We start from the raw sequence: 115,343 nt of genomic DNA on the forward strand, positions 1-115,343 counted from the left end.
CCTGCAGCTCGGCGGTCACCATCTCGGCGGGGCGGCCGCCGATGCGCTTGCCGAGGCCCAGGGCGGTGCGGCCGGCGAAGCCCAGCGGCACGGAGGCGAGCTTGGCCGAGCGCACGACGGCCTTGCGGGGCAGGTCGGTCATTCGGGCACCTCCTCGGGCTGCGCTCGGCCAAGCTCGCCTCCGTGCCGCTGGGCTTCGCCGGCCGCACCGCCCTGGGCCTCGGCAAGCGCATCGGCGGCCGCCCCGCCGAGATGGTGACCGCCGAGCTGCAGGCGCGCACGGCCCAGCAGCTGTTCCAGGTGCTCGGCGAGCTCAAGGGCGGCGCGATGAAGTTCGGGCAGGCCATGTCGATCTTCGAGGCGGCCCTGCCCGAGGACCTCTCCGGGCCCTACCGGGTCATGCTCACCAAGCTGCAGGACAGCGCGCCGCCCATGCCGACGAGCTCGGTGCACGGCGTGCTGCGGGCCAGCCTCGGCGCCCGCTGGCGCAGCCGGTTCACCGAGTTCGACGACCAACCCGTCGCCTCGGCCTCGATCGGCCAGGTGCACCGCGGCGTGTGGGAGGACGGCCGCGAGGTGGCCGTCAAGATCCAGTACCCGGGTGCGGGCGCCGCCCTCATGAGCGACCTCCGCCAGATCTCGCGCGTGGCCAAGGTGGCCGCCGGCTGGGTGCCCGGCATCGAGCTCGGGCCGATCCTCGAGGAGCTGCGCGAGCGGATGGCCGAGGAGCTCGACTACCGCCTCGAGGCCCAGTCGCAGCGGGCCTTCGCAGCCGCGTTCCGCGACGACCCCGAGTTCGCCGTGCCCGACGTCGTCGAGGGCGCCGAGCACGTCATCGTCTCCGAGTGGCTCGAAGGCCTGCCGCTCTCTCGCATCATCGAGTCGGGCACGCCCGAGCAGCGCGACGCCGCCTCCCAGCTCTACCTCGAGTTCCTGCTCGCGGGTCCGGCGCGGGCCGGGCTGCTGCACGCCGACCCGCACCCCGGCAACTTCCGCATCACGCCCGACGGGCGCCTCGGGATCATCGACTTCGGCGCGGTCAACCGGCTGCCCGGTGGGATGCCCGCCGAGATCGGCCCGCTGCTGACGACGGGCCTGAGCGGCAGCGCCGAGGAGGTGCTCGACGGCCTGCGCGAGCTCGGCTTCGTCCGTTCGGGCATCGACATCGACGCGCGGCGGCTGCTCGACTACCTCGAGCCGTTCATGGCCCCGTTCCGCACCGACGAGTTCACCTTCAGCCGGGAGTGGCTGCGCGGGGTCTTCGCCCACATCAACGACCCGCGGCAGCCGAACTACGCCGTCGCGTTCAAGCTGAACCTGCCGCGCGAGTACCTGCTCATCCACCGTGTCTGGGGCGGCGGCATCGGGGTGCTCTCCCAGCTCGGCGGCACGGTGCGGGGGCGCGAGGCGGTGGACGCCCTCCTGCCCGGTGCCGACCTGCCGCCGATCGAGGAGCTGCCGGCCGTTGACGAGCCGGGCGCCGACGCCGACGCCTGAACCGTCCCCAGGGCCCGTCGGAACGGCGAAACCTCCTGGGCCGCAAAGAACGTCAGCGGCCCGCTCGGGACCGGTGGCTCACCACCAGGTGGGGTCGAGCTTGCTCTCGATGGAGCGGACGTGCTCGCGGCTGCACGCCACGCACGTCCAGGTCGTGCGACCGCGCTCGGTGCCGCGGCTCCACGACAGGAGGGCCTCCGCGCGGGAGGTGACGCGTCCGCACGAGCCGCACGCCATGGGGGCGTCGGTGGGGGCTGCGTCGGTGGGGCTGGTGGACGCCGCGTCCTGCGCTGCGTCGGTGTGCGAGGTGACCATGGGGATCTCCCTTCTCCTCACTTCGAGTATCCGCCGCGGAAGGGCGTCGCGTGGGAGCCACGCCACGACGGGCGGGGAGGGAGGGGGCGCTCAGCGGGAGGCCGGCCCGGGCATCGGGAGCTCGAGGCTCCCCGGGAACGCGGAACCGCGGGTGACGTGCGCGTCACCCGCGGCTCGCTCACTTGCGTTCAGTTGTGTGGTGCTGGTGGTGCTGGTCGTGACGTCCCGGTCGGCCGGGACCTGCGTCACTTCTGGCTGTGGCGTCGACTGGCGCGGATCTCCTGCGCGATCAGCCGGGCGCTGCGACGGATGCCGCTGCGCTCCTGGCGCTGACTGCGCTGGTTGATCCGGTCGCGAGCCAGCATCTCGAGCTGGTTCATGACGGTCTCCTCGTCTGCGAAGAATTCGGGTGGTCGTGTCGTGGTCGGTGGTCGGCTGGTCCATGTGGGTCGCGTCGCGTCACAGGATCAGGCGGCCACGGGGTGCTTGCGCGGACGGCCGCGGGGTCGCTTCCTCGCGACGACGGCGCCCTGGACGAGCAGCTGCCCGCCCCAGACACCCCACGGCTCCTGGCGCTCGAGGGCGCCGGCGAGGCACTGGACCCGTGCGGGGCAGAGCCCGCAGAGGGTCTTGGCGAACTCGACGTCCTCCGGTCGCTCGGCGAACCAGAGCTCGGCGTCGTAGTCGCGGCACGGGATGGTCTCCCCGACCTGCTCGGCCTCGGTCCTCATGTCGATCAGTTCGCTCAGCTGCATCGTTCTCACCTCCGTCTCCGGGGCTCCCGTGGTGAGGCGCCCCTGCTCACTCGTTGTCGTCGTGCTCTCGGTTCGGGTCCGAAGGCCGGCACCGGTGGTGCGGGTCTCGGTCCTGCTGCTCGGCATCCGAGGAGTCATCTCTGTGTCCCTGATCTGTCGTGTCTGTCGCGGCACCCGGTCGGGCGCTGCTGCGTGGTGGCGGTTACTGCGGTGGAGCGGCAATCGGTCCTGAAAGGTGTCCGGGAAACACGAAGGCCGCGGACCCGGTGATGTCGGGTTCGCGGCCTGGAGGTGAGGCTGAGGTCTGGGTGTCAGACCGGTGGCCTCCCAGTGCGGGAGCGAACGACATCGGTGGTCTTGTAGGCGGGGGCGAACGTGCGGCCGAGGACCGAGACGTCTCCCGTGATCGGGGCGCGGAGATCGGCGACACGACCGCCCTGGACGGCGGCGGACACAGCGGTCCCCTGGCCCTCGAACGTGGAGTGCGCAAGACGGATCGGGCCGGCAACGCGCGGACGCACGGAAAGGACGCAGGAAACTGCGTTCATCGTCATCGTGGTGATGTCCATCAGGCCGACCCTCCTATCTCTGTCTCGCGAACCCCAGCTGGCCACCTGAGCCACTGGGCTTGACGTCCTAAAGGGTACGCGGGGCGTGAGTTGCCGAACAACTCATTTATCGAAGATTTCCGAAGTTTTTTCACGCGATCTCAAGGAATCGCGGATTCCTTTGCGGCAGAGCGGCTTTCGAGCAGCACTTCTGGGTCAGCCCCGCCGAGGATGGCGAGCACGTCCGCGCCGTACTGCTCGATCTTGCGCGCGCCGACGCCGCTGATGGCCGCCAGGCCGGCGTCGTCGGAGGGGGCGTCCTCGGCGATCGCGGTCAGCGTGGCGTCGGTGAAGACGACGTACGCCGGCACGCTCGCCGCCCGCGCGACCGCCAGCCGCCACGTGCGCAGGCGCTCGAAGGTGGCCTCGTCGTAGGTGGGCGGGCACGCGTCGCACCGGCCCGTCTTGCGCTGGGCCGCCGTGCTCAGCTCGGTGCCGCAGCCGCGGCAGAAGGCCAGCCGTGCCTGCTTCGGGGCGGAACGGCGAGAGCCACCGCTGCGCGGCTCGGCCCGGGCGGCGGACCCGAGGATGTCGGTGGCCGGGGCGAGGAAGCGCGAGACGCGTCGGGTGGCGCGGGCGCCGGGGGTGCGCGCCGAGGACCACGAGACGAACAGCCGGCGCCGGGCGCGGGTCAGCCCGACGTAGAGCAGACGTCGCTCCTCCTCGACCGCCTCGGGGCCCTCGGCCATCGAGATCGGGATGAGCCCGTCGGAGGCGCCGACGAGGAAGACGGTGTCCCACTCGAGGCCCTTGGCCGCGTGCAGGCTCGCGAGCGTCACGCCCTGGACGGCCGGTGCGTGCTGCTCGGCGGCGCGCCGGTCGAGCTCGGCGACGAGCTCGGGCAGCCGGGCCTCGGGGGCCGCGGCCACCATGTCGTCGGCCAGCGTGGCGAGGGCGCTGAGGGACTCCCAGCGCTCACGCGTCGCTCCGCCGCCGGACGGCGGCTCCGGCGACCAACCGGCGCCGGTGATGACGTCGCGGGTGATGCTGCCGAGCGACTTCTCGCCGTCGTCGCTGCGGGCGGCTCCGCGCAGCAGCAGGATGGCGTCGCGGACCTCCTTGCGCGAGAAGAACCGCTCGCCGCCCCGCACGAGGTAGGGCACGTCGGCGTCGGTGAGGGCCGACTCGAAGGCCGCCGACTGGGCGTTGGTGCGGAACAGCACGGCGATCTCGGCCGCCTCGTGCCCGTCGTCGACGAGGGCCCGGACGCGGGCGGCGACCGCCGCGGCCTCGGCCGGGTCGTCGGCGTGCGACAGCAGCTCGGGGACCGGGCCGTTCTCGCCCTGGGCCTGCAGGCGCACCGCACCCTCGCGGGCCGCCTGGGTGCCCGAGCCGACGATGGTGTTGGCGAGCGCCACGATCTGCGGCGAGGACCGGTAGTTGCGCACGAGCCGCACGACGTGGGCCCCGCGGAAGCGCTTGGGGAAGCCGACGAGGTGGCGCGGGCTGGCCCCGGTGAAGGAGTAGATGGTCTGGGCGGGGTCGCCGACGACGGTGATGTCGGTGCGCTCGCCGAGCCAGAGGTCGAGGAGCCGCTGCTGGAGGTCGTTGACGTCCTGGTACTCGTCGACGACTAACTGGCGGTACTGCGAGCGGACGGCGCGGGCGATGTCGTCGCGCTCGTCGAGGATGCCCACGGTGAGCAGCAGGACGTCCTCGAAGTCGATGACGCCGCGCCGCTGCTTGACGTCCTCGTAGGCCTCGAAGAGGCGCGCCATCGCCGTGTGGTCGACGCCGGGGGGCTCGCGCCGAGCCTCGCGGGCGCGCGTCGCGTAGGACTGGGGCGTCAGGAGGTTGACCTTGGCCCACTCGACCTCGGCCGCGAGGTCGCGGATGGTCGTGCGGTCGAACTGCATGCGCAGCCGGGAGGCGGCCTCGGCGACGGCCGGCGCCTTATGGCTCATGACCTCCGGGGCCGCGCCGCCGATGGCCTGCGGCCAGAAGTAGTGCAGCTGGCGCAGGGCCGCGGCGTGGAACGTGCGGGCCTGCACCCCGGCGACGCCGAGCCCCCGCAGGCGCGTGCGCATCTCCCCTGCAGCACGGGCCGTGAAGGTCAGGGCGAGGACGCGCTGGGGCTGCTGGGCGCCCGAGTGCACCGCGTAGGCGATGCGGTGGGTGATGGCGCGCGTCTTGCCGGTGCCGGCTCCGGCGAGGATGCAGAGCGGGCCGGCCGGGGCGAGCGCGACCTCGCGCTGCTCGGGGTCGAGGCCGGCGAGGATCTCGTCGGCCGAGCGGACCGGTCCGGCGGGCTGTGCGGGCTGAGCGGGCGGTGCGGCGTTCAGGAGCGATCACCCTTCGGGCGGTGGCCGGCTGCGGCGAGGACGTCGGCGGCGTGGTCGGGCACGTAGTTCTGGTCGCCCTGCGGCGGGCGTTCGTACCCACGGGGGGCGGGGCGCTCGGGCACCGGCGGCACGTCGGGCGTCATCGGCTCGTGCGGGATGGAGGTGAGCAGGTGGTGCATGACGTTGACGCGCGAGCGCCGCTTGTCCTCGGACTCGACGACGTGCCACGGCGCCCACTCGGTGCTCGTCGCGGCCATCATGAGGTCCTTGGCCTCGGAGTAGTCCTCCCACCGGGTGATGGACTCGAGGTCCATCGGCGAGAGCTTCCACTGGCGCATGGGGTCCTTGGCGCGGGAGCGGAACCGCCGTTCCTGCTCGATGTCGGAGACGCTGAACCAGTACTTGCGCAGGATGATGCCGTCGTCGACGAGCATCTGTTCGAAGACCGGGGCCTGGGCCAGGAAGCGGTGGTACTGCTCGTCGGTGCAGAAGCCCATGACCCGCTCGACGCCGGCGCGGTTGTACCAGGACCGGTCGAACAGGACGATCTCGCCGGCCGCGGGCAGGTGCCCGACGTAGCGCTGGAAGTACCACTGGCTGCGCTCGCGGTCAGTGGGCGCGGGCAGCGCCGCGATGCGGGCGGCACGAGGGTTGAGGTACTCGGTGATGCGCTTGATCGCCGAGCCCTTGCCTGCGGCGTCGCGGCCCTCGAACACGACGACGACGCGCTGCCCGGTGGCCCGCACCCACTCCTGGAACGAGACGAGCTCGGACTGGAGGCGCCGGACCTCGGCCTCGTAGACCCCGAGGTCCATCTTCCGGGGTCGTTTTGCACCGTGCGCGGCCATGGAGTCATCCTTGCATCGAGGGACGACACGTGCGACGGGCCGTCCCCAGCCGTCACGAGAACCGTGCGGCGACGCAGATCCGGCCCGCACGGACGGACGAGGAGAAGGAACGGCATGCCGAAGGTCACCCCCGACGAGGGCTCGATCACGATGTTCACGACGACGTGGTGCGGCTACTGCACCCGGCTCAAGGGCCAGCTGACGCGTGAGGGCGTGCCGTTCACCGAGATCGACCTCGAGGCCAACCCCGAGCACGTCGACTACGTCGAGCAGGTCAACGCCGGCAACCGCACGGTCCCGACGGTCGTGTTCCCCGACGGCACGGCCGCGACGAACCCCTCCCTCGCCGAGGTCAAGCAGCGCCTCGCCGTCTGACGCGGGCTGACGAGGGCTGACGCGGGCTGACGCGTCGGGCGGGCTCACCAGCGCGGCGACGCGCCACCGGTGACCGACTCGACGGTGGCGCCGAGCCACCGCTCGATGATCCGCTTGGCGATGGAGATCCCGCTCGGGGTGCGGATCGTGCCGCCCACGAGCAGGTCGCGGTACTCCTCGCGCGTGACCCACCGGGCCTCGGCGATCTCGGCGGGGTCGAGGACGAGCTCGGTGGTCCTCGTCGCGGCCGCGAAGCCGATCATGACCGACGACGGGAACGGCCACGGCTGGTTGCCGAGGTAGCGGGCGCCGTCGATGACGACGCCGACCTCCTCGCGGACCTCCCGCGCCACGGCGGCCTCGAAGGACTCGCCCGGCTCGACGAAGCCGGCGAGCACGGAGAAGCGCCCCTCGGGCCACTGCGCGCCGCGACCGAGCAGCAGCCGGTCCTCGGGGTCGACGACCGACATGATGACGGCGGGGTCGGTGCGCGGGTAGTGCTCGCTGCCGTCGGCCGTGCATCGGCGCACCCAGCCGGCCTGCACCGCCTCGGTGCGGGCGCCGCAGCGGGGGCAGAACCGGTGCGAGGCGTGCCAGTGGGCCAGCGCGAGCGCCGTGGTGAACACGCCGGCGTCGCGCGCGGCCATCGCCTCGCCCGCCTGGCGCAGGGTCAGCCAGCCGTCCGACGCGTCGGAGGCGGCCGCGCCGTCGGCCCCGTCCGGGCCCGCAGCCGGCGGCGCGACGACGGCCACGTGGGCCACCCCGTCGGCGTCGCGCCCGAGGTGCAGGACGAGGCGCTCGGCGTCGGCGGCCTCGGGGGCGCGGGAGGACAGGGCGAGCGAGCCGCGCCCGTCGTCGACGGTGTGGAGGCGGTCGCCCCGGACCTCGACGACGCGGGTGCGCGGGTCCGCGAGGAGCGTCGGCACGGCGTCGGGGCGGCCCCGCTCGTGGGCGGCGCGGTCGAGGGTGCCCCGGGAGAGCGCGAGATCCTGCAGGGTGTCGTCGACCTGGGCCACGCCCCCACCCTAGGACGCGTGCCGCTCGGCCGCTGCGGGGCGTCCGGCCGGGCGTCCGCCACGGCGCCCGACGGGTCGCCCGGCCGCGGCGGCACGACCGGCCCGGCACTCCACCTCCCACGATCGGACCGGCACGCGGCCTACCGTGGTCGCGTGACGCGCAGCCCCTTGTTCCTCGCCGCCCTGGCGAGCTCTGCCGTGCCGGGCCTCGACCCGGCGTCGGTCCGGGGTGTCGCCGCGCACCCCGACGACCGCTTCGAGGTCGCCCACGTCCGCGACCGCCAGGAGCGCGAGTGGGTCGTCAAGGTGCCCCGCACCGCCGGCGCCGGCGCCCAGCTCGACGACGTCGTCGCCCTCTCGGGACTGCTCGCCCGGCGCCTCGACCTCGCCGTTCCGGCCTACCACGGCCACGCACCCGTCGCCGAGGGCCGGGCCGCCGTCTACCCGCGGCTCAGCGGTCGTCCGCTCGACTTCGCCGGGCTGCCGCCGGGACCGCTCGCCGAGGCCGTCGGGCGCGCCCTCGCGCACGTGCACAACGTCGAGCACCTGCTCTACGAGGAGGCGGGCCGGCCCACCTACGACGCCGAGACGCACCGCCACCGCAGACTGTCCGACCTCGACCGCGCCGCCGCCACCGGGCACGTGCCCACCGGCCTGCTGACCCGCTGGGAACGGCTCCTCGAGGACGTCTCCGTGTGGCGCTTCGCCCCCACCGCCGTGCACGGCACCTTCACCGGCGCCAACGTCCTCGCCGAGTTCGACGACGACGAGGACGCCTCGAGCGGACGCGTCGTGGGCCTGCTCGCGTGGGAGGAGTCGCGGGTCGGCGACCCCGCCGACGACTTCGCCGACCTCGTGGCCTCGCTCGACCCCGACACCTTCGACACCGTCCTTTCTGCCTACGCCGAGTCGCGGGTCGAGCGGCCCGACGGTCATCTCGTGCGGCGGGCCCGACTCGCCGCGGAGATGGCCGCGCTCGCCACGCTCCTGCAGGCCTCGGCCGAGGGGCGCACCGACGCCGTCGAGCGCACCGCGGCCCTGCTCCGCGAGCTCGACGAGCACGTCCAGGAGCTCGACGCCGAGTACGAGCGCGAGGACGCCGTGCGCAGCGAGCGGACGCGCGCCGCCCTCCCGCACGGTGACGCAGGCGACCTCGACCCCGACGACCCCGAGCGGCCGCTCCCCCGTAGCGACCGTAGCGACGCCCAGCCCGGCGCTGCCTTCCCGATGCTCGCCGAGACCCAGGCCGTCCCGATGGCCGCGCTGCTGCGCGACGGCCCCGCACCGCAGACCCAGGCCGTCCCGATGGCCCCGCTGCTGCGCGACGAGCCCGAGACCACCGCCGACGCGGGCACGGACTCCGGCGCGGCCGAGGTGGCCGACGCGGCGGCCGACCGGTCGGTGCAGCGGGGCGCCGCCACAGTGCTCATCGACCCCGCCGTGCACGCGCCGCTGGACGACGAGACGGCCGCCGGCGAGGTCCCGACCGGCACCGAGGACGCACCGCCGGACCCGTCGCCGCAGCCCTCGGAGCCACCGACCGCCGCGCCTGCCGCCGAGCCCGAGACGCGTGAGGCACCCCAGACGCCCGAGACGCCCGAGACGCCGGGAGCGCCGGTCGCCCACCGCCCCGAGCCGGTGCCGTACGTCGACGCCACGGACTCCTCGCCCTTCGAGATCGACGAGGTGGAGGCGCTGCCCGAGGCCTCGACGGGGTCCGGTCGCGCGGGCTGAACCGCGCCGGGTGCCGCCGGGTGCCGCCGGGTGCCGCCGGGTGCCGCCGGGTGCCGCCGGGTGCCGCCGGGTGCCGCCGGGTGCCGCCGGGTGTCGCCGGGTCAGTCCGGCAGGGTCCGGAGCAGGTCGAGCAGCTGCTGCTCCCCCGGCACCTCGGGGCGCACCGTGACGCCCTCGGCCGCGTAGTAGAAGGCGGCGTCGACCTGCTCGGGCGGCACGCCGCGGAGCCGGGCGAAGGCGAGGGCGTACGCCCCGAGCTGCAGGGCCCGCACCGATGCGTCGCGGCCGGTCGGGCGCGCGCCGGTCTTCCAGTCGACGACGGTGAAGCCGCCGTCGGGGCGGCGGAACACGGCGTCGACGCGGCCGCGCACGGCGATGCCGTCGACGACGGTCTCGATCGACAGCTCGACCTCCTCGGGCACCATCCCGGCCCACTCGCTGGCGAGGAAGTGGTCCTTCATGGCGTCGAGGTCGGCGTCGTCGGCGGCGCCCTCGTCGGCGCTGCCGGGCAGGTCGAAGAGGTCGACGATGGCAGCCCGTGAGTAGTGCTCCTCGACCCAGGCGTGGAACGCCGTTCCCTGCCGGGCCGCGAGCGCCGGTGGCTGCGGCATGGGGCGGCGCAGCGACATGGCGAACGCCTCGACGTCGCGGGCGAGCGACACGACGGCCGAGGCCGACAGGTGGCGCGGCACGTCGACGACGGGCTCCTGCCCCCGGGCGCGGCGCGCCGCGCGCTCGGCGAGCAGGAGGCGGAGGTCATCTACCCGCGGGTCACCTTGCGGTACAGGCACGCCCGCGTCCATGACCGTTGCAAGCCGCGAGGCGACGCCTTCGAGCGCGACCCGGCGCTCGCCCATCGGGTCGTGGGGCCACGTCGCGGAGACCGGTACGGCCAGGTGCGGGTTGGTCGGCGGCGCGGCCTTGCCCTTGGCGTCGACGAACGGCTCGGGCGCCGGCTCCCAGTGGGTGCGGGTGACCTCGGCGGGCATCGCCTCGCACACCTCCGTGAGGAAGCGCGAGGGCACCGAGAGGGTCTTCTTCGTGGTGCCCCACACGTGGCACGACAGGAGCATCTCCGAGCGGGCCCGGGTGAGCGCCACGTAGGCGAGGCGGCGCTCCTCGGCCACGGCGTGCCGGCCGCCGTCGAGGACGAAGGTGTCGATGGCCACGCCGAGCGCCTTGCGGTCGGGGACGCTGCGCCAGTCGAGGAAGGGCAGGCCGTCGCGGTCGCCGCGCAGGTCGTAGGGCACGGAGTCGAGGCCGACGAGCCAGCCCTTGTCCTTGGGCTCCCCCGCGCAGGCGTACTCGACCGGGTCGGACTCGTCGACGACCGACACCGACGTGGCGGAGTGGGCCGGGAAGACGCCCTCGACGAGCGAGGGCACGGCGACGACGTCCCACTCCAGGCCCTTGGCCGCGTGCACGGTGAGCACCTGGACGGCGTCGGCGTCGGACTCGACGTGGCCGGCGTCGAGGCCGCGCTCCTGGTCGCGCGCGGCGTCGAGCCAGGACAGGAACCCCGACAGCGTCGGGCGGTCCGAGCTCGTGGCGTAGCGGGCGGCGACGTCGGCGAACGCGTCGAGGTGGACGCGGGCCGTGGACGCCGTGTGCTCGGCCCGCGCCAGCACCTCGACGTCGAGGCCGATCGCCACCTCGGCCTCGCCGACGAGGTCGACGAGGGGCAGCGCGGTGAGGCGCCGGAGCCGGCGCACGACGTCGGCGAGGTCGTGGAGGCGGCGCAGCGCCTCGTCGCCGATGCGGGCACCGTCGCGGCCGGTCCAGCCCGGGCGCGGCAGCTCGTCGAGGGCCTCGACGAGCGTCGCGGTGTCGGCGCTGTCGGAGGCGAGGTCGGACCCGCGGCGGTCCGACGCGTCGTCGGCGTCCACGGCCGCAGCGTCGGAGGTGCCGGCAGCAACGGGAGCCGCCCCGGGCCCGGAGGTCGACGCGTCGCCGAGCGCCTGGAGCGCCTCGAGCGGCAGCGCGCCCTGCGTGGTCGGCGCCGCCCCGACGCGCCACGGCCGCGAGTGCAGCTCGCGCGCCCACGACCACAGCCCGGCGAGGTCGGCGGCACCGAGCCGGACGACCGGCCCGGTGAGCAGGCGCATCAGCATGTCGCCGCGGGTGGGGTCCTGGACGACCCAGAGGGCCGCGACGAGGTCGCTGACCTCGGGGGTGACGAGCAGGCCACCGAGCCCGACGACCTCGACGGGGAGGTGGTGGCGCCGGAGGGCCTCGAGGACGATCGGGAAGCTGGACCGGCGCCGGCACAGCACCGCGGCGGAGCGCCCGGTGCGCCGCCCGGACGGCGTGCTCCACCGGCTCGCGATCCACGCCGCGACGTGCTCGGCCTCGGCCTCGGCGGTGTCGAGGCGGGCCACCGAGATGGCCCCGCGGCCGGCGTCGGGGCGGGCCCGCAGCGGCTGGACGTGCTCGGTGGCGAGCGGGCCGGCGGTGACGTTGGCGGCCTCGAGGATCGCGGCGTCGTTGCGCCAGCTCGTCGACAGCGGCAGCACCGACGCCGGGCCGGACGCGTCGGAGAACTCGCCGGGGAAGCGCAGCAGCGTCGTGGCGGACGCGCCGCGCCAGCCGTAGATCGACTGGTTGGGGTCGCCGACGGCGGTCAGGGCGACGTCGCGGTGGTGGAAGAGCGAGCGCAGCAGCGCGAGCTGGGCCTCGGAGGTGTCCTGGAACTCGTCGAGGAGCACGGCCCGGAACCGTTCGCGCTCGGTGGCCCCCACCGCGGGTACCGAGCCGGACAGCCGCGCGGCGACGGCCATCTGGTCGGCGAAGTCGAGCGACTCGCGCTCGCGCTTGAGGTCGAGGAACGACTGGACGATGGGCAGCACCGTGCGCCGCTCGCTCAGCACGGCGAGGGCGTCGCGGGCCGGCGTGGTGCTGCCACGGCCCTCGCCGTCGGGCAGCGACTCGAGCCGCGCGATGACGGCGTCGAGGTGCTCGGTGACCTCGGCCGGCGTGCGCACGTGCTCGGCCATCTCGCCGGCGAGCGCCATGACCGCGGAGATGACGGTCGACTCGCTCTTGACGACGTCCTCCATGGGCCCGTCCCAGCGCGCGACCGCCTCGGCCGCCAGCTGCCAGGCGCCGGCCTCGGTGAGCACCCGGTACTCGGGCTCGATGCCGACGCGCAGGGCGTGCTCACGCACGAGACGCCCGGCGTAGGCGTGGTAGGTGGACACGGTCGGCGTGCCGCCGAGCACCTCGGCGCCGGTGCCGTCGTCGGCGGGGGGCTCCCAGAGGCCTGCCCGGACGAGGCCGCGCAGGCGCTTGCCGATGCGCTGGCTCAGCTCGGCGGCGGCCTTTCGGGTGAAGGTGAGGCCGAGCACCTGGTCGGGGGCGACGAGGTCGTTGGCGACGAGCCAGACGACGCGGGCGGCCATCGTCTCGGTCTTGCCCGAGCCGGCACCCGCGACGACGAGGAGTGGCCGCGGGCCGGCCTCGATGACGGCGGCCTGCTCGGGGGTCGGCGGCGGCATGCCGAGGGCTTGGGCGATGTCGAGCGCCGAGTGTCGCGGGGCGGCCCCGCCGGCCGCGTCGGCCGCGTGCGTCGCGTGCGTCGCGTCGGGCACGGACGTCTCCGTCGTCGTGGTCACAGGGCGTCCCCCTCGGGCTGGACCGGGCACGAGGAGCGCACCGGGCACGTCTCGCACGCCTTGCCCTGGGCGGCGACGAACTCCGCCGCACCCATCCCCTCGGCCGTCGACTCGACGAGCGAGCGCGCCCACGCGGGGTCGGGGCTCGCGTCGAGGGCCGGCTGGTCGAGCACGCTCGGCTTGAGGCCGGACAGCCCGGCCTTGCCGATGAAGGCGAGCGCGGCCCCGGCGCTGTGGGTGCCGAGCTCGGGGAAGCCGTTCTCCTCCACGGCCACCTGGTAGGCGCCGAGCTGGCCGTGCGCGGCGAGCTCGGCGCGCGACGGCTTGGAGGAGCCGGTCTTGAGGTCGACGATGCGGATGCCGCCGGCGGCGTTGCGCTCGATGCGGTCGACGCGGCCACCGAGCAGGGCACGCCCGACCGGCACCCGGAAGTCCTTCTCGATGCCGACCCGCTGCCAGGCCCCCTCGGCACCGTCGCGGTAGGACACGAAGCGGGCGACCATGTCGTGGGCCTCGCGACGGGTGCGCTCGGTGGTCCAGCCCGGCCGCAGGCCGAGCCGGCCCCAGCGGGCGTCGACCTCGGCACGCAGCTCGGCCAGGGAGGCGTCGGGCAGCTCGGCCACGACGTCGTGCACGAAGGTGCCGACCGACGCGGCGCCGAGCTGGGTGCCCTCGCCACCGACCGAGGTGAGGAACCAGCGCAGCCCGCAGTCGGAGAAGTAGGTGACCTTCGAGGGAGACACCGGCACCGGCTCGTCGGGCCGGCGGACCGGGCGGTCGTCGGTGAGCGGGCGCAGCGCCCACCACGACGCCGGGTCGGCGCCGCGGACGCCCGCCTGCGCGGCGGCGGCGAGGACGGCGAGCGCCGGCTCGGCCACACCCGGGTCGGGGTTGACGGCCTCGCGGCGCAGCTCGCCGACGAGGCCGGAGAGGGTCATGGTGCGGGCGACCTCGGAGTGCGGGCGCACCTCTGCCGCAACGCCTTCGCCCTCGGGCGGGTCGACGAGGTCGAGGTAGACCGAGGGCTGCTCGTCCTCGTTGCCGACGGCCGTGACGAGGAGGCGCTCGGTGGCCCGGGTGACGGCGACGTGGAACAGGCGGGTCTCGTCGTAGCGCACCTGCGCCTGGGCCGCGCGGAACCCGAGCGGTCGGTCGGCGACGACGGCGACGAGGTCCTCCGAGCCGAGCACCGAGCCGCGCAGGCGCAGGTCGGGCCACACGCCCTCCTGCACCCCGGCGACGACGACGATGCGCCACTGCCGCCCGGCCGCCGACTGGGGCGTCAGCAGCGAGACGCTGCCGCCGGCCTGGCCCCGGGCGGCGAGGGTGTCGCCGGGGACGTCCTGGCCGAGGACGTGGTCGAGGAACTTGTCGGGCCCGGCCGTGGGCAGCCGGTCGACGTAGGCGCCGGCGGCGTCGAAGAGGGCGAGCACGGCGTCGAGGTCGCGGTCGGCACGCTCGCCCGGCGGGCCGCCCGCGAGCGCGGTGCGGCGCCACGACTCGGCGACGCCGGCGCCCTGCCAGACCGCCCAGAGGACGGTCTCGGCGGTGACGCCGTTGCCCCACCGGCCCTGGGGCGTGAGGCGGGCCGCGGTGGCGCCCGAGGCGATGGCGTCGGCGACGCGCGCGGCCGCGCGCCCGACCGTGCCGAGCAGGTGCGCCCGCTGCGGCTCGAGCAGGAGGTCGGCGAGCAGCTCGTCGCTGGATCGCCCTCCGCCAGAGGCGAGCTCGTCCTGACGCAAGACGCGCCGGAGCCGGCGCAGGCCCACGGCGTCGGACCCGCCGACGGTCGAGAGCACGAGGTCGGCGGCGACCGTGGGGTCGATGGCGTGGCGGCCGCCGGCGACCTCGGCGCGGGCCACCGAGAGGCTCTCCTGCAGGATCGTCAGCAGCGGCCGCACCGCGCTCTCGTCGCGGACGGGCGTCTCGGCGGTGCCGGCGCTGACCGGCACGCCGGCCTGGGCCAGGGTGCGGCGCATCGTGTCGGCCCGGCCCGAGCCGCGGACGATGACGGCCATGTCGGTCCACGGCACGCCCTCGACGAGGTGGGCCCGGCGCAGCAGGCTGCCGACGTGGCTCGCCTCCTGCGCAGCCGAGCGGAGCAGGGCCACGGCGACGCGCTGGTCGGCGCCCGCGGCAGGCTGGTGGCGCCGCTGGTCGCCACCGCCGAGCGCCCCGATGCGCCGCGAGACCCGCTCGGCGACGGCGTCGAGGGCCGGGCCGAGCCGGTGGCCGTGCCCGAGGACGACGGTGTCGGTGTCGGTTTCCGTGGACGACGGCGGCACGGCGGAGCGTCGCCGAGGCTCGGCGAGGGCCTCCCACCCGTGGGCCAGGAAGCGCGGGTCGGCGCCGCGGAAGGTCTGGACGGCGACGTCGGGGTCGCCGAGGAGCACGACGCGGGGGCCGGCCGGCGCGACGACGCGCAGGAGGCGGGCCGCGGCGGCGGTGACCTCCTGGGCCTCGTCGACGACGACGAGGTCGAGGCGCGCGTGGAGGCGGTCGAGGGCGTCGGGGTCGTCCTCGAGGCGCTCGGCGACGGCGGTGAGCACCCACGCCGGGTCGTAGGAGCCGTGCCGGCTGAAGGAGGTGACCTGGTCGTACTCGCGCAGCACGTGCGCGGCGGCCACCCACTCGGGGCGCTCGTGCTCGACGCCGAGCCGGAGCAGCTCGTCGGGCCCCTGCCCGTGCTCGACGGCGCGCATGAGCAGGTCGCGCAGCTCGTTGCGGAACCCGCGCGTGGTCAGCGCCTCGCGCAGCGCGTCGGGCCAGTCGGGGCCGGGAACCTCGCCGGACGCGTGCCCGGCGAGGAGGTCGCGCAGGATGACGTCCTGCTCGGGGCCGTTGAGCAGGCGGGGGCTGGGGTCGCCGCGCAGTGCCGCCTCGGCGCGCAGGACCCCGAAGCCGAAGGCCTGCCACGTCCGCGCCAGCGGCTCGGTGGTGGTGCCCGCGAGGCGGGCCGTGACCCGCTGGCGAAGCCCCGCCGCCGCCGCCCGGCTCGAGGTGAGCAGCAGGCAGTGGTCGGCTCGGACGCCCCGGCGGACGGCGTCGGCGACGAGCTCGACGGCGAGGGTGGTCTTGCCGGTGCCGGGCGCGCCGAGGACCCGCAGGACGCGCGCGTCGGAGTCGAGCGCCGCCTGCTGGGAGGCGTCGAGGCGCACCTGCCGCGCGACCGGGACCGGGGCGCGACGCAGGATGACCACCGGAGGATTCCATCACGCCCCGCCGACACCCCGACGCCACCCCGCGATGGGCGAGTCGGGCGCTTTCTCCGTTTTCGGTGTGGCCCCGTGCGGGCGGGCGTACCGTCGAAGGCGTTTCATCGCCCTGTGTGCTCACCCGTTCGGGGACGTGACGCCGATGTCGATGTGGGACGACCTGCCGCAACCGGTCCAGAACTCCGGAGCGCTCGACGGGCTGCGCCCGTTGCTCCAGGACCTCACCACCTCGGGGCCGACGGAGGTGAGCGACGCCGACGGCGCGTGGGACGTCTGGACCTTCGACCAGGACCTGACCCGCACCCTCGCCCTTGACCCGCGCACCGGCGGGTTCGGCGCGAGCCAGGGCTCGACGGGCACGCCGGTGGAGTTCACCGACCCGCACGTCGACGGCGACTTCTCGCTGCACAAGAGCGGCTCGGGCGGCTCCCGAGACGGCGGGTGGCGCCTGCGCATCGCCTCGCCGGGCTTCCTGTTCCGGGTGCCGTTCCTGCGCGGGGCGATGCTCGACGGGCAGGGCCAGCTTCGCGCCGACCCGGCCAAGCCCCAGGTCGGGTTCGTCGTGCCCCGGGTGCGCTTCCGCGTGCAGCAGCTCGCGGGCGGCTCGGTCGGCGTCGACATCCTCTCGGCGACCACGTCCGGCACCCCGGTCGACCACATCTACGAGTTCATCCGGATGGACCCGCCCTACGCCCTCGTCGGGCCGAGCGACTGCGTCGGGTTCGCCTTCCGCACCGCGGTGCTCGACCTGTCGGGCACGGCCGGACCCGGCGTGCCGGCGGGGGCCCGGGCCATGCCGGGCGACTGGCAGGGCTTCTACCTGCCGGAGGCGCGCCTCTTCGTCGCGCCGAACGGCATGGAGGGCCTCGCAGTCAGCGCCGGCGTGCGCAACCTGTGGGTCGGCATCGGCGTGCACGAGGGCGTCACCGGAGTCTTCGAGGCCGAGGTCGTCAACCGCGGCACGAACCCGAACGTCCGTGTCCACTTCCGCACGGCGACCGGGGAGCTCGTCGACGACCCGGGCACCGGGACGGCGATGCTGCCCGAGCAGTCCACGCTGTTCGTCGACGCCGACGGCGGCCTCGCTCCCCTGTCGACGACGATCGTCGTCGGCGGGGTCACGGCGACGCCGGCGAACACCGACCGCACCGCCGTGACGACGCCGGCCACGGGCACCGTCGCGGTCACCGTGACCGTCACCGACGCCGGGGCGCACACGACGGTGCGCACCTTCAGCGTCGGGCGGCGGACCGAGCCGGTGACCCCGGGCGCGACGGGCATGCCGGTCACCGTCACCGACACCTCGCACGAGGCGACGCGGGTCGTCATCCTGTCGCAGACCGGCACGAGCGCCCGCGTCGCGCTCGCGAGCGGCGTGGCCGCCGACTGGTCGTGGAGCGGTGGCAGCTCGGGCAGCCAGTCGGCCGCCACCGAGGCGGACATCGACGTCGGCTCGGGCGCCACCGTCAGCGTCACCGCCACGACGACGAGCGCAGCACAGCAGCAGCTCGACGCCTACTTCCTCTTCGACCACCCGAGCCCGAGCGAGGGGCACGACTACGCCGTCAACCCCGCCAACCTCAGCGTCTCCCCCGCGACCGACCGGACCCACCCCTCAGCCGGTCCGTCGTTCATGACCGACGCGACCGCGCGCCGGTCGGTCGTGGGGGCCGGAACGGCCCTGACCGTCGACGGGTTCGCCTCCTACGAGGGCCCCGAGCAGCAGCCCGGGCACAACCAGGCGCTGAGCGAGCGCCGGATCACCGCCATGCTCGACGCGCTCGCCGCCGCGGGCTACACCAACGCCACGCGAGGCACCGCCCACGGCCACGGCCCGGCCCAGGTGAGCAGCGACCCGGCGGCGCCGCGCTGGTGGCACGCCACCGCGACCTCGGCGGCCGGGCCGGCACCGGTCACCGTGACCGCCGACCTGCACCGCGACCCGCCACCACCGACCCACGACGACGACCCGGCCCCGCACCAGCCCGGCCGGCCCGACTGCTTCCACCTGCTCGGCGCCCGCGTCGAGCTGGTCCGCAGCACCTTCGTGCGCTGCGAGGTCTACGGCGAGTTCGACATCGAGACGGCCACCGAACGCCGGCTCGCCGCCCACGGCACCGAGCCGCTGCGGGCCGGCGACCGGCCCAACCCGAACGACGGCATCTGCACGTTCCTCGTGCGGCTGCGCATCGCCGAGGACCAGGGCTCGTGGGACATCACCGGCGAGTTCCGCGCCAAGGAGGGCGACCTCGACGGCCTGGCCGAGATGCGCGACTCGCAGGCGCACCCGGTCACCCTCAACATCCTCGGGGCCCTCAGCGTCCTCGCGCCGCTGACGTCGGCGGCCACCGAGCTGTCACCGGCCGCCGGAGCGGTGGTGGCGCTCGGGTCGGTCGCGCTGGGGGCGAGCGACCTGCTGCACACCAAGCGGCTGACGCTGCGCGGCGCCGAGGTCATCGTGTCGCAGGGCGTCCTCGGTGCAGACGGCATCACGACGGTCAGCGACCGCGGCACCGCGGTCAGCGTGCTGCTCGACGTCGAGGTGGCGTTCTGGTTCGACCTCACCCTGGTGCGGATCGACCCGAACATGCCGGTGACGACGCGGTACAAGGCGATCGGCGTCCGCTCGCAGTGGGGCACCGGCGCGGGCGGGTCGCTCGACTACGTGCCGCTGCCGGTCTTCGACCCGAGCAAGGGCTACTCGCTCGACATCCCCGCCGGGTCGATGCACGCCGTGCCGCCGCTCGACAGCGTGCTGCGGATCATGGGCGTCCGGGTCAGCCGCGACAACCCGACCTACCTCGAGGTCGAGGTGGGCCTCGGCCTCGACCTCGGGATCATCACGATCGAGACGGTCCGGGTGCGCGCGCGGGTCGACGGGCCCCCGCTCGACCTGCAGATCACCAAGCTCGCGGCGTCGATCGACATCCCCAACGTCATCACCGGGCGGGGCGAGGTGTCGATCGAGCCGGGCGGGTTCTCGGGGGCGCTCGACGTGCAGATCGTGCCGGTCAAGATCCGCGGCAGCCTGACGTTCACCTTCCGCCAGGCGGGCGGGGTCAGCGGCGTGCTGCTCGGTGCCGAGATCGAGTTCCCGGTGCCGCTCGTGCTCGGCAACTCCGGTCTGGGCATCTTCGGCTTCCTCGTCGGCGTCGGCATCAACCACAAGCGCATCGAGGGCACCGGCCAGGTCCCGGCCCTCGACTGGCTGCGCGACCAGCTGGGCCGGCCCGGCGGCGTCATGAACGGCGCCGGCTGGGAGCTGCACCAAGGCGGGTTCGCTTTCGCCGCAGGCGTTCTCGTGGGCACGCTCGAGGGCGGCTACGTCATCCACCTCAAGGGCCTGGTCATCGTCGAGGTGCCGGGACCGCGGCTGCTGTTCGTCATGAAGGCCGACGTCATCAAGATGCCGCCGGCGCTCAAGGACGCCAACCAGAGCGCGACGTTCCTCGCCGTCCTCGACCTCGACTTCGGCCGCGGCACCATCACCATCGGCATCGTCGCCGAGTACCAGATCGAGAAGATCCTCAAGGTGCGCGTGCCGGTCACCGCGTTCTTCGACACGAACGACGTCGAGTCGTGGCTCGTCGAGCTCGGCAACTACCAGGACCGCGTCACCGTCGAGGTGCTCGAGGTCATCACCGGCAGCGGCTACCTCATGATCCACGGCGACGGGATCACCCACGCCCAGCTGCCGGTCGACGGACTGCCGGCGGCGCCGAACGGCCTCGCCATCGCGACGGGGTTCCACATCAGCGCGGTCCTCATGGGCAGCAAGTCGGTCGGCCTCTACCTCGAGGTGGCGGCGGGGTTCGACGCCATCGTCGGCTTCGACCCGTTCTTCATCGCCGGCAAGATCTACGCCCGCGGCGAGCTGCGCCTCTTCGTGATCAGCATCGGCGCCTCGGCCGAGCTGACCGTCATGGTCGGCAAGCGGACCATCGGCGGCGTCGTCCGTGACGACCCGTACGTGCACGGCGAGGTGTGCGGCGAGATCGACCTCTTCTTCTTCTCGATCAAGGGCTGCGTGTCGCTGACCATCGGCGCCGAGCCGGAGGACAACCCCAAGGCCAAGCCGCTCGTGGCCGGTCTCACCCTCGTGTCGCGGTCCCCCGCGCTCGTCGAGGGCACCGCCACCGAGCGGGCGGTCGACGCCAAGATCGGCGACGCCGTCGACGTGGACGCCTCCAACCCGCCACCGATGCCGGTCGTGCCGATCGACGCCGTTCCCGTGCTGACGTTCTCGACGCCACCGCGCGTCGCAGCGAACTGCGTCATGGGCGGGAACCCCTTGGGACAGAATGGAGCCGCCGCCAACCCCTGGAGCCGCATCGGCGACCGCTGGTGGCGCTATGACGTCTCCGCGGTGACGCTCACCGGCGGCGCCCTCATCCCCTCCCCACCGACGGGCAAGACCCCGAGCGCCTGGTGGACGGGCGCCCCCGCCGGCACCGCGGTGCCGACGACGGCGCTGGCCCTGCTCGACTGGCTGCCGACGCCGTTCTCCCGCGCAATCCCCTACGGCGAGCAGCTGACGACGAGCGTCACCGAGCGCTGGGGCACCGTGTGCCACCCGGCCGCACCCGCGGCGCCCGTGCTGTGGACCTTCGACGGCAAGCCGGCCGGGCCGAGCGTCCCGGGCTGGCGCCTCGACGGCGTGGCGTGGCCCGACCCGCCGGGCACGACGCGCTCGGCGCCGGTCCAGGCCCCGATGCGGGTCACCGAGCCGTGGCGCACGGGCGACCCCGACGTCGACCTGCTCCAGGGCACCGACCCGGCCGTCGTGCTCGCCGACGCCGTGCCGTGCCGTGGGGGCAAGGTGCGCCGCTCCGACTCCCGCCTGCCCGTCTCCCTCGTCGCCGGCGCCGCGCTCACCGCGAGCGCGTCGGCGTCCGCGTGGACCACCGGTGACGCCGCGACGCTCGACCTCATCGACGCGGGCACGCCCCTCCCCGACGTCATGGCCGCCCGGGCGACGACCGCGTGGAGCCCGGAGACGGGTGCGGCCGACGTCGGGTGCCGCGGCGCGGTCCTGCGCAGCCCGCGTCGCGACTCCCTCGACCCGGCGCCGCTCGGCACCGACGAGGACCGCGAGGAGGTCAAGGAGGCTTGGGCGAGGACGACGTTCGTGCCGGAGGAGCTGCGCGACGCCGTCCGGTTCTCCCCCGACGGCGGCCTGCGCGGCGCCACGTTCCTGCTCCTGGTCCCTGAGCGGGCCGTCGGCGGCGGGCTCGTGCTGCGCGCCGAGGCCGCCGACCGCTCGGCGCTGCTCGACCGCCCCGTCGACGGCGGCGACCTCGTCGGTGCCGGCCACCCGCTGCCGGCGCCGTGGCTCGACCCGTCGGGCCCGTGGGTCGACCCGGTGCTGCGGGCCGGGCTCTACGCCGCGCGGCTGCGCGCCACGTCGGGCGCCGGCCTCATGTTCGTCCTCGTCGACCTCGAGAAGCTCCCCGACGAGACGGCCAGCGTCGTGATCGGCTGGCGCCCCGAGGTGGCCGCCAAGCTCGACGAGCCGTTCTACGTCGTCGCGGCCACCGGCCTCGTCGGCTCCGAGGCGTGGCGCGAGGACTGGGACTCCACCACGTCGGCTGCCGACCAGGAGGCCCTCCAGACCGCCCTGACCCAGGACCCCGACGACCGCGCCCTGCTCGAGCCCGGCCAGACGTGGACCGTGGCGGTCACGTGGACGGCCGCGTGGATCAAGCAGGACGCGCAGCCGGCACCGACCGACACCGGCACCGTGCAGCCCGCCGTGACCCAGTCGTTCCGGTTCCGCACCGACGCCGCCTCGGCCTACCCGAAGGTGCTCTCGCCCTGGCTCGTCGCGACCGCGCCCGGCATGGACGACGTCGGCGTGTTCTGCCGCGAACCGGTGCGGATCGCCTTCGCGACGCAGAAGGTCGCCGCCCTCTACGAGGCGCACGGCCGCACCCTCAAGGCCGTCGTGCGGTCGGCGTCGGGCGCCCACCCGCCGGCCCCCGGCTCCACCGACCCCGGCTCGGCCTACGACATCACCCTCGACCCCGAGGCGCTGCTGACACCGGCGAGCGGGCTGCAGGTGCTGACGCCGTGGGAGGACGCGGTGCGCGACGTCGTGCGCGACGGCCAGGAGCGCGGCGACGACGGGATGCGCTGCATCGACGTCAGCGGCGAGCGGGTGCTGCAGGAGGTGCTGACGCTCCCCTACGACTTCGAGCCGCTCACCGACTACCTCGTCGACGTGCACGCGGTCGCCTCGGGCGAGGGCACCACGACCGACAACCGGATCCACCGCATCGGGTTCACGACGTCGCGGTTCCTCGGCCTCGACGACCTCGTGGCCTACGTCGCCCCGGCCACGGTGCGCGGCCGCCTCGTGCCGACCGGCTCGGCGCTCTCCGCGCTGCCCCTGCGACCGAGCGGCGACGACGTCGACACGGCCTACCAGGCGGCGGGCCTCTCGGTGCCTGAGGTGCCCTCGTTCCCGGCGGTCGAGGTGCTGTGGTCGGGCGACGCCGTGCCGCAGCCCGTGGCGCTCGTCGTCGAGTGCAGCGAGCCGCTGTGGCGCTCGCGCATCATGCCTGAGGTGGTCACCGGTCCGATCGATGCGAGCGACCCGACCCACACGTGGTGGAAGGGCGTCCGCGACGACTGGCTCTCGCTCCAGGGGAGCACGGCGCCCGTGGCTGGTGGGGACCCGCCACGGGCGACCGTGACCCGGATCGTCCGGTGCCCGGGCGACACGCGGGCCATCGCCCTGCTCGCCCCCGGCTCGCGCGGGCAGGAGGTCCGCCTCGACCTCGTCGTCGCCGCCGACCCGCTGGCGGGCCTCGCCGAGGACCGGCGGACCTGCGTCCGGATGGGCCTGTTCCGGGCCCCGTGGGAGGTGGAGGACTGATGGCACTCCTCGCGAGCAGCCGGCTCTTCCGCGCCGAGGCGATGCGCCTGGACTGGGGGCGCGTCATCGAGGCGCAGGTGGAGCAGGTGCACCGGTCGCAGTCGCCCCTCGCCGACACGCTCATGCCCGCCGGCCGCCAGCTCGAGGAGGCGAAGCGACGCTCGCGCGACCTGCACGTGTGGTGGGCGTGCAGCCCGCGCCTCGGCCTGCCGCGCGCGCCGTTCACCGTGTGGGCGCGCGTCCCGAAGGACCCGCTGGCCAAGGTCGCGACGGTCACCGCGCCCGGGGGCTCCGGCGGGGCGCCGATCACCGCGTGGCGCGTCGAGGCCGCCGTCGTCGAGCTCTCGGTGGCGCCGGTCGACGCGGCGCGGCCCGTGCGCGTCACGCTGCACCGACTCACGGGCAGCCTTGCCGACGTCGTGGCGGCGGCCGTCGTGCCGGCCGGCAGCGGCCCCACGAAGGTCGGGCTGCGCTGCTCCGGCGCGACGTTCGCGCGCGTCGACAACGCGTCGGTCACCGCCGTGCGCATCCGCAGCCTCGTCGACGTCGTCAACGACCCGGGTTGGCAGCGGCTCGAAGTCGTCGGGGTGCCGGCCGAGCAGCCATGGCCCGCAACGGACTACGACACCACCGACCAAGGGTTCGTCCACGACCTCAAGGCACCGCGCGACGCGGCCGTCGACCGCCTCGTGCGCGGCGCCCCGCCGCTGGGCTGGTCACCGATGACCCAGTCGGGCCGGGCCGCGCCGCCGTGGGTCTCGGCCGACCCCGACGGCCTCGTCAAGGAGGTGCAGGTCGAGCTGCTGCCCGAGCTCGAGCCGCTCTACCGCGCGAGCGTCCCGGAGTGGACCCAGCGCACCCTCGAGGAGACGCGTGCGGTGGCCGGTCCGAGCAACGGCACCCGCACGTCGAGCCTCGACACCTCCGCGGTCATCCGCCCGCTGTCGCTGCTGATGCTCCCCGCCCAGACCGACCCGCTGCTCAACCTCGCGACCGGGTTCGGCACGACCTACACGGTCGACACGAAGCTGCCCTTCGACGGCTGGCCCGACATCGCCGAGCGCCTCGACTTCATGGTGACGGCCGACTACGCGCGCACGCCCCCGCCGGGACGCCGCAAGGGCACCTTCGCCGCCTACGCGCCCGTCGTCGGACCGCACACGGCCACCGCTCCGCCGACGGCCCTCACGGCCGGGCGGGCCGGTCTCGTCGGCCCGCAGCACCCCGACGACCCCTGGCGCGAGAGCGTGCGCGTGTCGTGGGACGCGCTTCCGACGACCGTCAGCTTCGGACGCGTGTCGGCCGGCGTGCTCGCCCGGTGGGACGCGTCGTCGCTGACGAGCGAGTGCCTCGCGCCGCCCCGCGACTCCGGCGGCGTCCGGCCGCTGACCCTGAGCCCGGACGGGCCCGAGGGCGATCCGGGGCACGACCGCATCGCGTTCGTCGACGGCGCCGCCGACATCCCCATCGGCAGCGGCGGCCGTGACGTCGGCTACGCGGCGACGCTCGTCGACATCCACGGCCTGTGGTCGGCGTGGCGCGACGTGCCCTACGCCGGCGACGAGCCCGGCCCGCAGGCACCCCGCGTCATCTCGCTGGCCCTCGACAGCACCTTCACCGGCAACGCCGCCGCGTGCCCGTCGAGCCTGCGCCTCGAGGCCGCCGTCGACTGGAGCGAGCGCACCCCCGCCCAGGTGGTCGGCGTGGCGCTCTTCTTCCCGATGGGGAGCGCCTCGACGCCGCCGCCGGCGGGCCTGGACCCCGACCTCGCGACGCCGGCGGGCTGCTTCCGGCGCGACTTCGCCCTCGGCTTCCCGACCGACACCCCGGTGCCGTCGGGGTGCAGCGTCACGTGCCTGTCGGCCGACGGCACCGAGATGGTGCTCGCCGGACCCGGCCAGGGCGACGGCGGGCGACGGTACGCCCTCCAGGTGCCGATCCCCTCCCTCGACTGGACGCCGACCCAGCGGTGGGGCGTGCAGGTGTGGCTGCGCAGCCACCTGACCGTCGGGGCCTCCCCGACGCCGTGGGTGCCGGGGGCGCCGAACCCGGCGCGGGCCGTGGCGGCGAGCCCCGTGCCCGTGACGCCGCTCCCGCCGCCGGCGCCGCCGGGCGTCCCGCTCGGCAGCACCCTCGACGCGCAGGGCTGCTCGCACGTGCGGGTGCGATGGTCGCTGCCGGCCGGTGCTCCGGTGCGCTCCTCGATCGTGTGGGAGGTGTCGGAGACCGCGCTCGTCAAGGCGGCCGGCGGCCTGTACACGCCGCCGCCCGTGCCGGTGGGCTCGGCCGGTTCGCCGTCCCCCGGGCTGCGCCTCGCGGCCCTGTGGGACGCCTACGACCGGATGGACGACACCGCCCGACGCGCGGCCTTCCGCCGCCTCGCGGAGGTCGACGCGTCGGTCACCGCCCACGACGTGCAGCTCCCGAAGGGCTCCACCGACATCCACCTGTTCACGGTGACGACCCAGACGATGACCGGGATCGAGCCGCCCTGGCCCGGCACCGGCACGGCCGACGCGCACCTGCACCTGCAGGCCGCGATCGCCCCGCGCCTGCGCCGCCCCGCACCACCGCTCGTGCGCGCCACCCCGAACGACGACGGCACCGTCACCCTCGCGCTCTTCTCGGCCAGCCGCATCCCGGTCGACCGGTTCCTCGTCTTCGCCACCCGGTCCGAGGCGGCGGCGCGCGACCGCGAGTCGATGGGGCCACCCGTCGCGTCGGTGACCGCCACCGCCGGCGGGCCCGACCCCGTCACGGGTTCGCCCGTGTACGAAGGCAGCTGGACCGGGAGCCTCGGCGTGGCTGCGTGGGACCCGTGGCTGGTGCGCGCGGTCGCGCGGCCCGTCGACACCCTTCCCGTCGAGGGGGTGCGCGGCCAGACCTCCGACGCGTCCGACGTCGTCTCCGTGCTCGTGCCGCCCGCCGGACCGCCCGACCTCGACGTGCCGACGGCCGAGATCTGGGGGTCGAACCACCGCGGCGTCGTGGTGCGCTCCTCGACGAGCGCGCCGGCCCGCACCACGGCGAGCGGCTCGCACCGCCTCGGCGCGACCACCGGTGCGGGCGCCACCGACGTCGTCGTGCCCGTGCCGCTCGAGTCGCTCGAGGAGACCGCCCTGACGACGCCACCGGCCGCCGCCTCGACCTCGACGGTGCTCGAGCGGGGGGCCCGGGCCTCGGGCCGCTCACCGGTGGCCGTGTGGTTCACCCGGCCCGTGGCCACCGACCCGGTCGACGTGACGCTCCGGCTCATCGACCCGTTCGGGCGCACCACCGAACGCACCGTCACGGTGCCGGGCTGGGTGCCGCCGCCGCCCTTCACGGTGACGATCACCGGGTTGGTCGCGCGGCCGACCGGCGTGCTCGCCGCCGTCGAGACCGACGCGCCGACGGCCGCCGCGGAGGGCGTCGTCCTGCACGTGCGGGCGCTCAAGCGTCGGTTCGGGCCGGTCGTCGGGCCGGTCGCTGGGCCGGTCGTCGGGCCGCTGCCGCCGGACCGTCCCCTGCCGCCGGTGGGACCGGTCGTCGGGCCGCTGCCCCCCGTGGGCCCGCTGCGTCCGCCCCTGGTGCATCCGCCCGTCGGACCACTGACGCCGGCCGGTCCGCTGGGCCCGGTGCGGCCGCCGATCGGGCCGCTGTTCCCGCTCGTCGTCGTCGCGAGCGCCGACTTCGTGCTGGCCGACATCCCGGTGGGCCTGCCGCTCTTCCCGGCCGACGGCCAGGTGCACGCGGTGCGGGTCAAGGGGCTGGCCGGCACGCGGCGCTACGCCGTGTGGTTCCCGGCGGTCGCACCGCTCACCGTCGAGGTCGTCGTCGAGTCGCCGGACGGGCGCACGGCTCGCGCCTCGAGCAGCGTCTGAGCAGCGTCCGAGACGCAGGAGGGCCCGGCACCGAAATGGTGCCGGGCCCTCCTCACGCGCCGGGACGCGTCAGCACGCGACAGCACGCGTCAGCACGCGTCAGGCGGTCACTTCACGTCGAAGCGGTCGGCCTCCATCACCTGCGACCAGGCGGCGACGAAGTCGCGGACGAACTTCTCCTTGGCGTCGTCGCTGGCGTAGACCTCGGCGAGGGCGCGCAGCTCGGAGTTGCTGCCGAAGACGAGGTCGACGCGGCTGCCGGTCCACGTCTGCTCACCGGCGGCGTTCGTCGCGGTGAACTGGTCGGCGGCCTCGGACGTCGGCGTCCACGTCGTGCCCAGCTCGAGCAGGTTGACGAAGAAGTCGTTGCTCAGCGTGCCGGGGCGGTCGGTGAGGACGCCGACGCTCGAGCCGCCGGTGTTAGCGCCGAGCACGCGCAGGCCGCCGACGAGGACGGTCATCTGCGGGGCCGAGAGGCCGAGCAGGTTGGCCTTGTCGAGCAGCAGGTACTCGGCCGGCACGCGACCGGTCTTGCCGAGGTAGTTGCGGAAGCCGTCGTACCTCGGCTCGAGGTAGCCGAACGACTCGACGTCGGTCTGCTCCTGCGAGGCGTCGACGCGGCCCGCGCGGAACGGCACCTCGACGGTGACGCCACCGGCGGCAGCGGCCTGCTCGACCGCGACGTTGCCGCCGAGGACGATGAGGTCGGCGAGCGAGACCTTCCGGTCGGACGAGCCGTTGAAGTCGGACTGCACGCCCTCGAGGGCGCGCAGCACGGTGGCGAGCTCGGCCGGGTCGTTGGCGTCCCAGCCGGCCTGCGGCTCGAGGCGCACGCGGGCGCCGTTGGCGCCGCCGCGCTTGTCGCTGCTTCGGAAGGTCGACGCCGAGGCCCAGGCGGCCTTGACGAGCTGGGCCGTGGTGAGGCCGGCGCCCGCGATCTTCGCCTTGAGCGCGGCGACGTCGTCGGCCGTGACCGGCTCGCCCTCGGCCTTGGGCAGCGGGTCCTGCCAGAGCAGCTCCTCCTGCGGGACCTCGGGGCCGAGGTAGCGCTCGATCGGGCCCATGTCGCGGTGCGTCAGCTTGAACCAGGCGCGGGCGAAGGCGTCGGCGAACTCGGCGGGGTTCTCGTGGAAGCGGCGCGAGATCTTCTCGTAGGCCGGGTCGACGCGCAGCGACAGGTCGGTCGTCAGCATCGTCGGCAGACGCTTCGCGCCACCCTCGTCGGGCGCGGGGATGATCGCCTCGGCGTCCTTGGCGACCCACTGGTTCGCCCCGGCCGGGCTGGCGCTCAGCTCCCACTCGTAGCCGAAGAGGATGTCGAAGAAGCCGTTGCCCCACTGGGTCGGGGTCGTGGTCCACGTGACCTCGAGGCCGGAGGTGATGGCGTCCTTGCCCTTGCCGGACGCGTAGGCGTTCTTCCAGCCGAGGCCCTGCTCCTCGAGCGGGGCGCCCTCGGGCTCGGGGCCGACGTTCTCGAGCGGGTCGGCCGCGCCGTGCGTCTTGCCGAAGGTGTGGCCGCCGGCGATGAGGGCGACGGTCTCCTCGTCGTTCATCGCCATGCGGGCGAACGTCTCGCGGATGTCGCGGGCGGCGCTCAGCGGGTCGGGGTTGCCGTTGGGGCCCTCGGGGTTGACGTAGATGAGGCCCATCTGGACGGCGGCGAGCGGGTTCTCGAGGTCGCGCTCACCGGTGTAGCGCTCGTCGCCGAGCCACTCGGTCTCCGGCCCCCAGTAGACGTCCTCGTCGGGCTCCCACACGTCGGGGCGGCCGCCGGCGAAGCCGAACGTCGTGAAGCCCATCGACTCGAGGGCGACGTTGCCGGTGAGGACCATGAGGTCGGCCCAGGACAGGCTCTGGCCGTACTTCTTCTTGACCGGCCACAGCAGGCGGCGCGCCTTGTCGAGGTTGCCGTTGTCGGGCCAGGAGTTGAGGGGGGCGAAGCGCTGCTGGCCGGCGCCCGCGCCACCGCGGCCGTCCTGCACGCGGTACGTGCCGGCGCTGTGCCAGGCCATGCGGATCATGAACGGGCCGTAGTGGCCGAAGTCGGCAGGCCACCAGTCCTGCGAGTCGGTGAGCACGGCGGCGATGTCGGCCTTGACGGCGGCAAGGTCGAGGCGGTTGAAGGCCTCGGCGTAGTCGAAGTCCTCACCGAGCGGGTTGGCCACGGCGGGGTTCTTGGCGAGGATCTTGAGGTTGAGCTGGTTGGGCCACCACTGGCGGTTGGTGCCGCCCGCGGCCGGGACGGGCTCCTTGCCGTGGCCGAACGGGCAGGACTGCGCCTGCGGCTCGTTCATCTCCCCGACTTCGGCGTTCTGGGGAACGGTCTGCTCTTCGGGCTTCACGTCAGACACAGGGTGGTCCTTCACTTTCGGTTGCGGGCACTTCGGGTGGTCAGGTGGCAGCGGGTCGCGGCAGGGCGCCTCAGGAGGCGGCGGCGACGCAGTCGGGGCAGGTGCCCCAGTACGTCACCTCCGCCTGCTCGATGACGAAGCCGTGGTCCTGCGACGCCGTGAGGCAGGGCGCGTGGCCGACGGCGCAGTCGACGTCGGCGATGACGCCGCACGAGCGGCAGACGACGTGGTGGTGGTTGTCGCCGACGCGCACCTCGTAGCGGGCGACGGAGCCGGCGGGCTGGATGCGCCGGAGCAGGCCGGCGTCGGTGAGGGCGCGCAGGACGTCGTAGACGGCCTGGTGGGAGACGTCGCCGGCGACCTCGCGCACGCGGCGGATCACCGAGTCGGTGTCGGCGTGGGGGTGGTCGCGCAGGACCTCGAGCACCGCGACGCGCTGGCGCGTGACGCGCAGGCTCGACCCGCGCAGCAGCTCCTCCACGTCGGTCGGCACAGCCAGAGTCTTCCGGGTTAACTTGAACAAATCAAGTCTTCATGGCCACGTCTCGGAACGCGGCGGCGACGCCCCCGTGACCGCGTCCCCTGCGACGCGCGCCGTACGATGCGCATGGACCGACGCACGGGCCCGCTCCGCCCGGAGGCGGGCCCACACCGCACAGCCGGGGGCAGCGCATGTCACCAGAGAACGGCAGCCGCGAGTCCCCGGCACGCCGCCTCGCCGCCTGGGCCTGGCCCGGCCACCCCGCCACGTGGCGCGAGGTGCCGGCGCGGCTGCGACCCACGCTCGGCACGGTGCTCCGGCTCACGGCGGCAGCCGTCGCCGCCTACGTGCTGTCGCAGGTGATCACCCCCGGCACCCCCGACCTCACCGGCCCGCTCACGGCGCTGCTCGTCGTGCAGGCGTCGGCCTTCTCGACGATCAGGATGGGTGCGGTGCGGGTCGGCGCCGTGCTGTCCGGCGTCCTCGTCGCCACGCTGCTGTCGACGTGGATCGGCCTGACCTGGTGGAGTCTCGGCGCCGCGATCGCCGCCTCGCTGCTGCTCGCCAAGGTGCTGCGCCTCGGCGAGCAGGCCCTCGAGACGCCGATCAGCGCCATGCTGATCCTCGGGGTGAGCAACCACGACGTGGCGTCCGAGACCCGGATCGTCAACACCCTCATCGGCGCCGCGGTCGGGATCGCCTTCAACGTCGTCTACCCGCCGGCCATGCCGATCGGCCAGGCGCGCCAGGACCTGCTGCGCGTCGTCGAGGCAGGCGCCGCCGCCCTGGACCACGCGGCCGATGCCCTCGAGGCGGGTCCGGTGAGCCGCGAGCAGGTCACGGGTTGGGTCGACCGCGTGCGCTCGGCGAACCGCGAGGTGGCCCGGGCCACCGAGACGATCGGCCACCTCAAGGAGAGCCGTCGCTTCAACCCGCGGGCCCTCGGCACCGTCGACGTCGAGCCCGTGCTGGCCTCGGCCCTCGACACCCTGGAGCAGTGCCTGCTCGCCATCCGCGCGCTCTTCACGCTCCTGCTCGCGGAGCTGCCCCGGGAGGACGCCCCCGAGGACCCCTACGGCGACGAGCTGCGCACGGCGTTCGGCGTGGTCCTGCACGACACGGCCGACTGCCTGCGCGCCTTCGGCGGCTTCGTCGTCGCGGAGTCGGAGGGGCGCGAGCAGGACACCGACACGGCCCTGGCCGAGAGCCTCGACATCCTCCGCGAGACCCAGGCCATCCTCACCGAGCTCGTCCTCGTGCGGGCCAGGGAGGACACGTCGTCGTGGCTCCTGCGCGGCTCCATCCTCGCGGCGGTCCAGCAGGTGCTGGCCCGGCTCGACCTGGAGGACCGGGCCCGCGTGCACGAGCAGTGGAAGGAGGAGCAGCGTCGCCGTCCGCTGGCGCACCTGCCCCGGATCGTCCACGACGCCCTCCCCCACCCGGACCGGCCCTACCCGCGCGGGCTCCGGCCGGGTCGCGGCCGACGCTGAGCAGTGCCCACCAGGGAGCCGAAACGAGCAGGCAGAAGAAGGTCGGGGCCTACGAACCCTCCGCGACGAGCTCGACCTCGAACCCCTCGCCGCTCTCGAGGTAGGCCGCGTAGTGCTCCGGGCCGCCCGCGTACGGGTGCCGGTCCTCGAACATCAGCGACCACCCGCCCTCGGCGCACGCCTCGACGAGCGCGTCGACCTCGGCACGCGAACCGCCATGGAAGGCAAGGTGGTTCAGCCCCGCACGCTTGCGCTCGTGCCTGCCCTTCTCGACGTCGGGACCGCTCTCGACCACGACGTAGAGCGAGCCGAGCTCCCACGCCTGGCCGTGGCCCCAGTCGTCGCCGAGGGTGTAGCCGAGCCGGCCGAGCAGCCAGCCCCACTCGCGCCCGGCCGCGGCGATGTCCTCGACCCAGATCTCGACGTGGTGCAGCCCGCCGCGCGTGCCGGCGCCGCCCCCACCCGGAGCCGGCATGCCCCCGAAGTCCCAGCGTGCCGCGCCCATGGCGGCACGGGCCCCCTCGACGAGCCCGCGCACCATCGGGGTGCCCTCGGCGCGCCAGTGCTCGAGCGCCTCGTCCTCGAGGCCCTGCGGCGGCCGGCCGTCGGAGCGGATGACCCGCCACCACGGCACGTCGGAGCCGTACCGGCTCATCACCGAGCCGACGGTCCGCGGCCCCATCCCGCCGAGCCGCTTGGCGACGTCGCCGTAGGCGAGCACCCGACCTGACGGGATCGACGCGACGAGCGTGAGCACGCGGTCGGCGTGGTCCTCGAGAGCCACCGGGGTCCTTTCGGGAGAGGGACGTTCAGGGCACAGCCTGCCCGACGCGTCGGCCGGGCGGGCGGCAGGCGGCTCAGTACTCCGGCTGGGAAGGGTCGATCTCGCGCACGTACGCGACGACGCCACCGGAGACGTTCGCGACGTCGGAGAACCCGGCCCGCAGCGCGAGGCGGGTCGCCTCGGCGGACCGGCCACCGACCTTGCAGTGGATGAGGACGCGTCGGTCGCGGGGCAGCTGCTCGAAGGCCTCGCCCGAGCGGAAGAGGTCGAGGTGGATCGGCACCGCCCCGGGGATCGCGGCGATCGCCCGCTCCTCCTCGCCGCGCACGTCGACGAGCAGCGGCGGCGCGTCGCCGCGCAGCTCGGTGGCCATCTCCTGCACCGTGACGGCCGGCAGGGCGTCCTCGTCGTCGTGCGCCGCCCCGGGCACGCCGCAGAACTGCACGTAGTCGATGAGCTCGGTGACCGTCGGCTCGTCGCCGCACACCGGGCACTCCGGGTCGCGGCGCACCGTCAGGGTGTCCCACGTCTGGCGCAGCGCGTCGTGCACGAGCATCCGGCCCGTCAGGGGCTCGCCGATGCCGAGGAGCAGCTTGATCGCCTCGGTGGACTGCACCGATCCGACCGCCGCGCAGAGCACGCCGAGCACCCCGCCCTCGGCGCAGCTCGGCACCGAGCCGGGCGGCGGCGGGTCGGGGAACACGCAGCGGTAGCAGGGCCCGTGGCCGGCCCACCACACCGACACCTGGCCGTCGAAGCGCAGGATCGAGCCCCACACGTGCGGCTTGCCGAGCATGACGCAGGCGTCGTTGACGAGGTAGCGCGTCGGGAAGTTGTCGGTGCCGTCGACGACGAGGTCGTAGCCCCTGATGATCTCCAGGGCGTTGGAGGAGTCGAGGGCGACGTCGTGGCGCACGACGGTGACGTGCGGGTTGACCCGGTGCACCGACGCCTCGGCCGACTCGGTCTTGGGCCGGCCGATGTCGGCGTCGGAGTGGATGACCTGCCGGTGCAGGTTGGTGAGGTCGACGACGTCGGCGTCGACGACGCCGATGGTGCCGACGCCGGCCGCCGCGAGGTAGAGCAGCGCGGGCGACCCGAGGCCGCCGGCGCCGACGACGAGGACCCGTGCGGCGGCAAGCCGTTCCTGCCCCTCGAGGCGGACGTCGGGCAGCAGGACGTGCCGCGCGTAGCGCGTCGTCTCGGCCCTCGACAACGGGCGACCCGTCTTGACCAGCGGATCCGTCGACATGCCATCACCGTACTGCTCGGTATGGTGAGAAACGACACGGTCGTCTGCGCCCGCGGACGACGCGCACCACACAGAGAGTGCCCCCAGGACGCATGGCAGACGAGACCACCCCGCCGGGCCGCGGACAGCGGCTCCCCCGCTCCGAGCGACGCGCGCAGCTGCTCGAGGCGGCGCTGTCCGTCTTCGTCGAGAACGGCTACCACGCGGCGGCCATGGACGACATCGCCGCCCGAGCAGGCGTGTCCAAGCCCGTTCTCTACCAGCACTTCCCGGGCAAGCTCGAGCTCTACCTCGCACTCATCGACCAGCACGCCGGCGAGCTGGAGCAGCTCGTCCGCGACGCGCTCGCCCTGGCCGACAACAAGGCCCGCATCAACACGATGACGCGCGCCTACTTCGACTTCGTCGGCAAGGAGGGTGCGGCCTTCCGCCTCATCTTCGAGTCCGACCTCGCCAACGAGCCGGCGGTCCGCGCCCGCCTCGACCAGATCGACCTCACCTGCGCCGAGGCGATGGCCGAGATCATCAGCAGCGAGACGTCGATGACGCGCGAGGAGGCCGTCCTCGTCGGGGTCGCCTTCGTCGGGCTCGCCCAGACCTCGGCACGGCACTGGCTCACCCACGAGGCCAGCCTGTCCAAGGAGACGGCGGTGCGCATCACCGGCTCCCTGATCCGCCGCGGCTTCGGCGCCTTCCCGCGCTCGGCCGCCGGGTCCGAGGGCGCGTCCGGCACGTCGCGGGAATCCGTCGGCAGCACCGCTGGTTAAGGTGGCCACAGGCGCAGGTCCCCGGCCCGCGCACCCACCGATGGACGAAGCGAGAAAGCAGGTTTGACGTGGAGGTCCGCATCGGCGTGCAGAACGTGGCACGCGAGATCACCTTCGAGACGACGCTGAGCTCCGAGGAGCTGCTGGCCGCCGTCAAGGCCGCCCGCACGAGCGGCGACGTCCTCGAGCTCACCGACGACAAGGGCGGCCGCGTGCTCGTCCCCGTCGCGTCGCTCGGCTACGTGACGACCGGTGCCGAGCGTCGCAGCGGCGTCGGCTTCGGCGCCTCCTGACCCGAGCACCCGGAGCCCGGTCGAGCCGGTCGCAGGCCGGGAGGCGCCGCACGGCGTCGCCCGGCCGCGACCGGGTACGGACGGGGCACGGTCCCCGTGGTCCCCGGCACGGAGGAGGAGCCAGCATGACCGCAACCCTCGTCGCGGCCCTCGTCGCGGGAGCCCTCGTCGGTCCCCTCGCCCGTGCCGCGCTGCCCGGCCGTGACGACACGAGCGTCACCACGAGCGTCGTCCTCGGCGCGTTCGGGGCCCTCGTCGGCGCCTGGATCTACAAGGCCGCCTCGGGCTCACTGACGTCCGGCATCGACTGGACCTCGTTCCTCATCGGTGTCGTCGTCGCGGCGGCGCTCATCGTCGGCTACGGCATGGTCGCGAGCGACGGCCGCCGTCGCTGACGCCGCACCACCGCACCTGTGCCGCAACGCCGTTCGCGACCGAATCGTCCTGAATCGTCTGGGCCGCGAGGCTCGCTGATCGACGAACCCCACATGGGGGTACGTGCCGGTTACGAACAATTCACCGTCACATCCACCACATCAGACTTATCTGGTGGGAGATTGACGCTGTTGGATCTATGTCTGCCACCCGCAGACTGAGTGGTCGCTATGGGCGATCAGAAGGAGCACAACATGTTGTGGACCATCATCGTGGCCATCGTCGTCGGTGCGATCATCGGCGCTCTGGGCCGGCTCCTCGTTCCCGGCAAGCAGAACATCTCTCTGCTCGTCACCATCCTCATCGGCATCGTTGCCAACGTCATCGTCACGTTCATCGTTCGCCAGTTCGGCTACTCGAACGCCAGCGGCATCGCGTGGATCCCCCTGATCCTCGGGGCGGTCGTCGCAGCGATCATCATCGTGATCTACGGACGGGTCACCCACAAGACCGTCTGACCCGCGGCATGACGGAAGGGCCCGACCGGACGGTCGGGCCCTTCCGTCATTCCCGCACCTGCCGGTGCGCACCGGCGCCGGTCAGGCGGACAGGCCGAGCCGCTCCATCCGACGCGTGTGCTCGTCGGTGAGCCGGGCGAACATCCGGCCCAGCTCGGCGAGGTCGGCGCCCGGGCGGCCGGGCGCCCCGACGAGGATGCCGGCCAGGGAGTCGCGCTCGACCCCGACGCGCTGCGCCTGGGTGATCGCCTCCCCGACGAGGCGGCGCCCCCACAGCGCGAGGCGCCCACCGACGCGCGGGTCGGCCGCGATGGCCTCGCGCACGACGGTGACGGCGAAGTCGGCCTGGCCGGTGTCCTCGAGGACCCCGAGGACGAGGGCCTGGGTGTCGGGGTCGACGTACTGGGCGATCTCCCGGTAGAAGTCCTGGGCGATGCCGTCACCGACGTAGGCCTTGACGACGCCCTCGAGCCAGTCGGAGGGCTTGGTGCGCTCGTGGAAGAAGTCGACGGCGGGGACGAACGGCTCCATCGCTTCCTCGGGCGTCACCCCGAGCGCCGCGAGACGGTCGCTCAGCACCTCGTAGTTGCGCAGCTCGTGCGCCGCCAGCCGCGCGAGCGCCGCGCTGTGCCGCAGCGTCGGGGCCAGCTCGGCGTCGCGCGCGAGCTGGCTGAAGGCGCGCAGCTCGCCGTAGGCGAGGACGCCGAGCAGGTCGGTGACCGCCGCGAGGTAGCCGGGGTCGTCGGTGGGCGTCGTCGGGGCCGCATCGCTCATGCGACCAACCTACCGGCGTGGATTCGGGCGCTCAGGCGTGCTGCCGGTAGACTGGGCCGGACAACTCGGTGCCCGGTCGGCACGATGGATCGCCCAGATGGTGCTCGCGGACACTCTCCCGCGCACCGGCGGAGCCCGCTCGACGCGGGGTTTCGCCCGTCAAGACACTTCCCGATCGGCCCGTCCCGCCACTGAGCTCCCGCCTCCTGCGGGGTGCTCGTGCCGATCGAGAGATGCACATGACCCAGACCCCCGAGACCCCGGCCGCCCCTGAAGCACCGGCCGAGGTCACCACCGATGCTGCCGCCGAGGCGGCCCAGACCGCGGCCGAGGTGGCCCCCGAGCTGACCTTCGCCGACTTCGACGTCCACCCCGACATCGTCGCCTCGCTCGCCGATGCCGGCATCACCCACCCGTTCCCCATCCAGGCGATGACGCTGCCGGTGGCCCTCTCCGGCCACGACATCATCGGCCAGGCCAAGACCGGCACGGGCAAGACCCTCGGCTTCGGCGTGCCGATCCTCAACCGCGTCCTCGCCCCCGGCGACGAGGGCTTCGAGTCGCTGACGCGTCCCGGCAAGCCCCAGGCCCTCGCCGTCGCCCCGACGCGTGAGCTCGCCGTCCAGGTGGCCGGCGACCTCGAGCGCGCCGGCAAGCGCCGCGGCATCCGCGTGCTCACCGTGTACGGCGGTCGCGCGTACGAGCCGCAGATCGAGGCCCTCAAGAACGGCGTCGAGGTCGTCGTCGGCACGCCCGGCCGCCTCATCGACCTGTCCAAGCAGGGCCACCTCGACCTCTCCCAGGCCCGCACCGTCGTGCTCGACGAGGCCGACGAGATGCTCGACCTCGGCTTCCTGCCCGACGTCGAGACCCTCATGGCCCTGACGCCGGCCTCGCGCCAGACGATGCTTTTCTCCGCGACGATGCCGGGCGCGATCGTGGCCCTCGCGCGTCGCTACATGTCCCAGCCCACGCACATCCGCGCGATGGGCGACGACAGCGAGAACGCCCACACGGTCAAGGCCGTCGAGCAGTTCATCTACCGCGCGCACGCCCTCGACAAGGTCGAGATGCTCTCGCGCATGCTCCAGGCCAACGGCCGCGGCCTGACGATCATCTTCAGCCGCACCAAGCGCACCGCCGCCAAGGTCGCCGACGAGCTCGTCGAGCGCGGCTTCGCGGCCGCCGCCATCCACGGCGACCTCGGCCAGGGCGCCCGCGAGCAGGCCCTGCGCGCGTTCCGCAACGGCAAGGTCGACATCCTCGTGGCCACCGACGTCGCGGCCCGCGGCATCGACGTCGAGAACGTCACGCACGTCATCAACTACCAGTGCCCCGAGGACGAGAAGACCTACCTGCACCGCATCGGTCGCACGGCGCGCGCCGGCAACACCGGCGTCGCGGTGACCTTCGTCGACTGGGACGACCTGCACCGCTGGGCGCTCATCAACAAGACGCTCGACCTCGGCATCCCCGAGCCGCAGGAGACCTACTCCAGCTCGGACCACCTCTTCTCCGACCTCGACATCCCGACCGACGCCAAGGGCTACCTGCGCAAGTCCGAGCAGACCCGCGCCGGCCTCGCCGCCGAGGAGCTCGAGGACCTCGGCGAGACGGGCAAGCGCCACGGCAAGGGCGGCCAGGGCCGGTCCGGCCAGGGCTCATCGCAGGGCGGCTCCCGTGGCGGGCGCTCCGGTGGCCGTGACGCCTCGGACGAGGCCCGCGAGGACGGCGAGAGCCGCCCGCGCCGCCAGCGCAACCGACGCCGCACGCGTGGTGGCGGGGCAGCCGCCGCCGGCGCGGCCCCCTCGGCCGAGGGCGAGTCCTCGCCCGCCACGTCGGGCGAGCGGTCCACCGGCTCCTCCGAGGATGGCTCGTCGCGCCCGCGCCGACGCCGTCGCCGCGGCGGCTCGGGCCGCTCCGGCCAGCAGGCCGACAGCGCGCCCGCCACTTCCGGCGGCGAGTGACCCGCACAGCAGCAGCCGAGAGGCCGCGTCCCCGACCGGGACGCGGCCTCTCGCGTTCTCACCGTCCACTCAACGGGCTCCCTGCCCGAATCCGGGCAGATTCTTGGCGTTCGCGGGTGTCGTCGTGCACAGTCGTCCCGTGCTCGATCCGGAACTCGTGGCGAGGGTCGCCGACTCGTCCGGCCTGACCCACGGGGAGGCCGCCCGCGTCATCGGTGACGTCCTGGCGCACTACGCCGAGCCCGTGGACGCCTACGTGCGCCGACGCCACCGCGAGCTGCAGACCTACGGCGTCCGCAACGACGAGGCGTTCCGGACCATCGCCACCGAGCTGCGGGACCGTCTCGTCGCGGCCCCCGGGCTGTCCGAGCGGCAGCTGCGCCGGATCGTCTACGGCTGACCGGCCCGGTAGCCCAGCCCCACTCTCACCGTCCCTCTCTCATCCCGTCCCCCAAGGAGAACCCCCATGTGCGGAATCGTCGGCTACGTCGGTCGCCAGCCGGCCGCCCCGGTCCTCGTCGAGGGCCTGACCCGCCTCGAGTACCGCGGTTACGACTCCGCCGGCCTCAGCGTGGCCGGGCCGAACGGCCAGACCGTCGTGCGACGCGTCGGGCGGGTCCGCGAGCTCGAGGCCGCGCTGCCGCGGCGCCTGCCCGGCACGGTCGGCATCGGCCACACCCGGTGGGCCACGCACGGCCCGGCCACCGAGGCCAACGCCCACCCGCACACGAGCGAGGACGGCCGGGTCGCCGTCGTGCACAACGGGATCATCGACAACGCGGCGGCGCTGCGCGAGCGGCTCGAGCGCGAGGGCGTCACCTTCACCTCCGACACCGACACCGAGGTGCTGGCCCACCTGATCGCACGCTCCCCCGCCGGCGACCTCGAGGAGCGCGTGCTCGAGGCCCTCGACCACGTCGTCGGCACCTACGCCGTCGCCGTCCTCGACACGGCGGCACCGGACCGCCTCGTCGTGGCGCGCAACGGCTCGCCCCTCATCCTCGGCGTCGGCGACAAGGAGATGTTCGTCGCCTCCGACGTCGCCGCGCTCGTGCGGCACACGTCCTCGGTCATCCACCTCGAGGACGGCGAGCTCGCCGAGGTCACCGCCCGCGGCTACCGCACCTTCACGCGCGAGACCCACGACACCGGCCGGGTGCCCACGACGATCGAGGTGGCCGACGAGGACGTCGACCTCGGCGACCACGGCCACTACATGGCCAAGGAGATCGCCGAGCAGCCCGAGACCGTGGCGCGGATGCTCCGCGGACGCCTCGACGCCCGGTTCGGCACGGCCCGGCTCGACGGGCTCAACCTCACCCCGCGCGAGCTGCGCGCGTTCCGACGCGTCAAGATCCTCGGCTGCGGGTCGGCCTACTACGTCGGCGAGCTCGGCGCCCTGCTCATCGAGGAGCTGGCCCGCATCCCGGCACACGCCGAGGCGGCGAGCGAGTTCCGCTACCGCAACCCGATCATCGAGCCCGACACTCTCTACGTCGCCGTGAGCCAGTCGGGCGAGACCGCCGACACGGCCTTCGCGGTGCGCGAGATCAAGCGCAAGGGCGGCCAGGTCGTCGGCCTCGTCAACGTCGTCGGCTCGACGATCGCCCGCGAGTGCGACGGCGGGATCTACCTGCACGCCGGCCCCGAGATCGCGGTCGCCTCGACGAAGGCGCTGACCCACATGGGCGTCGGGTTCGCCCTGCTCGCCCTGCTGCTCGGCCGGGTGCGCGACCTCTCGGTGGCCGACGGGCAGCGCATCATCGCCGGTCTCGAGCGCCTGCCCGCCGACATCGCGGCGGTGCTCGAGCAGGAGGACGCCGTCGCCGAGGTGGCGCGCGAGCTGGCCGGCGCCGAGAGCCTCTTCTTCATCGGCCGGGTCCGCGGCTTCCCGGTGGCGCGCGAGGGCGCCCAGAAGTTCAAGGAGGTCTCCTACCGGCACGCCGAGGCCTACCAGACGAGCGAGCTCAAGCACGGCCCGCTCGCGCTCATCGAGGCGGCCCGCCCGACCGTCGCGGTGATCCCCGACGACGAGCTGACCGACCGCAACCTCGCGGCGGCCGAGCAGGTCATGGCCCGCGGCGGGCCCGTCGTCGCGGTGACCCATCCCGGGGTCCGGCTCGGGGCCGTGGACGCCCGGCGGATCGACGTGCCGCGCAACGAGACCGAGCTCGACCCGATCGTGCTCATGGTCCCGATGCAGCTGCTGGCCCTCCACGCCGCGAGACACCTCGGCCTCGACATCGACAAGCCTCGTAACCTTGCCAAGTCGGTCACCGTCGAGTGACCGGCCGGTGACCGCCGAGAAGCGGTCGGCCACGGTCGCCCCCGAACGAGTGAGGAGCCCGCGATGAAGCTGCACGCGTCGATCGACGGGAGGCTGCGCGCGTTCATCGAGGCGCAGCGGATGTTCTTCGTCGCGACGGCACCCCTCGCCACCGACGGGCACGTCAACGTCTCCCCCAAGGGGCTCGACGGCACGTTCCTCGTCGTCGACGAGCACACCGTCGCCTACCTCGACCTCACCGGCAGCGGCGCGGAGACCGTCGCCCACCTGCGTGAGAACGGCCGGATCACGCTGATGTTCTGCGCCTTCGAGGGCCCGCCGAACATCGTGCGCCTGCACGGCCGCGGGCGCCACGTGCGCCCCGGCGACGAGGGCTTCGACGCGTGGGCCGCGCGCTTCGGCGTCGACCCTCCCGGCGTGCGGGGCGTGGTCGTCGTCGAGGTCGAGCGGGTCTCGGACTCCTGCGGGTTCGCCGTGCCGCTCTACGAGTTCACCGAGCAGCGCGACCTGCTCACGTCGTGGGCCGGCCGGCGCGGTCCCGAGGGCCTGGCCGCCTACCGCGTCGAGAAGAACGCGACGTCGGTCGACGGGCTGCCCGCCCTCGACCCCGAGGCCACCTGACGCGTCACCCGCGCAGGACGCGTCGGGGTGCGTCGGGACCCGGACACGACGAGGGGCCGGCACCGGGTCTCGGTGCCGGCCCCTCGCGTCCCCGCCGTGGGAGCGGACGGCGGGGACGCCCGCGTCAGGACTGCGGGTTGATCGTGGCGGTGTCGATGACGAAGCGGTAGCGCACGTCACCGGCGACGACGCGCTCGTAGGCGGCGTCGACCTCGTCGGCCGAGATCGTCTCGATGCTCGCGCCGATGCCGTGCTCGGCCGCGAAGTCGAGCATCTCCTGGGTCTGGGCGATGCCGCCGATGTTCGAGCCCGCCATCACCTTGCTGCCGCCGATGAGCGAGAAGGCGGCGAAGGTGTCGGGGTCGCTCGGGGCCCCGACGTTGACGAGCGCGCCGAGGGGCTTGAGCAGCGACAGGTAGGCGTCGACCGGCAGGTTGGCGCTGACCGTGTTGAGGATGAGGTCGAAGCTGCCCTTGAGGTCCTCGAACGTCTGCTCGTCGGCGGTGGCGCGGTGGTCGCTGGCCCCGAAGGCCCGGGCGTCCTCCTGCTTGCCGAGGGTGCGGCTGAGCACGGTGACCTCGGCGCCGAGGGCGGCGGCGAACTTGACGCCCATGTGGCCGAGTCCGCCGAGGCCGACGACGGCGACCTTCTTGCCGGGGCCGGCGCCCCAGCGCTTGAGCGGGTTGTAGGTCGTGATGCCGGCGCAGAGCAGCGGCGCGGCGACGTCGAGGTCGATGCCCTCGGGGATGCGGACCGCGAAGCGCTCCGAGACGACGACCTGCTGGGCGTAGCCGCCCTTGGTGGCCTCGTCGTCGTAGCCGCGGCCGTTGTAGGTCATGACGGCGCCCTTGGCGCAGAACTGCTCCTCACCGTCCTTGCAGTACTCGCACTCGCCGCAGGAGTCGACCATGCAGCCGACGCCCACGCGGTCGCCGACCTTGTAGCGGGTGACGCCGTCGCCGACGGCGGACACGACGCCGGCGATCTCGTGCCCGGGGACCATGGGGAAGATCGCGCCGCCCCACTCCTCCCGGACCTGGTGGATGTCGCTGTGGCAGATGCCGGCGAACTTGATGTCGATGAGGACGTCGTCGTCACGCAGGTCACGGTGCTCGACGGTCCGGGCCTCGAAGGGGGCTCCGGCGCTCGGTGCGACCAGTGCGGGCGTGGAAATCACAGGGGTTCTCCTTCACAGGGGTTGGCGACGCTCTCAGGTGCAGCGTCACCCGTCCCCCGAAACATTCCCGCAGGCGCGGATCGACGAACGGGCCTGCACGGACTCCCGGCGAGGACTCAGGCGCGCTGCAGGCGCGGCAGGAGCGACGCCGCGACGTCGCGGTAGGCCTGCGCGCCCCGGGACGCGCGGGCCGTCGACAGGATCGAACGGCCGACGGCCGGGGCCTCGGCGAACCGGACCGTCTTGGGGATCGGTGGGTCGAGCACCGGCAGGTCGTAGCGCTCCCCGACGTCGGCCAGCACCTCGCGCGCGTGGTTGCTGCGGCCGTCGAAGAGCGTCGGCAGGATGCCCCACACCTGCAGGTCGCGGTTGAGGATCCGCTGCACGTCGGCGACGGTGTCGAGCAGCTGCCCGACGCCGCGGTGGCTCAGCATCTCGCACGGCATCGGGATGACGAGCCCGTCGGAGGCGGTCAGGGCGTTGAGGGTGAGCACGCCGAGGCTCGGCGAGCAGTCGAGCAGGACGACGTCGTAGGGCGTCGGGAGGTCCTCGAGCGCCGTGCGCAGCACGTACTCGCGGCCCGGGCGCGGCATGAGCGCGGCCTCGGCACCGGCGAGGTCGATCGTCGACGGCACGAGGTCGACGCCCTCCTCGCACGAGACGACGACGTCGGCCAGGGGCGTGCCGCCGGTCAGGACGTCGTGGACCGACTTCTCGACGGTGTCGGGGTCGACGCCGAGGGAGAAGGTGAGGCAGGCCTGCGGGTCGAGGTCGACGAGCAGGACGCGTTCGCCGTGCTCGGCGAAGGCGGCCCCGAGGCTCGCGACCGAGGTGGTCTTGGCGACGCCACCCTTCTGGTTCGCGACGGCGAGCACGGTGGGGCGCTCCGCCGGCTGCTCGTGGCGGGTGGTGGGGGCGGTGCTGGCGTCCTGGCGGGAACGGGCGGCCATGGCCGTCAGTCTGGCAGGTCACCGGCCCGGAACGCGGAGATCGTCCGCGGCACGCGGGGAGCGTGACGCAGCCGACACGACGTGGCGCCGGCGGCGGGCGGTCAGAAGGCGGAGATCGTCCGCGGGGCGCGCTCGGAGCGGGTCAGGGCAGACACGACCGCGCCCTGGCCGTGCTTCTCGGCGGCGAGGTGCGTGAGCAGCCGCAGCACCGGGTCGAGCACGGCGTCCGGGAGCGTCGGCGCGGTGGCGCGGACGCTGGCGGCGAGGTCCTCGCCGTGCACGACGATCTCCATCATCCGGCTGGTGAGGAAGTCGTCGCGCACCAGCGACCAGCCCTGCCACGGGATGAGCACGGCGCGGTCGGCGGCCTGGGCGGCGAGCAGGTCGGGCAGGGCCTCGCGGGCGGCGACGACGCCGGCGAGCACCTCGTCACGGCCGGCCGCGGCCGTGGCGTCGCTGCCCTCGCGGATCGCGACGTTGACCTCGTCGTCGAGCGCCGCGGTGACCCAGGCGGCCCGCCGGTAGTGCTCCTCGAGCGGGATCGGGCCACCGTCGCCGCCGGCCCGCGGCGGGGCGGACAGGAGCGTGACCGCGGTGACCGGCTGGCTCGCGAGGTGGGCGACGAGGCCGCCGACGTTCCACTCGGGCAGGGCGCTCGGGCGCTCCCAGGCTGCGGCGACGTCCTCGCGCGACACGAGGGCGATGACGTGGTCGGTGGCGGCGAGGAACGCCTCACGCAGGTCGGTCACGACGGGTCTCCTGGGTCGGACGGGGGTGGGTGGCCGGCGTCAGTCGTCGCGATCGAGGCCGGCCCAGTCGGACTTCTCCGGACCCTGCTGCTGCCCCTCGGGGCAGTGCGCCCGGAAGTCGCACCACGAGCACAACGGCGAGGTCCGCGGCGCGAAGCGGGTGGACTCGACGCCGACGTCCTTGAAGTCGGCGTCGGCGCGCCGCAGGTCGGAGGCGATCGATTCGGCCTCGGCGACCTTGCGGGCCAGCGACTCCTCGGTGTGCACATGGCTCGCGACGGTGCCGCTCGGCAGGTGGTGCAGCTCGACGCGCAGGCACGGCCGGCGGAACATCCGCGCCACCGCGACGGCGTAGAGGGCCAGCGGCAGCGAGGTGCGCGCGTCGTCGTCGGTGGGCACCTGGCGGCCGGTCTTGTAGTCGACGACGACGAGCTCGCCGTCGCGGTCGTCGAGCCGGTCGATGCGGCCGGTGACCGCGATCTCGTCGGTCTTGAGCGACACGCTGCGCTCGATGCCGACCGGCTGGTTGTCGCGGTCGCTGTGGCGCAGGTACTCGGTGACGAGGTCGCGCACCCGCAGGCGCCAGGCCATCGACTGCTCGGGGTCGCGGAAGCCGACGTCGATCCACGACGAGCGGACGAGCTCGGCCACCCCGGCCGGGGTGCGCTGGGACACCGGGAGGTCCCAGAAGTCGCGCAGGACGTTGTGCGTGGCGATGCCGACCGAGGTGTGGGCCCGCTGCGGCCGGGCCTGCGGGCGCGGGCGGTCGAGGTACTGCATGCGGTAGCGCCGCGGGCAGTCGAGCCAGGCGAGCAGCTTGGAGGGCGAGCCGGTGTAGAGGGGCGTCGGCATGCCGGCGAAGGTCGTCTGCTCTGCCGGTCCCGTCGTCACGCCGACACCCTACGGCCCGCCCCCGACATCCGCCGGGCGACATCCACAGGCGTCAGTCGCGACGCTCGCGGTGACGAGCCACGGCGGCGAGCCGGTCTGCCGCGGTGTGGAACTCGACCTCGAGGGCGTCGACGACGTCGGCCACCGACGCGACGCCGGTGATGGCGCCGAGGCCCTGCCCCGCGGCCCACAGCTCGGCCCATCGCTTCGGCTGCGGCTGGGCGACGTCGTAGGTCCGGTCGCCGGTGAACTCGAGGTGGTCCGGGTCGAGGCCGTGCGCCACGAGGCTCGGGCGCAGCCACGACGCCGGTGCCCCGGTGACGCCGTCGCTGACGACGAGGTCGGCGCTGGCCGACTCGACGACCATGCGCTTGTAGTCCTCGGCGGCGCGGCTCTCGCGGGTGGCGAGGAACCGGGTGCCCATGTAGACGAGGTCGGCGCCGGCCGCCACGGCGCCCGCGACGCCGAAGCCGTCGGCCACCCCGCCGCCCACGACGACGAGCCCGTCGAAGAAGGCACGCACGGCCGACACGAAGGCGAAGGGCGACAGGTGGCCGGTGTGCCCGCCGGCGCCGGCGCTGATGCAGGCGAGGCCGTCGACCCCGGCGTCGACCGCCTTGTGCGCGAGCCGGAGGTCGACGACGTCGCCGACGACGACCCCGCCGTAGCCGTGCACGGCCTCGACGACCGGGGCAGGCGAGCCGAGCGCGGTGATGACGACCGGAGGCCGGTGGCGCACGACGAGCTCGAGGTCGGCGGCCAGGCGCGCGTTGCTGCTGTGCGTCACGAGGTTGACGGCCCAGGGAGCGTCGCCGACCCCGGCCGCGACCTGCGCCAGCCAGCCGTCGAGCTCCGCCGCGGTGCGGCAGTTCTGCGTCGGGAACGCGCCGAGGATGCCGGCCCGGGCGGCCGCGACGACGAGCTCGGGCCCGGACACGAGGAACATCGGCGCCGCCACGACGGGCAGCCGCAGCCGGGCTGTGAGGGCCCGCGCCCGCTCGACCCCGCTCGACGCGTCCGGCGCGTCCGGCGCGTCCGACCCATCCGGCGCGCCCGACGCGCCACCGCCGGGTGACGCGTCGGTCACGGGACGGACTCGCGCACGTCGGGGGCATCGGGTCGGCGCAGCATCCGCTTGAGCACCTTGCCGACCGGGTTGCGGGGCAGCGCGTCGCGCACCTCGAGCCGCTCGGGCAGCTTGAACGAGGCGACGTGCTGCTCGCGCAGCCAGGCCACGAGCTCGTCGAGCGTCAATGACTGCCCCTCGCGCAGGACGACGACGGCGGCCACCCGCTCGCCGAGCGCGTCGTCGGGGTCGCCGATGACGGCGACGTCGGCCACAGCCGGGTGGGCCGCGACGAGCCCCTCGATCTCGGCGGGGGCGATGTTCATGCCGCCGCGGATCACCTGGTCGCGGGCCCGGTCGAGGTACCGGAGGAACTGGCCCTGCTCGCCGGCGATCTCGAAGAGGTCGCCGGTGCGCAGGTAGCCCTGCTCGTCGAACGGGCTCGGCAGGTGGTCGCCGCCGAGGTAGCCGGCGAACACGGTCGGCCCGCTGATCCGCAGCTCGCCCGGCCGGCCGGGCTCGTCGATCTCCTCGCCCGTGACGATGTCGACGAGCCGGGTGTGCATCCACTCCCCCGCACGCGTCGACCACGTGATGCCGGGCGCGCCGAACCGCGGGAAGAACTGGGCGCGGTCGTCGGGGTCGGGGAAGTCCTCGGGGCTCGACAACAGGCCGATCCCCTCGTTCGAGCCGAAGAAGTTGATGACGCTGATGCCGCGCTCCTGCCAGCCGCGCACCATCGCCGGCTGGAGGGGCGCCGAGCCCGACCCGATGCGGGTCAGGCTCGAGGTGTCGAGGGCCGCGAGCAGCTCGGGGTTGCCGAGCAGCATCCACAGCAGGGCGGGTGGAGCACACGTGTACGTGGCGTGCTCGGTGGCGACCTGGCGCAGGAAGGTCGGAAGGTCGAAGGGGTGGTGCTGCACGAGGACGCAGCCGCTGAGCAGCCACGGCAGGAACATCCCGCTGATGCCGGCCATGTTGACCATGGGGAACGGGTTGAGCAGGACGTCCTCGACGGTGACCCGGGGCGCCTCGGTGGTGGCGACGCCGACCGCGAGCCAGTCCAGGTGGCAGCGCGGGACGCCCTTCGGCTCGCTCTCGGTGCCCGAGGTCCAGCAGATCGTCACGGCGTCGTTGGCCTCGCCCGGCTCGGCCGCGACGTGCGCGTCCACCGCGGCACGGTCCTGCTCCGACGCCGGGGCCGGGTTCCACACGAGGACACCCTCGGGAACGTCGGCGGTGTCGGCACTCGGCCCGAACGCCACGACCGAGCGCACCGAGCCGACGCCGGCCAGGGCCTGCGCGGCCTCCGCCGCGAGGGCGTGCTCGCCGACGCGTCCGGTCGTGACGAACGCGACCGGCCCGGCCTGGCGCGCCGTGCCGGCCACCTCCCGCTCGCGCAACTGCACCGGCAGCGGCGACACGACCACGCCGAGCGTCCACGCCGCGAGGTACACCTCGACGAGCTCGACGGTGTTGGGCAGCTGCACGCCGAGCACGTCGCCGCGGCGCAGGCCCAGCTCGAGCAGTCGGGCCGCGAGCCAGGTCACCTCGGCGTCGAGCTGCGTCCACGTCAGGCGTCGCGGCGCCGACCCCGTGAGCGCCTCGCGGTTGGCGGGGTCGACGACGGCGAGCGCGTCGCCGCGCTCGGCGACGCGCTGCCGGAAGAGGCCGTCGAGGGTGTCCGCGGTCCACCAGCCGCGGGCCTGGTAGTCGGCGACCTTGTCGACCGGGTGCAGTCCGCGTGCGATGGCCATCGGGTGGTGCTCCTGTCGGGTGGGAGGTGCGGGAGGTGCGGGAGGTGCGGCTCGGCGGGTCAGGTGAGGCTCGGGCGCCGTGGCCCGGAGCCGCCGCGGGGCACGACGCGGATGTCGCTGCCGTGGAGCAGCTCGCCGCACGCGTCGCACGCGAGCCGGACCGCGAGGGCCGAGCCGCAGCTACGGTGCCGCTGCACGAGGGCGGGCCCCTCGGGCGCCACGTACCAGTGCTCGGCCCACTCGAGGGCGAGCGCGACGGGCGGGTAGAAGGCCCGGCCCTTGTCGGTGAGGCGGTACTCGAACCGGTCGGGCCGCTCCCCGGCCACGGGTGCGAGGAAGCCGATGTCGGTGAAGGCCCGCAGCCGCTCGGCGACGACCGCCGGGGGCGCCCCCAGGGCCTCCTCGAAGTCGCCGAAGCGTCGGACGCCGCGCAGCGCGGCGCCGGTGATGGCGGCCGACCACCGGTTGCCGAAGATCGTCATCGTCTCGGGGAAGAGCCCGGCGTCGGTGCGTGCCTCGCTGGCAGGGCGTCGGCGCGTGGCCCCACCGGGGACCGACCGCTGCCACGAGCCGCTCGGACCGAAGCGGCCCTCGACGTCGCGGATCGTCACCGTGGCCCGGCACGTCGTGCACTGGAGCACCGGCGAGAAGTGGTGGCCGCACGCGGTGTGCTCCATGTCGGGGAGGGTCTGGGCGTGGCGGGTGACCCACCGACGCTCCCACTCCCAGATGGCGATGAGGATCGGCCACATCGCCCGGCCGCGAGCCGTGAGCACGTACTCGGCCCGCACCGGACGCTGCTGGTAGACGACGCGGGTCAGGACGCCCTCGCGCTCCATCGAGGCGAGGCGTGCCGTGAGCACGGCGTTGGAGATCGGCAGCTGCTCGAGGAAGTGGCCGTACCGCGTCACCCCGCGCAGCGCGCGCTGGAGGATGAGCAGCGTCCACTCGTCGCCGACGAGGCCGAGCATCCGGCCGATCGAGTTGGTCGCGCCGCGCTCGAGCCGCGTCGGGGCGTCACCGTCGTGGACCGGCGGGACCGGCAGGGCCGGCGGGTCGAGCGGCCCGGGCGGCACGGGGCCACCGGGCACGTCGGCGTCGCCAGGACGCGGCACGAGACGCTCAGAGACCGATGGCATCGGCCGCCCGGTCGGTCTCGCGCCAGCGGCGCAGCTCGGCGCCGGGAGCCCACGTGGAGTGCGTGCCGCTCGAGATCCGCTCGGGCAGGCGCAGCGTGCACACCGGCCCGTCGGACACCCGCGACGCGTCGAGGACGAGGCAGAACGAGGCGTCCGCGCGCATGTCGGTGGTGAGGGTGATGAGGTAGCCGTCGTCCTCGCCGGTGCTGCCGACGCGGGGCGCCATCGCGGTCTCGCTGCCGAAGACGTCGTCGCCGAAGGCGTACCGCTCCTCGCTGCCCGTGCGCAGGTCGTGCTTGACGAGGCCGTCGAAGAGGAACCACGCCGGCTTGCCCGTGGCGGCGTAGGCGTACCGGTAGTCGCCACCGGCGTAGGTGCCGTTCATCATGCCGAACTCGGTGATGCTGTCGGAGAGCTGCTCCTCGCGGACGAGCCCGGTGCGCAGGTCGAGCCGCCAGCGGTGCAGCCGCGACTGCATCCGGTCGAGGGCCAGGAATCGGAACGCGCGCTCCCACTGGTTGCCCATGCCGTTGTCGCGCGGCGACGGGTCGCCCTGGTAGAAGCCGTCGAGGACGATGGTGTCGCCGTCCTCGTAGGCGTTGACGAAGTGCAGCACGTACGTCGGGTCGGCCTCGAACCACCGGATGTCGCGCGTCTGCCCGCGGCGCGGCACGACGGCGAAGCGGCTCGGAAGGTCACGGTGGAAGCGTGCCACGTGCGCCCCGTGCGCGAGGGCCTCCGGCTCCCAGAAGAGCGGGAAGTCGCCCAGGACGACATAGTTCTCCGTGAAGGCCATGTCGTGCGGCAGCCGTGGTCCGGGCAGCGGCACGTCGATGTAGTGGACGAGCTCGTCGGACGCGTCGACGACCCCGTAGTGCATGTACGGGGCGTCCTTGGCGTAGTTGAAGAAGAGCAGCTCGCCGGTACGGTCGTCGACCTTGGGGTGGGCCGACACGCCCCAGTCGAAGGGGAACCGGCCGTTCCACGTCGCCTTGCCGAGGGTCTCGGCCGTGGTCGGCTCGAGGCGGTAGAGGTCGCCGCACTGGTAGAAGCTCGTCAGGGCGGTGCCGCGGTGCACGACGACGTCGGTGCTCGAGGCGTCCTTCATCCGCCCGCGCGCGCCCCAGCCGTCCTCGCGCAGCGACAGGTAGGGCGGCTCGGCGAGCCCGGCCCACAGCGCCTGCCCGGCCTCCTGCTCGGCGAGGAAGCCGTCGGTGCGCACGAAACGGTTGCGGTAGAAGGCTTTTCCCTCGCGGAACCCGACGACGTGGACCATGCCGTCGCCGTCGAACGGGTGGTAGTTCTTCAGCGACGGGTGCACCGGGTTCTCGGTGTTGCGCAGGTACACGCCGTCGAGGTCGGTGGGCAGCTCGCCCTGGACCACCTCGAGGTCGTCGGCGACGAACTCGGTGGTCTGCGGCCGCCACGGGCCGGTGCGGTAGGGGTGGTCGTCGTCGGTGGGCAGCGTCGACAGCATCCGGCCGACGATCTCGACGTCCATGTCAGTCTCCTTGCACTGCGCCGACGACGAGCGCGACCGTCGTGGCCGTGCTGCCGCCGAAGTTCAGGGTGCCGAAGGTAGCGGCCCCCTCGACCTGGTACTCCCCCGCCGCGCCGCCGACCTGCCGCGTGGCGTCGACGAGCATCCGGACGCCCGTGGCGCCGACCGGGTGGCCGCCGCCGATTAGGCCGCCGCCGGGGTTGACCGGCAGCCGGCCGCCGAGCTCGATCGAGCCGTCCTCGACCGCCTTCCACGACTCGCCCGGCCCGGTGAGGCCGATGTGGTCGATGGCGAGGTACTCGGTGGGGGTGAAGCAGTCGTGCACCTCGAAGCCGTCGACGTCCTCGAGGGTGACGCGGGCGCGGGTGAAGGCGTCGGTGACGGCGTCGCGCACGTGCGGCATGACGTAGGGGTCGTCGGCGTCGCGCTCGAGCTTCTGGCGCAGCCCGAGGCCGACGGTGCGATGGCCCCAGCCGAGCACGCGGGCGGCGGGCCGGGCGTCCGGGTGGGCGCGCAGCCACGCGTCGGACACGAGGACGACGCCGGCGCCCCCGTCGGTGACCTGGCTGCAGTCGTAGCGCCGCAGCCGGCCCTCGACGACGGGGTTGCGGGCGTCGTCGGTGGCGACCGACGCGTCGGCGAGGTCGGGGAGGTCCCACGCGCGGGTCTGCGCGTTGGGGTTGCGGCGGGCCGCGGCGAGGTTGAGGGCGGCGATGGCGCGCAGGTGCTCGTCGTCGAGGCCGTAGCGGCGGTCGTACTCGTCGGCGACGGCGCTGAAGAGGTGCGGCCACATGAACGTAGCCCCTTCGCCGTCGTGGCCGACCCAGGCGGCCGCGGCGAGGTGGCGCGCCGCAGCGTCGCCGGGGACGGTCTTCTCGAGCTCGACGCCGACGACGAGCGCGCAGTCGTAGCGGCCGGACTCGAGGTCGGCCATGGCGGCCAGGACCGACGCCCCGCCCGACGCGCACGCGGCCTCGTGGCGTGTGGCCGGCCGGCCCCAGAGGTCGGGCTCGACGGTGGCGGGCATGGCGCCGACGTGGCCCTGGCCGGTGAAGAGCTGGCCGAAGGCGTTGGCGACGTGGATGACCTCGACCGCGGACGCGGGGACCCGGGAGGTGGAGAGGGTTCCGCCGACGATCTCTGACGTGAGATCGGCGACGGACCTCCCCTCCCGGCTGAGGTTGCGCGCAAAGTCACTCTGGTGTCCGCCGAGCACCCACACGTTCGTGTGCGTCATCGGTGCCTCCTTGCCCGGCCGGCCTCGCGGCGTAAGGGGCCGGGCTCGTCAGCGTCGCCAGGGCGACGTGCCTTGCCTCCCACGCCAGACCGTACTACAACTAGCAGAGTTACTCCACGGGTCGGCTTGCGGCAGGGGCCGCTTTCGAGCGCAGGGGACGGGCCGGCCCGTGGAGTATCCCCAGGCTCGCGCGAGGAGGCGGCGTGACGGCGACAGCCCCCGACGCGGCCGGCGCAGGCGGTTCGGACGCGTTCGTCCTGGATTTCGTGCGGACGCCACGGGGCCGGGCCAGCGCCCGCGGGTCGCTGCACGGCCTCGCCGCCATCGACCTCGTCGTTCACCTCCAGGACGCCGTCGTGCGCCGCACCGGCCTCGACCCGTCACGCGTCGAGGACGTCACCCTCGGCTGCGCCACGCAGACGGGCGAGCAGGGAGCCGACCTCGCACGTACCGCGAACCTCCTTGCCGGGTGGGGCGACTCGGTCCCCGGCGCGACCATCAACCGGTTCTGCGCCAGCGGCATCGACGCGGTCGGCCAGACCGCTGCGCGGGTGCGCGCCGGCGACCTCTCGCTCGCCGTGGCCGGTGGCGTCGAGAGCGTGTCGCGGGTGCCGATGTTCTCCGACCACGGGCCGCTCTACGCCGACCCCGCGGTCGTGCGACGGGTCGGCTCGGTGCACATGGGTATCGCCGCCGACCTCAACGCGACGCTCGAGGGGTTCACGCGCGAGGAGCTCGACGCGTACGGCCTCGAGACCCAGACGAAGGCCGCGCGGGCCCGCGCGGACGGTGTGTTCGCGCGTTCCCTCGTGCCGGTCCCGGCCGACGACCGCGGCCCGGGCCTCGACCACGACGAGCTCGTCCGGCCGGGCACGAGCGCCGAGTCGCTCGCCGCCCTGCCACCGGCCTTCGCGGGCCTGGGGGCCGACGGGCAGGACGCCGTCGCGCTCGGGGCGTACGGGCGCGGGCCCGGCCACCGGGCGCCGCTCGACCGGATCGAGCACCTGCACACGGTCGGCTCCTCCCCCGCCCTCGCCGACGCGGCGGCGCTCCTGCTGCTGGGCACGCGTCGGGCCGCGGAGCAGGTCGGGGTGGCGCCCCGGGCGCGCGTCGTCGCGGCAGCGTCCACGGCGGTCGATCCGGTGGTCATGCTCACGGCGGGACAGGCCGCGGTCGAGCACGTGCTGGCCCGAGCGGGTCTGCGGCCCAGCGACATCGACGTGTTCGAGTTCGCCGAGGCGTTCTCGGCGCTGTGCCTGCGCTTCCGGCGCGACCTGGGCGCCGGACCCGAACGGATGAACCCCGACGGCGGCACCATGGCGATGGGCCACGCGTTCGGCGCCACCGGTGCCATCCTCGTGGGCGCGTGCGTCGAGGCCCTCGAACGGCGAGGCGGACGCTACGGGGTCGCGGCCGTCAGCGGCGCGGCCGGCCTCGGCACCGCGGTGCTCCTCGAGCGCGTCGACGCCTGACGCTCGGCCCGTCGCGCTTTCACCCGCCTTCACCCCCGGCGCAGTCGCGCCACACCGATCGACGCGTCGGGTGCCCGTTCGCGACAGAGATGCGCCATTCCCTCAGCAGCGCACGACGCGTCGCGCACCTTTCGGGCGAGTGCGCACTCCTGGAGGAAACGCCCACTCCTGGAACTGCCGGCGTCTGATCCGGGTTACGGGCGAAGCACCTGCGTGACGCCGCTGCTGCGGGCCTCGATCACCGCGAGCGCCTCGGGGGTCGTCGTGTTCTCGCCGAGGCGGTTGAGCTTGCCGCTGCCGTGGTAGTCGCTCGAGCCGGTGACGACGAGCCCCAGCCGGTCGGCGAGCGCCGTGGCCCGGGCGATTTCCTCGGGCCCGTGGTCGCGGTGGAAGGCCTCGAGCCCGACGAGCCCGGCCTCGGCCATCCGCTCGAGGAGGTCGTCGGTCAGGCCGCCGCTGCGGGTGCGCGTGAACGGGTGCGCCACGACCGGCGACCCGCCGGCGGCCCGGACCAGCTCGACGGCCTGGATCGGGTCGGGAGACCAGTGCCCGACGTAGTACGGCGAGTCGTCGGTGAGCCACTCCCGGAAGGCCTCGTCGCGGTGCGCGATGACGCCGCTCGCGATGAGTGCGTCGGCGATGTGCGGACGCCCCGGCGTCGCGCCCGGTGCGACCTGGGCGAGCACCTCGTCGTAGGTCACGGGGATGCCGTCGGCGGCCATCTTGTCGACCATCCGCTGCAGGCGCGTCGCACGGCTCTCGCGGGCGCGCGCGAGGGCCGCCGTGAGGTCGGGGTCGTGCGGGTCTGTGAGGTAGCCGAGGAGGTGCACCGACGCGTACCGCCACGTGCACGACACCTCGATGCCGCGGACGAGCCCGACGCCGTGCTCGGCCGCCGCAGCCGCGGCCTCGTCCCAGCCGCCGACGGTGTCGTGGTCGGTGATGGCGAGCACGTTGACGCCTGCGGCGGAGGCGGACGCGAGCAGCTGCGACGGCGTCTCGGTGCCGTCGCTGACCGTCGAGTGGGCGTGCAGGTCGATGACCGGCGCCCCTCCCCTGACCGTGCTCACGGGCCCCAGCGTAGGGGCGAGGCCGTGCTCGTGGTCGCCACACCCCGCCGTCCTCACCCCACCCACCGTCCCCGCCGTCCGTGCCTGACCCCGCAACACACCGAGTAGTCGCCAAGTCGGACCGGAATAACCCGAACGGGTTGGCAACAGCTCGGTGTGTTGCGGGGCGGGAGGGTCGGACCGCAAGGCGGGGCATGGCAACCTTTCGCGCGATCGGCCCGTATCACCGGGCATGGACGCGACAGGGGCGCATGGTGAGCAGAAGGGATGCGGCACGCGACGCCGCGTTCACGCAGTTCATGGAACAGGCGGGACCCTCGCTGCTGCGCACCGCGTGGCTGCTCACGGGTGATGCCCACGACGCCCAGGAGCTGACCCAGGCCGCACTCGTCAAGACGTACGTGGCCTGGGGTCGGGTCCGCGACGGTGAGGGCCTGGCCTACGCGCGCCGGGTGCTCGTCAACCACCGCACCGACCGCTGGCGAGCCACGCGACTCGAGCAGCCGCACGACACGGTCCCCGAGCCGTCGGCCCGCCCGGCCGACCCGATGCACGGGTCCGACGACCGCGACCTCGTCGTGCGTCTGCTCGCGACCCTGCCTGAGCAGCAGCGTCGCGTCGTCGTGCTGCGCTACTACACAGACCTGTCGGAGAAGGCGACCGCCGACGCCCTCGGCATCTCCGTCGGCGCCGTCAAGAGCGCCGGCTCTCGTGGCCTGGCGGCGCTCCGCGCCGGTCTCGCCGACGCCGCTCCATCCCGACCGAGCCCCGATGCGCCCGCGACCGAGAGGAGCGCCCGATGACCACCACACCCGACGCCGACGTGCGGGCCGCCCTCGACGCCGCGGCCGGCCTGCCCGACCTCCGCCTCGACCCGGCGCTCGTGCTCGACCGGGGGCACCGCGTCGTCCGGCGGCGCCGAGTCCTCGGCGGGGTCGCTGGCGCGGCGGCCGCTGCCATCGTCGCCGTGGTCGCCGTGCAGCTGGGCACCGGCCAGACCCGCCCCCTCCCACCGGCCCACGACCCGAGCCGATCCAGCACCGCCGTGCGCAGTGGGAGCCTGCACGGCACGACGTTCTCCGACGGCATCAAGCAGGGGGCCGGGTTCGAGGTGGCGGTCGAGCCCGGTGCGAAGGGCCAGGTCACGGAGACCTGGACGCTCTCCGAGGGCAACACCACGCTCAAGACGGTGAGGCGCACCCGTCCGGTCACGGCTGACGGTCAGGCCAGCTTCCTCATGCCGGACGCGTCCGGCCAGAAGGGTGTCGTCTACGGCTACGTCCTGACGGGTGACCAAGGAGTCCAGTCGGGAGTCGCGTTGACGCAGCTCGTGTCGGCACCGGACGCGTTCACGGGTGATGGCGCCGGTGGCAACCTCAGCGACCCGGCGAGTGGCCGCATCGTCGGTAGCCTCTTCATCCAGCGCGTCGAGAAGGCAGACCCGACACACGTCATCGGTCTCATCTGGGGCCGGTCGAAGGTCGCGGGCACCCAGGTGACCTGGCTCGGCGACGGCGCGGCCCTGCGTCCCGACCGGACCGGCGGCGTCGACGCTGCCGTCGTGACCGTGAACCCACGGCTCAGTGTCCTGCTGTGGCGCAACGGCGACCGGTTCGGATTCGGACACCGCAGCGGCCCCTCGGCCCTGACCGACCCGGGCACGCTCCAGGTGGGTGTCGAACCGCGCGGCAGGGCGGCCTCCGGGATGGCTCCCGACCTCGCGGTGGGCTGGGTCACATCCGGTGCCGTCGAGCTGACCTCGACCGACCCCGGGGACTCCTTCACGGTCGTCTACGGCACGCCGGTAGGTGGCCGGACGCCGTTCGTGGCGGTGTCGGCCAACCCCGACGTCAAGGGCGCGGTCACGGTCAGGGGCGGCGGCGAGTCGCAGACCCTGACCACCTGGGACGCCCAAACCTCCTGAAAGCCAGCGGCTCCAGCCCTCCCGCCACTTCACCTGGTTCACCCGCAACACACCGAGTAGTTGCCACCTCAAGCTGGAATAACCCGAACGGGTTGGCAACTACTCGGTGTGTTGCGCGGCTGGTGCGCAGAGCGACGCGTCAGGCGGAGCGACGCATCAGGCAGAGCGGCGACCCGGTCGGGCGTCGCGGATCCGGGCGCCGATGAGCCCGGGGCGGTCGAGCTCGGACCAGATGACCCGCTCGAACGGATGACCCAGGCGCCGCACCCGGTCCTCACGGCGCTTCTCCAGCCACACGACCTGACCGGGATCGGCCGGGGCGCCATCCAGGTCGTCGCGAGCGCGCTGGTACTTGACCCGGCCGTCGAACTCCAGGACGACGCCTTCCACGACGAAGTCGACACGCGCGGCGAACCCCTCGGCGTCCGCGATGACCACCTGGCTCTCGAAGGACAGGCCGAGGTCCTGCAGGATCATCCGGGTCCGCGACTCCCCCACCGACTCCGCCTTGCCATCCATGCGCAGCACCGCCGCGAGCGCTCGCCTCCGGCCTTCGTGCGGCGAGACCTTCGCCACGGCGTCCAGCAGCTCCGGAAGATCGACCAGGCCTCGGTGCCAGGCGGCGTCGCCCGCCACCACCGCGCACTCGTGCCCCATCGTCAGGGCGGCGCGGACCACGGCGGTCGCGACGGGCACCGCCGGCAGCCCCAGCAGCTCACACGTCGACCCGACGGTTGGCGGGTGCAGGGTCACCCCCTCACGCCGCACCGCCTGCCGGACGGATCCCGAGAGATCGATGCGGTCGGCGTCATACCGCCAGAGCGGCAGGCCGTACAGCGCGAGGGCCGCATGGTGGCTCAGCGCCTCACCGGGACGAGTGCGGGCCACCGCCATGGCAGCCAGCCGGTAGCGCTCGTCGCGGTCGGCGTCGGTCCACGGCGCACGCGCCACGAACGCACCGCGCCGCACCCTGATGACCTCGCCCGCCCGGACGGCCGCCCGCAGGCCGGTGGGTCCGACGCCCCGGCGCGCTGCCTCTGCTGCCGAGAAGACGCCGTGCTGCTCGCCCGCGAGGGCCTGGAGTCGGGAGTCCATGCGCCGATGGTCTGGCCCTGGAGCGTCGCGCGCAGCGACGAGGGACTGCTCCTGTGGACGATGCCGTGCGGCCCCCGGGGCTGTGGACGACCGCGACACACCGACTAGTTGCCAATCCGTTCGGGTTATTCCAGCTCAGGTTGGCAACTGCTCGGTGTGTTGCGGGGTCGACCCGAGGACGGGGCGGCCGGGAGGGGCCGGCCTGGGCGGTGGGGTCAGGCCCGGGCGGGCGCGTCGGGGCCGGGCCAGTTGCGGTCGGGCACCGGCGTCGGCCGGCCGGGCTGCTCGCCACCGCGGGCCTCGAGATAGTTCTCCTTGGGCACCATGACCTTGCGGCGGAAGATGCACACGACCGTGCCGTCCTGCTTGTAGCCGATCGTCTCGACGTGAACGACGCCGCGGTCGTCCTTGCTCGTCGACTCCCACTTGTCGAGCACGCGCGTCTCGCCGTAGAGCGTGTCGCCGTGGAAGGTGGGCGCGACGTGGCGCAGCGACTCGATCTCGAGGTTGGCGATCGCCTTGCCGGAGACGTCGGCCACCGACATGCCGAGCAGGATCGAGTACACGTAGTTGCCGACGACGACGTTCTGCCCGAACTGCGTCGTCTCGCCCGCGTAGTGGGTGTCGAGGTGCAGCGGGTGGTGGTTCATCGTCAGCAGGCAGAAGAGGTGGTCGTCGTACTCGGTGACCGTCTTGCCGGGCCAGTGCTTGTACACCGCACCGACCTCGAACTCCTCGTAGCTGCGCCCGAACTGCATCGTTCCTCCATCTGCCAGACACCGACGGCCAACGGTCCCCAGCCTGCCCGAGCCCCACGCGTCGGGACACCGCCCGACGCCGTGGGCTTGCTCACGCCGTGGGATCGCTCACCGACGCCGACGATGCGGCCGAGCCTCCCATCGTGGCCGACACCCCGGGGGCCGACGCGTCGCCGCTCGCGGCGGCCTCGTCGAGGACGGCCGACAGCTCACCGGTGTCGGACAGGACCGGCGCGGTGCTGGCCGCGGCGTCGCGGTCGGGGTCGGAAGGCAGCGTGGCTCCGGCGGCCGGCCGGGGGCGCACGCCCTGCTTCTTGGCCTCGAGCAGCCCCGCGAAGTACGTGCCGAGCGAGACGCCGGCGGCCAGGCCCAGGCCGAGCCCGAACGCCTGCAGCAGGGTCGGGATCCCGGTGGCGAGGCCGTTGCCGTCGGGGTCGGTGACGATGGCGGAGATGCCCTCGTAGGCCATCCGCCCCGGCAGCAGCGGCACGATCGCGGCCGTGGTGACGGCGAGCGCCGAGACGCCGAGCCGCCTCGACACGAGCCGCGCCGCGAAACCGGTGAGCAGGGCGGCGATGGCCGAGGCGGCCACCGCGCCGAAGTCGAGAGCCTCGGCCCCCGCCAGGGCGAGCCAGCCGAGGGCGCCGGCGAGCGCGGCCACGACGACCGCGCGCCCGGTCGCGAACGACGACACCGCGAACGACACCGAGATGATCGCCGCGCAGAGCACCTGGATCGTGAGGTTGCCGATGAGCTGGGTCTGGGACGTGATGGCGATCGGGTAGTCGAGGCGCTTGCCGACGGCCAGGACGACCGAGATGCCGACGGCGATGCCGAGCGAGAGGACGACGACCTCGAACGCGCGCGCCCCGGCCGTGACGTAGTACCCCTCGAGCGCGTCCTCGGCGGCGCCGACGATCGACAGCCCGGACAGGAGCAGCACGATGCCGGAGGCGACGACGAGCGAGGGCGAGACCTGTTGGGCGAGGTCGAGGCCGAGGGACCCCGCGACGACGACGAGGGTGGCCACGGCGGTCGGGATGGCCGCACCGACGCACTGGGCGAAGAAGGCCGAGACCCCGGCCCCGGTGAGCCAGGTGATGGCGCGGCCGGCGATCGTCGCGGTGACGAAGCTCGTCAGGATGATGAGCCAGCCGGCCCCGAGCAGGCCGGCCGCGCCCGCCGCGAGCACCCCGCCCGCGACGGTGACGACCCAGCGCCGGTACGGGTGCGGGGCGGTGATGACGGCGTCGAAGCGCACCCGGGCCTCGTCGACGGTGACGGGGTCCTGGACGAGCCCGACGATGAGGTCGCGCAGCCGCTCGAGACGCGTGTAGTCCTGCACGCGGAACCGGACGATGCGCAGCACCGTGATCGGGTCGGCGTACGGCCCGCGGTGGTAGGACACCGAGATCGAGGTGTAGGTGACGTCGACGTGCACGGCCGAGAGGCCATAGGCCCTGGTGAGCATGAGCACCGTGGCCGTGACGTCGGCCGCCGCGGCGCCGGTCGAGAGCATCGCGACACCCGCCCGCAGCGCGAGGTCGATGACGGCGAGCGAGGTCTCGCGGTCGACCCCGTCCGGGCTGGTCCAGATGGGGATCTCGTCGGTCGGTGGGCCGCTCGGCCGCATGGCCCGCCGGGTGCTCGCTCGGAGCGAGGGCAGGGCTCGTCGTGCGGTCGTCGGCCGGGTCGGTCGGTCGGTGCGCGCCACCTCCCTGACCCTAGGACACCGGGCCGACGCGGACGCGGGACCCCCCGGGGGCGCCGCGGGCCGCTGCGGGTCGCCCTGCCGGCCCGCGGGAGGGCCCGGAAACCGGCTACGGCACGCGCGGCGGTTCGTGGCACCATGAGCCGGTGATGAGCGAGAAGCAGCAGACCTCACCGAGCCGCAAGCGCCCGACGACCGACGAGTTCCGGGCCTTCGTCGCCTCCGGCTGGGCACCGCGGAGCGCCGGGGTGACCCCCCGGTCCGAGGCCGCCGACTGGGCCGACAAGCGGCGGCAGTCCGTGAGCGCCGCCTTCCCGGGCGAGCGCCTCGTCGTGCCCGCGGGTGGCCTCAAGGTGCGCAGCAACGACTGCGACTACGTCTTCCGCCCGCACAGCGCCTTCGCCCACCTCACGGGCCTCGGCAGCGACCGCGAGCCCGACGCCGTGCTCGTCCTCGAGCCGACCGGCGAGGGCGAGGACGCCGGGCACGAGGCGGTCCTCTACTTCCGCCCGCTCGCCGACCGCGACACCGAGGAGTTCTTCGGCGACTCGCGCTACGGCGAGTTCTGGGTCGGCGCCCGTCCGACGCTCGCCGACGTCGAGTCCGAGCTCGGCCTGACGGCCCGCCACATCGACGAGTTCGCCGACGCCGTGGCCAAGGACGCCGGCTCGGTCACCGTCCGCGTCGTGCGCGACGCCGACGCCGAGGTCACCGAGCGCGTCGACAAGGCCCGTGCCGCAGCGGCCGAGTCGCAGGACGCCGCCGAGGTCGAGTCGCGCACCGAGCAGGAGCGCGAGGCCGACGACGCCCTGGCCCACTTCCTGTCGCTGCTGCGCCTCGTCAAGGACGACTGGGAGGTCGAGCAGATGCGCTCGGCCGTCGAGGGCACCCACCAGGGCTTCGAGGCCGTCATCGCCGACCTGCTCGAGGCGGTCCGCCGCGGCCGCGGCGAGCGCTGGGTCGAGGGCGTCTTCGGCCTGCACGCCCGCCACCACGGCAACGGCGTCGGCTACGACTCCATCTGCGCGAGCGGCGACCACGCCAACACGCTGCACTGGATCAAGAACACCGGCGACATCTCCGAGGGCGACCTGCTCCTGCTCGACGCCGGTGTCGAGGTCGACTCCCTCTTCACCGCCGACATCACCCGCACGCTGCCCGTCAGCGGCACCTTCACCGACGCGCAGCGCAAGATCTACGACGCCGTGTACGCCGCGCAGGAGGCCGGCATCGCGGCCTGCAAGCCGGGCAACAAGTTCAGCGACGTCCACGCCGCCGCGATCCGCGTCATCGCCGAGCACCTGCACGAGTGGGGCCTGCTGCCCGAGGGGGTCGACGTCGAGGGCACTCTCGACGCCGAGCACGGCCAGTACCACCGGCGGTGGATGGTCCACGGCACGAGCCACCACCTCGGCATCGACGTCCACGACTGCGCCCTCGCCACCCGCGAGGAGTACAACGACGCGGTCCTCGAGCCGGGCATGATCCTCACCGTCGAGCCCGGCCTCTACTTCAAGGCCGACGACGAGCTCGTCCCGGCCGAGCTGCGCGGCAACGGCGTGCGCATCGAGGACGACGTGCTCATCACCGAGGACGGCTGCGAGAACCTCTCGGCCGCGATGCCGCGCAGCAGCGCCGACGTCGAGGCCTGGATCGCCCGCGTGTGGGCCGAGCGCGGCGTCACCGCCTGAGCCCCACGCGTCTCAGGGCGTCAGCGGGACGTCGGTCGGCGTCGCCGTCCCGACGCGCACGCCGGGGCTGCCCGGCGCGACGCCCGAGCCGCTCGAGCCGCTCGAGCCGCTGGACCCTCCCGTGGTGCCCGACGTCGCGTCGGGCGCCACGGGGCGTTCCGGGCTGATGACCCCGCCCGTCGACGACACCGCACCGTTCGGGTCCGGGCCGGGGATCGGCGCGCTCCACCGCTCGACGAGGTCGACGACGTCGCCCTCCTGCGCCGACTCGACGCCCCCGCCCCGCACGGGCGGCGCGCACCCGGGGTCGACGTCGACGCGCACGGCCGGCCCCTCGGGGTACGTCAGCACGAGGTGGAAGCGCCGGTCGGTCGAGGCGCCCGACCCGTTGCACGTGTGCGCCGTCGGACGCGTCGGCAGGGCTCGCAGGGCCGCGACGACCTGCGCCGAGTTCGACGCGTCGAGCTCGGTGGGCTTCGTGCTGCCGTCCGCGGCGGTGCGGCAGACGGTCACGAGCGGCACCCCGTCCGGTGCGAGCGTGCGGTCGTCGCCCAGACGCCCGAACGTCCTTGCGTCGCAACGCGCCCCGGCGGGGGTGGGCGTCGCCGCCAAGAGGGCCCGGAGCGGGACGCCCAGCGGGGCGCCCGACGCGAAGTCGCCGTTGGTGGCCCGCGAGCAGGCGTTGGCGTCGGCCTTGGCGGCGACCCAGACGACGGCGTCGTCGTAGCGGACGCCGACGAGGTAGGCGGTCTCGTCGCCGGCCATCATCGTGCAGGCGTTCTCCTGCCCGTTCCAGCGCGGCGCCCACGAGAAGAGGTCGACGACCTGTCGACGCTGCTCGGTCGTGGCGACGGTGCGCTGGGTCAGCCGGTAGGGCGCCGTGGGCGGCGTCGCCGCGGTGACCGTCATCGTCGGGTAGGCGCAGACGACGAGCGAGGCCGGGTCGCGCTCGGGCAGCAGTCGGGCGTTGCCGTCGAGGCCCTGGGGCTTCTGCGGCACGGTGAGGCCGTCCGCCGAGGCGAGGCTCCTCGGGCACGAGAGGGCGCCGTCGGCGTCGACGGGCTGGTCCGTCACGGGCCGGTTCGGGCCCGCCGTCGCCTCCGGTGGCGTCGTGGCGCCCGTGCCGGTCGACGGGGTCGAGCCGCACGCGGCCAGGGCCGAGCCGGCCGCGAGGACCGCGCCGGCGAGGAGGGCGCGTCCGAGCGGACGCGCGACCCGGGTCCGGGCGGCGTCGGCGAGGGTGCTGCGGGACGGGCGGGTCGGCATCGGGAGCTCCTCCATCGGGTGGACCTTCACCCGTGGTGACACGCCGCGGAGCCGAACCGTTGCACGCAGCAGGCGCGTCGGGCGCTCAGGCGCTCGGCGGGGCCGGCGGGTCGGTGCGCGGGGCGTCGTCCGGCGTCGTGCCCGCGGAGGTGGTGGGCGATGCGGCGGGAGCCGGGGCGTGCGTCGGGGCGGGTGCCGTGCGGGTCACGCCGACGATGCCGGCCTCGGTGAGGATCGCCCGGCCCTGCTGGGCGAACTTGTGCTCGCAGAACACCTCGTACTTCGTGGCGACGACCTGGCTCACCGAGGAGAAGTCGCGCGCGCCACGGGTGAACGAGTAGCCGACGAGCGACCAGATGAGGCCGAACGCGGCGCCGTAGGCGACCGTGAGCAGCAGGAGGTTGAGGGGGTTGGACGTCTGGGTGAAGAGCATGAGGATGAGGCCGACGAAGAGGCCGAGCCAGATGCCCGACAGGAGGCCACCGAGGGCGACCCGGCCCCACGTGAGGCGGGCCGTGACACGCTCGAGCTGCTTGAGCTCGGTGCCGACGATGAGGCAGTTCTCGACCGGGAACGCCTTGTCGGACAAGGTGTCCACGGCCCTCTGGGCGTCCTCGTACTTCTCGAAGACGCCGAGCGACATGGGGTAGTCGAGGGAGAGCGTCGCGAATCCCGGTCGTCCCCCCGGACCTTTCGGTTGCAGGCTCATGTCACCATCCTCGCATCCCGGGCGTGGCGCTCAGGTCACCCCGAGGTCACGACCTCAGGCCTTGAGCTTGTACTCCTCGACGAGGCGGCGCCCGATGATCATCCGCTGGATGTCGGCGGTGCCCTCGCCGATGAGCAGCATCGGCGCCTCGCGGTAGAGCCGCTCGATCTCGTACTCCTTGGAGTAGCCGTAGCCGCCGTGGATCCGGAAGGAGTCCTCGACGACCTGGGCGCAGTTCTCCGACGCGAGGTACTTGGCCATGCCGGCCTCGAGGTCGTTGCGCTGGCCGGAGTCCTTGGTGCGAGCCGCCTTGACCATCATCTCGTGGGCGGCCTCGACCTTGACGGCCATGTCGGCGAGGCGGAAGAGCACCGCCTGGTGGTCGACGATCTTCTTGCCGAAGGTCTCTCGCTGCTGGGCGTAGGAGACGCCGAGCTCGAAGGCCCGACGCGCGACGCCGCAGCCGCGGGCGGCGACGTTGACGCGGCCCACCTCGACCCCGTCCATCATCTGGTAGAAGCCCTTGCCGGGCTCGCCGCCGAGGATCTGGGCGTCGGTCGTGCGGTGGCCGTCGAGGATCAGCTCGGTGGTGTCGACGCCCTTGTAGCCCATCTTCTCGATCTTGCCGGGCACCGTGATGCCCTGGGCCGTCTCGCCGAAGCCGGGCTCCTTCTCGACGAGGAAGGTCGTCATGTTCCTGTAGACCGAGTCGGCGCCGGTGTCGGTCTTGACGAGGACGGCCACGAGGTTGGCCGACCCGCCATTGGTGAGCCACATCTTCTGGCCGTTGATCGTCCAGTCGCCGTCGTCGCCCTTGACAGCCTTCGTCTTGATCGCGGACACGTCGCTGCCGCAGCCGGGCTCGCTCATCGAGAACGCCCCGCGGATCTCGCCGGTCGCCATCTTGGGCAGGTAGCGCTGCTTCTGCTCGTCGGTGCCGTGCTGCAGCAGCATGTAGGCGACGATGAAGTGGGTGTTGATGATCCCGCTGACGCTCATCCAGCCGCGGGCGATCTCCTCGACGCACAGCGCGTAGGTGAGCAGCGACTCGCCGAGGCCGCCGTACTCCTCCGGGATCATCAGCCCGAAGATCCCCATCTCCTTCATGCCCTCGACGATCTCGGTGGGGTACTCGTCGCGGTGCTCGAGCTCGGTCGCGACCGGGATGATCTGCTCGTCGACGAACTCACGCACGAGCTTGACCAGCTCGGTCTGCTCCTCGGTGAGGCCGTCGGTCTGCTGGAGTCGGGACATGCTCGGATCGCCACCTTGCGTCTGGGCTGCATCGGGCCGGGGTCGGCTGCGACCGAGTATGCCGCCGCCGTGCGCACCCCGGCAGCGCCCTCACGTGTGAGGGTGCCCACCTGTGGCGTCGGTCACCAGGGCTGGCCGAATCCCACCTTCTTGCAGGCCACCGGGCCCTCGAGCGTCGAACGCTGGCTGAAGTCGCCGCCCTTGAGGCCGGAGGTCACCGTGCGGAGCAGCTCGGTGCGCGTGGCGGCCGGGTTGCCCTTGAGCGCCTGGAGGAACAGATAGGTGAAGGCGCCGTTCGAGCGGCCGTCGAAGGTGGCGTCGGCGGCGGTCTGGTCGGGCTTGCAGGCCGCGAAGAGCACCGGCTTGGCCCCGGCGCGATGCCCCTTGGTCAGCTCGACGAGGGCCTTGCGGTCGACGGTGCGGGGCGGTGCGAGGGCTCGGATCGAACGGACCTGGTCGAGGCCGGCCGGCGTGGGGGGCGGCAGGAACCGGGGCGTCCGGCCGAGGACCGCCGCCTGCATGACCTCCTCGAGGTCGCGCAGGCCGGTGCCGCTGTGACAGGTGTCGAGGAGCACCTCGAGCAGGACGCCGCTCGGCACCGACGCGAAGAGGTCGTGCAGCTCGTCGTCGACGATGACGGTGTCGCGGTCCCACTGGTTGCCGCTCTGGCGGATGTCGTGGCACGCGAACGCCTCGTCGAGGCCGTCGGGCTCGACGTCGCCACCCGGCTCGTTGGGCACCTGGGTGCCGTGGCTGGAGAAGGTGAAGACGAGATGGTCGCCCGCCTTGGCCTTGCCGACGAGGTCGGTGAGCGCACCCATGACGTCCTTCTTCGTGGCGTCGGCGTCGGTGAGGACCGTCGTGTTGCGCTTGGTGAACCCGAACGCGCGCAGTCCGGCCGCGACGTCGTTGGCGTCGTTGACGCAGCCGTTGAGCCAGCTCGTGCGCGGGAGCGACGCGAACTCGTTGATGCCGACGCAGAGGGCCTTGCGTGCCATGGCCGTTCCTTCCTTCTCGAGGGGGTGCTGACCGCGCGGGACGTGCGCGGGTGGTGGGGCGACGGGTGGTGCTGGTCGTGGGCTGACGGGTGGGCGGGGTTGTGGCTCAAGCGGTCTCGAGGACGGCGTCGGGGCGGGCGTACACGACGTAGGCCAGCCACGTGGGGTCGCCCGCGTCGCGCGCCGCGGTCCGCGCGGCGGCGGTGGCCCGCGACATCGGTGTGCCGCGGAGCAGCTCGTCGTAGAGCGTCTCGACGAAGACGCGGGCCGGCTCCTCGTGCACCGACCACAGGCACGACACGAAGGCCGACGCCCCGGCGTCGAGGAAGGCCTTGGCGAAGCCGCCGACGGTCGTGAAGAGCTCGCCGCCGCGGCCGGTCTGGCAGGCGTTGAGCACGACGACCGGCCCCGGACGCCCCGCGGCCGCCCATGCGACGTTCTGCGACACGTCGGTGGAGGTGAGGAACTGCTGGAGCACCTCCTGGCCCCGGCGGCGACCCGCGAGCAGCACCTTCGCGTCGGCGATGTCGGTGGCGTCGGCGGCGCCGTGACCCGAGAAGTGCAGCAGGTCGAAGGAGCCGCCCCGCAGGACGCGCTCGACGCCGTCGGGGGTGGCCGTGACCGGCCGGGCCCCGAACCGGTCGTGCAGGTAGGCAGCCTCGAGCAGGCCGACGTCGTTCTTGAACATCGGGTCGGCGTACTCCGGGCAGATGGTGCGCGCCCTGCCGGGCCGGACCCGGATCCGTTGCGGCGGAAAGCTGCCGAGCTGCCAGCGCACGAGGCCGCCCTGGGCCAGGAAGCGCGGCTCGACCCCGCGCTTGCCGCGCGGTGGCTTGAGGTGGAACAGCTCCCACGGCACGTACGGCTCGTCGGTGTAGACGATGAGGTCGGCGACCCGGTCGCGGTTGGCCCAGAGGTAGGCGCGCATGTCCTCGGGGAAGAACTGCTCGAACAGGAGCGAGCCCGTGTTCTGCAGCTGCTTGAGCCGCCGCGAGTCGCTGAGGTCAGGGTCGCGGATGACGTGCTCGACCTCGGCGATGCGCTCGCGCACGAAGTCGTCGCGCCCGACGATCGGCTCGGACTCGAAGAGCCGCGGCGCCTCCCCCGGCACGAGGCGCACGGCGTAGGAGTACACCCGGTCCCCGTTCGTCCGACGGCACTCGACGATGTCGAGGCAGGCCAGCCCGTCGAGCTCGGGCGCGTCGACGCCGGGGTGCACCGTCGCGCTGACCGGTGGCGGCGCGACGAGGGCGGCGACGCCCGCCGTGGCCTCGAGCGTCACGGCCGCCACCGGCACCCAGCCCTGCCGCAGCACGACGGCGACCGCCACCGGGCCGTCCGCGAGGGGACGGGCGGAGAAGGTCAGCTCGCTGGCCCAGTCGCCGCTCGGGAGGCCGAAGACCTTGGGGTCACGCTCGAGCACCTCGACGTTGTCCTTGGCGAGCACCTGCACCGACACCGGACGCTCGGCGACGACCTCGACCGTCTCGGTGACGCTCGCGGTTCCCTCGGTGGCGGTGAGCCGGCCGCGCGAGAGGCGCACCCGCACCGTGAAGGCCTGCCCCGGTGTCAGGGTCGAGGGCATCTCCGCCGCGAGCGCGGCGCGCGTCGTCGCGGCGCCCCCGACCGCCTTCGTGGCCTTCTTACCCGCCTTCGTCGCGGCCTTCTTTCCCGCCTTCGTCGCGGCCTTCGCCGCCGCCTTCTTCGCGGCGGCCGTCCCCGTCGCCGGGTGGGTCGCCGGCGTCGGCGCGGGTGGCGGTGGGGCCGTCGGCGGCTCGGCCCGGTGGTGGGCCGCCGCGGGCGGCTCGGACGGCGGAGGCGCTGAAGGCGGTGGAGGCGGGGCAGGAGGTGGGGGCGGTGCGGGGGCGAGGTCGCGCACCCCGCCGCCGTCGGGCTCCGTGCCCACGTCGGGAGGTTCGGCACCTGCGTCCGGCGGCATCGCCTCGGCTCCACCGGTCATCCAGTCCGGCAGGGCCGCATCGTCACCGCCGCCCGCGCCGAGGCCGAGCGGCAGCCACTGCGACAGCGCCCCGATCACCTCGAGCGAGGCGAAGTAGTCGACGTGCGTGACGGTCCCGTTGCGGCCCAGGGCGAGCGTGTCGCGCACGAAGCCACCGCTCGGCGGCCCGATCGCCGACATCGAGGCCACGTCGACGACGAGGTCGTTCGGGCCGTGGAAGAGGCCGTCGACGAAACCCTCGGCGAGCCGGGTGGCGAGCTCCTTCGGCAGCCGGGAGGGGGCGTTGTGACCGTCGAGGGTCGCGTGGAAGTCGCTGGTCACGACGTACCAGCTCGTGCCCGGGCCCGGCTGGCCCGGCTGGCCCGGCTGGTCGGCGTTGAGCTCGGTGACGAAGGGGCCGCCCGGCACCATCGCCGCCAGACCGGGTACGGCCGCGTGCTGGCCGTCGGAGGTCGCCGCCGCCGCGAGCACCTTGACGAGGCTCCCCACCGCCCGCACGACGCCACCGACGACCGCGGCGAAGGGCGCCGCTCCCGGGACGAGGCCGAGCCCGCTGGCGGCGAGCGTGACGAGGTTCGTGTAGAGGTCGACGAGGTCGTGCCAGCGCGAGGGGTCGGCCAGGTGGGTGCCCCCGTGGGTCGAGGCGACGAACACCGCCGTGTCCACCGTTGCGCCCCAACCCGACTCGGGCAGCACCTCCTCGATGAACGACCGGGTCACCAGGCCGCCGCGGCTGTGCGTCACGACGTCGATGACGAGGTCGTCGCGCACCCCGGGCACGCGCAGCCGCTCGAGGAGGTCGCGAGCGTTCTGCTCCGGGTCGAGGCTCAGGGTGCGGTGGTCGTAGCCGACGACGGCGTCGTAGGCCTCGACGAGGGTGCCCACGAAGCCACCGGCTCCGGGTGCGAGCGACAGGGCCCCGAACGCCCCTGCGGTCGAGGAGAACGTGCCGTGGACGAGCAACAGGACGCGCGCGGGCCGGTCCGTCGGCAGCGGCACGTCGGCGAGCGTGTCCACGGGGTGCCAGGCCTCGAGCGGCTCACCGGTCACGTGGACGAGGCCGGTTCGCGTCGAGGCCTCGAGGTGGTCGACGACGTGCCCGAGCAGCGGTGCCGCGAAGCGCAGGACGATCGCCTCCGCCGCCCCGTGCACGAGGTCACCGATGAGACCACGGGTGGCGGCCGGGGTCCCGGTGCCACGGGTGGCCCGGGCCGGGCGCGCCCCGCCCCGCTGGGGCCGGGCCGGACGTGTCGCTCCCACGTCGATGCGGAAGCTGACCGTCCGCGGCTCGTCGCCGAGCCCGCGGGTGCGTTCGGCGGGCACGTGCCAGGACCACACGCCGTCCCGCTCGACGAGCACGACGGCGTCCTCGTCGGGCGCGACGTCGACGTCGACCGCGACCGTCCCGCCGGGCGTCGCAGCAGGATCGTCCAGGTCGCGGGTCCTTCTCGGGGACAATGCGATCCGCTGGACGACGTCGAACTCGCCGTCCTGCAGCGCGGCGACGAGACCCTCCTTGCGGGCCGCGTCGGACGACGGCGGGGGCAGGTCACGGGTGCGGCCGGGCACGGGGACGGCGTGGTAACCCCGTGGCGTGCGGACGCGCACCGCTCCCCCACCGAAGGACGCGGACGGCATGGCTGGCTCACCTCCGAGACGGACCTGCTCCTTGCCACGGTAGAGCCGTGGCGCTCCGGTTTGATACGGATCGCGCCAACTGGCCGGCGCCACCGGGGAGTGCTCCCCATTCCGTGGGTGGTCGGGCGGCCCTACGGTCGGGCCGCGGGCTCCACAGGGGGACCCCGCGTCGACGAAGGGACACCACGATGGGTTCGACCACCACCGCGCACCGGGCTCCGGCGCCGCGGGCCGCGCGCCTCGTCACGGCGCTGCTGGCGGCACTGGCGCTGACGGCCGTCACCGTCATCGGTCACGACGCCCCGGCCCAGGCCGTCAGCGCGCTGACCACCCGCCAGCTCCAGCAGGACCTCTGGGGCCTGCTCTACTACTCCGGGCCGATCGACGGCGTCGACGGCTCGGGCACGAAGGCCGCGGTGCGCGCCTTCCAGAAGGACAACTGCCTGGCCCAGGACGGGGTCGCCGGTCCGGTCACCCAGCCCAAGGTCATCGCCAAGGTCAAGGCCGTACAGGGCAAGGCCGGCGCGTCGGCGGACGGCGTCTACGGATCGGTGACGACGAGCAGGGTCCGGGCCTACCAGAAGGCCCACGGCATCCCCACGGGCGGGCAGGCCGGCCCCCTGACGATGAAGGCGATGGGCATCAAGCGCGTCCTGTCCTGCACCCCCACCCCGCCGCCCACCGGTGGCTCGAAGGTCGGCGGCTCGATCTCGCGCACGGAGGTGCTGGCCCGGGCGAAGTACTGGACCGACCGACGGGTCCCGTACAGCATGTACCGCTACACCGGTGACCCCCAGGGCCGTCAGTACCGCACGGACTGCTCGGGATTCGTCTCGATGGCCTGGCACCTGTCTTCGTCGCTGTCGACGGTGACCCTGCCCGACGTCTCGCACCGGATCACCAAGGGCGACCTGCGGCCCGGTGACGTGCTGCTCAAGGGTGGCCCCGGCTCGGCGGGCGCGTCCGGTCACGTCGTGCTCTTCCGCGGCTGGGCCAACTCGGCGCACACGTCGTACTACGCCAGCGAGGAGTCCGGCTCGCACGGCGCCATCGCGCGCACGATCCCCTACCCGTACTTCTCCGGCTACGGCACCTTCCTGCCCTACCGCTACGACCGGATCACCGGCTGAGGCCCGCCCCGCACCGGAAAACCGGTTGCACCACCGGGTGCCGTCGCGCCAGTCTCTACCCCAGCGCGACGGCACACGGCCGTCCACACGAACCCAAGGAGGGTGACATGTCCATCACGGCTCCGGGCACGCCTGCCCAGTTCACTTCTTCCTTGGAGTTCTCTTGTCTTTCAACGCATTCCACGAGGACGAATACGAGGTATTCGACCCTCGGCTGACCGACGGCCGGCCCTCCGATGCCGACCACCAGCAGTACGCCGTCGACACCGACCCCGACGGCCCTCCCGAGGGCGAGCGATGGTCGTCCTGGGACGGCGCGACCCACGGCCCCAAGCCACGCCCGGACTGGGTCATCACCGACCTCGGGGCCGTCGAGTCCGACCTCGGCGTCCTCAAGACCGGCAAGGAGGCCGACGTCCACCTCGTGCGACGGTGGGTGCCGGGCTCACCCGAGCGTGACGTGCTCATGGCCGGCAAGCGGTACCGGTCGAGCAAGAACCGCCTGTTCCACCGCGACTCCGGCTACCTCGAGGGTCGCCGGGTGCGCAAGTCTCGCGAGACCCGGGCCATCCGCACCCGCACCTCGTTCGGCAAGGAGCTGATCAGCGGCCTCTGGGCCTTCGCCGAGTTCGAGACGCTGGTACGGCTCTGGCACGAGGGGCTGCCGGTGCCCTACCCGGTGCAGATGTCCGACGACGAGATGCTGATGGAGTTCATCGGCACCTCCGACGGGCAGGCCGCACCGCGCCTCGCGCAGACCCGCCCGGACCCGGAGCTGCTGCCGGTGCTCTTCGAGCAGCTGCGCGAGGCGATGCTCCGACTCGCCGAGCTCGGCTGGGCGCACGGCGACCTGTCGCCGTACAACGTGCTCCTCGAGGGTGAGGGCGAGGCCTCGCGCCTCGTCCTCATCGACTGGCCGCAGGTCGTCGACGTCATCGGCAACCCGCACGGCCCGGAGTTCCTCGAGCGAGACGCGCGCAACATGGGCGACTGGTTCACCCGCCGGGGCTTCGAGGTGGACCACGGCCTGCTCTTCGGTGACCTCATGGCCGCCGCGACCTCGCGCTGGTGACTCGGGGCACCGCGGGAGGGCACGGCACGGCGGGGGCCACGCGTTCGTGGCGTGGCCCCCGCGTCGGGCTGCTCCCAGCCCGTCAGCGCGTCACTTGAGCCCGAGGGCCGTGATGCGCGTGCCCCAGTTGGCGAGCGCGGTGCGGGTGCCGCCGCACGAGCCGATCGGGGCGGTGAGGTACTGCGACAGCGTGCACGTCTGGGCGATGTACTCCGACGCCACCCAGATCGTCGTGCCGTCGACCGCGGTCGCACCGTAGTCGCCCCACCGCGGCCGCGGCGGGACCTCGTCGGTCTGGCCCGAGTAGCCCGTGAACCCGTCCTGCGGCCCGAGCCCCGCGGCCGCCACGTGGACGGCGCCGGCGCCGGTGAGCCCGTCGAGGCTGGCGTAGCCGGCGCTCGGGAACCGGTCGTCGCCGGTCAGGGTGAAGGCCATGACGCCGCGCCCGCTGGGCGTCACGCCGATCGCCGGGTAGGTGAGGTCGCTGCCGGTGAGGCCGAGGTAGCCGCTCAGGGACAGTTTGGCCGACAGGGCACCGGTGGCCGTCGTCGGCTTGACGACGAAGTACTCGATGCCGGCCCGGTTCGAGCCGTCGACCTGCAGGGCCGTGTCGAGCGCGCCCCACAGCTTGCCGTTGGCCCACGTCACCTGCTGCATGCGGGTGTCGTTGCTGTCGAGCCTCGAGATCGGCTCCGGGGCGAACGGGTCGGGCGCCCCGAGCAGCACCTGCGTGGCGCAGGCATCGATGTTGAGGCACTCCCGCTGCGGGGTCGGTCCGGCCTTCTGCGTCGCCTTCGGCGGCACGGCGTAGGGGTTGACGGGCAGGGTCACGTGGCTCAGCCCGAGCGCCGGGGTCCCCGAGAGGGAGGACGTGTTCGTCAGCGCCCACACGAGCAGCTGGCTCGACTGCCCGTTGCCGTTGGCCTCCTCGGCGGCGTTGCTGCTGAGGAGGTACTCGGTGCCACCGGCGTCGGTCGAGAACTGGTTCGGCGAGGACACCGCCGGCCAGATCGTGAAGCCCGGGTTGCCGTTGTCGGCCGTCGAGGTGTCGACCTGGGTGACACCGACGGACGCGGCGCCGCTCGCCAGCGCCTGCTTGGAGAAGGCGTACAGCTGGGCACCGATGAAGGCGTCGCCGAAGAACTCGTACTCGTTCGTCGTGACGTAGAACCCGTTCGCGTCGGCGCCGATGTGCGGGTAGTCGCCGAGGCAGAAGCCACCGGTGCAGTGGTGGTCGGGCGTGCCCTGGGTCCCGTTGTCCTGCACGGGAACCCGGTAGATGCGCCACGATCCGGCCGGGTCGGAGCCCGCGCTGACCGCGACGTCGATGTGGTTGGTCCCGAGGAAGGCACCCGACGCCGGGTTGACGTCGAGCGTCAGGACGGTGAGGAACCAGCGCTGCGTGGCCCCGTCGTAGAGGCAGCTCGGGTCGGTGACGAACGGGCCCCGCGCACCGGTGGTGCGGTTGACGGCCGCCGGGTAGCCGAGGAACGTGTTGAGGTCGGTGACGCCGGTGACGGCGGCGCCGCTCGTGTCGTAGACCCGCAGGGCGTCGTTGACGGCCTCGACGACGCGCCCGTTGCCGGCGCACAGGCCCTGGTCCGGGGGCTCGAGCGAGAACTGGTTGCCGCCGTTGGCCAGACGCTGGTCGCGGTGGTCGATCCCGTCGAAGCCGAGCCGCACGTCCGGATTGGACTTCGACGTGGCGGCGCTGCTCGCCGCGGCACCCTTGGCGCCGCGCTTGCTGTAGGAGCGGTTGGTGATCCGGGCCTGCGACGGCTGCGCACCGGGATCGGAGTCGCCGCCGACGAACTCGGGGAAGGCGAGTCCCTCTGGCCCGTTGGGCAGCCCACCGAGCTGGGTCGTGCCGCCGAGCGCCACCTGGCGCGTCGAGCCGGCGGCTCCCGCCGCGTCGGCGACACCGACCGTCGCCACGATGCTGCCCCCGAACGCCAGCGCCGCGACCGCGGCCCCGACGAGTGAACGGTTCCTCGACCACCTGCTGCGCACAGCCATGACGCCTCCACGCGGGGGTTCGGGCCGGCGACTGTGACTCGTGTCACTCCCTCGGAGACGACGGTAGACCTGCGGCGTCCCGGGCGTCAGGCGTTTGCGTCAGGTGCGCGAGCACCGGCAGGAGGCACGCCCCGGCCACGCGGTGACGGCTCAGCCCTCGGCGTCGGTGAGGAAGTCCGCGGGGTGGCCGAACTTGCCTGAGTGGACGAACTCCTCGAGCGGCAGGCGCGAGCGCGGGAGCCGGGCCCGGGTGCGCACCCAGTCGGGCATCTGCTCGTCCTCGCCACTGCGGGCCGGCAGCCCGAGGGCGATGCCGGTCGTGACCGCCCAGTGGCGCGGCACGGCGAAGGCCTCGGTGGCGGCGCGGTGGTCGAACCCGCCGAACTGCCGTACCTGCAGGCCCATCGAGCGCGCCTGCACGGTGATGTGGGCGACGGCCTGGCCGAGGTCGAACATCGCGTAGTCGCTGTAGGACACCTCGTGGTCCTCGTCGGTGGCCACCTGGTGCAGGGTGAACACGATCGCCGACGCCGACGGGGCCCACACGCGGTTCGGCGGGGTCAGCACCTCGAGCATGGCCTCGTGGGTCGCGTCGCCGCGCCGCCCGACGATGAAGCCCCACGGCTGGGAGTTGCCGGCCGACGGCGCCCACCGGGCCGCCTCGAGGATGGCCCGCAGGGCGTCGGGCGACAGCTCGTGGTCGCGGTCGTAGACCATGACGCTCTCGCGGTCGCGGAGCAACGGCGTCAGCACCTCGGGCTGGGCCGTCGGCGCCTGCGAGGCGGCCGGGCGCCCCGGGGTCACCGTCTCGTCACTGCTCTGATCGCTCACGCGTCCACCGTCCTCTCCCTCACCACAACGACGCCGCCCGCGTGGGACTTCCCGGCGCGGGTGTGACGGGGCCGGTCAGTACGCACGCTCCGTCGCCGCCGCGCGGGCGGCCGGTCAGTACGCGCGGCCGACGACCGCCAGGACGCCGTCCGCGTCCTCGGCGTCGGGCACCGACCCGTCGGGCATCGTCAGGCAGCGCACCGTGACGGCCGACTCCGCGAGCCGCGCCTCCCCCTCGACGCCGAGGGTCGCCCACGGGATCGTCGCCCACCCGGTGCGGGCCGCCTCGAGGGCGTCCTCGACGGTGGTGACGGCGCTCGTGGCGGCGTCCCGGCGTGCGAGCGCCTCGGTGTAGAGCGCGTCGTGGTCCTCGTCGAGCGCGGCCGTCACCGCGGGGACGAGCGCCGCCAGCGACACCGGCGTCTTGCCGCCGGCGACCCGGCGCACGACGGTGACCGACCCCTCGGCGAGGTCGCGCGGACCCACCTCGACGCGCACGGGGATGCCCTTGAGCTCGGCGTCGACGGCGCGCCGGCCGAACGCGGTGTCGGTGCGGTCGTCGAGCTCGGCGCGCACTCCGGCCGCCAGCAGGTCGGCGACGACCTGGCGGGCCGCCTCGGCCACCCCCTCGCCGTCCTTGACGACCATGACGAGCGCCTGGACCGGCGCGAGCCGCGGCGGCAGGCGCAGACCGGCGTCGTCGCCGTGGCCCATGATGAGACCGCCGAGCATCCGGGTGGACGTGCCCCACGACGTCGTCCAGCACAGCTCCTGGCGCCCCTGCTCCGACAGGTAGGTGATGTCGAAGGCGCGGGCGAAGTTCTGGCCGAGCTCGTGGCTCGTGCCCATCTGCAGGGCCTTGCCGTCGCGCATCATCGACTCGAGCGCCAGGGTGTTCGTGGCGCCGGCGAACCGCTCGCGAGCGGTCTTGACGCCGAGCACCACCGGCATCGCGAGCGTCTCACGCATGAACGCCGCGTAGACGTCGGCGTGGATGCGCCGGGCGTAGGCGCGCGCGTCCTGCTCCGTGGCGTGGGCGGTGTGCCCCTCCTGCCACAGGAACTCGCTGGTGCGCAGGAAGACCCGCGGGCGCAGCTCCCACCGCACGACGTTGGCCCACTGGTTGAGCAGCAGGGGCAGGTCGCGGTAGCTCTGCGTCCACTTGGCCATGTACTCGCCGATGACGGTCTCGGAGGTCGGGCGCACGACGACGGGCTCCTCGAGCTGCTTTCCGCCGGCGTGCGTCACGACCGCGAGCTCGGGGCTGAAGCCCTCGACGTGCTCGGCCTCGCGCTTGAGGTAGGACTCCGGGATGAAGAGCGGGAAGTAGGCGTTCTTCGCCCCCGCCTGCTTGATGCGCCGGTCCATGTCGGCCTGCATCCGCTCCCAGATCGCGTAGCCGTACGGTCGCACGACCATGGTGCCGCGCACCGGCCCGTTGTCGGCCAGCTCGGCCTTGGCGACCACGTCCTGGTACCAGCGGGGGAAGTCCTGCGACTGCGGGGTGAGCACGCTCTTGGGCATGCGCTCGATCCTAGGGTCGCGTGCGGCGCTCAGGCGTCGCGGGCCTGCCGGATCGTCGCGCGCAGGAAGGCCTGCCACGCCTCGACGCCGTCGGTCAGCTCGCCGGTGCCGCCGTGGTCGCGCAGGATCGCCGTCGTCGCGTCGCGCGTCGGGCCGTCGAGCTCGCCGGAGGTCTGCACCCCCGTGCGCCCCCAGACGTGCACGCACATCGCCTGGATCGCCTGGACCTGCGCGCCGGAGCGCGGGATCAGCCGCGGCACCCCTCCGGGTCCGAAGCGTCCGCTGTCGACGTGGATGTGGTTGGAGTGCGAGGCGTCGAACAGGTAGGTCAGCACGTCGGCGAAGTGCAGGTGCAGGCCGGCGGCCACCTGCCAGTAGGTGCGCAGCCGGCGGCGCACCTCGGCGGCCGTGTCGTCGCGCCAGCGGTCGTACCGCAGCGAGGCGACGTCGGCGCCGCCGGTGCGCAGCCGGGCGATGTCGAGCGCCTGGCCCGAGTGGTGCCACGACGTGCCCGCCCCCTGGGTCCACCCGCCGTAGGAGTGGAGCGCGTCGGGTCGTTGGCCGGTCAGCGTGCGGTGTGTCGTCATCCACGCCGCGAGCGTCGCCGCGAAGGCGTCCTGCACGTAGTACGGCGTCGCGCGGCCGTCGACCTCGTAGACGTGCCTGGCGTCGCCGATCGCGGTGCGGCGGCGCAGCGCCGACCGGTCGAGCGCGGCCGGGTGCGCGGACGACTCGGGCGTCATCGTCACGGGGCGTTCGGGTCCGACCACCGACGCGAGGGCCCAGCCGCCACCGGCGACGGCGGCGACCCCGAGCCCGCCGAGCACGAGGACTCCCCGACGCGTCAGCCGAACGGGTGGCTCCCCGCCCGGCGCCGAACCGGGCGCCGTGCCGGGGGCCGTGCCGGGGGGCGTGCCGGGCGCTCCGCGGGGCCGGGGTCCCGACACGGGAGGCCGCGGTCGGCGCGTCTCGGACGTCGTCACCGCCCCAGTCTCACCCGAGCCGGGCCCCACCCGGAAACCCCTCGCCCGCGTGGCGCGCCCGAAATGTCCGTTTGCCGGGAGCGTCACGGCCACGACGCGCCGCAATGTCACACTCCACGGCCGCCGCGTGTCCAGCCGGTGAAACCCCCGCCGGGCCCTGCGATGATCGTCGCACCCCGGCCGACACCCCCACGGACCCCCGAGGTGATGACCGATGACGACCCTCCCGACGCCGGAGCGCCCGACCGACGACACCGGCGACGCCGCCGACCCGCGTGACGCGGCGACCGCCGTCTTCGAGCAGCACCGCGGCTCGCTCGTCGGCGCCGCCTACCGGATCCTGTCGAGCCACAGCGACGCCGAGGACGTCGTCCAGGAGGCGTGGCTGCGGTGGCGCGAGGTCGACCTCGACACCATCGACGAGCCGCGCGCCTACCTGCTCACCGTGACGACGCGCCTGGCGCTCAACCGGATCCGGCAGCTGCGCTCCCGGCGGGAGGCCTACGTCGGACCGTGGCTGCCCGAGCCGGTGGCCACCGACCCCCGCGACGACGGGGCGGCCGCGGCCGAGCTCGCCGACGACGTGTCGATGGCGATGCTCATCGTCCTCGAGTCGCTGAGCCCCCTCGAGCGCGCGGCGTTCGTGCTGACGGAGGTGTTCGGGATGCCCGCACCCGAGGTCGCCACGACGCTGGACCGCTCCCCCGCCGCGGTGCGCCAGCTGGTGCACCGCGCCCGCTCGCACGTCGAGGCCCGACGCCCCCGCAGCGTCGTCGACACGGCACGGCACCGGCAGGTCGTCGAGCGCTTCCTCGCCGCTGCGACGGGCGGCGACGTCGAGGGCCTCTTCGAGGTGCTCGCCCCCGACGTCACCCTGGTCAGCGACGGCGGCGGCATCCGCAAGGCGGCGCTGCGCCCGATCCACAGCGCCGACAAGGTGATCCGCTGGCTCGCCGCGGTCATGAACCGGCCGGAGGCACAGCTGGTCACCGGTGCCGAGGTGCGCGTCGTCAACGGCGAGGACGCCGTCGTGTTCCTCACGGCGGACGGTGTCGACTCGGTGTGGTTCCTCACCGTCGAGGGCGACCGTGCCGTGCGCCTGCACGGCGTGCGCAACCCGGAGAAGCTCCACGCCGTGAGCTGAGGCCTCAGGCGTCGAGGGTGGCGATGGCGTCAGCGGTCGCGAGCACCTTGCGGGCCGTGTCGACGTGGAGGTTCTCGATGAGGCGGCCGTTCAGGGTCGCGACGCCGCGCCCCTCGGCCTGCGCCTGCTCGAACGCCTCGATGACGGCGCGCGCGTCGTCCACCTGCTCGGTGCTCGGTGCGAAGACGGCGTTGGCCGGCTCGACCTGGCCCGGGTGGATGAGGGTCTTGCCGTCGAAGCCCATCTCGCGGCCCTGCCGCGCCTCGGCGAGGAAGCCCTCGGCGTCCTTGACGTCGTTGAAGACCCCGTCGAGCACGGCGACGCCGGCAGAGCGGGCGCCGAGCACCGCGAGCTGGAGGCTCGTCATGACGGCGGCGCGCCCCGGGGCGAACGTCGCGCCGAGCTCCTTGTAGAGGTCGTTGGTGCCGAGGACGAGCACCGCGAGGCGGTCGGAGGCGGAGGCGATCTCGGCGGCGTGCAGGATCGCGGCCGGCGTCTCGACCATCGCCCACAGACGCGTGTGGTCGGGCGCGCCGGCGGCCTCGAGCGCGGCGACGAGGCCGCGCACCTCGTCGGCCGAGCCCACCTTGGGCACCACGACGGCATCCGGGCCCGTGGCGGCCGCGGCAGCGAGGTCGGCCTCGTGCCACTGGCTGCCCAGCCCGTTGACGCGGATCGTCACCTCGCGCCGGCCGTACTCACCGGATCGTGCTGCAGCGCAAGCGTTCTCGCGGGCGGCGTCCTTGGCGTCGGGCGCGACGGCGTCCTCGAGGTCGAGGATGAGTGCGTCGACGGGCAGCGACTTGGCCTTCTCGAGCGCCCGCTCGTTCGAGCTCGGCATGTAGAGGACGGAGCGGCGCGGGCGGAAGGTGGCGTCGGCGGATCCCATTGCGGCTCAGGCCTCCTGGCTGTCGGTCGTCTCGGCGTAGAGCCGCGCGAGGTCGGGGTCGGTGGCGGCGAGCCGCTCGGCCAGCTCGACGATGACGAGGCACTGCTTGAGGCTCGCGTCGTCCTCCATCTTCCCGTCGAGCATCACCGCACCGGTCCCGTCGCCCATGGCGGCCACAACCCGCCGGGCGTGGCGCACGTCGTCGGCCGACGGGCTGAAGACGCGCTTGCCGATCTCGATCTGCACGGGGTGCAGCGACCACGCACCGACGCAGCCGAGCAGGAACGCGTTGCGGAACTGGTCCTCGCACGCGACGACGTCCGTGATGTCGCCGAACGGCCCGTAGTACGGGTAGATGCCGTGCATGGCGCACGCGTCGACCATCCGGGCGATCGTGTAGTGCCAGAGATCCTGCTGGTGCACCGCGCGCGTCGCGTGCACGTCGTCGCCGGCGGCGTCCTCGCGCACGAGGTAGCCCGGGTGGCCGCCCCCGACGCGGGTCGTCTTCATCCGGCGGTCGGCCGCGAGGTCGGCCGGCCCGAGCGAGAGGCCCTGCATGCGCGGGCTGGCGCCGCAGATCTCCTCGACGTTGACCATGCCGCGCGCCGTCTCGAGGATCGCGTGCACGAGGATCGGGCGCGTCAGGCCGGCCTTCGCCTCGAGCTGGGCGAGCAGCCGGTCGACGTAGTGGATGTCCTCGGCACCCTGCACCTTCGGCACCATGATGACGTCGAGCTTGTCGCCGATCTCGGTGACGAGCGTCGTGAGGTCGTCGAGGGCCCACGGGCTGTCGAGGGCGTTGACGCGGGTCCACAGCTGGGTGTGCTCGCCGAAGTCGGTGGCCTTGGCGATGGCGACGAGGCCCGCTCGGGCGGCCTCCTTGCGGTCGGCCTTGACGGCGTCCTCGAGGTTGCCGAGCAGCACGTCGACCGTGCCGACGAGGGCGGGGACCTTGGCGGCCATCTTCTCGTTGCTCGGGTCGAAGAAGTGGATGACCCGCGACGGACGGGCCGGCACCTCGGTGAGAGGTGCGGGCGCGCCCACCGCGAGGGGACGGAGGAAGTCCTTCGCGCTGCGCATGGGCGTCAACCTAGCGTCGGGCCACCGGCGTCCGTTATGACCGCGCTCACGCCCGACCGGCATGAGGCGCGGATCACTAGGGTGGGGCCTGTGACCGACGCCAGCACCCGACCGACCGAGGAGCCCACGCAGCCGGCCGCCAACCTCAGCGCCCTGCTCGGGGAGGCGATGGGCAAGTCGGGGCTGCTGTGGATCGACGTCGCCGACGACCGGGCCTGGCCGGCCTGGCACGTGTGGGACGACGGCGCCGCGCTCGTCGTCAGCGGCCCGGGCGAGCAGCCGCTGCCGTGGCTGCCCAAGGAGGTCCGGCTCGTCCTGCGCAGCAAGGACACCGGCGGCCGCCTGCTCACCGTCCGCGCGACCACCCACGTGCTCGACCCCGGGACGCCGCAGTGGGCGCGCGCCGCCGACCTGCTCAAGGCCTCGCGCCTCAACGCCGTCGACGACTCCCTGACGCGCTGGGCCGCCGAGTGCACGGTCACCGCGCTCGTGCCGTTCGGCGAGCCCGACGAGTCGCCCGGCGCCTACTCGGCCGACGCGCACCGGGCCGCCCCCGCACGCACCGCCGCCACGACGACCGCCTGGCGTCCGTGGCACCTCGGCGGACGCGGCGAGGAGAAGGCCCAGCGCCAGGCGGCGCGCGCCGAGGAGCGCGGCAGCCGCAAGGCCGCCAAGGAGCGGGCCAAGATGCGCAAGCGACGCCAGCGACGTGGCGGACGTCAGCGTCCGTCGTGACCGAATAGCCTTGGCCCCATGAGTGGAAGCACCCGCGTCTTCGTCGCGCGCCTGACCGGCCTGAGCGTCTTCGACCCGCTCGGTGACCAGGTCGGGCGGGTCCGCGACGTCGTCGTGATGTTTCCGTCCGGCCGGCCCCAGCCCCGCGTCATCGGTCTCGTCGTCGAGGTGCCGGGACGCCGACGCGTCTTCGTGCCGATGACGCGCGTCACCTCCATCGACGCCGGTGCGGTCATCACGACCGGCCTGGTCAACATGCGCCGGTTCGAGCAGCGCACCAACGAGGTGCTCGTCGCGGCCGAGCTGTTCGACCGTCCGGTTCGCGTCAGCACCCCCGAGGCCGTCGAGGCCGGGTTCGCCGACGCCGTCGTCGAGGACCTCGCCATCGAGCAGGGCCCGCGCCGCGACTGGCTCGGCGTCAAGGTGTTCGTCCGGCAGGTGTCCGGCGTCTCGTCGGCCTCGCGCGCCGTGTCGCGCCTGACCCGGCGCCGTTCCGGCAAGACGATGCTCGTCGACATCCGCGACGTCACCGGCCTGCACGACCAGGCCGCCGCCCAGAGCGCCGAGCGCCTCCTCGAGACCTACGACGACCTCAAGGTCGCCGACCTCGCCGAGGTCATCCACGACCTCAACCCCAAGCGTCGCGCCGAGGTGGCCGCAGCCCTCGACGACGAGCGCCTCGCCGACGTCCTCGAGGAGCTGCCCGAGGACGACCAGGTCGAGATCATCGCCGGCCTCGACACCGAGCGCGCCGCCGACGTCCTCGAGGCCATGGAGCCCGACGACGCCGCAGACCTGCTCGCCGACCTGCCGCCCGAGCAGGCCGAGACCCTCCTTCAGCTCATGGAGCCCGAGGACGCCGCCCCCCTGCGCCGGCTGCTGTCCTACGACGAGAACACCGCCGGCGGCATGATGACGACCGAGCCGGTCGTCCTCGGTCCCGAGGCCACGATCGCCGAGGCCCTCGCCATGGTGCGCCGCGAGGAACTGGCCCCGGCCCTCGCCTCGATGGTCTACGTGTGCCGCCCGCCGCTCGAGGTGCCCACCGGTCGCTACCTCGGCCTCGTGCACATCCAGCGGCTGCTGCGCGAACCGCCGCACGGCGCGGTCGGCAGCATCATCGACAAGGAGATGGAGCCGGTGCCGGCGAGCGCGTCGCTCGAGACCGTCACCCGCACCCTCGCGACGTACAACCTCGTGTCGCTGCCCGTCGTCGACGACGACGGACGCCTCATCGGCGCGGTCACCGTCGACGACGTCCTCGACCACATCCTCCCCGAGGACTGGCGTGAGGAGCGGCACGAGCTGGAGGTGCGCCCGTGAGCGAGCGAGCAGAGCGCCGCGGGGGCTCGCGGTCCGGACGCCTCGACGGCCGCGACAAGCTCGACAAGCTGGACCAGCCGCGCGAGCAGCGAGCCCGCCTGCTGACCGTGTCGTTCTCGCAGGAGGCGTTCGGCGTCCTGTCCGAGAAGTTCGCGCGCTTCATGGGCACCGCGCAGTTCCTCATCGGCATGACGATCTTCGTCGTCGCCTGGGTCGGCTGGAACCTCGTCGCGCCCCAGGGCCTCGTCTTCGACGAGTACCCGTTCATCTTCCTGACGCTGATGCTCAGCCTGCAGGCCTCCTACGCGGCACCGCTCATCCTCCTCGCGCAGAACCGGCAGGCCGACCGCGACCGCGTGGCCCTCGAGCAGGACCGCGCCCGCGACGAGCGCAACCTCGCCGACACCGAGTTCCTGACGCGTGAGGTCGCCTCGCTGCGCCTCGCCCTGCGCGAGCAGGCGACCCGCGACTTCGTCCGCTCCGAGCTGCGCAGCCTCCTCGACGAGCTCGAGGAGCGCGCGCTCGTGCGCCGCGTCGACGAGCCGGCTGCCCCGCACCACACCGAGTAGCCACCGGCCGGGTGTGTCGCGGTAGACACGGCCCGTGGTCGGGGGCCCCGCCGGCGCGACCTACGATGGAGCACATGTCCGTCCCCGCACTGCCGAGCCGTGACGCCCTGCTCACGGCGCTGTCGAAGGTCAACGACCCCGAGATCCGCAAGCCGATCACCGAGCTCGGCATGGTCAAGTCGGTCGAGATCGACGACGCCGGTGCGGTGGCCCTCGCCATCTTCCTCACCGTCTCCGGGTGCCCGATGAAGGACACCCTGACGAAGGACTCGACCAACGCGCTCCTCGCGGTCGAGGGCGTCACGGCCGTCGACGTCACCCTCGACGTCATGAGCGACGAGCAGCGTTCGGCCCTGCGCCAGCAGCTGCGCGGCGGCGCTCCGGAGAAGGAGATCCCCTTCGCCAAGCCGAACAGCCTGACGCGCGTCTACGCCGTGGCCTCGGGCAAGGGCGGCGTCGGCAAGTCGTCGGTCACCGTCAACCTCGCGGCCGCGATGGCCGAGCAGGGCCTTCGCGTCGGCGTCGTCGACGCGGACGTCTACGGCTTCTCGGTGCCGCGCATGCTCGGCGTCGAGCAGCGCCCGACGCAGGTCGACGAGATGATCCTGCCGCCGATCAGCCACGACGTGAAGGTCATCTCGATCGGCATGTTCGTGCCCGGCAACCAGCCCGTCGTGTGGCGTGGCCCGATGCTGCACCGGGCCCTGCAGCAGTTCCTCGGCGACGTCTTCTGGGGCGACCTCGACGTCCTGCTGCTCGACCTGCCGCCCGGCACCGGCGACATCGCCATCTCGGTGGCCCAGCTCATCCCGACCGCCGAGATCCTCGTCGTCACGACGCCGCAGCAGGCGGCCGCCGAGGTCGCCGAGCGCGCCGGCTCGATCGCCCTGCAGACCCACCAGCGGATCGCCGGCGTCATCGAGAACATGAGCTGGCTCGAGCTGCCCGACGGCACCCGCCAGGAGATCTTCGGCTCCGGCGGCGGCAAGGCCGTGGCCGACTCGCTGAGCCGCAGCATCGGCGCCCCGGTCGAGCTGCTCGGCCAGATCCCCCTCGACACCCGTCTGCGCGAGGGGGGCGACGCCGGCACCCCGGTCGTCCTCGGCGCCCCCGACTCGGCCGCCGGCGTCGCGCTGCGCGGCATCGCCCGTGGCCTGGCGAACCGGGCCCGCGGGCTCGCGGGCCGCTCGCTCGGCCTCTCCCCCGTCGGCCGCTGACCCTCACCCGTCGAGAGGCCACCTTCGGCGCCGCCCCACCCGTCGAGAGGCCACCATTCGTGGCCTCTCGAGGTTTCCGGGGGCCGCCCGTCGTGGCCTTTCGACGGGTGAGGGTGGGGTGCGTCAGGCCAGCGACTCGACCCAGGCCCGGTGCAGGCCGGCGAACCGCCCCGAACCGGCCTCGATGAGCTCGCCCGGCGTGCCGTCCTCGACGATCCGCCCGTGCTCCATGACGAGCACCCGGTCGGCGATCTCGACCGTCGAGAGCCGGTGGGCGATGACGATGGCCGTGCGCCCGGCGAGGATCGTCTGCAGCGCCTGCTGGACGAGCCGCTCCGAGGGGATGTCGAGCGAGGACGTGGCCTCGTCGAGGATGAGCACCGCCGGGTCGGCGAGGAAGGCCCGCGCGAAGGCGACGAGCTGGCGCTGGCCGGCGCTGAGCAGGCCGCCGCGGTTCGACACCGGGGTCGCGTAGCCCTCCGGCAGGGCCGAGATGAACTCGTGCGCCCCGAGCGATCGCGCCGCCAACTCGACCTGCTCGTCGGTGGCGTCGGGACGACCGAACCGGATGTTGTCGGCGACGGTGCCGCTGAACAGGTAGTTCTCCTGGGTCACCATGACGACCGCGCGGTGCAGGTCCTCGGAGGTGACGCGTCGCAGGTCGGTGCCGTCCAGGCTGACCTCGCCCCCGGTGGGGTCGTAGAAGCGCGTGGCCAGCTTGGCCAGGGTGGTCTTGCCGGCGCCCGTGGTGCCGACGAGGGCGAGGGTCTGGCCGGCGGGGACCGTGAGGTCGAGGTCGGGCAGCACCGGGGTGCCCGGCACGTACTCGAACCGGACGTGGTCGAAGCGCACCTCGCCGCGCGCGCCGGTGAGCGGCACGGGGTCGGTGGGCTCGGGCACGTCGGGCTCCTCCTCGAGCACGCCCGACAGCTTCTCCAGGGCGGCCGAGGCCGACTGGAAGGTGTTGTAGAACTGCGAGATCTCCATCATCGGCTCGAAGAACTGGCGCAGGTAGAGCAGGAACGCCGCGAGCACGCCGACCGTGACCTCACCGTGGTAGGCGAGGTAGCCGCCGTAGAGCAGCACGATGCCGATGGTGATGTTGCCGATGAGCCGGATGCCCGGCATGAACCACGCGACGAGCCGGAACGCGACGAGGTTGGCCTGCCGGTACTGGTCGTTGACGTCGTCGAAGATCTCCTGGTTGCGCGGCTCGCGGCGGAAGGCCTGGACGGCGCGGATGCCGTTCATCGACTCGACGAAGTGGACGATGACGAGCGCGACCTTCTCGCGGGTGGCGCGGTAGCTGCGCGCCGACGCCTTGCGGAACCAGTTGGTCAGCCACGCGAGGAACGGGCCGCAGAGCAGCGCGACGAGGCCGAGCTTGACGTCGAGGACCAGGAGCAGCACCGAGGTGCCGACGAGGGTCAGCGCCGCCGTGACGAGGCCGTCGAAGCCGGTCTCGAGCATCTCGTAGATGGCGTCGACGTCGGAGGTCTGCCGCGAGATGACGCGCCCGGAGGTGTAGCGGTCGTGGAAGGCCGGGCTGAGGCGCTGGAAGTGCCGGAAGACGCGGCGTCGGATCGACAGGAGGATGTCCTGGCCGATGCGCCCCGAGCGCACGAGGAAGAGGTTGCGGGCGACCGCCTGGGTGATCGTCGCGAGGAGCACGAGCCCGACGATCACGAGCAGCGGGCCGAGGTCGTCCGAGGCCGTGATCGGCGGGATGCCGACGTCGATGCCCTCCTTGACGAGGTACGGGATGGCGAGGCGGGCCGCGTTCTCGACGACGACGACGACCATGAGCCAGCCGAGCGCCCGGCGCCACGGCCGGAGCACGTCGGCGAGCAGCCGCCGCGACCGGCCCGCGAGGCGGGCGGAGGTCTCGGCGGTCAGCTCGCCCTCGATCTCGTCGGAGGCGACGCCGCGCCAGTCCTGCTGGGCGTTGGTGCTGGTGCTGGTGCTGGTCTTGGTGCTGGTGGGCGTGCTCATGCCGGCACCCCCTCGGAGGAGTCGCGCTCGGGGACCGGGTCGGCGGCGAGCAGGTCGCGGTAGGCCGGCACGGAGTCGAGCAGCTCGCGGTGCGTGCCGACGTGGGTGATGGTGCCGTCCTGGAGGAGGGCGACGCGGTCGGCGAGCAGCACCGTGGACGCGCGGTGGGCCACGATGAGCCCGGTGGTGTCGGACAGCACGCGCGACAGCGCCTCCTCGACGAGCTTCTCGGTGTGGACGTCGAGCGCCGACAGGGTGTCGTCGAGGACGAGGACCGCCGGGCGCGACAGGACGGCGCGGGCGAGCGCGAGGCGCTGGCGCTGGCCGCCGGACAGCGACATGCCCTGCTCGCCGATGCGGGTGTCGAGGCCCCACGGCAGGTCGTGGACGAAGCCGGCCTGGGCGATCTCGAGCGCGGCGAGGACCTCCTCGTCGCTCGCGTCGACCCGCCCGAGGGTGACGTTCTCGCGGGCGCTCATCGAGAAGAGGGTCGGCTCCTCGAAGGCCGTGGCGACGAGGCTGCGCAGCGCGGCGAGGTCGAGGTCGCGCACGTCGACGCCGTCGATGGTGATGCGGCCGCCGGTGACGTCGAAGAGGCGCGGCACGAGCGAGGTCAGGGCCGTCTTGCCGGTGCCCGTGGCCCCGACGAGGGCGAGGGTCTGGCCGGGGGGCAGGTCGAGGTTGACGTCGCGCAGCACCGGCTGGTCGGGGGCGTCGGGGAAGGCGAAGTCGACGTGCTCGAAGCGCAGGTGGCCCCGACGCGGCCGGGCGGCGTGCTCGCCGGAGACGATGTCGGGCTCGGTGTCGAAGATCTCGAGCACGCGGGCGGCGGCGGTCATGGCCTCCTGGGCCATCGCGAGGATGACGCCGAGCGAGGACACCGGCCACACGAGCGAGAGCATGAGGGTGATGAAGGCGACGAGCTCGCCGGGCGTCAGCGCGCCCCGGCCGACGCCGATGGCGCCGAGCAGCAGGACGACGACGACGGCGAGGTTGGGGATGACCTCGAGGAAGGTCCAGAACTTCGCCGACAGGCGCACCTTGTCCATGCTGGTGGCGCGCAGCTCGAGGGAGGCGGCGTCGTAGCGCCCGGCGACGTGGTCGCTGCGGCCGAAGGACTTGATGACGCGGATGCCGACGGCTCCCTCCTCGGCCTGCGTGGCGAGGTCGCCCTGCTGGTCCTGGACCTGGCGCGAGATGACGACGTAGGCCTTCTCGAACCGCATGGAGAGCCAGATGATCGGCACCGACACGGCCGCGACGACGAGCCCGAGCGGCCAGTACATCGACAGCAAGACGCCGGTGACGACGGCGAGCTGGAGCACGTTGACGACGAGGAAGAGCAGCCCGAACCCGCTGAACCGGCGGATCGCCGACAGGTCGGTCGTGGCGCGCGAGAGCAGCTGGCCCGACTGCCACCGGGTGTGGAAGCTCATCGGCAGCGCCTGGAGCCGCTCGTAGAGGTCGCGCCGCAGGTCGGTCTCGAGGCCGAGGACGGCGTTGGACTGCACCCACCGGCGCAGGAAGATCAGGACCGCCTCGAGGACCCCGAGGCCGAGGGCGAGCAGCCCGAGCGGCAGGACCGGGCCGAGCTCGTGGCGGGAGATCGGCCCGTCGATGATGGCGCGCGTCACGAGGGGCAGCGCGATGGACAGCCCGACGCCGGCGAGCGAGGCGGCGAACATGACGAGCAGGGCCCATCGGTGCGGCCGCAGGTAGCCCCGCAGACGCCAGAGGGACCGGACGGAGGCAGGCGGGTGCGAGGCGGGTTCGTGAGGCATCAAGGGGTGACGATAACCCCCGCCACCGACACCCGATGCCTCTGGGTCAGATTCTTTCGCGCGTCGCGCCCGGGGACGGGCTCAGGTGGCGTCGGCGTCCCACGGCGTCGGCTTGGACGGGTCGTGGCCGCGGGGCGCGCTGACCGGCTTGTCCGGCTCGACCTCGGCCTCCTCGGCCGGGGAGTTCAGGGCGTCGCGGACGATCTTGCGCGGGTCGTACTGGCGCGGGTCGTAGGCCCGCCAGTCGATGTCGGAGAACTCCGGACCCATCTCGTCCTTGAGCTGCTCCTTGGCCCGGTCGGCCATGGCGCGCGCCTGCCGGACGAACCGGCCGAACTTCGCGGCGTACTCCGGGAGGCGCTCCGGCCCCAGGACGATGACGGCGAGGACGCCGAGCAGGAGCAGCTCCCACCCGTTGATGTCGAACACTCTTCCTCGCTTCCCTGCAGGCCGGCGCGGGTCATCATACGGAAGCGCGCCGGGAACCGGCTCACTTGTCCGGCTCGGCCTCGAGCGTCATCTGCAGGTCGGTCTGCTTGCCGTCGCGCAGCACCCTGAGCGTGACCGTGTCACCGACCGCACGAGCACGGATCCCGACGATGAGCTGGTCGGGCGTACGGATGCGCTTGCCCTCGAACGCGATGATGACGTCGCCCGGCTTGATGCCGGCCTTGTCCGCGGGACCTCCCGCGGTCACGGCGCGGGGGGTGTCATCGACCTCGGCGCCCTCACCGGCGAAGGTGCGGCTCAGCGCGACGCCGATGATCGGGTGGGTCGCCTTGCCCGTGGCGATGAGCTGGTCGGCGGTGCGCCGGGCCTGGTCGCTCGGGATGGCGAAGCCGAGGCCGATGCTGCCACCGGTCGAGCCGCTCGTGCCGGGCACCCGCGCGATCGCCGAGTTGATGCCGATGACCTGGCCGTTCATGTCGAGCAGCGGGCCGCCGGAGTTGCCCGGGTTGATCGCTGCGTCGGTCTGGATGGCGTTGATGTACGACGACTCGGTGCCCTCGCCCGGGGTCACCGGGCGGTTGAGCGCGCTGACGATGCCGGTGGTCACCGTCTGGTCGAGCCCGAGCGGCGCACCGACGGCGATGACCTGGTCGCCGACGACGACCTGGTCGGACCGGCCGAGCGTCAGCGGCGTCAGGTCGGTGCGGTCGATCTTGATGACGGCGAGGTCGTAGGAGGCGTCCTTGCCGACGACGGTGGCCTTGGCGGTGTCGCCGTTGCTCAGCACGACGTCGATGCTGCCGCTCGCCGCGGACACGACGTGGTTGTTCGTCAGGATGTGCCCCTTGCGGTCCAGGACGAACCCGGAGCCGGTGGCCGAGCCCTCGCTGCCGCCGTCGACCTTGATCGTCACGACGCTCGGCAGCGCGGTCGCCGCGATGTTGGCGACGCTGCCGGCGGGCCGCACCGTGGCGCCGATGCCCGGGGTGGGCAGCGTCGAGCCGCCCGTCAGGGAGACGTTGTCGCCCAGCAGGTGCCCGGCGGCGCCGCCGACGACCGCCGAGAGCAGGCACAGCCCCGCCACGGCCGCCACGAGGACGCCGCGACGCCGCAGCGGCCGGACCGGCGCACCTCCGGGCCCGTGACCGGTGGCCGGGGGCTCTCCCTCGGCGGGAGCGAGCGGAACCGTGACGGGTGCGCCGGTGGGGGCGGCCCAGTAGCCGCTGCTCGAGGCGGCTGCCGTGGCTCCCGTGGCGCCCTCGGCGCCGCTCGACGCTGACGACGCTGACGACGCGGTCGACTCGCCCGAGGCGGGGCCGACCGGCCCGGCGGATGCTGCGGGCGGCGCGTACGACGCGCGGTGGGCCTCCTCGGCCTCCGCGTCGGCGCGGTCGCTGCCCCACGTGGCGTCGGCCCGGGCGGGCACGCCCGGACCGTCGGCCGGGTGCTCGCCGCCGAAGACGTCGAACCAGGCGTCGGAGTCCGACTCGTCACCGGCGGACGCCTCGGGAGCGCCCGAGGCAGCGCCCGAGACGGCAGGGGCGGCGGGCGACTCTGGGATCTGCTGGGTGTCGCGCAGGTCGATGATGCCGGTGCGCTCCCCCGTGGGGCGCGGGTCGGCGGCTCCCTCGACGGGCTCGGGAGCACCGGGGTGCTCGGGCTGCTCGGGGTCGGGCCTGCGCGGCTCGTCGCTCATGGCGTCGATTCTGCCGAACCCGTGCCGGAGTAGCGCACCAGGCCCACCTGCGGGGCGCGGTTGACGACGCGGCTCGTGACGACCCAGTACGGCACGGTGACCGGGCCGAGCCGGCTCGTGAGCGAGGCGTCAGGGCCCGACGCGGAGCCGGAGCCCCCGGACGTGGACCGGCTCACCGTCAGGGCGGTCATGCCGCCGCTCAGGGAGCTCGGACCGGTGCCGAAGCTCGCGACGGGGACGCGCGAGGTGGGCAGGCGCGTACCGCCCGGGACGGGCGAGACGGCCAGGCCCCACGCGGCGGCGACCGACGCGCCGGCGGCGATCGAGGCCACGACCGCGGCACGCATCGGCGAGCGGTGCAGCGCCGGCGCGCCCGGGTGGACGGTCGGGACGGGGTCGTAGCTCGGCAGGGCGCCGCGCAGCCCCATCGGGGGCAGCGGGATGCGGGGGCCGTGGTCGCGATCGGGCTCGGCGGTCGGGCCCGTGGCGGCGAGGCCGAGCAGGGCCGAGCGCAGCGACGTCGGCACACCGGTGTCGGAACGGAGGGCGGCGACGATGCGTCGCTCCCGCTCGACCGTGTCGCGGCACGACAGGCAGCACACGAGGTGCTTGTCGTAGAGATGCAGCATCGCCGGCGGCAGGGCCCGGTCCACGTAGGCGCGCACGTAACCTCGCAGGTGCGGCGTCACGGGTTCACCTCCAGGCGGTTCGGGGTCGGGGCGGGCATCGGGTGGGCGGTCGGTCGGGGGCGGTCGGTAGGGGCCGCTGGTCAGCGGGTGCCGGCCGCGACGCGTCGGCCGGGCAGGCGCAGGCCGGCGCGGGCCGTCTTGGCGGGCTTGGTGGTGGGTGCGGCGACGGCGTCGGGGGCGCGGTGGGCCAGGGCCTCACGCAGCTGGGCGCGTCCACGGTGGATCCGCGAGCGGACGGTGCCGAGCTTGACCCCGAGGGTCGCGCTGATCTCCTCGTAGGACAGGCCCTCGATGTCGCACAGGACGACGGCCGCGCGGAACTCCGGCGCGAGCGCGTCGAGGGCGCGCTGGACGTCGTCGTCGAAGCGGGCGTCGTGGTAGGTCTGCTCCGGCCCCTTCTCGTAGCTCGGCAGGCGGCCGGCGGCGTCCTCGGGCAGCGCGTCGAAGCGGATCCGCTGCTTGCGACGCATCTTGTCGAGGAAGACGTTCGTCGTGATGCGGTGCAGCCAGCCCTCGAACGTGCCGGGCTGGTAGGAGTGGAGCGAGCGGAAGACCCGGACGAAGACGTCGTGGGTGAGGTCCTCGGCGTCGTGCGGGTTGCCCGTGAGGCGGTAGGCCAGGCGGTAGACGCGCGCGGAGTGCTGCTCGACGATCTCCTCCCACGTGGGAGGGGTCCACGTCGAGTCGGCCGGCGCCACCGTCGAGGTGGGCTGGGTGGACGTCACGCTGCTGGTCACGAGAGAGCCTGAGGCCTTTCAGAGGATCGGTTCAACGACGTGAACGCGCCGCGCCGCTGATTCGTTCCCCCTCACAGTGCCCGATCGCGCTGTCCGGCTACCAGCCGGAACCTGTGCGCACGCTGTGAGACGGGCACGGCCAAGCGGTGCCGAACGCGTCGGGCCGGGGTCGACGCGCCCGCGGGCACCGCGCGCCTCACGCCTCGGCGGCACCCCGGCCACCTGCCGTGCCGCGGGCGCCCTGCTCGCTCGCGTCGTCGGGGACGGCCTCGTGGTGGCGCAGCCCCGGCGTCCGTTCCCGCTCCTTCATCTCCGCCTCGAACAGGTGGCGCCGGCCGCCGACGAGGCGCTCGCGCGCCTCCCGCTCGAACCGTCGGAAGGTCGCGTAGTAGCCGTCGTCGTACTCCTCGATGACCTGGAAGGTCCAGCGGCCCTCGAGGACGTTGCGCCCGACGAGCTCGCGGTCGATGCGGTCGGCGAGCTCGCAATGGCCTGCGTCGCGGAGCAGGTCGACGGCCTCCCCGAGGGCGAGGTCGGCCGTGCCCGTGAGCCGGTGGAACCCGTAGAGGTGGCCGCGCGCGTCCTCGATGACCTCGAGGGCCTCCGAGAGCTTGCCCAGCGCCTCGACGGTCGCGTCGTCGACACCGGCCGGGCGACGGTGCTCGTCGGTGGGCCGGTCGGCGTCCGGGGGCGTCGTCGGCAGGTCCGTGTCGTCCATGCCCGCACCATAGGCACGCCGGGCCGCGGCTCGCCCGGATTACGACGTGCCCGCCGCAGTAGGGTTGCGGCCATGAGTTCGCAGAAGGTCGCCGCGTGGTCGCACGCCGAGGAGTTCGTCGCCCCGAGCGAGCACGTCGAGCAGGCCCGCCTGCGCGGCGAGGAGCTCGGCGCCCGGCCCGTCGGCAACGGGGTCGGCGCGACCCTCCAGGTGCTGGCCGCCGCCACCGGCGCCAAGGCCGTCATGGAGGTCGGCACCGGCGCGGGCGCGTCCGGCCTGTGGCTCCTCGGCGGCATGCCGGCCGACGGCGTCCTCACGACGATCGACCTCGACACCGAGCACCAGCGCGCCGCCCGCGACGCCTTCTCGGCCGCCGGCGTGGCCCACCAGCGCACCCGCGTCATCGCCGGTCGCGCCCTCGACGTCCTGCCCCGGATGACCGACGCCGCCTACGACCTCGTCGTCGTCGACGCCGACAAGGAGGAGTACCCCGACTACGTCGAGCAGGCCGCGCGCCTGCTCCGCCCCGGGGGCACCCTCGTGCTCACGTGGTCCGACGACGAGTCCGACCCCGCCCGGCGCGACCCGGAGACCCGCACGCTGCGCGAGGTCGGGCGCACCATGCGCGACCACGACCGCTTCACCGTCGCGCTCCTGCCGGTGAGCGACGGCCTGCTCGTCGCCGTCAAGGGCTGACGCGCGGGCCGTCACGCCCGCCACACCCTTCCCGTCAGGCACCTCCCGCCACCCTGCGGGGGCACGTGCGCCCACCCCTCGGACGCCGCGCCGGTGGACGTTCCGGGACGTACCCGGACAGACCGCCCCCGGGTGTCCGGGATGTCGGCGTCGACCCGTCTGCGGGCGCCCCGTGAGGGCTAGCCTTGGCCTCCTCACGGTTCGTTCTGCTGCCGGGCCAGGCCCGGCTCGCCACACGAGACGGGCGCGCATGAGCACGATCGAGCAACCCTCCACCCCATCGGCCGGGGGCCCCGGCGCACGACCTCCGCTCACCCCCGACCGGCCCGCGCCGGCCGAGGGACCCGATCGCCCCGCGGCCCAGGGCCAGGCCCAGCGCCAGGGCCCGACGGCGCGCGACCTCGCCGAGGCCGCCCGCGCGGCCGGTACGGCGAGCGCCGACCGTGGGCACCGTCCCGGACGCCTGGCCCGCCGGACGCGTCCGGCGCCGTCCCGCGGGGGTCGTGACGCGTCGCCGACGGCCGCACCGCCCGCGCCGCTGACCGCCGAGGCCTTCACCGACGAGGGCCTCCTCGGCCGGGAGCGCGCCACCGCCCGCACCGGCTGGCGTCGCCGGGTGACGACGGTCACCGGGGGCCGGGTCGCCCCGGGTCCGGGCGCGGCCGAGCGGCGCCGGGACGCGCTCGAGTCACGCGTCCGCGCCCCCATCGAGGGCACCCGGCGCATCGTCGTCATGAGCCGCAAGGGCGGCGTCGGCAAGACGACCGTCACCGTCGGGCTGGGCGCGACCTTCGCCCAGGGCCGCGGCGACCGGGTCGTGGCCGTCGACGCCAACCCCGACGCCGGCAACCTCGCCCGGCGCATCGCCGGCGACTGCCCCCGCACCATCACCGACCTGCTGTCCGACGTCGACGCCATCGACACCGTCGGGGCGATGCGGCGCTACACCTCGCAGTGCCACGAGTCGCGCCTCGAGGTGCTCGCCTCCGACGACGACGCGAGCATCAGCCAGGCCCTCGACCGCCCGGCCTACCGGCGCGTCGTGTCACTGCTCGACGTCTACTACAACCTCGTCCTGCTCGACACCGGCACCGGCATCCTCGACAGCGCCAACCAGGGCCTCATCGCCGAGGCCGACCAGCTCGTCCTCGTCCTGCGCCCGGCCCTCGACGGCGCCCGGGCCGGCGCCCAGACCCTCGACTGGCTCGACGCGCACGGCTTCGGCGACCTCGTGTCCTCGGCGGTCGTCGTCGTCAACGCCGTCACCCACCCCGGCGAGCCGGCGGTCATGGCGATCACCGAGCACTTCTCCGGTCGCTGCGCGCACGTGTCCCACATCCCGTGGGACCCCGCCCTCGAGACCGGCGGTCGCACGCTGCTCTCGCGCCTCTCACCGCCGACGCGTGAGGCGTTCCTCGACGTCGCGGCCGCCGTGGCCGACCGCTTCGGCGTCGCCGTCCCCTGACCCCCGGCCGGACCGCGCTCCCCCGGCCGGGACGCACGACGGCCCCCGACCTACAGGTCGGGGGCCGTCGGAGCCCGGGGCGAGGATCCCTCGCCGGACGGCGTCAGCTGACGCCGTCGCACCCCTGGATGGCGTCGCGCAGAGCCGCAGCCTCGTCGGGAGTCATCTCGACGACGAGCCGGCCGCCGCCCTCGAGGGGCATTCGCAGGACGATGCCGCGACCCTCCTTGACGACCTCCAGCGGTCCGTCTCCGGTCCTCGGCTTCATTGCTGCCATGGTTCCCCTTCCCTAGGAATCCTCGCGCTTTGGTCCCATTATTCCGTGTCTCGATTCCGAGACCTAATCCGGGACGTGACGAACCGCACGTGGGGCCGCCCGACCTACCGCGGCAGGCCCCGATGGGACAGAGTGACGCCCATGACCGCACCCCAGGACGACCAGACCCCCGACGCCGCCGCGGGCGTCCGCGCCGCAGCCGGAACCGACGCCCCCGGCCCCCTCGTCGTCGAGGTGGACGGCGGCGTGGCGTGGGTGCGGCTCGCCCGCCCCGACGCCATGAACGCCCTCGACGAGGCCCTCAAGGACGCCCTCGTCGAGGCCCTCGAGTCGCTCGCCGCCGACGAGACCGTCCGCTGCGTCGTGCTCACCGGCACCGGCCGGGCCTTCTGCGTCGGGCAGGACCTCAAGGAGCACGTGCGCAGCCTCGCCGACGAGAGCGCGACGCTCGCGACGACGGTGACCCGGCACTACAACCGGATCGTCACCGCGCTCGCGACGATGAACAAGCCGGTCCTCGCCGCCCTCAACGGTGTCGCCGCCGGGGCCGGCCTCAGCTTCGCGCTGGCCTGCGACGTGCGGGTCGCGGCCGACACCGCCGGGCTCAACACCTCGTTCGCCGGGATCGCGCTGTCGTGCGACTCCGGGGCCTCGTGGTCGCTGCCGCGCCTCGTCGGCACGGCCCGCGCCAAGGACCTGCTGATGTTCCCGCGGACCGTCGGGGCGCAGGAGGCGCTGGAGCTGGGGCTGGTCAACCGCGTCGTGCCGGCCGCCGAGCTCGAGGGCACCGTGCGCGAGCTCGCCAGCACCCTCGCCGCCGGGCCCACGCTGGCCTACGGCTCGATCCGGCGGGCCGTGGCCTTCAGCGCCACCGCACCCCTGGCGGACGCCCTGGCCAACGAGGCCGAGCTCATGGCCTACACGGGGCACAGCGTCGACCACCGCGCGGCGGTCGACGCGTTCCTGGCCAAGGAGAAGCCGGTCTACACCGGCCGCTGAGGCCCGTGACCCCGCCGTGGCCGGCCGGTCACGGCGGGTAGTCGCCGTTCGGCGAGGGCACGTACCGCCAGAGGATGTCGGTCCAGTACCACTGGCCCACGACGAAGAGGACGAACAGGGGTCCGGCGCGCAGCAGCAGCCGGGTCCACGTCGTGCCCCGTCGGTCCTGCCAGCCGGTGCCGGTGACGACGGCGAGCAGCGGGAAGAGCGGCACGAGGTAGCGGAAGATGCTCGTGAACGGGTCGAGCACCGCCGCGAGGTAGGCCGGGTAGGCCAGCGACCAGGTGCGCAGCTCGGCGCCGAGCGCCTTCGCCCAAGGGCCGGCGACGAGCGCGACGATCGCGATCGGCACGACCCAGAGGAGCACCGGCCCCCACGTGTCGCCGAAGACGTACCGGGCCATGCCGGCCCACGGCGTGAACGGCTCGACGGTGCCCGAGCCGCGCCACGAGCCCATGGTGCGGGTGTACGCGTCGCGCTCCCCGGTGGCCCACCACGCGATCGCTGGCCAGAGGAACCCGGCCACGCCGCACGCCACGAGGGAGGTCAGGCCGGCGGCGTACTCCCCGCGTGACACCGGACGCTCCCCGCGGGCGCGCCAGCGCAGCCACAGCGCCACAAGGGTCACGACGCCGAGCGGCACCGCGACCGGGCGCGTCAGGCCGAGCAGGACGGCCACACCCGCGGCGACGAGCCAGCGCTCGCGGGCGAGGGCGTAGAGGTAGCCGACGAGCAGCAGCATCGCCGGGGCCTCGGTGTAGGCCAGCTGGAGGGTGACCGACGCCGGGAAGCTGGCCCACAGCAGGACGACCGCGAGCGCCGCCCGGTCGCCGATGCGGTCGCGCAGGAGCAGCCCCATGAGCACCGCGGCGCCGAACCCGCACAGCAGGGCGATCGTCGAGCCGGCCGCGGGGAAGGACAGGCCGGTGGCCATGAGGGCTCGCGAGGCGTACGGGAACAGGGGGTAGAAGGCCCACGCGTTCTGCCGCACGGCCCCGAGCTCGTCGACCGGCAGCTGCGAGGGGTACCCGTCGAGGGCGATGGTCTGGTACCACTGCCCGTCCCACAGCGCCGTGAAGGGGAAGAAGGTGACCGGGACGTCGTCCCCGCCCGTCATGCCGGTCGGCACCTGGTGGCGCATGACGAGCAGCAGGATCGTCGTCGTGACGACCCGCGCCAGGGCGTAGAGCCCCAGCACCCACCCGACGAACGCCCGGCGGGACAGGCTCGGGGCGAGGTCCCTCATGCGGTGCGGCTGTCCTTCACCGCGGTCGGCTCGACCTCCGGCTCCGCCGGCTCAGCGGGCTCAGCGGGCTCCGTGGGCTCGGCCGGCTCCGTCTGGTCGGCCGGCTCGGTCTGGTCGGCCGGCTCGGTCTGGTCGGCCGGCTCGGTCTGGTCGGCCAGCTCGGTGGCCTCGGCGGGCTCGGCTTCGTCGGGCCCACCGCGTGCGGCCCCGCCGCGGAGCACGGCGATCTGCTCGTCCTTCTCGCGCAGCTCGCGCCGGAGCCGGTCGACGACGCCGTCGACCTGGCTCATCCGGTAGCCGCGGGCCGAGACGTCGAAGACGAGGTCGTCGAAGTCGTCGTCGGCGATGGGCTCCTCGGGCAGCGGCTCGTGCGCCAGCGACGCCGTGGGGCGGCCAAGGCCACCACCGGCCAGGCCGAGGATCATCGCGACGACCGCGCACACGACGACGACGCCGACGAGCAGGATGAGCCACTTCACGACGCGGCCCCCTCGTCCTCGGTGCGGACGTCTCCCTCGTCGGACGGCGTCGGGCGGGTCTGCTCGGGCTCCTCGAAGGCGCGGATGGCCCGGACGGCCTCCGCGGGGTCGTCGGTGACGATGAGACGGTCGAGGTCGGCCGGCGAGATCATTCCCTGCCCGAGCACGGTGCCGCGCAGCCACTCGAGCAGCCCGGACCAGTACGCCGCGCCCATGAGCACGACGGGGAACTCGGTGACCTTCTGCGTCTGGGCGAGGGTCAGCGCCTCGAAGAGCTCGTCGAGGGTGCCGTAGCCGCCCGGAAGGACGATGAAGCCTCGCGAGTACTTGAGGAACATGACCTTGCGGGCGAAGAAGTACCGGAAGTTGATGCCGAGGTCGACGTACTCGTTGAGGCCGGTCTCGAACGGCAGCTCGATGCCCAGGCCCACCGACGTGCCACGGGCGTCGTACGCGCCGCGGTTGGCGGCCTCCATCGCCCCTGGGCCGCCGCCGGTGATGACGGCGTAGCCGGCCTCGACGAGCCGCCGGCCGACCTCGACGCCCATCGCGTACGCGGGGTCGTCGACGCCCGTGCGGGCCGAGCCGAAGACGGCGACCGCGGGCCCGAGCTCGGCCAGCGAGCCGAAGCCCTCGACGAACTCGGACTGGATCCGCATGACGCGCCACGGGTCGGCGTGCAGCCAGTCGGTGCGCTGCGGCGTCTGGAGGAGCCGCTGGTCGGTGGTCGTCGGGGGCACCTGCCCCCGGCGCAGGGTGACCGGGCCGGTCTGGCGCCGGGTCTCGGCGCGACCGCCCGGCCTCGAGGCCGGCGCGGCCGGACGCGTCGGCGTCGGCTCGTCGGCGGAGGCGTGCTCGTCGTCAGTCACAGCGTCACCCTACGTGCCGGTGCCGTGCGCGGACGCGTCAGCCGAGCCAGCGCAGCAGCGCGGCCTCGGCGTCGACGTACTGGGCCACCGGACAGTGCTCGTCGTCCATGTGGGCCAGGTTCGGGTCGCCGGGGCCGAAGTTGACGGCCGGGATGCCGAGCGCGGTGAACCGCGCGACGTCGGTCCAGCCCTCCTTGGCGTCGACGGGCGCGCCGAGCGACTCGACGAACGCCTTCGCCGCGGGCAGCTGCAGACCGGGGCGCGCGCCGTCGGCGGCATCGCCCAGGGTCACCTCGAAGCCCTCGAAGACGTGCTGGACGTGGGCGAACGCCTCGGTGGAGTCCTTGTCGGGGGCGTACCGGTAGTTGACGGTGACGGTGCACCGGTCCGGGATGACGTTGCCGGCGATGCCACCGGTGATGCCGACCGCCTGCAGCGCCTCGTGGTAGTCGAGACCGTCGACGGTGATCGTCTCGGCCTCGTAGGCGGTGAGGCGCGACAGCACGGTGGCGGCGTCGTGGATGGCGTTGTGCCCCTTCCACGGCCGGGCCGAGTGCGCGGCCGTGCCGGTCGTCGTCACCTCGGCGCGCAGCGTGCCCTTGCAGCCACCCTCGATGGCGCCGTTGGTCGGCTCGAGGAGCACGGCGAAGTCGCCGGCGAGCAGGTCGGGGCGGTTCTGCCCCACCCGAGCCAGGCCGTTGTACTTCCCGTCGATCTCCTCGCACTCGTAGAAGAGGAAGGTGAGGTCGCGGTTCGGCTCGGCCAGCTGGGCGGCGATGCGGAGCATGACGCCGACGCCGCCCTTCATGTCGACGGTGCCGCGGCCCCAGAGGTCGTCGCCCACGCGTCGGGTGGGCAGGTTGGGCTCGACCGTGAGCGGCACGGTGTCGATGTGACCGGCGAGCACGACGCGCTCGGCGCGGCCGAGGTCGGTGCGGGCCACGACGGTGTTGCCGTCGCGGACGACCTCGAGGTGGGCCAGCGGTCGCAGCGCCGCCTCGATCGCGTCGGCGAGGGACTGCTCGTCCTGGCTCACCGACTCGATGTCGCAGATCGCGGCGACGAGCGAGGTGACGTCGCTCGACAGGTCGAGCGACGGGGCCGTCGGCCCGGCGGTCGGCCCGTCCTTCCGCACGGCGGTCGGCTCGGCGGTCACAGGCTCGGTGGACGGCGTCGGCTGCGGCATACCCGGAAGGCTAGCGGGGCGGCTGCCCGCCAGCCGGACGGGCCGGCGCTCGGGTTTCGACCAGCGGGCGGCGCGGCCCTATCCTTTCGCGCATGTCGGAGCGCAGCGCATGGGGACACGGACTGACGACGATCACGGACGGCGGGCAGGTGCTCGACACGTGGTTCCCCGAGCCGGCGCTGGGCGCCCGGCCGGCCGACGCGGGCACGCCCGCGGGGCTCGCCTCCCTCGCCGGTGAGGACACCGTGCGCCGCGTCCGCACCGAGGTGCGGCTCGTCGAGATCGACCTCGACGCCGCCCCGGCCGACGCCCCCGACGCCTACCTGCGCCTGCACCTGCTCTCGCACTGCCTCGTGGCGCCGAACACCGTCAACCTCGACGGCGTCTTCGGGGTCCTGCCGAACGTCGTGTGGACGAGCGTCGGCGCCTGCCCGGTCGAGGGCTTCGAGCAGACCCGGATGCGGCTGCGCACCTCGGGCCGGCACGTCGCGGTCTACGGCATCGACAAGTTCCCGCGGATGACCGACTTCGTCGTCCCGGCCGGCGTGCGCATCGCCGACGCCGACCGCGTCCGCCTCGGCGCCCACCTCTCGCCGGGCACGACGGTCATGCACGAGGGCTTCTGCAACTTCAACGCCGGCACGCTCGGCACCTCGATGGTCGAGGGCCGCATCGTGCAGGGCGTCGTCGTCGGCGACGGCTCCGACATCGGGGCGGGCGCCTCGATCATGGGCACGTTGTCGGGCGGCGGCACGGAACGCGTCAGCATCGGTGAGCGTTGTCTCGTCGGAGCCAACGGCGGCATCGGGATCGCCCTCGGCGACGACTGCGTCGTCGAGGCCGGTCTCTACGTGACGGCGGGCACCAAGGTGACCCTCCCCGACGGCTCGGTCGTCAAGGCCCGCGAGCTGTCGGGGTCGAGCAACGTCCTGTTCATCCGCAACAGCGTGACCGGCGCCGTCGAGGCCCGCGACCGCGCGGGTACGGGCATCGCGCTCAACGCCGCGCTCCACGCCAACGACTGACCCCCGCAGCACCGACCGACGACCCACCGACGCCCGACCGACGCACCGACCGACGGACCGCACGACCCGGCGAGCGACGCCGACGACGACGAGGACCCCATGCCGACCCGCCAGCGCCCGACTCTCGCCGAGTCCCGCGCGCCCCGGCCCAGCGCCGCCCGACGCCGGCGGCGCTCGGTGGTCGTGCTCGTCGTCGTCGCGCTCCTGGCCACCGCGGCCTGGTTCGGGGCCCGGTTCCTCTACACGAGCGTCGTCAACCCGACCTGCACCATCACCGCGGGCGGCATGACCGAGACCTTCGACCCGGACCAGACCGCAAACGCCGCGCTCATCGCCGCCCTCGCCGTCAAGCGCGAGCTGCCGCCGCGGGCCGCGACCATCGCGCTGACGACGGCCTTCCAGGAGTCGAAGATCCGCAACCTGCGCTACGGCGACCGCGACTCCCTGGGCCTGTTCCAGCAGCGGCCGAGCCAGGGCTGGGGCACCGAGAAGCAGATCCTCGACATGGTCCACGCGACGAACGCCTTCTACGACGCGCTCGTGAAGTTCAAGGGCTACCAGACCGCCGACATCACGACCATCGCCCAGAAGGTCCAGCGCAGCGGCTTCCCCGAGGCCTACCGCGACCACGAGGGGCAGGGCCGGGTGCTCGCCTCGACGCTGACCGGGCACTCCCCCGCCGGGCTGACCTGCCGCCTCGACGCCGTCAAGACGAGCGTCGCCCCGGACCGGGTCGCGAGCGACCTCGCCGAGCAGATGGGCATCACCTCGGTGCGCACCGGCGAGGGGCGGGTCGTCGTCACGGCACCGAACGCGACGCTCGCCTGGGCCGTCGCGCACTGGGGCGTCGCCCGGGCCGAGCAGTACGGCGCCACCCGCGTCGCGATCGGCGACCGCGTCTGGGACCGCTCGAAGGGCGACGAGGGCTGGTCGGCGGGCTCGGCCGGCACCACGGTCACCATCACACTCGGCTGAGCCCGGTGGCGGCGCGTCAGCCGATGCCGGCGACCGCGTCGAGGTGCTGGAGCAGCTCGTGCGCGGCGAGCTCGACCTTCTTGTGGCGCCACTCGGCCGCGCGGTACACGCACGCGATGAGCCCGCTGCGGTGCACCCGGCGCAGGTCGCCGCAGACGAAGGCGTACCGGGCCTTGGTGCCCTCGTTGGCGCCCTCGGTCAGCCCGAGGTGCCACGACGCGTAGTCCTCCCACGAGTGCCGCTCGAGGTAGGCGTTCTGGGCCTCGGCGTCGGGCTGCACCTGACCCCAGTCGCTGTCGAGCACGTACTGCCGCCGGTCGATGCGCTCGCGCACCGCCGCCACCGCCGCGTCGTTGACCGTGTACGTCGCCATGCCCCCACCATGCCCCACCACACCGGCGACCGAACGAGTCGTTCGGTGCCGAACTCGGCGCCGGAGCGCGAACACCCCGGTGCACCGACGCCTTCGGCACCGAACGAGTCGTTCGGTGCCGAAGGCGTCGGGTGGTGCGGCGGCCGGTGGCCGGCGGCTCAGCGCTGCGGGTAGTCGCGCTCCGGCGAGCCGGTGTAGATCTGGCGCGGACGGCCGATCTTGGTCTCCGGGTCGTTCATCATCTCGCGCCACTGGGCGATCCAGCCCGGGAGGCGGCCGATGGCGAACAGGACCGTGAACATCTTCGTCGGGAAGCCCATCGCCTTGTAGATGAGGCCCGTGTAGAAGTCGACGTTCGGGTACAGCTTGCGCTCGACGAAGTAGTCGTCGGCCAGCGCGATCTCCTCGAGGCCCTTGGCGAGGTCGAGCAGCGGGTCGTCGTGGCCGAGCTTGGCCAGGATCTCGTCGGCCGACTTCTTGATGATGGCCGCGCGCGGGTCATAGTTCTTGTAGACCCGGTGGCCGAAGCCCATGAGCCGGACGCCGCCCTCCTTGTTCTTGACCTTCTCCATGAACTTCTTCGGGTCGTCGCCCGAGGCGTGGAGCTGGTCGAGCATGTCGAGCACGGCCGAGTTGGCACCGCCGTGGAGCGGGCCGCTCAGGGCGTGGATGCCCGCGGAGACGGAGTTGAAGAGGTTGGCGTGCGCCGAGCCGACGAGGCGGACCGTCGAGGTGGAGCAGTTCTGCTCGTGGTCGGCGTGCAGGATGAAGAGCAGGTCGAGGGCCTTGGCGATCGTCGGGTCGACGTCGTAGGGCTCCACCGGGTAGCCGAAGGTCATCCGGAGGAAGTTCTCGACGAGCGAGAGCGAGTTGTCCGGGTACATGTACGGCTGGCCGACGCTCTTCTTGTGGGCCATCGCCGCGATGGTCGGCAGCTTGGCCAGGAGGCGGACCGTCGAGATCTCGACCTGCTCCTGGTCGAACGGGTCGAGGCTGTCCTGGTAGAAGGTGCCGAGCGCCGAGACGGCCGAGGAGAGCACCGGCATCGGGTGAGCGTCGCGCGGGAAGCCGTTGAAGAAGGCGCGGAGGTCCTCGTGCAGCATCGTGTGCCGGCGGATGGAGTCCTCGAAGCGCGTCAGCTCCTCGGGGGTCGGCAGCTCGCCGTAGATGAGCAGGTAGGACACCTCGGTGAAGGTCGAGTTCGCCGCGAGCTGCTCGATCGGGTAGCCGCGGTAGCGCAGGATGCCCGCGTCGCCGTCGATGTAGGTGATGTCGCTCTTGCACGACGCGGTGTTGACGAAGCCGACGTCGTAGGTGACCAGGCCGGTCTCCTTGAGCAGCGAGCTCACACCGAGCCCGTCATTGCCCTCGACGGCCTCGACACCGGGGAAGGTGAGCTCCTTGTCGGCGACCTTGAGCGTCGCGTCCACTGCCTTCGTCACTTCGTTCCTCCTGGTTGCCCCGGGCACGAGGCGCTGAGTCTTCGTATTCCGCAGCGACGTTACCCCAGCGTCACCTGACGTGAGAAAACCGGTCCGCCGAGGGCCTGCGGCTCAGAGCCGCTCGCAGGCGGCGGCGATGCGCTCGTCGCTCGCCGTCAGGGCGATGCGCACGTGGCGCGCACCGGCGCTGCCGTAGAAGGCTCCCGGCGCCACGAGCAGGCCCCGCGCGGCGAGGTCGGCCACGGTGTCCCAGCAGTCCTCGTCGCGGGTGGCCCACAGGTAGAGGCCGGCCTCGGAGTGGTCGACGCGCAGCCCGGCCCGCGTGACCGCCTCGAGCAGCAGGGCCCGGCGCCGCGCGTAGACCTCGCGCTGGGCCTCGACGTGGGCGTCGTCGCGCAGCGCCGCGGCCATCGCGGCCTGCACCGGCGCCGGCATGATCATGCCGGCGTGCTTGCGGACCTCGAGGACGCGGCCGACGAGCGCGGGGTCGCCGGCGAGGAGCGCCGCGCGGTACCCGGCGAGGTTGGACTGCTTGGACAGCGAGTACACCGCGAGCAGGCCGGTGTGGTCGCCGTCGCAGACGTCGGGGTGCAGGATGCTCGGCGTTGCGGTGCCGTACTGCCCCTCGCGCCAGTCGAGCTCGGCGTAGCACTCGTCGCTCGCGACGACGACGCCGTGGCGACGTGCCCACTCGACGACCTTGCGCAGGTGGCCGACGCCGAGGACCTGGCCGTGCGGGTTGCCGGGGCTGTTGAGCCACAGCAGCTTCGGTGTCGTGGACGGCGTCAGCGGGCCGAGCCCGGTGAGCGAGCCGACGACGCGCGGGGTGGCTCCGGCGAGGCGCGCGCCGATGTCGTAGGTGGGGTAGGCCACCTCGGGGATGCCGACGACGTCGCCGTGCCGGACCCCGAGCAGGGTCGGCAGCCACGCGACGAGCTCCTTGCTGCCGATGGTCGGCAGCACGGCGTCGGCGCCGAGCCCGGGTACGCCACGACGGCGCGCGAACCACTCGACGATCGCGGCCCGGAGGTCGGCCGTGCCGACGGTCAGCGGGTAGCCCGGCGCGTCGGCCGCGTCGGCGAGCGCATGCCGGACGACCTCGGGCGTCGGGTCGACGGGCGTGCCGACCGAGAGGTCGACCAGGCCCCCGGGATGGGCACTCGCCCGCGCCTTGTGCGGCGCGAGCGAGTCCCACGGGAACGCAGGCAGGTCGAGCGGCGCGAGACCGGTGCCGGGAGCCACGGCGTCGTCAGCCGGACGCGTCACTCGTCGTGCGACTGGGGCGGCAGCGCCGCTACGAGCGGGTGGTCCTTGTCGATGACGCCGAGCTTGGCGGCACCACCCGGGCTGCCGAGGTCGTTGAAGAACTCGACGTTGGCGTTGTAGTAGTCGGCCCACTGCTCGGGGACGTCGTCCTCGTAGTAGATGGCCTCGACCGGGCACACCGGCTCGCACGCGCCGCAGTCGACGCACTCGTCGGGGTGGATGTACAGCGAACGCTTGCCCTCGTAGATGCAGTCGACCGGACACTCCTCGATGCACGCGCGGTCCTTGAGGTCGACGCACGGCTGGGCGATGACGTAGGTCATGGGGAGGGGACCTCCTGGGAGCGTTCGGGGTGGGCTGCTGCACCGCCTAGTATGCCGGACATGACTGGCGAGCCCATGCACGACCCCGCTGCTGAGACGGGTCCCGAGGACGGCCCCCTGGGCGACCGCGAGAACGCCTCCGCGGCGGGCGCGTCGGGCTCCACCGACACCGCCGGCCACCGCGCCACCGCGGGCCTGACGGTCGGCGGCCGCGTCGTCGTGCGCTACCGCCTCGAGGAGGGCAGCGACGCCGGCGCCACCGACTTCGTCGGCGAGCTCGTCGCCCGCAACGACGACTTCATCATCGTCGACGCCCGGGTGGGCGGGGCCGGCCAGGGCGGTGCATCCGGTCAGGCGACCGAGCGGGTCAAGCTGATCCGCGCCGACGTCATCGCCGCCAAGGACGTCCCGCCGCCGGCGAGCCAGCCGGGGCGGGCCCACGAGCGCGTCTCGGCCGACGAGCTCGAGAAGCTCATGTCGCGGGGCTGGCAGCCCACCGAGCGCAAGGGCCTCGGCGACTGGGTGCTGCGTTCCGCGTCAGGCTTCACCGGCCGGGCGAACTCCGTTCTCGTCGTGGGCGATCCGAGCCTCCCGCTCGACAAGGCGATCGACTACGCCGAGGCCTGGTACGCCGGGCACGAGGCGCCGGCCCTGTTCCAGCTGCACGGCCCCACCGGCTTCGAGGTGGCCGAGCAGCCCGTCGGCCACGCGCTCCTCGAGCGTGGCTACGCCGTCGGCGGCGGCCGCCCCGACTGGACCCGCGTCCTCGTGCTCACCGCCCTGTCGGCGCAGGTGCCACCACTCACCACCGAGTCGGTCCCGGTCAACGCCGACGCGGCCCTGTCGCCGGAGTGGCTCATGGCCTACGCCGCGCAGCGCAGCGTCGTCCCCGGCACCACCGAGGCGGTCCTCACCGGCAGCGAGGGGCAGCTGTTCCTGTCGGTCCGTGACGAGGCGAGCAAGAAGGTCGTCGGCATCGCCCGGATGGCCATCCACCCCGGCTGGGCCGGCATCTTCGGCCTCTGGGTCCACCCCGACCACCGTCGCCACAGCATCGCCTCGACCATCGTGTCGGCGATCGGCATGGTGGCGCGCGAGAACAACATGCCGGCGATCTACCTGCAGGTCTCGGGCGACAACGCCGACGGCATCGCCTTCTGGAACGGGCTCGGCTTCCGGACCCACCACGAGTACACCTACCTGGCCAAGCCGGAGGCCTGACGGGCGGTCACCGCCGGGGGCGGGCTCGCCCCCACGGTCACGGCGGCGTGACGAACGGGTTCGTGCACACGACACGGTCCTGGGCCACGTACCGCGTCGTGACGGGCTCGCTGCGGACGAGCTCGGGCGAGCCGGGCTTGAACCACTGCCGCGTCACGGTGACGGTGAAGCCCGCGACGGGCTGCCTCGGGATGCACGAGAGGTCACCACGGCTCACCGAACGGGGCTCGACGACGTCGGTGCGCAGCCCGTCGACGGATCGCACGTCCCACACGCGGGTGCTCCAGAGCCGGCCGTGGACGACACCGTCGGTCACCCACGCCTGCAGGAGCATCCCGTACGGCGAGTCGTTCTGCCACGCGGTGTCGACCGTCGGCCAGTAGACGGCGGCGTCCCGGCCGACCGGGTAGCGCGCCTGGTAGGAGGCGTGCGCCCGCGCCTCGGTGATGGGGACGCCGGCGAAGTAGGCGAGGTTGTAGACGACCGTCGGGATCGGCGAGATCCCGCCTCCCGTGCCCTGCAGCACGTGGCCGTCGACGACGACCGCGCTCTCGGGGTCCCACGTCTCGCCCGAGGTCAGGACCCCCTCGCCGAGGACGGAGCGGAGGCTGAAGGCTCCCCCTGGCGGGACGTACGTGCCGTTGAGCCGCTGCGTGGCCGCGACGAGGCGCCGGGTCAGGGCCGCGTCGCCCTTGGGGAAGGCGGCGTCGAAGCGGGACACCGCGGTGGTGACGCCGGCAGCCTGGGCGTCGGCCGTCGTGAAGGCCGGGGCCGCGGCCACCGCGCCGACGTCGACGACCCGCGTCGAGCCGCTGATGGCCGCGGCGAAGCGCTTGGCGACCGCGTCCTCGTCGACGGCCGCACCGTCGACCGAGGGCACCAGCACCGGCGGTGCGTCGGTCGTGCTCAGCGTCCAGCGCGCGTTCGTGGCGACCTTCGTCGACACCGTGACCCGCGAGGCGACGAGGTGGGCCAGCCCCGGCTCGTCGAAGACGAGTTCGAGCGCGCCGGTGCCGTCGGGCTTGGCCGAGACGAAGGGCGCGAAGGCCGACGGGCCGACGACGGCCCGCGCCGGGCCGGCGACGAGCGTCACCGGTCCGGAGACGACGGCCCGGCCGACGGTGTCGGCGAACCGCTGGATGTCGGGGGCGGCGACGTCGGGACGGATGACGTGGACCGCCGCGGTGGCCACCGCGGTGTCGGGGAAGGCGAGCCTCAGGGCCAGCTTCGTGGCCGGGACGTCGAGGGTGGCGCCCGGCCGGGAGGGGTCGACGGACACCCGCCCTCCACCGAACGCGACGCCGCCCTGGTGCGGCTGCTGCTCGACCGTGGGGGCCAGCGCCGTGACGTAGGCCTGCAGGAGGTCGTCGTCGGCGCTCGTGAGCAGGGGGCGCTGCACCGTGCCGGTGAGCCGGTCCCAGATCCGGGTGGGGCTAAGGGTGAAACCGGTGAGTCCCTCGAGCGAGCGGTCGACGTCGACGTGCAGCCCCGCCTTCGACGGCACCACCTGCAAGGGGTCCGCGCGGCCGGGCACGGTCAGGGCGATGGGGCGCGCGAGCACCTCGCCCGCACCGCGCTGCACCCGCGCCACGGCGTGCTCGGGCGTCATGCCGCCGACCTGGATGCCGCCGACGGTGACGCTCGAGGGCAGGTGCTCGGAGGACCAGTAGCCGAGTCCCACGTAGGCGCCGCCGAGGACGACGGCGGCCACGAGGAGGCGCAGTGCGGTGCCGCGGCTCTCGCGTCGGGGCTGGGGCTGCCAGGTCTCCATGGTTCTCCGTGCGCGGCGTCGTGCGCGGTGTCGTGCTGGGGCGTCGTGCGGGGGCACGGCCTCGGGTGCGGTTCAGGTGGCACGAACGGTAACGCGCGCGGGGGCGCGAGACCGCGAGGCGGGTCCGGCGCGCCCCGGACGTGACCGACTCGTTGCCGCCCCGTGACGCGTGGCGCCGGAGTCTGCGGGAGCCCGCGGCCCGCGGGTGCCCGCGGGCTCAGGCGAGGAGGCCGGGCTCCGAGGCCGCCACGGCGCCGCCCACGGTCTGCCACGTCAGGGGGTCGACGCGTCGGAACCCCTCGCGCGCCGTCGTGCGGGCCGCGATGAGGTTCGACAGGGCGTGCACGTCCTCGCTCGCGACGATGACCTGGGTGGCGTGCGCGCGCAGCGCGTCGTTCTTGACGCGTCGGGCGGCCGCGTCCTCGACGACGTGCGTGACGCGCTCGTCGGCGACGACCGACGGCGGGAAGGGGTCGGTGCGGGCGGGCAGCACGAGCGGCGGCAGCCCGTCGGGCCGGGCGCGCGTCGCGGGGTCCGCCTCGAGCAGCCAGGACCGGTCCGCCCGGGCCCACGACACCGGCGTCAGGATCTCGAAGGTGCGCTCGGGGCGCTCGGACTCCTCGAGCAGCGGCAGGGCCCGACGCACGGCGTCGTGGGTGCGCACATGGTCGGGGTGGCCGTAGCCGCCGTGCTCGTCGTAGGTGACGACGACGTCGGGGCGGACCGAGCGCAGCACGTCGGCCACGAGCGCCGCCACCTCGTCGAGGTCGGCGCCGGCGAACGCGTCGGGGCGCGAGGCTGCGGGCGAGCCGGCCATGCCGGAGTCGCGGAAGCGCGACAGCCGGCCGGTGGCGGGGTCGGCGCCGAGCACGTGCATCGTGGCGCCGAGGCGCGCCAGGGCCTCGGTGAGCTCGGCGTGCCGGTGCGGCCCGAGGGCGTCGTCGGGGTGCCCCTCGAGGTGGGTGAGGTCGGCGGGGATGACCTCGCCCTCCTCCCCCAGCGTGCACGTCAGCACGTGCACCTCGTCGCCGCGGGCCACGTGGTGGGCCATGGCGACGCCGCACGTCAGCGTCTCGTCGTCGGGGTGGGCGTGGACGAACAGGAGCCGGGCCACGGGGCCTCCTCGGTGCGGGGCGGGTGGACGGAGGTCAGCGGACGGCGACGGTGGCGAGGTCGACGATGCCGCCGACCGCGTGGTCCTCGTAGTGCACGACGCCCGCGCCGTGCAGGTAGAGGGCCTTGGTCGCCGACAGCGCGACGTAGCCGCCGGCGTCGCGCAGCGCGGTGTCGGCCTGCAGCCAGACCTTCTCGCGCTGCGCCGGGTCGGCGGTGCCCCCGGCCTTGTCGATGAGCCCGTTGACGGTCTTGTCGTCGAAGTAGCCGACGTCCTGCCCCGGGCCGGTGGAGTCGATGTTGATGCGCGAGTCGAACAGGGCCGGCAGGACCCCGGAGGCCGACGGCCAGTCGGGCGTCCAGACGCCGCGGAACACGTCGAACGACGAGCCGGACGTCTTGCGCTCGATCGTCTCGTAGTACTCCTCGGGCGGGACGCCGGTCAGCTGGACGTCGAAGCCGGCGCGCTCCCAGCCGGCGGCCAGCGAGGCGTAGGCCTTGTCGCCGAGGACCGAGCGCGCGTAGACGACGCGCACCTTCACCGGCGTCTTGACGCCGGCCTGGTCGAGGACGCGGCGGGCCTGCTCGGGGTCGCCGTCGACCTTCGCGCCGCTCGGCACCTCGACCGTCGACGGGTCGACCGCCGGCGACAGGATCGACCACGTCGGCGTGCCGGCGCCCTCGCCGCCGTTGGCGGTGACGTACGTGGCGCGGTTGGTCGCGAGCGAGAACGCCTTGCGCACAGCAGGATTCGACATGACCTTGCTGCGCATGTTGAGCGCCAGGTAGTCGACGCTGCCCGTGTACGGGAACGTGAGGCGGGCCTGCAGGTCGGTGCCGGCCTGGTTGCGCAGCGTCGGGCTCGCCTGGACCCACGACACCGCGTTGGTGTCGTCGTCGCTCTGGTTGAGCAGGCGCTGGATGACCGTCGACTCACCGAGCCCGGCGGTCACCTCGATGCGGTCGGGGTAGGCCTCGCGCACCGGGTCGGTGCGGGGGTCCCAGTTCGTGTTGCGCACGAACGTGCCCCCCTCGCCGGGCTTCCACGGCTGTTCGAGCCGGTAGGGGCCGCTCGACATGACGTCGTAGGAGGTCTTGTCGTCCTTGCGGTCGCTCGAGGCCTTGCGGGGGGCGAACTCCGGCAGCGCCACGACCTGCGGGAAGTCGGGCTCGGCGTCGCGCAGGTGGAAGGTGATGGTGCGCCCCGAGCAGGCGACGGCCTGGTCGAAGTCCTTCTGGTGGTCCTTGTCGCCGGGGCCCTGGTAGACGGGCTTCTCCAGGCCCTCGGCCGTGACCCGGGTCGGGATGTCGAGCAGGAAGCTGGCGTAGTTCGTGCCGCCGACGTGCGTGCGCCGGTCGAAGGTGCGGGCGATGCCGTGGCGGACGTCCTCGCACGTGATCGGCGAGCCGTCCTGCCACTTCAGACCCTCACGCAGCGTGAACGTCCACGTCCTGGCGCCGTCCTTGGGTGTGCCGGTGTCGGTGGCGAGGTCGGGCACGACGTCGCGCTGGTGCTCGCCGGTGCCGTAGGCGGTCAGGCCCCGGGCGAAGACGCGCTGGGCGAAGAAGGCCTCGGGCCCGACGTACATCAGCTGCGGGTCCCAGGTCGCGACGTCGCCGGCGACGAGCACCTTGAGCGTGCCGCCCGGCCCGGGGGCCGCGTCGCTGCCGGCGGTCGAGGCCGACGAGTGGGCGACGTCGGTGGCCGAGCCGGCCTCACCCGCGGCGGTGCAGCCGGTGGCCGCCGTCGACAGGACGACGGCGGCGACACCGGCCAGCGCGGCCCGCCGGGACGCCCAGGAGCCCCCGGGCGTCCGCGACCTCCGCGACGTCAAGGACCCCACGGACCGCCGAAGTGCACGCACCACGCCCGCCACGCCGGATCAACCCTCGGCGCGTGCCGCCGACCGGGCCCGGGCAGCGGTGCGCGCTCGCTCGTTGGCGTCGAGGACGACCTTGCGGATGCGCACGGCGTCCGGCGTGACCTCGACGCACTCGTCCTCGCGGCAGAACTCGAGGCTCTGCTCGAGGCTCAGCTTGCGCGGGGGCACGATCTTCTCGAAGTTGTCCGCGGAGGAGGCGCGGACGTTCGTCAGCTTCTTCTCCTTGGTGATGTTGACGTCCATGTCGTCGGCGCGGGAGTTCTCGCCGACGATCATGCCCTCGTAGACGTCGGTCGTCGGGTCGGTGAAGAGGACGCCGCGCTCCTGGAGGTTGACCATCGCGTACGAGGTGACGGCGCCCGCACGGTCGGCGACGAGCGAGCCGCTCGTGCGCGTCGTGATGGTGCCGAACCACGGCTCGTAGTCCTCGAAGACGTGGTGGGCGATGCCCGTGCCGCGGGTCTCGGTGAGGAACTCGGTGCGGAAGCCGATGAGGCCACGGCTGGGCACGAGGAACTCCATGCGGATCCAGCCGGTGCCGTGGTTGGTCATCTGCTCCATGCGGCCCTTGCGGGCCGCCATGATCTGGGTGATCGCGCCGAGGAACTCCTCGGGGGTGTCGATGGTGAGGCGCTCGACCGGCTCGTGCAGCTTGCCGTCGACCTCGCGGGTGACGACCTGCGGCTTGCCGACGGTCAGCTCGTAGCCCTCGCGGCGCATCTGCTCGACGAGGATGGCGAGCGCGAGCTCGCCACGGCCCTGGACCTCCCACGCGTCGGGACGCTCGGTGGGAAGGATGCGCAGCGACACGTTGCCGATGAGCTCCTTGTCGAGGCGGTCCTTGACCATGCGGGCGGTGACCTTGGTGCCCTTGGTCGGGCCGCGGCCCACGAGCGGGCTCGTGTTGGTGCCGATCGTCATCGAGATGGCCGGCTCGTCGACCGTGATGAGCGGCAGCGGCACCGGGTTCTCGGCGTCGGCGAGGGTCTCGCCGATGGTGATGTCGGGGATGCCCGCGACGGCGATGATGTCGCCGGGGCCGGCGCTCTCGGCGGGCTTGCGCTCGAGGGCCTCGGTCATGAGCAGCTCGGTGATCTTCACGCGCTGCTGCGAGCCGTCGTGGCGGCACCACGTGACCTGCTGGCCCTTGGTGATGGTGCCGTTGTGGACGCGGAGCAGCGCGAGGCGGCCGAGGAAGTTCGACGCGTCGAGGTTGGTGACGTGCGCCTGCAGCGGGGCCTCGTCGTCGTAGGTCGGGGCCGGGATGGTCTCGAGGATCGTCGCGAAGAGGGCCTCGAGGTCCTCACCCTCCGGCAGGCCGCCGTCGGCGGGGCGCTCGAGGGAGGCGCGGCCGGCCTTGGCCGAGGCGTAGACGATCGGGAAGTCGATCTGCTCCTCGGTGGCGTCGAGGTCGAGGAAGAGCTCGTAGGCCTCGTCGACGACCTCGGCGATGCGCGAGTCGGGACGGTCGACCTTGTTGATGCAGAGGATGACCGGCATCTTCGCGGCGAGCGCCTTGCGCAGCACGAAGCGGGTCTGGGGCAGCGGGCCCTCGGACGCGTCGACGAGGAGCACGACGCCGTCGACCATCGACAGGCCGCGCTCGACCTCGCCGCCGAAGTCGGCGTGGCCGGGGGTGTCGATGATGTTGATGGTGACGCCGTCGCCCAGGCCCCGGTCGGTCGCCGCCTTGCCCGTGTAGTGGATCGCGGTGTTCTTCGCGAGGATCGTGATGCCCTTCTCGCGCTCGAGGTCACCGGAGTCCATCGCACGCTCGTCGACGTGCTGGTGCTCGCCGAACGCGCCGGCCTGCCAGAGCATCTTGTCGACGAGGGTGGTCTTGCCGTGGTCGACGTGGGCGACGATGGCGACGTTGCGGATGTCCGCGCGGGTCTTCTGGGGCATGAGGGACAGTCTCTCAGGGGTTGGGCGGTGCTTCCGACCACCGGACGTGCCGAAGCGGATCGGACGGGGCGGGACGTGCGGGGACGAACGGGACGTACTCGGACAGGGTGGGACGTGGCCGACGGAGCGGAGCGGGCTAGGTGGCCCGGCCCGTGCGCACCATGGCCTCGATCTGCTCGACGATGGGCAGGTCGGCCGGCAGCCAGGCGACGTCACGCAGGTCGTCGACGCCGAGCCACCTCAGCTCGTCGTGGTCCTCGAGGGGCGACGGATCGCCCTCGAGCACCTCGGCCAGCCACACCAGCATCTCGTACCTGTCGCCGAGAGGCCACGTGGCGCCGCGGAGCGGACCGGGCACCTGCTCCCCGACGCGCACCGTGACGCCGAGCTCCTCGGCCACCTCGCGGTGCAGGGCGGCCAGCGGCTCCTCCCCGGGCTCGACCTTGCCGCCGGGCAGCTCCCACCCGCCGGCGAGCGCCGACGGCTCGGTGCGGCGGGCCGACAGCAGGCGCGTCGGGCGGGAGAGGTCGTCGACGAGGGCCGCGCCGACGACGAGGCGCGCGGGGACGGGGGCAGTCGTGCTCATGGCGACGTCGATGGTGCCACACCGACGCGTCGAAACCCGCACGAGGACAACCGCACGCGCGAGCACTCCGCACGCTCGGGCGGGCGGGCGGCGTCCCCCGACCCGCACGAGCGACCACTCGGCACGCTTCCGCGGTTTACTGGGGCGATGGCACGACGACTGGACGACGAGGAGATCACGCGGCAGCTCGGCGACCTGCCCGGCTGGACCCGCGACGGTGACACCATCCGGGCCTCGTTCACGGCGCCCGACTTCCCGACCGGCATCCGGCTCGTCGACGAGGTCGCGGCCGACGCGGAGTCGATGGACCACCACCCCGACATCGACATCCGGTGGACGACGCTCACCTTCGCCCTGTCGACGCACTCCGAGGGCGGCCTGACCCAGCTCGACGTCGAGCTCGCGCACCAGATCTCGCAGGCCGCGGCCCGCCTCGGCGCGGGCGCCGGGTCGACGACACCGTCCTGAGCGGCTCCGTCACCTAGGATCACCTCATGCGATCACACACCAGGCACGAGTCGCGCGGGTCCCGCGACGGCTCCCAGGAGGGCCATAGTCCCTCGCCGGACCCTGTCCGGCCGCCCCAGTCCCACCACCCGCTCACCGGGGTGGTGATCGCATGAGCACCTTCCTCGGCATCGCCCTCGGCGTCCTGCTGATCCTCGCCCTCACTGCGGCGACCGGCTACTTCGTGGCCCAGGAGTTCGCCTACGTCGCCGTCGACCGCAACGCCCTCAAGCAGCTCGCCGACGGGGGTGACGCCGCCGCCGAGCGCGCGCTGCGCGTCACCTCGCAGCTGTCGTTCACGCTGTCGGCCGCGCAGTTCGGCATCACCGTGACCGCCCTGCTCGTCGGCTACGTCTCCGAGCCGCTCGTCGGCGAGGGCCTCGCGCAGCTGCTCGACCCCGACCTGTCGTACGCGGCCCGCCTCAGCCTGTCGGTCACCGCGGTGCTCGTGTTCTCGACCGTCGTCCAGATGGTCTTCGGCGAGCTCGCCCCGAAGAACCTCGCCATCGCCCGCACCGTGCCGCTCGCGCGGGCCCTGAGCCGCTCGACGCTCGTCTACCTCACCCTCGCCGGCCCGGTCGTGCGCCTCTTCGACCGCGCGTCGACGACCCTGCTGCGCAAGGTCGGCATCGAGCCCGTCGACGAGCTCGAGCACGGCGCCACCGCCGAGGACCTCACCCGCATCATCGACGAGTCGCACGCCGGGGGCCTGCTCGACGACGACCTCTCCGAGGTGCTCGAGGGGGGCCTGCGCTTCCGCGAGCTCGACGCCGGTGACGTCATGACGCCGCGCGTGCGGGTCACGACGGTCCGCGTCGACGAGCCGGTCACCCGGCTCGTCGAGCTGCTCGACACCGGCTGGTCGCGCTTCCCCGTCACCGGCCGCGACGGCGACGACATCGTCGGGGTCGCCGGCATCGCCGAGGTGCTCGCCGTCGAACCCTCGAGGCGCGCGACGACGACGATCGGGTCGGTCGTCCCGGATCCGACCGTCGTGCCGACGAGCGCCCCGCTCCCCCGCGTCCTCGAGCAGCTCCGCACCGACCACCGGCAGATGGCCGTCGTCGTCGACGAGCACGGCGGCTTCGCCGGCATCGTGACGTTCGAGGACCTCGCGGAGGAGGTCGTCGGCGAGATCCTCGACGAGGGCGACGCCGTGCCCACGGGCGTCGTCGACGCCGGTGAGGACGCCTGGCTGACGCCGGGCCACGTACGCCTCGACGAGCTCGACACGGCCACCGGCCTCATGCTCGAGAGCGGCGACGAGTACTCGACCCTGAGCGGGCTCGTCCTCGAGCACCTCGGCCGCACCGCCGTCGCCGGCGACGTCGTCGTCGTCGAGGCACGCCGCGAGGTCGCCGACCGCCGCCACGACGACGGCGAGGACCGCGAGTCCTCCTCTGCCCCGGCCGAACCCGGCCCCGAGCGTCCTGAGCGCGACGAGCGTCACGAGCGTCACGAGCGCGGGGAGCGTGAGGACCACGAGCCGCGTCGACCGGCCGTCTCGGTGCGCGTCACCGTCGAGGCCGTCGAGCGCCACGTACCGTCCTCGGTCCGCGTCGAGGTGCTCGACCTCATGGCCGACCTCGAGCAGCTCGCCGACGACACCGGGCACGACACCGGGCACGACACCGGCCACGACGCCGGCCACGACGCCGGGCACGCCTCGCGGACGGAGGCCGGCCGATGACCACCGCCCTGCTCGTCTCCCTGCTGCTGCTCGTGCTCAACGCGTTCTTCGTCGCCGCCGAGTTCGCCCTCGTCGCGAGCAAGCGCCACCGCCTCGAGGACCTCGCCGAGAAGGGCAGCGCCGCCGCCCGGTCGGCGGTCCGCGGGTCGCGCGAGCTGTCCCTCATGCTCGCCGGCGCCCAGCTCGGCATCACGCTGTGCACCCTCGGCCTCGGCTCGCTCGCGAAGCCGGCCGTGGCCGAGCTGCTCACCCCCGTGCTCACCTTCCTGCGCCTGCCCGACGCGGTCGCCTACCCGATCGCGGTCGTGCTCGCCGTCGGCGTCGTCGTCTTCCTCCACATGGTCGTCGGCGAGATGGCCCCCAAGTCGTGGGCCATCGCCCACCCCGAGCGCTCGGCCGTGCTCCTCGCGCTGCCGTTCCGCGGCTTCGCCTGGGTGGTGCGCCCGGCTCTGAGCGTGCTCAACGCGATGGCGAACGCCTGCCTGCGGCTCGTGCGGGTCC

General features: G+C 73.7%; 93 protein-coding genes (1 of these 93 running past the window's edge). 34 read left to right on the plus strand and 59 right to left on the minus strand.

Features of this window, described 5'->3' with window-relative positions; all coding sequences use genetic code 11:
* Positions 1-183 precede the first annotated feature (183 nt).
* Positions 184-1,497, plus strand: a complete 1,314-nt coding sequence (locus BIV28_RS13080) for an ABC1 kinase family protein (protein WP_242652993.1) — start codon at positions 184-186, stop codon at positions 1,495-1,497.
* Positions 1,498-1,575: 78 nt separating this feature from the next.
* Here BIV28_RS13080 and BIV28_RS13085 read toward each other — a convergent pair whose 3' ends face one another.
* From BIV28_RS13085 to ppk2, 6 genes are all read right to left on the minus strand, one after another.
* Positions 1,576-1,812: a hypothetical protein gene (locus tag BIV28_RS13085; RefSeq protein WP_076262529.1), complete on the minus strand. Its 237-nt coding sequence runs from the start codon at positions 1,810-1,812 to the stop codon at positions 1,576-1,578.
* Between the two features lie 245 nt (positions 1,813-2,057).
* Positions 2,058-2,192: a hypothetical protein gene (locus BIV28_RS20455; RefSeq protein WP_278247775.1), complete on the minus strand. Its 135-nt coding sequence runs from the start codon at positions 2,190-2,192 to the stop codon at positions 2,058-2,060.
* Between the two features lie 87 nt (positions 2,193-2,279).
* Positions 2,280-2,567, minus strand: coding sequence for a WhiB family transcriptional regulator (locus tag BIV28_RS13090; RefSeq protein ID WP_076262531.1), 288 nt, complete (start codon positions 2,565-2,567; stop codon positions 2,280-2,282).
* Between the two features lie 311 nt (positions 2,568-2,878).
* A complete protein-coding gene (locus tag BIV28_RS13095) occupies positions 2,879-3,136 on the minus strand; it encodes a hypothetical protein (RefSeq protein ID WP_076262532.1) in 258 nt (85 codons plus the stop codon).
* A 140-nt stretch (positions 3,137-3,276) separates the two neighbouring features.
* Positions 3,277-5,394, minus strand: a complete 2,118-nt coding sequence (locus BIV28_RS13100) for an ATP-dependent DNA helicase UvrD2 (protein WP_076262534.1) — start codon at positions 5,392-5,394, stop codon at positions 3,277-3,279.
* A 59-nt stretch (positions 5,395-5,453) separates the two neighbouring features.
* Complete coding sequence (gene ppk2 / locus BIV28_RS13105) at positions 5,454-6,305, minus strand: polyphosphate kinase 2 (RefSeq protein ID WP_076262535.1); 852 nt, start codon at positions 6,303-6,305, stop codon at positions 5,454-5,456.
* A gap of 114 nt (positions 6,306-6,419) precedes the next feature.
* On the opposite strand from ppk2, the gene BIV28_RS13110 reads away from it, so the two are divergent.
* Positions 6,420-6,680: a mycoredoxin gene (locus BIV28_RS13110; RefSeq protein ID WP_076262536.1), complete on the plus strand. Its 261-nt coding sequence runs from the start codon at positions 6,420-6,422 to the stop codon at positions 6,678-6,680.
* A 44-nt stretch (positions 6,681-6,724) separates the two neighbouring features.
* Here BIV28_RS13110 and nudC read toward each other — a convergent pair whose 3' ends face one another.
* On the minus strand, positions 6,725-7,696 hold the full coding sequence (nudC, locus tag BIV28_RS13115) for an NAD(+) diphosphatase (RefSeq protein ID WP_076262538.1): 972 nt from the start codon (positions 7,694-7,696) through the stop codon (positions 6,725-6,727).
* Positions 7,697-7,849: 153 nt separating this feature from the next.
* Between nudC and BIV28_RS20035 the strand changes: the two genes are divergently transcribed.
* A complete protein-coding gene (locus tag BIV28_RS20035; RefSeq protein ID WP_207555971.1) occupies positions 7,850-9,430 on the plus strand; it encodes a phosphotransferase in 1,581 nt (526 codons plus the stop codon).
* Positions 9,431-9,531: 101 nt separating this feature from the next.
* Here BIV28_RS20035 and BIV28_RS13120 read toward each other — a convergent pair whose 3' ends face one another.
* Both BIV28_RS13120 and BIV28_RS13125 read right to left on the minus strand, forming a co-directional pair.
* The gene (locus tag BIV28_RS13120) at positions 9,532-13,041 is read right to left on the minus strand and encodes an ATP-dependent helicase (RefSeq protein ID WP_242652995.1); all 3,510 of its coding nucleotides are present in this window, start codon (positions 13,039-13,041) and stop codon (positions 9,532-9,534) included.
* Complete coding sequence (locus tag BIV28_RS13125; protein ID WP_076262540.1) at positions 13,038-16,241, minus strand: ATP-dependent helicase; 3,204 nt, start codon at positions 16,239-16,241, stop codon at positions 13,038-13,040. The genes BIV28_RS13120 and BIV28_RS13125 overlap by 4 nt, the downstream gene beginning before the upstream one ends.
* Positions 16,242-16,398: 157 nt before the next feature.
* Here BIV28_RS13125 and BIV28_RS13130 point away from each other — a divergent pair, with 157 nt between their 5' ends.
* Both BIV28_RS13130 and BIV28_RS20040 read left to right on the plus strand, forming a co-directional pair.
* On the plus strand, positions 16,399-23,133 hold the full coding sequence (locus tag BIV28_RS13130) for a hypothetical protein (RefSeq protein WP_076262541.1): 6,735 nt from the start codon (positions 16,399-16,401) through the stop codon (positions 23,131-23,133).
* Entirely contained in the window at positions 23,133-26,996 is a 3,864-nt protein-coding gene (locus BIV28_RS20040) for a hypothetical protein (RefSeq protein ID WP_076262543.1), read from the plus strand. The genes BIV28_RS13130 and BIV28_RS20040 overlap by 1 nt, the downstream gene beginning before the upstream one ends.
* Positions 26,997-27,103: 107 nt before the next feature.
* On the opposite strand, the gene katG is transcribed toward BIV28_RS20040, so the two are convergent.
* On the minus strand, positions 27,104-29,290 hold the full coding sequence (gene katG, locus BIV28_RS13140) for a catalase/peroxidase HPI (protein WP_083707340.1): 2,187 nt from the start codon (positions 29,288-29,290) through the stop codon (positions 27,104-27,106).
* 127 nt (positions 29,291-29,417) lie between these two features.
* Positions 29,418-29,840, minus strand: coding sequence for a Fur family transcriptional regulator (locus BIV28_RS13145; protein WP_076262546.1), 423 nt, complete (start codon positions 29,838-29,840; stop codon positions 29,418-29,420).
* A 179-nt stretch (positions 29,841-30,019) separates the two neighbouring features.
* Here BIV28_RS13145 and BIV28_RS13150 point away from each other — a divergent pair, with 179 nt between their 5' ends.
* The gene (locus BIV28_RS13150; protein WP_076262547.1) at positions 30,020-31,318 is read left to right on the plus strand and encodes an FUSC family protein; all 1,299 of its coding nucleotides are present in this window, start codon (positions 30,020-30,022) and stop codon (positions 31,316-31,318) included.
* A 49-nt stretch (positions 31,319-31,367) separates the two neighbouring features.
* On the opposite strand, the gene BIV28_RS13155 is transcribed toward BIV28_RS13150, so the two are convergent.
* Both BIV28_RS13155 and moeB read right to left on the minus strand, forming a co-directional pair.
* Complete coding sequence (locus tag BIV28_RS13155) at positions 31,368-32,102, minus strand: MGMT family protein (RefSeq protein ID WP_076262549.1); 735 nt, start codon at positions 32,100-32,102, stop codon at positions 31,368-31,370.
* Between the two features lie 73 nt (positions 32,103-32,175).
* Complete coding sequence (gene moeB / locus BIV28_RS13160; RefSeq protein ID WP_076262551.1) at positions 32,176-33,354, minus strand: molybdopterin-synthase adenylyltransferase MoeB; 1,179 nt, start codon at positions 33,352-33,354, stop codon at positions 32,176-32,178.
* A 92-nt stretch (positions 33,355-33,446) separates the two neighbouring features.
* On the opposite strand from moeB, the gene BIV28_RS13165 reads away from it, so the two are divergent.
* The 4 genes from BIV28_RS13165 to BIV28_RS13180 all read left to right on the plus strand — a co-directional run bounded on the left by BIV28_RS13165 (position 33,447) and on the right by BIV28_RS13180 (position 35,307).
* Complete coding sequence (locus tag BIV28_RS13165) at positions 33,447-34,121, plus strand: TetR/AcrR family transcriptional regulator (protein ID WP_076262553.1); 675 nt, start codon at positions 33,447-33,449, stop codon at positions 34,119-34,121.
* 68 nt (positions 34,122-34,189) lie between these two features.
* Positions 34,190-34,414 carry a DUF3107 domain-containing protein gene (locus BIV28_RS13170; RefSeq protein ID WP_076262554.1) on the plus strand — a complete coding sequence of 75 codons (225 nt, stop codon included), beginning with the start codon at positions 34,190-34,192 and terminating at the stop codon, positions 34,412-34,414.
* A gap of 125 nt (positions 34,415-34,539) precedes the next feature.
* Positions 34,540-34,809 (plus strand): GlsB/YeaQ/YmgE family stress response membrane protein, encoded by a 270-nt coding sequence (locus tag BIV28_RS13175; protein ID WP_076262556.1) that lies wholly within the window; start codon positions 34,540-34,542, stop codon positions 34,807-34,809.
* A gap of 234 nt (positions 34,810-35,043) precedes the next feature.
* Complete coding sequence (locus BIV28_RS13180) at positions 35,044-35,307, plus strand: GlsB/YeaQ/YmgE family stress response membrane protein (protein WP_076262557.1); 264 nt, start codon at positions 35,044-35,046, stop codon at positions 35,305-35,307.
* An 81-nt stretch (positions 35,308-35,388) separates the two neighbouring features.
* On the opposite strand, the gene BIV28_RS13185 is transcribed toward BIV28_RS13180, so the two are convergent.
* Complete coding sequence (locus BIV28_RS13185; protein ID WP_076262559.1) at positions 35,389-36,081, minus strand: ferritin-like fold-containing protein; 693 nt, start codon at positions 36,079-36,081, stop codon at positions 35,389-35,391.
* Positions 36,082-36,320: 239 nt separating this feature from the next.
* Here BIV28_RS13185 and BIV28_RS13190 point away from each other — a divergent pair, with 239 nt between their 5' ends.
* The 4 genes from BIV28_RS13190 (at position 36,321) to BIV28_RS13205 (ending at position 40,956) form a co-directional block, all read left to right on the plus strand.
* The gene (locus BIV28_RS13190) at positions 36,321-38,048 is read left to right on the plus strand and encodes a DEAD/DEAH box helicase (RefSeq protein WP_076262694.1); all 1,728 of its coding nucleotides are present in this window, start codon (positions 36,321-36,323) and stop codon (positions 38,046-38,048) included.
* Between the two features lie 139 nt (positions 38,049-38,187).
* Positions 38,188-38,448: a hypothetical protein gene (locus BIV28_RS13195; protein ID WP_076262560.1), complete on the plus strand. Its 261-nt coding sequence runs from the start codon at positions 38,188-38,190 to the stop codon at positions 38,446-38,448.
* 66 nt (positions 38,449-38,514) lie between these two features.
* Complete coding sequence (gene glmS / locus BIV28_RS13200) at positions 38,515-40,335, plus strand: glutamine--fructose-6-phosphate transaminase (isomerizing) (protein WP_076262562.1); 1,821 nt, start codon at positions 38,515-38,517, stop codon at positions 40,333-40,335.
* 63 nt (positions 40,336-40,398) lie between these two features.
* Positions 40,399-40,956, plus strand: a complete 558-nt coding sequence (locus BIV28_RS13205; RefSeq protein WP_076262564.1) for a pyridoxamine 5'-phosphate oxidase family protein — start codon at positions 40,399-40,401, stop codon at positions 40,954-40,956.
* A 124-nt stretch (positions 40,957-41,080) separates the two neighbouring features.
* Here the strand turns inward: BIV28_RS13205 and BIV28_RS13210 are convergent, their stop codons facing one another.
* The 9 genes from BIV28_RS13210 to BIV28_RS13250 form a co-directional block, all read right to left on the minus strand.
* Complete coding sequence (locus BIV28_RS13210; protein WP_076262566.1) at positions 41,081-42,133, minus strand: NAD(P)-dependent alcohol dehydrogenase; 1,053 nt, start codon at positions 42,131-42,133, stop codon at positions 41,081-41,083.
* Positions 42,134-42,249: 116 nt separating this feature from the next.
* Complete coding sequence (locus BIV28_RS13215) at positions 42,250-43,083, minus strand: ParA family protein (RefSeq protein WP_083707326.1); 834 nt, start codon at positions 43,081-43,083, stop codon at positions 42,250-42,252.
* Between the two features lie 101 nt (positions 43,084-43,184).
* On the minus strand, positions 43,185-43,832 hold the full coding sequence (locus BIV28_RS13220) for a maleylpyruvate isomerase N-terminal domain-containing protein (RefSeq protein WP_076262568.1): 648 nt from the start codon (positions 43,830-43,832) through the stop codon (positions 43,185-43,187).
* Between the two features lie 39 nt (positions 43,833-43,871).
* Positions 43,872-44,723, minus strand: coding sequence for a RecB family exonuclease (locus BIV28_RS13225; protein WP_242652997.1), 852 nt, complete (start codon positions 44,721-44,723; stop codon positions 43,872-43,874).
* 52 nt (positions 44,724-44,775) lie between these two features.
* On the minus strand, positions 44,776-45,810 hold the full coding sequence (locus BIV28_RS13230) for an NAD(P)H-dependent flavin oxidoreductase (protein WP_242652999.1): 1,035 nt from the start codon (positions 45,808-45,810) through the stop codon (positions 44,776-44,778).
* On the minus strand, positions 45,807-47,546 hold the full coding sequence (locus BIV28_RS13235; protein WP_076262570.1) for a class I adenylate-forming enzyme family protein: 1,740 nt from the start codon (positions 47,544-47,546) through the stop codon (positions 45,807-45,809). Before BIV28_RS13235 ends, BIV28_RS13230 begins: the two co-directional genes overlap by 4 nt.
* Positions 47,547-47,605: 59 nt before the next feature.
* The gene (locus BIV28_RS13240) at positions 47,606-48,661 is read right to left on the minus strand and encodes a winged helix-turn-helix transcriptional regulator (RefSeq protein ID WP_242653001.1); all 1,056 of its coding nucleotides are present in this window, start codon (positions 48,659-48,661) and stop codon (positions 47,606-47,608) included.
* A gap of 7 nt (positions 48,662-48,668) precedes the next feature.
* A complete protein-coding gene (locus tag BIV28_RS13245) occupies positions 48,669-50,186 on the minus strand; it encodes a carotenoid oxygenase family protein (protein ID WP_076262572.1) in 1,518 nt (505 codons plus the stop codon).
* Position 50,187: 1 nt separating this feature from the next.
* Positions 50,188-51,423 carry an acetyl-CoA acetyltransferase gene (locus BIV28_RS13250; protein WP_076262574.1) on the minus strand — a complete coding sequence of 412 codons (1,236 nt, stop codon included), beginning with the start codon at positions 51,421-51,423 and terminating at the stop codon, positions 50,188-50,190.
* 203 nt (positions 51,424-51,626) lie between these two features.
* On the opposite strand from BIV28_RS13250, the gene BIV28_RS13255 reads away from it, so the two are divergent.
* Positions 51,627-52,895, plus strand: a complete 1,269-nt coding sequence (locus BIV28_RS13255; protein ID WP_076262576.1) for an acetyl-CoA C-acyltransferase — start codon at positions 51,627-51,629, stop codon at positions 52,893-52,895.
* A 194-nt stretch (positions 52,896-53,089) separates the two neighbouring features.
* Here BIV28_RS13255 and BIV28_RS13260 read toward each other — a convergent pair whose 3' ends face one another.
* Positions 53,090-53,965, minus strand: a complete 876-nt coding sequence (locus tag BIV28_RS13260) for a PHP domain-containing protein (protein WP_076262578.1) — start codon at positions 53,963-53,965, stop codon at positions 53,090-53,092.
* Between the two features lie 251 nt (positions 53,966-54,216).
* On the opposite strand from BIV28_RS13260, the gene BIV28_RS13265 reads away from it, so the two are divergent.
* A complete protein-coding gene (locus BIV28_RS13265) occupies positions 54,217-54,768 on the plus strand; it encodes a SigE family RNA polymerase sigma factor (RefSeq protein WP_207555975.1) in 552 nt (183 codons plus the stop codon).
* Entirely contained in the window at positions 54,765-55,889 is a 1,125-nt protein-coding gene (locus BIV28_RS13270; protein WP_076262580.1) for a hypothetical protein, read from the plus strand. Before BIV28_RS13265 ends, BIV28_RS13270 begins: the two co-directional genes overlap by 4 nt.
* A 156-nt stretch (positions 55,890-56,045) precedes the next feature.
* On the opposite strand, the gene BIV28_RS13275 is transcribed toward BIV28_RS13270, so the two are convergent.
* The 3 genes from BIV28_RS13275 to BIV28_RS13285 all read right to left on the minus strand — a co-directional run bounded on the left by BIV28_RS13275 (position 56,046) and on the right by BIV28_RS13285 (position 59,456).
* Entirely contained in the window at positions 56,046-56,984 is a 939-nt protein-coding gene (locus BIV28_RS13275; protein ID WP_076262582.1) for a type IV toxin-antitoxin system AbiEi family antitoxin domain-containing protein, read from the minus strand.
* Between the two features lie 215 nt (positions 56,985-57,199).
* Entirely contained in the window at positions 57,200-57,742 is a 543-nt protein-coding gene (locus BIV28_RS13280; RefSeq protein ID WP_076262584.1) for a MaoC family dehydratase, read from the minus strand.
* Between the two features lie 91 nt (positions 57,743-57,833).
* The gene (locus BIV28_RS13285) at positions 57,834-59,456 is read right to left on the minus strand and encodes a threonine/serine exporter family protein (RefSeq protein ID WP_242653003.1); all 1,623 of its coding nucleotides are present in this window, start codon (positions 59,454-59,456) and stop codon (positions 57,834-57,836) included.
* Between the two features lie 146 nt (positions 59,457-59,602).
* On the opposite strand from BIV28_RS13285, the gene BIV28_RS13290 reads away from it, so the two are divergent.
* A complete protein-coding gene (locus tag BIV28_RS13290; RefSeq protein ID WP_076262586.1) occupies positions 59,603-61,144 on the plus strand; it encodes an aminopeptidase P family protein in 1,542 nt (513 codons plus the stop codon).
* Positions 61,145-61,156: 12 nt separating this feature from the next.
* Here BIV28_RS13290 and BIV28_RS13295 read toward each other — a convergent pair whose 3' ends face one another.
* From BIV28_RS13295 to BIV28_RS13315, 5 genes are all read right to left on the minus strand, one after another.
* Positions 61,157-62,410 carry a hypothetical protein gene (locus tag BIV28_RS13295; protein ID WP_207555976.1) on the minus strand — a complete coding sequence of 418 codons (1,254 nt, stop codon included), beginning with the start codon at positions 62,408-62,410 and terminating at the stop codon, positions 61,157-61,159.
* A gap of 85 nt (positions 62,411-62,495) precedes the next feature.
* Positions 62,496-63,119 carry a YflT domain-containing protein gene (locus tag BIV28_RS13300; RefSeq protein WP_242653005.1) on the minus strand — a complete coding sequence of 208 codons (624 nt, stop codon included), beginning with the start codon at positions 63,117-63,119 and terminating at the stop codon, positions 62,496-62,498.
* Positions 63,120-63,173: 54 nt separating this feature from the next.
* Positions 63,174-64,373, minus strand: a complete 1,200-nt coding sequence (locus tag BIV28_RS13305; RefSeq protein WP_076262590.1) for an acyl-CoA dehydrogenase family protein — start codon at positions 64,371-64,373, stop codon at positions 63,174-63,176.
* Positions 64,374-64,495: 122 nt separating this feature from the next.
* A complete protein-coding gene (locus BIV28_RS13310) occupies positions 64,496-65,371 on the minus strand; it encodes a caspase family protein (protein WP_076262592.1) in 876 nt (291 codons plus the stop codon).
* Positions 65,372-65,477: 106 nt separating this feature from the next.
* The gene (locus BIV28_RS13315) at positions 65,478-68,969 is read right to left on the minus strand and encodes a DUF7379 domain-containing protein (protein WP_076262594.1); all 3,492 of its coding nucleotides are present in this window, start codon (positions 68,967-68,969) and stop codon (positions 65,478-65,480) included.
* A gap of 188 nt (positions 68,970-69,157) precedes the next feature.
* On the opposite strand from BIV28_RS13315, the gene BIV28_RS13320 reads away from it, so the two are divergent.
* Positions 69,158-70,099 carry a peptidoglycan-binding domain-containing protein gene (locus BIV28_RS13320; RefSeq protein ID WP_076262596.1) on the plus strand — a complete coding sequence of 314 codons (942 nt, stop codon included), beginning with the start codon at positions 69,158-69,160 and terminating at the stop codon, positions 70,097-70,099.
* A gap of 163 nt (positions 70,100-70,262) precedes the next feature.
* Complete coding sequence (locus BIV28_RS13325; protein ID WP_076262597.1) at positions 70,263-71,171, plus strand: serine protein kinase RIO; 909 nt, start codon at positions 70,263-70,265, stop codon at positions 71,169-71,171.
* Between the two features lie 90 nt (positions 71,172-71,261).
* On the opposite strand, the gene BIV28_RS13330 is transcribed toward BIV28_RS13325, so the two are convergent.
* The 4 genes from BIV28_RS13330 to BIV28_RS13345 form a co-directional block, all read right to left on the minus strand.
* The gene (locus BIV28_RS13330; RefSeq protein WP_076262599.1) at positions 71,262-73,187 is read right to left on the minus strand and encodes a hypothetical protein; all 1,926 of its coding nucleotides are present in this window, start codon (positions 73,185-73,187) and stop codon (positions 71,262-71,264) included.
* Between the two features lie 150 nt (positions 73,188-73,337).
* On the minus strand, positions 73,338-74,018 hold the full coding sequence (locus BIV28_RS13335) for a nitroreductase family protein (RefSeq protein WP_207555977.1): 681 nt from the start codon (positions 74,016-74,018) through the stop codon (positions 73,338-73,340).
* A 114-nt stretch (positions 74,019-74,132) separates the two neighbouring features.
* On the minus strand, positions 74,133-75,542 hold the full coding sequence (gene proS / locus BIV28_RS13340; RefSeq protein WP_076262603.1) for a proline--tRNA ligase: 1,410 nt from the start codon (positions 75,540-75,542) through the stop codon (positions 74,133-74,135).
* A 29-nt stretch (positions 75,543-75,571) separates the two neighbouring features.
* Complete coding sequence (locus BIV28_RS13345) at positions 75,572-76,369, minus strand: hypothetical protein (protein ID WP_242653007.1); 798 nt, start codon at positions 76,367-76,369, stop codon at positions 75,572-75,574.
* Between the two features lie 370 nt (positions 76,370-76,739).
* Here BIV28_RS13345 and BIV28_RS13350 point away from each other — a divergent pair, with 370 nt between their 5' ends.
* Positions 76,740-77,669, plus strand: a complete 930-nt coding sequence (locus BIV28_RS13350) for an RNA polymerase sigma-70 factor (RefSeq protein ID WP_076262605.1) — start codon at positions 76,740-76,742, stop codon at positions 77,667-77,669.
* Positions 77,670-77,673: 4 nt separating this feature from the next.
* On the opposite strand, the gene BIV28_RS13355 is transcribed toward BIV28_RS13350, so the two are convergent.
* Positions 77,674-78,558, minus strand: coding sequence for an HpcH/HpaI aldolase/citrate lyase family protein (locus BIV28_RS13355; RefSeq protein ID WP_076262607.1), 885 nt, complete (start codon positions 78,556-78,558; stop codon positions 77,674-77,676).
* Positions 78,559-78,564: 6 nt separating this feature from the next.
* The gene (locus BIV28_RS13360) at positions 78,565-79,638 is read right to left on the minus strand and encodes an HpcH/HpaI aldolase/citrate lyase family protein (protein ID WP_076262609.1); all 1,074 of its coding nucleotides are present in this window, start codon (positions 79,636-79,638) and stop codon (positions 78,565-78,567) included.
* Positions 79,639-79,728: 90 nt separating this feature from the next.
* Between BIV28_RS13360 and BIV28_RS13365 the strand changes: the two genes are divergently transcribed.
* The 4 genes from BIV28_RS13365 to BIV28_RS13380 all read left to right on the plus strand — a co-directional run bounded on the left by BIV28_RS13365 (position 79,729) and on the right by BIV28_RS13380 (position 83,482).
* Positions 79,729-80,373: a hypothetical protein gene (locus tag BIV28_RS13365; protein WP_076262611.1), complete on the plus strand. Its 645-nt coding sequence runs from the start codon at positions 79,729-79,731 to the stop codon at positions 80,371-80,373.
* Between the two features lie 18 nt (positions 80,374-80,391).
* Positions 80,392-81,696 carry a magnesium transporter MgtE N-terminal domain-containing protein gene (locus tag BIV28_RS13370; RefSeq protein WP_076262613.1) on the plus strand — a complete coding sequence of 435 codons (1,305 nt, stop codon included), beginning with the start codon at positions 80,392-80,394 and terminating at the stop codon, positions 81,694-81,696.
* The gene (locus tag BIV28_RS13375) at positions 81,693-82,265 is read left to right on the plus strand and encodes a DUF1003 domain-containing protein (RefSeq protein WP_076262615.1); all 573 of its coding nucleotides are present in this window, start codon (positions 81,693-81,695) and stop codon (positions 82,263-82,265) included. The genes BIV28_RS13370 and BIV28_RS13375 overlap by 4 nt, the downstream gene beginning before the upstream one ends.
* Before the next feature lie 74 nt (positions 82,266-82,339).
* Positions 82,340-83,482 (plus strand): Mrp/NBP35 family ATP-binding protein, encoded by a 1,143-nt coding sequence (locus BIV28_RS13380; RefSeq protein WP_076262617.1) that lies wholly within the window; start codon positions 82,340-82,342, stop codon positions 83,480-83,482.
* 123 nt (positions 83,483-83,605) lie between these two features.
* On the opposite strand, the gene BIV28_RS13385 is transcribed toward BIV28_RS13380, so the two are convergent.
* The 7 genes from BIV28_RS13385 to BIV28_RS13415 all read right to left on the minus strand — a co-directional run bounded on the left by BIV28_RS13385 (position 83,606) and on the right by BIV28_RS13415 (position 91,545).
* Positions 83,606-85,474: an ABC transporter ATP-binding protein gene (locus BIV28_RS13385; RefSeq protein ID WP_076262619.1), complete on the minus strand. Its 1,869-nt coding sequence runs from the start codon at positions 85,472-85,474 to the stop codon at positions 83,606-83,608.
* Positions 85,471-87,255, minus strand: a complete 1,785-nt coding sequence (locus BIV28_RS13390; protein ID WP_076262621.1) for an ABC transporter ATP-binding protein — start codon at positions 87,253-87,255, stop codon at positions 85,471-85,473. Before BIV28_RS13390 ends, BIV28_RS13385 begins: the two co-directional genes overlap by 4 nt.
* Before the next feature lie 81 nt (positions 87,256-87,336).
* Positions 87,337-87,684 (minus strand): Sec-independent protein translocase protein TatB, encoded by a 348-nt coding sequence (tatB, locus tag BIV28_RS13395; protein ID WP_076262622.1) that lies wholly within the window; start codon positions 87,682-87,684, stop codon positions 87,337-87,339.
* Positions 87,685-87,745: 61 nt separating this feature from the next.
* Positions 87,746-89,401: a trypsin-like peptidase domain-containing protein gene (locus BIV28_RS13400; RefSeq protein WP_076262624.1), complete on the minus strand. Its 1,656-nt coding sequence runs from the start codon at positions 89,399-89,401 to the stop codon at positions 87,746-87,748.
* A complete protein-coding gene (locus BIV28_RS13405; RefSeq protein WP_076262625.1) occupies positions 89,398-90,090 on the minus strand; it encodes an anti-sigma factor family protein in 693 nt (230 codons plus the stop codon). The genes BIV28_RS13400 and BIV28_RS13405 overlap by 4 nt, the downstream gene beginning before the upstream one ends.
* Before the next feature lie 80 nt (positions 90,091-90,170).
* Entirely contained in the window at positions 90,171-90,827 is a 657-nt protein-coding gene (sigE, locus tag BIV28_RS13410; protein ID WP_076262627.1) for an RNA polymerase sigma factor SigE, read from the minus strand.
* Positions 90,828-91,023: 196 nt separating this feature from the next.
* Positions 91,024-91,545 (minus strand): hypothetical protein, encoded by a 522-nt coding sequence (locus tag BIV28_RS13415; RefSeq protein ID WP_076262628.1) that lies wholly within the window; start codon positions 91,543-91,545, stop codon positions 91,024-91,026.
* 72 nt (positions 91,546-91,617) lie between these two features.
* Here BIV28_RS13415 and BIV28_RS13420 point away from each other — a divergent pair, with 72 nt between their 5' ends.
* Positions 91,618-92,241, plus strand: coding sequence for an O-methyltransferase (locus tag BIV28_RS13420; protein WP_076262629.1), 624 nt, complete (start codon positions 91,618-91,620; stop codon positions 92,239-92,241).
* 250 nt (positions 92,242-92,491) lie between these two features.
* A complete protein-coding gene (locus BIV28_RS13425; protein WP_083707327.1) occupies positions 92,492-93,706 on the plus strand; it encodes a MinD/ParA family ATP-binding protein in 1,215 nt (404 codons plus the stop codon).
* Between the two features lie 103 nt (positions 93,707-93,809).
* On the opposite strand, the gene BIV28_RS13430 is transcribed toward BIV28_RS13425, so the two are convergent.
* Complete coding sequence (locus BIV28_RS13430) at positions 93,810-93,983, minus strand: DUF3117 domain-containing protein (protein WP_076262632.1); 174 nt, start codon at positions 93,981-93,983, stop codon at positions 93,810-93,812.
* 141 nt (positions 93,984-94,124) lie between these two features.
* Between BIV28_RS13430 and BIV28_RS13435 the strand changes: the two genes are divergently transcribed.
* Complete coding sequence (locus BIV28_RS13435; protein WP_083707328.1) at positions 94,125-94,982, plus strand: enoyl-CoA hydratase/isomerase family protein; 858 nt, start codon at positions 94,125-94,127, stop codon at positions 94,980-94,982.
* 28 nt (positions 94,983-95,010) lie between these two features.
* Here BIV28_RS13435 and BIV28_RS13440 read toward each other — a convergent pair whose 3' ends face one another.
* From BIV28_RS13440 to dapE, 4 genes are all read right to left on the minus strand, one after another.
* Positions 95,011-96,228: a glycosyltransferase family protein gene (locus BIV28_RS13440; RefSeq protein ID WP_076262633.1), complete on the minus strand. Its 1,218-nt coding sequence runs from the start codon at positions 96,226-96,228 to the stop codon at positions 95,011-95,013.
* Positions 96,225-96,707, minus strand: coding sequence for a cell division protein DivIVA (locus tag BIV28_RS20045; RefSeq protein ID WP_207555978.1), 483 nt, complete (start codon positions 96,705-96,707; stop codon positions 96,225-96,227). Before BIV28_RS20045 ends, BIV28_RS13440 begins: the two co-directional genes overlap by 4 nt.
* Entirely contained in the window at positions 96,704-97,462 is a 759-nt protein-coding gene (locus tag BIV28_RS13450) for an LOG family protein (protein WP_076262707.1), read from the minus strand. The genes BIV28_RS20045 and BIV28_RS13450 overlap by 4 nt, the downstream gene beginning before the upstream one ends.
* A 151-nt stretch (positions 97,463-97,613) precedes the next feature.
* Positions 97,614-98,762 (minus strand): succinyl-diaminopimelate desuccinylase, encoded by a 1,149-nt coding sequence (gene dapE, locus BIV28_RS13455; protein ID WP_083707330.1) that lies wholly within the window; start codon positions 98,760-98,762, stop codon positions 97,614-97,616.
* A gap of 92 nt (positions 98,763-98,854) precedes the next feature.
* On the opposite strand from dapE, the gene dapD reads away from it, so the two are divergent.
* The gene (gene dapD / locus BIV28_RS13460) at positions 98,855-99,787 is read left to right on the plus strand and encodes a 2,3,4,5-tetrahydropyridine-2,6-dicarboxylate N-succinyltransferase (RefSeq protein WP_076262637.1); all 933 of its coding nucleotides are present in this window, start codon (positions 98,855-98,857) and stop codon (positions 99,785-99,787) included.
* A 99-nt stretch (positions 99,788-99,886) separates the two neighbouring features.
* The gene (locus tag BIV28_RS13465) at positions 99,887-100,762 is read left to right on the plus strand and encodes a hypothetical protein (protein WP_076262639.1); all 876 of its coding nucleotides are present in this window, start codon (positions 99,887-99,889) and stop codon (positions 100,760-100,762) included.
* 16 nt (positions 100,763-100,778) lie between these two features.
* Here BIV28_RS13465 and BIV28_RS13470 read toward each other — a convergent pair whose 3' ends face one another.
* The 4 genes from BIV28_RS13470 to fdxA all read right to left on the minus strand — a co-directional run bounded on the left by BIV28_RS13470 (position 100,779) and on the right by fdxA (position 104,166).
* A complete protein-coding gene (locus BIV28_RS13470; RefSeq protein WP_076262640.1) occupies positions 100,779-101,135 on the minus strand; it encodes a hypothetical protein in 357 nt (118 codons plus the stop codon).
* Positions 101,136-101,293: 158 nt separating this feature from the next.
* Entirely contained in the window at positions 101,294-102,577 is a 1,284-nt protein-coding gene (locus tag BIV28_RS13475; RefSeq protein ID WP_076262642.1) for a citrate synthase, read from the minus strand.
* A 111-nt stretch (positions 102,578-102,688) separates the two neighbouring features.
* Complete coding sequence (gene dapC, locus BIV28_RS13480) at positions 102,689-103,843, minus strand: succinyldiaminopimelate transaminase (RefSeq protein ID WP_278247778.1); 1,155 nt, start codon at positions 103,841-103,843, stop codon at positions 102,689-102,691.
* Positions 103,840-104,166, minus strand: a complete 327-nt coding sequence (gene fdxA, locus BIV28_RS13485) for a ferredoxin (RefSeq protein ID WP_076262643.1) — start codon at positions 104,164-104,166, stop codon at positions 103,840-103,842. The genes dapC and fdxA overlap by 4 nt, the downstream gene beginning before the upstream one ends.
* Positions 104,167-104,226: 60 nt before the next feature.
* On the opposite strand from fdxA, the gene BIV28_RS13490 reads away from it, so the two are divergent.
* Positions 104,227-105,387 carry a GNAT family N-acetyltransferase gene (locus BIV28_RS13490; protein ID WP_242653009.1) on the plus strand — a complete coding sequence of 387 codons (1,161 nt, stop codon included), beginning with the start codon at positions 104,227-104,229 and terminating at the stop codon, positions 105,385-105,387.
* Between the two features lie 37 nt (positions 105,388-105,424).
* Here BIV28_RS13490 and BIV28_RS13495 read toward each other — a convergent pair whose 3' ends face one another.
* From BIV28_RS13495 to BIV28_RS13515, 5 genes are all read right to left on the minus strand, one after another.
* On the minus strand, positions 105,425-107,158 hold the full coding sequence (locus BIV28_RS13495; RefSeq protein WP_076262647.1) for a VanW family protein: 1,734 nt from the start codon (positions 107,156-107,158) through the stop codon (positions 105,425-105,427).
* 217 nt (positions 107,159-107,375) lie between these two features.
* Positions 107,376-108,272 (minus strand): N-acetyl-1-D-myo-inositol-2-amino-2-deoxy-alpha-D-glucopyranoside deacetylase, encoded by an 897-nt coding sequence (gene mshB / locus BIV28_RS13500; protein WP_076262648.1) that lies wholly within the window; start codon positions 108,270-108,272, stop codon positions 107,376-107,378.
* Between the two features lie 34 nt (positions 108,273-108,306).
* Positions 108,307-110,106, minus strand: a complete 1,800-nt coding sequence (locus tag BIV28_RS13505) for an ABC transporter substrate-binding protein (protein WP_076262650.1) — start codon at positions 110,104-110,106, stop codon at positions 108,307-108,309.
* A 48-nt stretch (positions 110,107-110,154) separates the two neighbouring features.
* Positions 110,155-112,059 carry a translational GTPase TypA gene (gene typA, locus BIV28_RS13510; RefSeq protein WP_076262651.1) on the minus strand — a complete coding sequence of 635 codons (1,905 nt, stop codon included), beginning with the start codon at positions 112,057-112,059 and terminating at the stop codon, positions 110,155-110,157.
* A 136-nt stretch (positions 112,060-112,195) separates the two neighbouring features.
* Positions 112,196-112,645, minus strand: coding sequence for a (deoxy)nucleoside triphosphate pyrophosphohydrolase (locus tag BIV28_RS13515; protein WP_076262653.1), 450 nt, complete (start codon positions 112,643-112,645; stop codon positions 112,196-112,198).
* A 147-nt stretch (positions 112,646-112,792) separates the two neighbouring features.
* Here BIV28_RS13515 and BIV28_RS13520 point away from each other — a divergent pair, with 147 nt between their 5' ends.
* From BIV28_RS13520 to BIV28_RS13530, 3 genes are all read left to right on the plus strand, one after another.
* Positions 112,793-113,113: a 4a-hydroxytetrahydrobiopterin dehydratase gene (locus BIV28_RS13520; RefSeq protein ID WP_076262654.1), complete on the plus strand. Its 321-nt coding sequence runs from the start codon at positions 112,793-112,795 to the stop codon at positions 113,111-113,113.
* 151 nt (positions 113,114-113,264) lie between these two features.
* Positions 113,265-114,842, plus strand: coding sequence for a hemolysin family protein (locus BIV28_RS13525; RefSeq protein ID WP_083707331.1), 1,578 nt, complete (start codon positions 113,265-113,267; stop codon positions 114,840-114,842).
* Positions 114,839-115,343 carry the start of a hemolysin family protein gene (locus tag BIV28_RS13530; RefSeq protein WP_076262656.1) on the plus strand. Its footprint extends 509 nt past the window's final position, so the window shows 505 of its 1,014 coding nt (coding positions 1-505); the start codon lies at positions 114,839-114,841; its stop codon lies off the right edge, out of view. Before BIV28_RS13525 ends, BIV28_RS13530 begins: the two co-directional genes overlap by 4 nt.

This window comes from Intrasporangium flavum, assembly GCF_001956915.1.
GTDB classification, from domain to species: domain Bacteria; phylum Actinomycetota; class Actinomycetes; order Actinomycetales; family Dermatophilaceae; genus Monashia; species Monashia flava.

Excerpts from the sequence above, each read along its gene's own strand:
- BIV28_RS13525 (WP_083707331.1), top strand. The coding sequence starts at position 113,265 with ATGAGCACCTTCCTCGGCATCGCCCTCGGCGTCCTGCTGATCCTCGCC.
- BIV28_RS13415 (WP_076262628.1), bottom strand. The coding sequence starts at position 91,545 with ATGGACGACACGGACCTGCCGACGACGCCCCCGGACGCCGACCGGCCC.
- glmS (WP_076262562.1), top strand. The coding sequence starts at position 38,515 with ATGTGCGGAATCGTCGGCTACGTCGGTCGCCAGCCGGCCGCCCCGGTC.
- proS (WP_076262603.1), bottom strand. The coding sequence starts at position 75,542 with ATGCCCAAGAGCGTGCTCACCCCGCAGTCGCAGGACTTCCCCCGCTGG.
- BIV28_RS13420 (WP_076262629.1), top strand. The coding sequence starts at position 91,618 with ATGAGTTCGCAGAAGGTCGCCGCGTGGTCGCACGCCGAGGAGTTCGTC.
- ppk2 (WP_076262535.1), bottom strand. The coding sequence starts at position 6,305 with ATGGCCGCGCACGGTGCAAAACGACCCCGGAAGATGGACCTCGGGGTC.
- BIV28_RS13110 (WP_076262536.1), top strand. The coding sequence starts at position 6,420 with ATGCCGAAGGTCACCCCCGACGAGGGCTCGATCACGATGTTCACGACG.
- moeB (WP_076262551.1), bottom strand. The coding sequence starts at position 33,354 with ATGTCGACGGATCCGCTGGTCAAGACGGGTCGCCCGTTGTCGAGGGCC.
- BIV28_RS13175 (WP_076262556.1), top strand. The coding sequence starts at position 34,540 with ATGACCGCAACCCTCGTCGCGGCCCTCGTCGCGGGAGCCCTCGTCGGT.
- BIV28_RS13300 (WP_242653005.1), bottom strand. The coding sequence starts at position 63,119 with ATGAGCCTGCAACCGAAAGGTCCGGGGGGACGACCGGGATTCGCGACG.
- BIV28_RS13515 (WP_076262653.1), bottom strand. The coding sequence starts at position 112,645 with ATGAGCACGACTGCCCCCGTCCCCGCGCGCCTCGTCGTCGGCGCGGCC.
- BIV28_RS13390 (WP_076262621.1), bottom strand. The coding sequence starts at position 87,255 with ATGCCTCACGAACCCGCCTCGCACCCGCCTGCCTCCGTCCGGTCCCTC.
- BIV28_RS13440 (WP_076262633.1), bottom strand. The coding sequence starts at position 96,228 with ATGAGGGACCTCGCCCCGAGCCTGTCCCGCCGGGCGTTCGTCGGGTGG.
- BIV28_RS13425 (WP_083707327.1), top strand. The coding sequence starts at position 92,492 with ATGAGCACGATCGAGCAACCCTCCACCCCATCGGCCGGGGGCCCCGGC.
- dapE (WP_083707330.1), bottom strand. The coding sequence starts at position 98,762 with ATGCCGCAGCCGACGCCGTCCACCGAGCCTGTGACCGCCGAGCCGACC.
- BIV28_RS13280 (WP_076262584.1), bottom strand. The coding sequence starts at position 57,742 with ATGCAGTTCGGGCGCAGCTACGAGGAGTTCGAGGTCGGTGCGGTGTAC.
- BIV28_RS13330 (WP_076262599.1), bottom strand. The coding sequence starts at position 73,187 with ATGGCTGTGCGCAGCAGGTGGTCGAGGAACCGTTCACTCGTCGGGGCC.
- BIV28_RS13165 (WP_076262553.1), top strand. The coding sequence starts at position 33,447 with ATGGCAGACGAGACCACCCCGCCGGGCCGCGGACAGCGGCTCCCCCGC.
- BIV28_RS13400 (WP_076262624.1), bottom strand. The coding sequence starts at position 89,401 with ATGAGCGACGAGCCGCGCAGGCCCGACCCCGAGCAGCCCGAGCACCCC.
- BIV28_RS13290 (WP_076262586.1), top strand. The coding sequence starts at position 59,603 with ATGAGCGAGAAGCAGCAGACCTCACCGAGCCGCAAGCGCCCGACGACC.
- BIV28_RS13430 (WP_076262632.1), bottom strand. The coding sequence starts at position 93,983 with ATGGCAGCAATGAAGCCGAGGACCGGAGACGGACCGCTGGAGGTCGTC.
- BIV28_RS13150 (WP_076262547.1), top strand. The coding sequence starts at position 30,020 with ATGTCACCAGAGAACGGCAGCCGCGAGTCCCCGGCACGCCGCCTCGCC.
- BIV28_RS13305 (WP_076262590.1), bottom strand. The coding sequence starts at position 64,373 with ATGTCCCGACTCCAGCAGACCGACGGCCTCACCGAGGAGCAGACCGAG.
- BIV28_RS20040 (WP_076262543.1), top strand. The coding sequence starts at position 23,133 with ATGGCACTCCTCGCGAGCAGCCGGCTCTTCCGCGCCGAGGCGATGCGC.
- BIV28_RS13090 (WP_076262531.1), bottom strand. The coding sequence starts at position 2,567 with ATGCAGCTGAGCGAACTGATCGACATGAGGACCGAGGCCGAGCAGGTC.
- BIV28_RS13355 (WP_076262607.1), bottom strand. The coding sequence starts at position 78,558 with ATGGGATCCGCCGACGCCACCTTCCGCCCGCGCCGCTCCGTCCTCTAC.
- BIV28_RS13360 (WP_076262609.1), bottom strand. The coding sequence starts at position 79,638 with ATGCGCAGCGCGAAGGACTTCCTCCGTCCCCTCGCGGTGGGCGCGCCC.
- BIV28_RS13095 (WP_076262532.1), bottom strand. The coding sequence starts at position 3,136 with ATGGACATCACCACGATGACGATGAACGCAGTTTCCTGCGTCCTTTCC.
- BIV28_RS13310 (WP_076262592.1), bottom strand. The coding sequence starts at position 65,371 with ATGGCACGCAAGGCCCTCTGCGTCGGCATCAACGAGTTCGCGTCGCTC.
- BIV28_RS13085 (WP_076262529.1), bottom strand. The coding sequence starts at position 1,812 with ATGGTCACCTCGCACACCGACGCAGCGCAGGACGCGGCGTCCACCAGC.
- BIV28_RS13465 (WP_076262639.1), top strand. The coding sequence starts at position 99,887 with ATGCCGACCCGCCAGCGCCCGACTCTCGCCGAGTCCCGCGCGCCCCGG.
- BIV28_RS13495 (WP_076262647.1), bottom strand. The coding sequence starts at position 107,158 with ATGGAGACCTGGCAGCCCCAGCCCCGACGCGAGAGCCGCGGCACCGCA.
- BIV28_RS13435 (WP_083707328.1), top strand. The coding sequence starts at position 94,125 with ATGACCGCACCCCAGGACGACCAGACCCCCGACGCCGCCGCGGGCGTC.
- BIV28_RS13205 (WP_076262564.1), top strand. The coding sequence starts at position 40,399 with ATGAAGCTGCACGCGTCGATCGACGGGAGGCTGCGCGCGTTCATCGAG.
- BIV28_RS13265 (WP_207555975.1), top strand. The coding sequence starts at position 54,217 with ATGGTGAGCAGAAGGGATGCGGCACGCGACGCCGCGTTCACGCAGTTC.
- BIV28_RS13250 (WP_076262574.1), bottom strand. The coding sequence starts at position 51,423 with ATGACGCACACGAACGTGTGGGTGCTCGGCGGACACCAGAGTGACTTT.
- BIV28_RS13295 (WP_207555976.1), bottom strand. The coding sequence starts at position 62,410 with ATGCCGACCCGCCCGTCCCGCAGCACCCTCGCCGACGCCGCCCGGACC.
- BIV28_RS13275 (WP_076262582.1), bottom strand. The coding sequence starts at position 56,984 with ATGGACTCCCGACTCCAGGCCCTCGCGGGCGAGCAGCACGGCGTCTTC.
- fdxA (WP_076262643.1), bottom strand. The coding sequence starts at position 104,166 with ATGACCTACGTCATCGCCCAGCCGTGCGTCGACCTCAAGGACCGCGCG.
- typA (WP_076262651.1), bottom strand. The coding sequence starts at position 112,059 with ATGCCCCAGAAGACCCGCGCGGACATCCGCAACGTCGCCATCGTCGCC.
- dapD (WP_076262637.1), top strand. The coding sequence starts at position 98,855 with ATGTCGGAGCGCAGCGCATGGGGACACGGACTGACGACGATCACGGAC.
- BIV28_RS13235 (WP_076262570.1), bottom strand. The coding sequence starts at position 47,546 with ATGGCCATCGCACGCGGACTGCACCCGGTCGACAAGGTCGCCGACTAC.
- BIV28_RS13385 (WP_076262619.1), bottom strand. The coding sequence starts at position 85,474 with ATGAGCACGCCCACCAGCACCAAGACCAGCACCAGCACCAGCACCAAC.
- BIV28_RS13320 (WP_076262596.1), top strand. The coding sequence starts at position 69,158 with ATGGGTTCGACCACCACCGCGCACCGGGCTCCGGCGCCGCGGGCCGCG.
- BIV28_RS13520 (WP_076262654.1), top strand. The coding sequence starts at position 112,793 with ATGGCACGACGACTGGACGACGAGGAGATCACGCGGCAGCTCGGCGAC.
- BIV28_RS13185 (WP_076262559.1), bottom strand. The coding sequence starts at position 36,081 with ATGAGCGATGCGGCCCCGACGACGCCCACCGACGACCCCGGCTACCTC.
- BIV28_RS13315 (WP_076262594.1), bottom strand. The coding sequence starts at position 68,969 with ATGCCGTCCGCGTCCTTCGGTGGGGGAGCGGTGCGCGTCCGCACGCCA.
- BIV28_RS13245 (WP_076262572.1), bottom strand. The coding sequence starts at position 50,186 with ATGGACGTCGAGATCGTCGGCCGGATGCTGTCGACGCTGCCCACCGAC.
- BIV28_RS13350 (WP_076262605.1), top strand. The coding sequence starts at position 76,740 with ATGACGACCCTCCCGACGCCGGAGCGCCCGACCGACGACACCGGCGAC.
- BIV28_RS13370 (WP_076262613.1), top strand. The coding sequence starts at position 80,392 with ATGAGTGGAAGCACCCGCGTCTTCGTCGCGCGCCTGACCGGCCTGAGC.
- BIV28_RS13490 (WP_242653009.1), top strand. The coding sequence starts at position 104,227 with ATGACTGGCGAGCCCATGCACGACCCCGCTGCTGAGACGGGTCCCGAG.
- BIV28_RS20455 (WP_278247775.1), bottom strand. The coding sequence starts at position 2,192 with ATGAACCAGCTCGAGATGCTGGCTCGCGACCGGATCAACCAGCGCAGT.
- BIV28_RS13215 (WP_083707326.1), bottom strand. The coding sequence starts at position 43,083 with ATGGCCGCCCGTTCCCGCCAGGACGCCAGCACCGCCCCCACCACCCGC.
- BIV28_RS13190 (WP_076262694.1), top strand. The coding sequence starts at position 36,321 with ATGACCCAGACCCCCGAGACCCCGGCCGCCCCTGAAGCACCGGCCGAG.
- katG (WP_083707340.1), bottom strand. The coding sequence starts at position 29,290 with ATGAACGAGCCGCAGGCGCAGTCCTGCCCGTTCGGCCACGGCAAGGAG.
- BIV28_RS13470 (WP_076262640.1), bottom strand. The coding sequence starts at position 101,135 with ATGGCGACGTACACGGTCAACGACGCGGCGGTGGCGGCGGTGCGCGAG.
- BIV28_RS13270 (WP_076262580.1), top strand. The coding sequence starts at position 54,765 with ATGACCACCACACCCGACGCCGACGTGCGGGCCGCCCTCGACGCCGCG.
- BIV28_RS13180 (WP_076262557.1), top strand. The coding sequence starts at position 35,044 with ATGTTGTGGACCATCATCGTGGCCATCGTCGTCGGTGCGATCATCGGC.
- BIV28_RS13130 (WP_076262541.1), top strand. The coding sequence starts at position 16,399 with ATGTCGATGTGGGACGACCTGCCGCAACCGGTCCAGAACTCCGGAGCG.
- BIV28_RS13380 (WP_076262617.1), top strand. The coding sequence starts at position 82,340 with ATGTCCGTCCCCGCACTGCCGAGCCGTGACGCCCTGCTCACGGCGCTG.